The 115,343-nt window shown below is 38.7% G+C and carries 107 protein-coding genes and 2 tRNA genes (2 of these 109 running past the window's edge); 60 read left to right on the top strand and 49 right to left on the bottom strand.

The features are described 5' to 3' along the window. The 12 genes from ACIQXP_RS01505 to ACIQXP_RS01450 form a co-directional block, all read left to right on the top strand. Positions 1-188 carry the 3' end of an ABC transporter permease gene (locus ACIQXP_RS01505; RefSeq protein ID WP_293743401.1) on the top strand. The gene continues 2,206 nt to the left of window position 1, outside the view, so 188 of the gene's 2,394 nt are visible here — the last part of the coding sequence; the start codon falls outside the window, past its left edge; the stop codon is at positions 186-188. A 78-nt stretch (positions 189-266) separates the two neighbouring features. After that, complete coding sequence (locus tag ACIQXP_RS01500) at positions 267-2,693, top strand: ABC transporter permease (RefSeq protein ID WP_293743402.1); 2,427 nt, start codon at positions 267-269, stop codon at positions 2,691-2,693. Between the two features lie 76 nt (positions 2,694-2,769). Next, complete coding sequence (locus ACIQXP_RS01495) at positions 2,770-3,453, top strand: ABC transporter ATP-binding protein (RefSeq protein WP_387504277.1); 684 nt, start codon at positions 2,770-2,772, stop codon at positions 3,451-3,453. 53 nt (positions 3,454-3,506) lie between these two features. Next, positions 3,507-4,310, top strand: a complete 804-nt coding sequence (locus ACIQXP_RS01490; RefSeq protein WP_387504279.1) for a helical backbone metal receptor — start codon at positions 3,507-3,509, stop codon at positions 4,308-4,310. Between the two features lie 100 nt (positions 4,311-4,410). Next, entirely contained in the window at positions 4,411-4,713 is a 303-nt protein-coding gene (locus ACIQXP_RS01485) for a hypothetical protein (protein ID WP_387504280.1), read from the top strand. A gap of 153 nt (positions 4,714-4,866) precedes the next feature. Beyond that, a tRNA-Leu gene (locus tag ACIQXP_RS01480) sits at positions 4,867-4,948 on the top strand. A gap of 452 nt (positions 4,949-5,400) precedes the next feature. Beyond that, positions 5,401-5,482 (top strand) — tRNA-Leu (locus tag ACIQXP_RS01475). Positions 5,483-5,643: 161 nt separating this feature from the next. Continuing rightward, positions 5,644-6,999 (top strand): trigger factor, encoded by a 1,356-nt coding sequence (gene tig / locus ACIQXP_RS01470; RefSeq protein ID WP_293743408.1) that lies wholly within the window; start codon positions 5,644-5,646, stop codon positions 6,997-6,999. A gap of 52 nt (positions 7,000-7,051) precedes the next feature. Next, entirely contained in the window at positions 7,052-7,408 is a 357-nt protein-coding gene (locus tag ACIQXP_RS01465) for a four helix bundle protein (protein WP_205058986.1), read from the top strand. Between the two features lie 156 nt (positions 7,409-7,564). Next, entirely contained in the window at positions 7,565-8,272 is a 708-nt protein-coding gene (gene clpP, locus ACIQXP_RS01460) for an ATP-dependent Clp endopeptidase proteolytic subunit ClpP (protein WP_090982152.1), read from the top strand. Further along, positions 8,256-9,494: an ATP-dependent Clp protease ATP-binding subunit ClpX gene (gene clpX, locus ACIQXP_RS01455; RefSeq protein ID WP_293743411.1), complete on the top strand. Its 1,239-nt coding sequence runs from the start codon at positions 8,256-8,258 to the stop codon at positions 9,492-9,494. The genes clpP and clpX overlap by 17 nt, the downstream gene beginning before the upstream one ends. A 65-nt stretch (positions 9,495-9,559) precedes the next feature. Further along, the gene (locus tag ACIQXP_RS01450; RefSeq protein ID WP_186462428.1) at positions 9,560-10,423 is read left to right on the top strand and encodes an AMP nucleosidase; all 864 of its coding nucleotides are present in this window, start codon (positions 9,560-9,562) and stop codon (positions 10,421-10,423) included. A gap of 106 nt (positions 10,424-10,529) precedes the next feature. Here the strand turns inward: ACIQXP_RS01450 and ACIQXP_RS01445 are convergent, their stop codons facing one another. Then, positions 10,530-11,189, bottom strand: a complete 660-nt coding sequence (locus ACIQXP_RS01445; RefSeq protein WP_293743412.1) for an ATP-binding cassette domain-containing protein — start codon at positions 11,187-11,189, stop codon at positions 10,530-10,532. Between the two features lie 460 nt (positions 11,190-11,649). Beyond that, positions 11,650-12,510 (bottom strand): sigma-70 family RNA polymerase sigma factor, encoded by an 861-nt coding sequence (locus tag ACIQXP_RS01440; RefSeq protein WP_010601359.1) that lies wholly within the window; start codon positions 12,508-12,510, stop codon positions 11,650-11,652. A gap of 411 nt (positions 12,511-12,921) precedes the next feature. On the opposite strand from ACIQXP_RS01440, the gene ACIQXP_RS01435 reads away from it, so the two are divergent. After that, complete coding sequence (locus ACIQXP_RS01435; RefSeq protein ID WP_387504282.1) at positions 12,922-13,515, top strand: hypothetical protein; 594 nt, start codon at positions 12,922-12,924, stop codon at positions 13,513-13,515. 34 nt (positions 13,516-13,549) lie between these two features. Next, positions 13,550-13,756, top strand: coding sequence for a helix-turn-helix domain-containing protein (locus ACIQXP_RS01430; protein WP_090982160.1), 207 nt, complete (start codon positions 13,550-13,552; stop codon positions 13,754-13,756). Positions 13,757-14,081: 325 nt separating this feature from the next. Here ACIQXP_RS01430 and sucC read toward each other — a convergent pair whose 3' ends face one another. Further along, positions 14,082-15,281 carry an ADP-forming succinate--CoA ligase subunit beta gene (gene sucC, locus ACIQXP_RS01425; protein WP_387504283.1) on the bottom strand — a complete coding sequence of 400 codons (1,200 nt, stop codon included), beginning with the start codon at positions 15,279-15,281 and terminating at the stop codon, positions 14,082-14,084. Between the two features lie 180 nt (positions 15,282-15,461). On the opposite strand from sucC, the gene ACIQXP_RS01420 reads away from it, so the two are divergent. Beyond that, on the top strand, positions 15,462-15,698 hold the full coding sequence (locus ACIQXP_RS01420) for a hypothetical protein (RefSeq protein WP_387504284.1): 237 nt from the start codon (positions 15,462-15,464) through the stop codon (positions 15,696-15,698). Between the two features lie 9 nt (positions 15,699-15,707). Here the strand turns inward: ACIQXP_RS01420 and ACIQXP_RS01415 are convergent, their stop codons facing one another. From ACIQXP_RS01415 to ACIQXP_RS01395, 5 genes are all read right to left on the bottom strand, one after another. Beyond that, the gene (locus tag ACIQXP_RS01415; protein WP_387504285.1) at positions 15,708-16,019 is read right to left on the bottom strand and encodes a hypothetical protein; all 312 of its coding nucleotides are present in this window, start codon (positions 16,017-16,019) and stop codon (positions 15,708-15,710) included. A gap of 323 nt (positions 16,020-16,342) precedes the next feature. Beyond that, the gene (locus ACIQXP_RS01410) at positions 16,343-17,905 is read right to left on the bottom strand and encodes a DUF4153 domain-containing protein (RefSeq protein WP_387504286.1); all 1,563 of its coding nucleotides are present in this window, start codon (positions 17,903-17,905) and stop codon (positions 16,343-16,345) included. 12 nt (positions 17,906-17,917) lie between these two features. Beyond that, entirely contained in the window at positions 17,918-18,223 is a 306-nt protein-coding gene (locus tag ACIQXP_RS01405; protein WP_387504287.1) for a hypothetical protein, read from the bottom strand. Between the two features lie 51 nt (positions 18,224-18,274). Next, the gene (locus ACIQXP_RS01400; protein ID WP_090982174.1) at positions 18,275-18,571 is read right to left on the bottom strand and encodes a winged helix-turn-helix domain-containing protein; all 297 of its coding nucleotides are present in this window, start codon (positions 18,569-18,571) and stop codon (positions 18,275-18,277) included. Positions 18,572-18,573: 2 nt separating this feature from the next. Then, positions 18,574-19,233, bottom strand: coding sequence for a hypothetical protein (locus ACIQXP_RS01395; protein WP_293743418.1), 660 nt, complete (start codon positions 19,231-19,233; stop codon positions 18,574-18,576). A gap of 165 nt (positions 19,234-19,398) precedes the next feature. Between ACIQXP_RS01395 and ACIQXP_RS01390 the strand changes: the two genes are divergently transcribed. The 7 genes from ACIQXP_RS01390 (at position 19,399) to ACIQXP_RS01360 (ending at position 25,896) form a co-directional block, all read left to right on the top strand. After that, complete coding sequence (locus ACIQXP_RS01390; protein ID WP_293743419.1) at positions 19,399-20,049, top strand: ABC transporter ATP-binding protein; 651 nt, start codon at positions 19,399-19,401, stop codon at positions 20,047-20,049. Positions 20,050-20,139: 90 nt separating this feature from the next. Continuing rightward, positions 20,140-20,619 carry an ATP-grasp domain-containing protein gene (locus ACIQXP_RS01385; protein ID WP_293743420.1) on the top strand — a complete coding sequence of 160 codons (480 nt, stop codon included), beginning with the start codon at positions 20,140-20,142 and terminating at the stop codon, positions 20,617-20,619. 1 nt (position 20,620) lies between these two features. Beyond that, positions 20,621-21,229: an HAD family hydrolase gene (locus tag ACIQXP_RS01380; RefSeq protein ID WP_387504290.1), complete on the top strand. Its 609-nt coding sequence runs from the start codon at positions 20,621-20,623 to the stop codon at positions 21,227-21,229. Between the two features lies 1 nt (position 21,230). Further along, positions 21,231-22,721, top strand: a complete 1,491-nt coding sequence (locus ACIQXP_RS01375; RefSeq protein ID WP_387504291.1) for a S41 family peptidase — start codon at positions 21,231-21,233, stop codon at positions 22,719-22,721. 146 nt (positions 22,722-22,867) lie between these two features. Next, positions 22,868-23,134 (top strand): hypothetical protein, encoded by a 267-nt coding sequence (locus ACIQXP_RS01370; protein ID WP_090982182.1) that lies wholly within the window; start codon positions 22,868-22,870, stop codon positions 23,132-23,134. Between the two features lie 52 nt (positions 23,135-23,186). After that, positions 23,187-24,281, top strand: a complete 1,095-nt coding sequence (dprA, locus tag ACIQXP_RS01365; protein ID WP_293743570.1) for a DNA-processing protein DprA — start codon at positions 23,187-23,189, stop codon at positions 24,279-24,281. 253 nt (positions 24,282-24,534) lie between these two features. Next, positions 24,535-25,896: a pyridoxal-phosphate dependent enzyme gene (locus ACIQXP_RS01360; protein WP_387504293.1), complete on the top strand. Its 1,362-nt coding sequence runs from the start codon at positions 24,535-24,537 to the stop codon at positions 25,894-25,896. A 463-nt stretch (positions 25,897-26,359) separates the two neighbouring features. Here ACIQXP_RS01360 and murA read toward each other — a convergent pair whose 3' ends face one another. From murA to ACIQXP_RS01330, 6 genes are all read right to left on the bottom strand, one after another. Further along, positions 26,360-27,685, bottom strand: a complete 1,326-nt coding sequence (gene murA, locus ACIQXP_RS01355) for a UDP-N-acetylglucosamine 1-carboxyvinyltransferase (protein WP_090982190.1) — start codon at positions 27,683-27,685, stop codon at positions 26,360-26,362. A 92-nt stretch (positions 27,686-27,777) separates the two neighbouring features. Next, complete coding sequence (locus tag ACIQXP_RS01350; protein ID WP_090982192.1) at positions 27,778-28,464, bottom strand: DUF4290 domain-containing protein; 687 nt, start codon at positions 28,462-28,464, stop codon at positions 27,778-27,780. Positions 28,465-28,943: 479 nt separating this feature from the next. Beyond that, the gene (locus ACIQXP_RS01345) at positions 28,944-29,441 is read right to left on the bottom strand and encodes a SixA phosphatase family protein (RefSeq protein ID WP_387504294.1); all 498 of its coding nucleotides are present in this window, start codon (positions 29,439-29,441) and stop codon (positions 28,944-28,946) included. Next, the gene (locus tag ACIQXP_RS01340; protein WP_387504295.1) at positions 29,434-30,465 is read right to left on the bottom strand and encodes a glycosyltransferase family 9 protein; all 1,032 of its coding nucleotides are present in this window, start codon (positions 30,463-30,465) and stop codon (positions 29,434-29,436) included. Before ACIQXP_RS01340 ends, ACIQXP_RS01345 begins: the two co-directional genes overlap by 8 nt. A 34-nt stretch (positions 30,466-30,499) precedes the next feature. After that, complete coding sequence (locus ACIQXP_RS01335; protein WP_387504296.1) at positions 30,500-31,102, bottom strand: DUF4254 domain-containing protein; 603 nt, start codon at positions 31,100-31,102, stop codon at positions 30,500-30,502. A 290-nt stretch (positions 31,103-31,392) separates the two neighbouring features. After that, on the bottom strand, positions 31,393-33,069 hold the full coding sequence (locus ACIQXP_RS01330; RefSeq protein WP_387504297.1) for a helix-hairpin-helix domain-containing protein: 1,677 nt from the start codon (positions 33,067-33,069) through the stop codon (positions 31,393-31,395). 89 nt (positions 33,070-33,158) lie between these two features. On the opposite strand from ACIQXP_RS01330, the gene ACIQXP_RS01325 reads away from it, so the two are divergent. After that, complete coding sequence (locus tag ACIQXP_RS01325) at positions 33,159-33,788, top strand: hypothetical protein (protein WP_293743430.1); 630 nt, start codon at positions 33,159-33,161, stop codon at positions 33,786-33,788. Positions 33,789-33,862: 74 nt separating this feature from the next. Here ACIQXP_RS01325 and sppA read toward each other — a convergent pair whose 3' ends face one another. Then, a complete protein-coding gene (sppA, locus tag ACIQXP_RS01320) occupies positions 33,863-35,629 on the bottom strand; it encodes a signal peptide peptidase SppA (RefSeq protein WP_293743431.1) in 1,767 nt (588 codons plus the stop codon). Between the two features lie 38 nt (positions 35,630-35,667). On the opposite strand from sppA, the gene folK reads away from it, so the two are divergent. Then, the gene (gene folK, locus ACIQXP_RS01315; protein WP_293743432.1) at positions 35,668-36,174 is read left to right on the top strand and encodes a 2-amino-4-hydroxy-6-hydroxymethyldihydropteridine diphosphokinase; all 507 of its coding nucleotides are present in this window, start codon (positions 35,668-35,670) and stop codon (positions 36,172-36,174) included. Positions 36,175-36,227: 53 nt separating this feature from the next. Here the strand turns inward: folK and pssA are convergent, their stop codons facing one another. After that, positions 36,228-36,920, bottom strand: coding sequence for a CDP-diacylglycerol--serine O-phosphatidyltransferase (gene pssA / locus ACIQXP_RS01310; protein WP_293743433.1), 693 nt, complete (start codon positions 36,918-36,920; stop codon positions 36,228-36,230). Positions 36,921-37,002: 82 nt separating this feature from the next. Further along, a complete protein-coding gene (rho, locus tag ACIQXP_RS01305) occupies positions 37,003-38,748 on the bottom strand; it encodes a transcription termination factor Rho (protein WP_293743434.1) in 1,746 nt (581 codons plus the stop codon). Between the two features lie 425 nt (positions 38,749-39,173). Here rho and pyrF point away from each other — a divergent pair, with 425 nt between their 5' ends. The 5 genes from pyrF to ACIQXP_RS01280 all read left to right on the top strand — a co-directional run bounded on the left by pyrF (position 39,174) and on the right by ACIQXP_RS01280 (position 42,738). Continuing rightward, positions 39,174-40,004 carry an orotidine-5'-phosphate decarboxylase gene (pyrF, locus tag ACIQXP_RS01300; RefSeq protein WP_293743435.1) on the top strand — a complete coding sequence of 277 codons (831 nt, stop codon included), beginning with the start codon at positions 39,174-39,176 and terminating at the stop codon, positions 40,002-40,004. A gap of 276 nt (positions 40,005-40,280) precedes the next feature. Then, positions 40,281-40,412: a hypothetical protein gene (locus tag ACIQXP_RS01295; protein ID WP_387504298.1), complete on the top strand. Its 132-nt coding sequence runs from the start codon at positions 40,281-40,283 to the stop codon at positions 40,410-40,412. 427 nt (positions 40,413-40,839) lie between these two features. Next, entirely contained in the window at positions 40,840-42,123 is a 1,284-nt protein-coding gene (locus ACIQXP_RS01290) for a DUF2851 family protein (RefSeq protein WP_387504299.1), read from the top strand. 51 nt (positions 42,124-42,174) lie between these two features. Then, on the top strand, positions 42,175-42,390 hold the full coding sequence (locus ACIQXP_RS01285; RefSeq protein WP_387504300.1) for a hypothetical protein: 216 nt from the start codon (positions 42,175-42,177) through the stop codon (positions 42,388-42,390). A gap of 129 nt (positions 42,391-42,519) precedes the next feature. Further along, positions 42,520-42,738 carry a PspC domain-containing protein gene (locus tag ACIQXP_RS01280; RefSeq protein ID WP_090982223.1) on the top strand — a complete coding sequence of 73 codons (219 nt, stop codon included), beginning with the start codon at positions 42,520-42,522 and terminating at the stop codon, positions 42,736-42,738. A 116-nt stretch (positions 42,739-42,854) separates the two neighbouring features. On the opposite strand, the gene ACIQXP_RS01275 is transcribed toward ACIQXP_RS01280, so the two are convergent. The 4 genes from ACIQXP_RS01275 to ACIQXP_RS01260 form a co-directional block, all read right to left on the bottom strand. Further along, complete coding sequence (locus ACIQXP_RS01275; RefSeq protein WP_387504301.1) at positions 42,855-43,514, bottom strand: ankyrin repeat domain-containing protein; 660 nt, start codon at positions 43,512-43,514, stop codon at positions 42,855-42,857. Positions 43,515-43,905: 391 nt separating this feature from the next. After that, positions 43,906-44,304, bottom strand: a complete 399-nt coding sequence (locus tag ACIQXP_RS01270) for an SRPBCC family protein (RefSeq protein ID WP_293743441.1) — start codon at positions 44,302-44,304, stop codon at positions 43,906-43,908. Positions 44,305-44,337: 33 nt separating this feature from the next. Beyond that, a complete protein-coding gene (gene pyrE, locus ACIQXP_RS01265; protein WP_090982229.1) occupies positions 44,338-45,003 on the bottom strand; it encodes an orotate phosphoribosyltransferase in 666 nt (221 codons plus the stop codon). Between the two features lie 283 nt (positions 45,004-45,286). Continuing rightward, positions 45,287-46,039: a DeoR/GlpR family DNA-binding transcription regulator gene (locus ACIQXP_RS01260; protein ID WP_293743443.1), complete on the bottom strand. Its 753-nt coding sequence runs from the start codon at positions 46,037-46,039 to the stop codon at positions 45,287-45,289. Positions 46,040-46,093: 54 nt separating this feature from the next. Here ACIQXP_RS01260 and nudK point away from each other — a divergent pair, with 54 nt between their 5' ends. Together nudK and ACIQXP_RS01250 are read left to right on the top strand one after the other, a co-directional pair. Then, on the top strand, positions 46,094-46,672 hold the full coding sequence (nudK, locus tag ACIQXP_RS01255; RefSeq protein WP_367117535.1) for a GDP-mannose pyrophosphatase NudK: 579 nt from the start codon (positions 46,094-46,096) through the stop codon (positions 46,670-46,672). Positions 46,673-46,769: 97 nt separating this feature from the next. Further along, complete coding sequence (locus ACIQXP_RS01250; RefSeq protein ID WP_293743445.1) at positions 46,770-47,813, top strand: NAD(P)-dependent alcohol dehydrogenase; 1,044 nt, start codon at positions 46,770-46,772, stop codon at positions 47,811-47,813. Between the two features lie 79 nt (positions 47,814-47,892). Here the strand turns inward: ACIQXP_RS01250 and ACIQXP_RS01245 are convergent, their stop codons facing one another. Beyond that, on the bottom strand, positions 47,893-48,768 hold the full coding sequence (locus tag ACIQXP_RS01245) for a hypothetical protein (protein WP_293743447.1): 876 nt from the start codon (positions 48,766-48,768) through the stop codon (positions 47,893-47,895). 436 nt (positions 48,769-49,204) lie between these two features. Between ACIQXP_RS01245 and ACIQXP_RS01240 the strand changes: the two genes are divergently transcribed. After that, entirely contained in the window at positions 49,205-49,816 is a 612-nt protein-coding gene (locus ACIQXP_RS01240; RefSeq protein WP_090982238.1) for an NUDIX hydrolase, read from the top strand. Between the two features lie 98 nt (positions 49,817-49,914). Here the strand turns inward: ACIQXP_RS01240 and ACIQXP_RS01235 are convergent, their stop codons facing one another. The 5 genes from ACIQXP_RS01235 to ACIQXP_RS01215 all read right to left on the bottom strand — a co-directional run bounded on the left by ACIQXP_RS01235 (position 49,915) and on the right by ACIQXP_RS01215 (position 53,696). Beyond that, positions 49,915-50,520, bottom strand: a complete 606-nt coding sequence (locus ACIQXP_RS01235; RefSeq protein WP_293743449.1) for a hypothetical protein — start codon at positions 50,518-50,520, stop codon at positions 49,915-49,917. After that, complete coding sequence (locus ACIQXP_RS01230; RefSeq protein ID WP_387504302.1) at positions 50,510-51,013, bottom strand: RNA polymerase sigma factor; 504 nt, start codon at positions 51,011-51,013, stop codon at positions 50,510-50,512. Before ACIQXP_RS01230 ends, ACIQXP_RS01235 begins: the two co-directional genes overlap by 11 nt. A gap of 394 nt (positions 51,014-51,407) precedes the next feature. Further along, on the bottom strand, positions 51,408-51,869 hold the full coding sequence (gene coaD / locus ACIQXP_RS01225) for a pantetheine-phosphate adenylyltransferase (protein WP_387504303.1): 462 nt from the start codon (positions 51,867-51,869) through the stop codon (positions 51,408-51,410). Positions 51,870-52,362: 493 nt separating this feature from the next. Next, entirely contained in the window at positions 52,363-52,899 is a 537-nt protein-coding gene (locus tag ACIQXP_RS01220; RefSeq protein ID WP_387504304.1) for an RsmD family RNA methyltransferase, read from the bottom strand. Further along, positions 52,890-53,696, bottom strand: coding sequence for a DUF3822 family protein (locus ACIQXP_RS01215; protein WP_293743456.1), 807 nt, complete (start codon positions 53,694-53,696; stop codon positions 52,890-52,892). Before ACIQXP_RS01215 ends, ACIQXP_RS01220 begins: the two co-directional genes overlap by 10 nt. Positions 53,697-53,919: 223 nt before the next feature. On the opposite strand from ACIQXP_RS01215, the gene ACIQXP_RS01210 reads away from it, so the two are divergent. The 3 genes from ACIQXP_RS01210 (at position 53,920) to ACIQXP_RS01200 (ending at position 57,496) form a co-directional block, all read left to right on the top strand. Then, positions 53,920-55,059: a putative sensor domain DACNV-containing protein gene (locus ACIQXP_RS01210; RefSeq protein WP_293743457.1), complete on the top strand. Its 1,140-nt coding sequence runs from the start codon at positions 53,920-53,922 to the stop codon at positions 55,057-55,059. A gap of 256 nt (positions 55,060-55,315) precedes the next feature. After that, entirely contained in the window at positions 55,316-56,749 is a 1,434-nt protein-coding gene (locus ACIQXP_RS01205; protein WP_387504305.1) for an ATP-dependent DNA helicase, read from the top strand. A gap of 72 nt (positions 56,750-56,821) precedes the next feature. After that, positions 56,822-57,496: an MCP four helix bundle domain-containing protein gene (locus ACIQXP_RS01200; RefSeq protein WP_387504306.1), complete on the top strand. Its 675-nt coding sequence runs from the start codon at positions 56,822-56,824 to the stop codon at positions 57,494-57,496. An 82-nt stretch (positions 57,497-57,578) separates the two neighbouring features. Here ACIQXP_RS01200 and ACIQXP_RS01195 read toward each other — a convergent pair whose 3' ends face one another. Beyond that, positions 57,579-58,424 (bottom strand): CvfB family protein, encoded by an 846-nt coding sequence (locus ACIQXP_RS01195; RefSeq protein WP_387504307.1) that lies wholly within the window; start codon positions 58,422-58,424, stop codon positions 57,579-57,581. A 200-nt stretch (positions 58,425-58,624) separates the two neighbouring features. Here ACIQXP_RS01195 and ACIQXP_RS01190 point away from each other — a divergent pair, with 200 nt between their 5' ends. The 3 genes from ACIQXP_RS01190 to ACIQXP_RS01180 all read left to right on the top strand — a co-directional run bounded on the left by ACIQXP_RS01190 (position 58,625) and on the right by ACIQXP_RS01180 (position 63,066). Next, a complete protein-coding gene (locus ACIQXP_RS01190) occupies positions 58,625-60,361 on the top strand; it encodes an ABC transporter ATP-binding protein (protein ID WP_387504308.1) in 1,737 nt (578 codons plus the stop codon). Further along, positions 60,345-62,105 (top strand): ABC transporter ATP-binding protein, encoded by a 1,761-nt coding sequence (locus ACIQXP_RS01185; protein ID WP_387504309.1) that lies wholly within the window; start codon positions 60,345-60,347, stop codon positions 62,103-62,105. The genes ACIQXP_RS01190 and ACIQXP_RS01185 overlap by 17 nt, the downstream gene beginning before the upstream one ends. A gap of 70 nt (positions 62,106-62,175) precedes the next feature. After that, positions 62,176-63,066, top strand: coding sequence for an SMP-30/gluconolactonase/LRE family protein (locus tag ACIQXP_RS01180; RefSeq protein ID WP_387504310.1), 891 nt, complete (start codon positions 62,176-62,178; stop codon positions 63,064-63,066). Between the two features lie 202 nt (positions 63,067-63,268). On the opposite strand, the gene ACIQXP_RS01175 is transcribed toward ACIQXP_RS01180, so the two are convergent. Next, on the bottom strand, positions 63,269-67,351 hold the full coding sequence (locus ACIQXP_RS01175) for a hybrid sensor histidine kinase/response regulator transcription factor (protein ID WP_387504311.1): 4,083 nt from the start codon (positions 67,349-67,351) through the stop codon (positions 63,269-63,271). Between the two features lie 339 nt (positions 67,352-67,690). Between ACIQXP_RS01175 and ACIQXP_RS01170 the strand changes: the two genes are divergently transcribed. The 9 genes from ACIQXP_RS01170 (at position 67,691) to ACIQXP_RS01130 (ending at position 81,653) form a co-directional block, all read left to right on the top strand. Next, entirely contained in the window at positions 67,691-70,693 is a 3,003-nt protein-coding gene (locus ACIQXP_RS01170; RefSeq protein WP_387504312.1) for a SusC/RagA family TonB-linked outer membrane protein, read from the top strand. 4 nt (positions 70,694-70,697) lie between these two features. Beyond that, a complete protein-coding gene (locus ACIQXP_RS01165; protein ID WP_387504313.1) occupies positions 70,698-72,329 on the top strand; it encodes a RagB/SusD family nutrient uptake outer membrane protein in 1,632 nt (543 codons plus the stop codon). Positions 72,330-72,340: 11 nt separating this feature from the next. Further along, positions 72,341-73,450, top strand: a complete 1,110-nt coding sequence (locus ACIQXP_RS01160; RefSeq protein WP_387504314.1) for a SusE domain-containing protein — start codon at positions 72,341-72,343, stop codon at positions 73,448-73,450. 152 nt (positions 73,451-73,602) lie between these two features. Beyond that, a complete protein-coding gene (locus tag ACIQXP_RS01155) occupies positions 73,603-74,655 on the top strand; it encodes a glycoside hydrolase family 53 protein (RefSeq protein ID WP_387504315.1) in 1,053 nt (350 codons plus the stop codon). A 241-nt stretch (positions 74,656-74,896) separates the two neighbouring features. After that, positions 74,897-77,437, top strand: coding sequence for a membrane or secreted protein (locus ACIQXP_RS01150; RefSeq protein WP_387504316.1), 2,541 nt, complete (start codon positions 74,897-74,899; stop codon positions 77,435-77,437). A gap of 22 nt (positions 77,438-77,459) precedes the next feature. Next, positions 77,460-79,883 carry a glycoside hydrolase family 2 TIM barrel-domain containing protein gene (locus ACIQXP_RS01145; RefSeq protein ID WP_387504317.1) on the top strand — a complete coding sequence of 808 codons (2,424 nt, stop codon included), beginning with the start codon at positions 77,460-77,462 and terminating at the stop codon, positions 79,881-79,883. Positions 79,884-80,112: 229 nt separating this feature from the next. Next, positions 80,113-80,388 (top strand): hypothetical protein, encoded by a 276-nt coding sequence (locus tag ACIQXP_RS01140; protein ID WP_090982380.1) that lies wholly within the window; start codon positions 80,113-80,115, stop codon positions 80,386-80,388. A 158-nt stretch (positions 80,389-80,546) separates the two neighbouring features. Next, positions 80,547-80,735 carry a cold-shock protein gene (locus ACIQXP_RS01135; protein WP_090982267.1) on the top strand — a complete coding sequence of 63 codons (189 nt, stop codon included), beginning with the start codon at positions 80,547-80,549 and terminating at the stop codon, positions 80,733-80,735. Positions 80,736-80,981: 246 nt separating this feature from the next. Next, a complete protein-coding gene (locus tag ACIQXP_RS01130) occupies positions 80,982-81,653 on the top strand; it encodes a hypothetical protein (protein WP_293743480.1) in 672 nt (223 codons plus the stop codon). 1 nt (position 81,654) lies between these two features. On the opposite strand, the gene ACIQXP_RS01125 is transcribed toward ACIQXP_RS01130, so the two are convergent. From ACIQXP_RS01125 to ACIQXP_RS01075, 11 genes are all read right to left on the bottom strand, one after another. After that, a complete protein-coding gene (locus ACIQXP_RS01125; protein ID WP_090982271.1) occupies positions 81,655-81,996 on the bottom strand; it encodes a hypothetical protein in 342 nt (113 codons plus the stop codon). 289 nt (positions 81,997-82,285) lie between these two features. After that, positions 82,286-83,194 carry a bifunctional molybdenum cofactor biosynthesis protein MoaC/MoaB gene (gene moaCB / locus ACIQXP_RS01120; RefSeq protein ID WP_387504321.1) on the bottom strand — a complete coding sequence of 303 codons (909 nt, stop codon included), beginning with the start codon at positions 83,192-83,194 and terminating at the stop codon, positions 82,286-82,288. Between the two features lies 1 nt (position 83,195). Then, positions 83,196-83,639 (bottom strand): molybdenum cofactor biosynthesis protein MoaE, encoded by a 444-nt coding sequence (locus ACIQXP_RS01115; RefSeq protein ID WP_293743486.1) that lies wholly within the window; start codon positions 83,637-83,639, stop codon positions 83,196-83,198. Position 83,640: 1 nt separating this feature from the next. Beyond that, positions 83,641-84,747, bottom strand: coding sequence for a ThiF family adenylyltransferase (locus ACIQXP_RS01110; RefSeq protein WP_293743487.1), 1,107 nt, complete (start codon positions 84,745-84,747; stop codon positions 83,641-83,643). A gap of 5 nt (positions 84,748-84,752) precedes the next feature. Continuing rightward, positions 84,753-84,986 carry a MoaD/ThiS family protein gene (locus ACIQXP_RS01105; RefSeq protein WP_293743489.1) on the bottom strand — a complete coding sequence of 78 codons (234 nt, stop codon included), beginning with the start codon at positions 84,984-84,986 and terminating at the stop codon, positions 84,753-84,755. A 198-nt stretch (positions 84,987-85,184) separates the two neighbouring features. Continuing rightward, positions 85,185-85,925 (bottom strand): sulfite exporter TauE/SafE family protein, encoded by a 741-nt coding sequence (locus ACIQXP_RS01100; RefSeq protein ID WP_293743490.1) that lies wholly within the window; start codon positions 85,923-85,925, stop codon positions 85,185-85,187. Positions 85,926-85,928: 3 nt separating this feature from the next. Further along, positions 85,929-87,107, bottom strand: a complete 1,179-nt coding sequence (locus tag ACIQXP_RS01095) for a molybdopterin molybdotransferase MoeA (protein ID WP_387504322.1) — start codon at positions 87,105-87,107, stop codon at positions 85,929-85,931. A 7-nt stretch (positions 87,108-87,114) separates the two neighbouring features. Next, positions 87,115-88,095, bottom strand: coding sequence for a GTP 3',8-cyclase MoaA (gene moaA / locus ACIQXP_RS01090; protein ID WP_293743492.1), 981 nt, complete (start codon positions 88,093-88,095; stop codon positions 87,115-87,117). Continuing rightward, positions 88,092-88,682: a nucleotidyltransferase family protein gene (locus ACIQXP_RS01085; protein ID WP_387504323.1), complete on the bottom strand. Its 591-nt coding sequence runs from the start codon at positions 88,680-88,682 to the stop codon at positions 88,092-88,094. Before ACIQXP_RS01085 ends, moaA begins: the two co-directional genes overlap by 4 nt. Before the next feature lie 7 nt (positions 88,683-88,689). Beyond that, positions 88,690-89,799 (bottom strand): XdhC family protein, encoded by a 1,110-nt coding sequence (locus tag ACIQXP_RS01080; protein WP_387504324.1) that lies wholly within the window; start codon positions 89,797-89,799, stop codon positions 88,690-88,692. A 331-nt stretch (positions 89,800-90,130) separates the two neighbouring features. After that, positions 90,131-90,361: a hypothetical protein gene (locus tag ACIQXP_RS01075; RefSeq protein WP_387504325.1), complete on the bottom strand. Its 231-nt coding sequence runs from the start codon at positions 90,359-90,361 to the stop codon at positions 90,131-90,133. 200 nt (positions 90,362-90,561) lie between these two features. On the opposite strand from ACIQXP_RS01075, the gene ACIQXP_RS01070 reads away from it, so the two are divergent. From ACIQXP_RS01070 to ACIQXP_RS01060, 3 genes are read left to right on the top strand one after another with little or no spacing between them, the layout of a single operon-like run. Further along, positions 90,562-91,161: a sigma-70 family RNA polymerase sigma factor gene (locus ACIQXP_RS01070; protein ID WP_387504326.1), complete on the top strand. Its 600-nt coding sequence runs from the start codon at positions 90,562-90,564 to the stop codon at positions 91,159-91,161. 1 nt (position 91,162) lies between these two features. Continuing rightward, entirely contained in the window at positions 91,163-91,429 is a 267-nt protein-coding gene (locus tag ACIQXP_RS01065) for a zf-HC2 domain-containing protein (protein ID WP_387504327.1), read from the top strand. A gap of 57 nt (positions 91,430-91,486) precedes the next feature. Next, positions 91,487-92,068 carry a peroxiredoxin-like family protein gene (locus ACIQXP_RS01060; RefSeq protein ID WP_387504328.1) on the top strand — a complete coding sequence of 194 codons (582 nt, stop codon included), beginning with the start codon at positions 91,487-91,489 and terminating at the stop codon, positions 92,066-92,068. 175 nt (positions 92,069-92,243) lie between these two features. Here the strand turns inward: ACIQXP_RS01060 and ACIQXP_RS01055 are convergent, their stop codons facing one another. After that, positions 92,244-93,218, bottom strand: a complete 975-nt coding sequence (locus tag ACIQXP_RS01055) for a Gfo/Idh/MocA family protein (protein WP_387504329.1) — start codon at positions 93,216-93,218, stop codon at positions 92,244-92,246. Between the two features lie 270 nt (positions 93,219-93,488). Here ACIQXP_RS01055 and ACIQXP_RS01050 point away from each other — a divergent pair, with 270 nt between their 5' ends. Together ACIQXP_RS01050 and ACIQXP_RS01045 are read left to right on the top strand one after the other, a co-directional pair. Beyond that, positions 93,489-93,686, top strand: coding sequence for a hypothetical protein (locus tag ACIQXP_RS01050; protein ID WP_090982300.1), 198 nt, complete (start codon positions 93,489-93,491; stop codon positions 93,684-93,686). A gap of 62 nt (positions 93,687-93,748) precedes the next feature. After that, complete coding sequence (locus tag ACIQXP_RS01045) at positions 93,749-94,564, top strand: endonuclease/exonuclease/phosphatase family protein (protein ID WP_293743500.1); 816 nt, start codon at positions 93,749-93,751, stop codon at positions 94,562-94,564. Between the two features lie 22 nt (positions 94,565-94,586). Here ACIQXP_RS01045 and ACIQXP_RS01040 read toward each other — a convergent pair whose 3' ends face one another. The 3 genes from ACIQXP_RS01040 to ACIQXP_RS01030 all read right to left on the bottom strand — a co-directional run bounded on the left by ACIQXP_RS01040 (position 94,587) and on the right by ACIQXP_RS01030 (position 97,880). Then, on the bottom strand, positions 94,587-95,540 hold the full coding sequence (locus ACIQXP_RS01040) for an alpha/beta hydrolase (RefSeq protein ID WP_293743506.1): 954 nt from the start codon (positions 95,538-95,540) through the stop codon (positions 94,587-94,589). A 126-nt stretch (positions 95,541-95,666) separates the two neighbouring features. Then, entirely contained in the window at positions 95,667-97,196 is a 1,530-nt protein-coding gene (locus ACIQXP_RS01035; protein WP_293743508.1) for an ArnT family glycosyltransferase, read from the bottom strand. Further along, the gene (locus ACIQXP_RS01030; protein ID WP_293743509.1) at positions 97,197-97,880 is read right to left on the bottom strand and encodes a phosphatase PAP2 family protein; all 684 of its coding nucleotides are present in this window, start codon (positions 97,878-97,880) and stop codon (positions 97,197-97,199) included. Between the two features lie 240 nt (positions 97,881-98,120). On the opposite strand from ACIQXP_RS01030, the gene ACIQXP_RS01025 reads away from it, so the two are divergent. From ACIQXP_RS01025 to ACIQXP_RS01015, 3 genes are all read left to right on the top strand, one after another. Beyond that, positions 98,121-98,351: a hypothetical protein gene (locus tag ACIQXP_RS01025; protein ID WP_387504331.1), complete on the top strand. Its 231-nt coding sequence runs from the start codon at positions 98,121-98,123 to the stop codon at positions 98,349-98,351. Between the two features lie 433 nt (positions 98,352-98,784). Next, the gene (locus ACIQXP_RS01020) at positions 98,785-99,540 is read left to right on the top strand and encodes a LytR/AlgR family response regulator transcription factor (protein ID WP_387504332.1); all 756 of its coding nucleotides are present in this window, start codon (positions 98,785-98,787) and stop codon (positions 99,538-99,540) included. 234 nt (positions 99,541-99,774) lie between these two features. Further along, a complete protein-coding gene (locus tag ACIQXP_RS01015; RefSeq protein ID WP_387504333.1) occupies positions 99,775-100,833 on the top strand; it encodes a sensor histidine kinase in 1,059 nt (352 codons plus the stop codon). 158 nt (positions 100,834-100,991) lie between these two features. On the opposite strand, the gene ACIQXP_RS01010 is transcribed toward ACIQXP_RS01015, so the two are convergent. The 5 genes from ACIQXP_RS01010 to ACIQXP_RS00990 form a co-directional block, all read right to left on the bottom strand. Continuing rightward, the gene (locus ACIQXP_RS01010; RefSeq protein ID WP_387504335.1) at positions 100,992-104,135 is read right to left on the bottom strand and encodes an efflux RND transporter permease subunit; all 3,144 of its coding nucleotides are present in this window, start codon (positions 104,133-104,135) and stop codon (positions 100,992-100,994) included. Positions 104,136-104,163: 28 nt separating this feature from the next. Next, positions 104,164-105,252, bottom strand: a complete 1,089-nt coding sequence (locus ACIQXP_RS01005; protein ID WP_387504337.1) for an efflux RND transporter periplasmic adaptor subunit — start codon at positions 105,250-105,252, stop codon at positions 104,164-104,166. 9 nt (positions 105,253-105,261) lie between these two features. After that, on the bottom strand, positions 105,262-106,530 hold the full coding sequence (locus ACIQXP_RS01000) for a TolC family protein (protein WP_387504339.1): 1,269 nt from the start codon (positions 106,528-106,530) through the stop codon (positions 105,262-105,264). Between the two features lie 152 nt (positions 106,531-106,682). Beyond that, a complete protein-coding gene (locus ACIQXP_RS00995; RefSeq protein ID WP_387504340.1) occupies positions 106,683-108,059 on the bottom strand; it encodes a HAMP domain-containing sensor histidine kinase in 1,377 nt (458 codons plus the stop codon). After that, a complete protein-coding gene (locus tag ACIQXP_RS00990) occupies positions 108,060-108,737 on the bottom strand; it encodes a response regulator transcription factor (RefSeq protein WP_387504341.1) in 678 nt (225 codons plus the stop codon). 189 nt (positions 108,738-108,926) lie between these two features. On the opposite strand from ACIQXP_RS00990, the gene ACIQXP_RS00985 reads away from it, so the two are divergent. The 5 genes from ACIQXP_RS00985 to ACIQXP_RS00965 form a co-directional block, all read left to right on the top strand. After that, positions 108,927-109,553, top strand: a complete 627-nt coding sequence (locus tag ACIQXP_RS00985) for a DNA-3-methyladenine glycosylase family protein (protein ID WP_387504342.1) — start codon at positions 108,927-108,929, stop codon at positions 109,551-109,553. A gap of 248 nt (positions 109,554-109,801) precedes the next feature. Beyond that, positions 109,802-110,365, top strand: coding sequence for an RNA polymerase sigma-70 factor (locus ACIQXP_RS00980; RefSeq protein ID WP_293743529.1), 564 nt, complete (start codon positions 109,802-109,804; stop codon positions 110,363-110,365). 63 nt (positions 110,366-110,428) lie between these two features. Then, the gene (locus ACIQXP_RS00975) at positions 110,429-111,373 is read left to right on the top strand and encodes a FecR family protein (RefSeq protein WP_387504343.1); all 945 of its coding nucleotides are present in this window, start codon (positions 110,429-110,431) and stop codon (positions 111,371-111,373) included. 237 nt (positions 111,374-111,610) lie between these two features. After that, entirely contained in the window at positions 111,611-114,841 is a 3,231-nt protein-coding gene (locus ACIQXP_RS00970) for a SusC/RagA family TonB-linked outer membrane protein (RefSeq protein WP_387504344.1), read from the top strand. An 11-nt stretch (positions 114,842-114,852) separates the two neighbouring features. Then, positions 114,853-115,343 carry the start of a RagB/SusD family nutrient uptake outer membrane protein gene (locus ACIQXP_RS00965; protein WP_387504345.1) on the top strand. Its footprint extends 1,033 nt past the window's final position, so the window shows 491 of its 1,524 coding nt (coding positions 1-491); it begins with the start codon at positions 114,853-114,855; its stop codon lies beyond the right edge, outside the window.

Raw genomic sequence — 115,343 nt, 5'->3', positions numbered from 1 at the left:
TGGCATGGCCCCTTGCTTATCTTTTTGTTTCGAAATGGTTAGCCGGTTTTGCCTATCGAATTGATATCAGCATCTGGCCATTTGCATTGGCTATGGCCATATCAATGGCAATTACGCTGGTTACGGTCAGTATCCGCTCATATAAAGCGGCCTCGGCAAATACTATTGATGTACTAAAATATGAATAATGAACTGCGGTAAGCGCTTGGCATTCATCGTTACTTTCCCGCTTATTGCTAAACGTCGCACCTTTAACCTTAAAAAATATGTTTAAACTTAACCTCAAAATCGCTTTACGTAATCTTTGGAAAAACAAGGTATATGCCACCATAAATATTGTTGGCCTGGCCCTTGGACTAACTGCTTTTGTACTCATGATTTTGTATATCAATCATGAAGAAAGTTACGATAAATGGTCTCCGGAATTAAAAAACGTCTATCAGATTAGGGAAAAACATGATTTTTTTACCCCTGATAATAAGGAACACTGGAATGAGGTTTCAAACAGCCGCATCGCAAATTTGATCAGGACGAAATTGCCACAGGCAGTTGCAGTAACTAAAGTAGATAACGACTGGAGTTTTGGCAGTGGTTATTCGGTTAAAACAGACAACGCCGATCCGGTTATGGTGAATAAGATCAAAGATTCGGATAGCAGCTTTTTTAAGGTTTTCGATTATCAGTTTGTTCAGGGCAGTGCCGATAAAGCGCTTGAAAACAAGAACACGATCGTTTTAAAAGAAAGCATTGCCTTAAAGCTTTTCGGCACAACAAAAGCTTTGGGTAAAACAATAAAAATTATCCGCTGGAGGGACGATAAAGGCAATGTATTAACGGTTACCGGTATAATCAGTGAGCCTAAAACGCCACAAAGTGTTCATTTTAGTGCCATTATGAGAACCGGAAATAAAGATAAAGACCCTGATGAACCGACCAATAACAATTATTGCCTGATGTTTACTAAACTGAATAAAGCCAGCGACACGTTGGTATTGAACCAGACTTTACAGAAATTATATGTCGATTTCAGGAAAAACTTATTGAAAGGACAGGAGGAGGATTATGAAGATATGCAAAAACCTAAAAAGTTGCCGGGCTTAAAAGTCATCCCGTTAGCAACTGTGCATTCCAATCCGCCGTATACCCTGAGCTGGTTCGAAAAGTTAAAACCTGTAATGGCCATATCGGCATTTTTACTCCTGGTTTCAATCATTAATTTTATCAATCTGGCCACGGCACAATCTGTTCAGCGGGCCAAGGAAGTAGGGGTAAAAAAGGTACTGGGTTCTTATAAAAGCCAATTGACCGCTCAGTTTTTGGTTGAATCGGGGTTGCAGAGCCTGATTTCGCTTTTTCTCTGTATTGTTTTAATTGAAATGGTTTTGCCAGCTTTTAACCAGCAGTTTAATGTGGCTTTAAGTTTTTGGCACAATGCCAGGTTATTGGTCCTGATTGCCCAGCTGGTAGGCCTGTTTTTGTTTGTAACCTTGCTTGCAGGTTTATACCCGGCCTGGGTTTTATCTAATTATAATCCTGTAGCTGTTTTAAAAGGCAATTACGAAAACGGTTTGCGAGGCGTAGTTCTTCGTAACGTATTGGTTGTCTTTCAGTTTGTCATTTCGGTGACGTTTATCATATCCATTGGTGTAATGGAAATGCAGTCCCGGTTTATGAGTAGCAAGGATTTAGGCTTTGAAAGAGGAAATCTTATCAATATAAAGACTAATTATGAAGATAACTTTGTCGAAAGGCTGAAGAAAATACCAGGTGTGCAGTATGTTGCAACGACTACTCAGGTATTAGGCAATAGTTTTAATGTGCCTGAAGAAATTAAATACAAGGGCAAACCCATAAACTTAAATACCGTTACCGTTACGATGGACGCACTGCCGGCGCTTGGTGTGAAAGTATTGCAAGGCCGGATTTTTTCCAGGGAATATAAAAGCGATACGGTTAATACTGTTGTTTTAAACGAAGCAGCTGCAAATTTATTCGGAAAAAATTTAATCGGACAGACCTATCAAAAAACCGATTGGGAAGGTAAGAACAATGTTTTTCAGGTGGTTGGCATTATTAAAAACTATCATAACGAAGGCTTTGATAAAGCAGTTTTGCCAACGGTTTATAAGGTAACCAGACTTGGAGGTACTTCAAATACAAACAATTTACTGGTGCGTTTCAATACGGCTCAAAATAAAGAGATCATCAGTAAAATTGAAAAGGAGTGGAGAATGCTGTATCCGAACTTTCCGATAGAGTACAATTCTCTGGACGATGCTTTTTCGAAAATCCTCGAAGAGAATAGGCGATTTATGAATATGATTGTATTGTTCAGCCTGGTTTCTGTCTCCCTGTCATTACTTGGTTTATTTGCACTTTCTACATTCGTGGCTAAGCGGAAAACCAAGGAGATTGCAGTAAGAAAAGTGCTTGGGGCATCAAACATCCAGATTGTAAGCTTGCTCAACAAATCCTTTCTGATTCTGGTGGTTGTGGCAAATGTAGTCAGCTGGCCTATTGCTTATATTATTATAAAAAAATGGCTTGAAGGCTTTGCTTATCGGATAGACGTGCCCTTTATACCTTTTGCCGCTGCTACGTTAATTTCAGTAATTATAGCCATCCTTACGGTAAGTATACAGGCACGAAAAGCCGCTGTAACCGACCCGGTAAACGCACTTAAATATGAATAACACCCGCGTATAGCGTTTGGTGTTTAGGTTAGATTTTTCACTAGCCGCCAAACGCATTGCGCTCAACACTAAAAATATGATACAACTTACCAATATCGAAAAATACTACGCCAGCAAAGGTGTTAAAAGTTATGTGTTACGCTTAGTTACCACTACCATTAATCAAGGCGAATTTGTTTCTGTTATGGGGCCATCCGGTGCCGGAAAATCTACCTTGCTTAACATTATCGGCATGTTAGAAGAGCCCACTTATGGTAATTATTACTTTATGGGCGAAGATGTAACCAGTTTAAATGAACGTAAACGAATTGAGCTTTACCGAAACCATATCGGTTTCGTGTTTCAGGCTTACCATTTAATTGATGAGATGACGGTTTACGAAAACATTGAGGCGCCACTTTTATATAAAAAGGTGGGTAGCGCCGAACGCGCCAGCAGGATAGCCGATCTGCTCGACAGGTTTAATATCGTGGCTAAAAAAGATTTATTCCCAAATCAATTGTCGGGCGGTCAGCAGCAGTTGGTAGGTATCGCACGGGCCCTGGCAGCGCAGCCTTCCATTATTCTGGCTGATGAGCCTACGGGAAATTTACAGTCGGCCCAGGCTGAAGAAATTATGAGCCTGTTTAAAAAGCTCAATGAAGAGGAGGGTATTACCATTATACAAGTTACCCATTCAGAAAAAAATGCCCAGTATGGAAATCGTATATTACACATTGCAGATGGCCTTATAAAAGAAGATATCAAGATTCAAACTTAACATATTTCCAGTGGGAACAATCCTTTTTAACTGTGGTTAATTACCTTTGCCATATGCAAAAAACGTTTACCGATCAGATGGGGCGGGCGGTGACCATTAATTTTCCACCCAAAAGGATTGTTTCTGTGGTGCCCTCTCAAACCGAATTGTTATTCGATCTGGGCCTTGATACGGAAATTATTGGTTTAACTAAATTCTGTATCCATCCGATAGAAAAATTTGCGGAGCGTACCAAGGTGGGCGGCACCAAAAAGCTGAACATTGATCTGATTAAGGATTTAGAGCCAGATCTCATTATCGGCAACAAAGAAGAAAATACACAGTCCGATATCGAAGAATTAGCCGAATATTTTCCGGTATGGATGAGCGACATCTTCACTTTGGATGATGCCATGAAAACCATAGCGCAAATAGGCGAGCTGGTAAACCGGCAGCCAGAAGCCAGTTACCTCAACCATTTAATATCAGCGGGATTTGATGACCTGAAAACACTTGCGCTTCAAAATAAAATTGATAAAAAGGTGGCCTATCTCATCTGGCGGAAGCCTTATATGGCTGCGGGAAAAAATACATTTATTGATGATATTTTGCTAAGCAATGGTATGATGAACATCATCCATCAGGATCGCTATCCCGAAATAATGCTTGAGGAACTGAACACTTTGAACTGTGAACTGATTCTGCTTTCATCAGAACCTTATCCTTTTAGCGAAAAACATATAAAAGAAATAAATGAGGCCATTCCAAATACTAAAGTAATGCTGGTTGACGGCGAAATGTTCAGTTGGTATGGAAGTCGATTGGTTAAAGCAGTTCAATACTTTTTTGAATTCCAGAAGCAAATTATTGATCTTTAGACGCAATTTTTTATCATTTGTAGCATATCTTTAATTTCGATCGTTATCATAATTACAATAAGTGTTATTTAATAAGCAATATTGGTAAAAACATAATCATATGAAAAAGAAATTAGTATTAGCCTTATTTGTAGTGGCAATTTCTGGTTGCAGTTCAGTTAAAAATGGAGAAAAAACCAGTACGGTCACCGCAAGTGGAACAATAGAAAAGCTAGGGATCACTACTTTTCAATACGGTACGCATTTATTAAAAGCTGACAATAAAACTTATGCTTTGAAAAGTGGAACCATAAACCTGGATTCGTATTTAGATAAAAAGGTTACGATTAAAGGAAAAAAAGTTATGGGTTATCCTGTCGACGGTGGTCCGGAACTGGTTGATGTAACGCTGGTAAGATTTTAATTAAATGGAATTGTAATAAAAGTATTAAGCTGGTTTGGCTGGTACTTTTCTTGGTTTGTGTCTCACGCACCTTCCGGATCAAATTTTATAATTCATAAAAGTTTGATTATTCAATTAAGTTTCTATCTTTGCAGTCCTTAAAACATCCTATCTGCGGAAGTGGCGTAATTGGTAGCCGCACCAGACTTAGGATCTGGCGCTTCACGGCGTGGGGGTTCGAGTCCCTTCTTCCGCACTATATGTAAACCGTTCTGATATCCAGGGCGGTTTTTTTGTGATCAATGGTCATGTAGTCGACGACCTATCTATAATGGTAATCGATTAAAAGTGATACCCATCGACTCCGTTCACGGTGACACCAATTTTATATTTTTTATCAGTCAAGGATATGGTTCGGCTTCGTTCCTGGGTAAGTTTGGTGTTTTAAAGATTAAAGGAAGTTCTGTAGCCGCCCATTTTTAAATTCCTATCACCGGTATTTCCGTTTAGTGAAATAGATGTTGAAATAGGGGGCAAAGCCGTTTAACGATTACACGGACTTGTGGAAAATGCATTCGCCCGTAAAATTTTCTCCTTAAAAATTAATGAGTTAGCATTTATTTTAAAGAATACACACTAAAATATGGGTGATACCTTTTGATTATCCAATCTTGTTTCTATCTTTGCAGTCCTTACAACATCCTAACTGCGGAAGTGGCGTAATTGGTAGCCGCACCAGACTTAGGATCTGGCGCTTCACGGCGTGGGGGTTCGAGTCCCTTCTTCCGCACAACAAGATAAAGGCCGTTCCGATGTTTACATCGGAACGGTTTTGTTTTTAAAAAACATTGATTAATAAAAATTGATGTACTGTTTCGGTTGTGTCGATATATGGTTTTATCATGTCTCAATGCCCCGATCTGAAGCACATCTTAATATATCTCAGAAAAAATGAATATTACACAGGAAAAAACCGGCAACTTAAATGCTGTTGTAAAAATCAAGATCGCACCTGCTGATTACACTGGAAAAGTAGATAAAGCTATTAAAGATCAAGCTAAAAAAGCACAATTACCTGGTTTCCGCAAAGGAATGGTTCCTGCTGCCCACATTAAAAAGATGTACGGCAAAAGTATCTTAGTAGAAGAGGTAAACAACTTGTTGAATGATACCTTATCTAACTATATCGCTGAGCAAAAATTGGAAATTTTAGGTCAGCCACTCCCTAAAATGGACAATGAACGTGAATTCAAATGGGATAATACCGATGATTTCGAGTTTGATTATGAATTAGGTTTAGCTCCGGCTTTCGACGTAAATATTTCATCTAAAGATCAGTTTACCGAATACGTGATTAAAGCTGATCAGGAAACGTTAGAGAGCCGTATCAAAAATATCCGTCGTAGCTACGGTAAAATGACCAATCCTGAGGTTTCAGCTGATGGTGACGTGCTTTACGCCGAATTGACCCAGGTGGCTGAAGATGGTACCGCTGTTGAAGGTGGCATTACCAGTACAGGAAGTGTTCGTTTAGATCAAATCAAAGATAAAAACATTCTTAAATCGCTAATTGGTTTAAAGAAAGACGATGAAGTAACCATTGATATTCAAAAAGCATTCGAAGATGCTGCTGTAATTGCAAAAGCTTTAAACATTTCAGAAGACGAAGCTGCTGCGCTAAAAGGGGGCTTTAAGCTTCATGTTAAAAACGTTAACCGTTTAGAAGAGTCTGATTTAAACCAGGAGTTTTTTGATAAATTATTTGGTGAGGGTACGGTAACTGACGAAGCTGGTTTCAGGGCAAAAATCACCGAAGAAGTAGAAAGTATGTTTAAACAAGATGCTGAGCGTAAATTATCTAATGATATTTATGAAGCATTATTAGCTAAACACGCATTTGAATTGCCTGACGAATTCTTACGTCGCTGGTTAAAAGCTACAAACGAAAAACTAACGGATGAGGAATTAGCTGAGGGTTATGATGATTTCGCTAAAAATCTGAAATGGACGTTGATCGAAAACAAAATCATCAAAGATAATAGCATTGAAATCAAGTATGAGGATGTTGTTCAGGCAGCTAAAGCTAAATTGGATGCACAATTCAGAATGTACAGCCCAAGTCCGCTTCCTGAAGATCAGTTGGCTCAATATGCTGTTCAGTTTTTACAGGAAAAAGAAAATGCAAACCGTGTTTTCGAAGAAGTAAAAGCATTAAAAACTTTCGAACAAATTAAATCTGTTGTTACTCTAGAGCAAAAAGATATTGATTACGATAAGTTTGTCGCGTTGGTAGAGAAAAAAGCATAGGGCATAGAGCCAGGAGCTTTTAATATCATAATATAAAATCTTATTTTGCTATATGGCAAAATTTAGATTTCAAGACTTGCTAATTTGGCAGAGAGCCATTATAGTAGGCAATAAATTAATTGATATTTCTGAAAAATTAGAAGAAATAAAAAAGTTTAGATTCGCAGAGCAGCTTCGAGGGGCTGCTCTTAGCGTATCCAATAATATCGCAGAAGGGTCTGGTTCCAATTCTGCTGCCGATTTCAAACGTTTTTTAAACTATGCACATCGGTCCGTTTTTGAAAATGCCAATATTCTTTTGGTGTTAAATTTAAGATTACTAGTTTCTGACAAGGATTTGGCAGATTTATTGGAAGATTTGGATATTTTAGCGAGGATGATTTCCAGCTTTTCTAAAAGTTTGAAGTAGCAGGGTGCTATATTGTCATAGATTTTGATATGGTATACTCTTTGTCTAAACCAACATAATTAAAATATTATTTATATTTTGGTTTTTTTATTATTCACGAAACGATGGGGAACAGGAGCTTGAAACTCTATGCCCTCTGCTAAAAACTCATAACTCATGAACATAGACTCACAAGAATTCAGAAAATTTGCCGTTAAACATCAGGGAATTGGCGGTTTACACGTAGATAAATTTATTGCACAGGCTAATCTGAACCCTCAGAACATGACGCCGTATATTATTGAAGAACGCCAGCTGAATGTAGCCCAGATGGATGTTTTTTCAAGGTTAATGATGGATCGCATTATCTTTTTAGGCGATGCAATTTATGATCAGAATGCAAATATCATTCAGGCGCAGTTATTGTTTTTACAATCAACAGATGCCGATAGAGACATCCAGATTTACATTAACTCTCCAGGCGGCTCGGTGTATGCCGGTTTAGGTATTTACGACACCATGCAGTATATACAGCCAGATGTAGCAACAATCTGTACTGGTATGGCCGCATCAATGGGCGCTGTTTTATTGGTAGCCGGTGCCAAAGGTAAACGTGCTGCGTTGCCTCACTCAAGGGTAATGATTCACCAGCCATCAGGCGGTGCACAAGGTGTGGCATCTGATATGGAGATCAACTTAAGAGAGATGTTGAAATTGAAAAAAGAATTATACGATATTATTTCAGAGCACTCTGGCCAGACCTATGATTGGGTAGAGAAAGCTTCAGATCGCGATTACTGGATGACAGCTGATGAGGCTAAAGGATTTGGTATGGTTGATGAAGTATTATCGAGAAACGCAAAAAAAGATGGCGAAACAAAATAAAGAATCCCGTTGCTCATTCTGCCATTCTGGCAAGCATGAAACGTTGATGTTGATTGAAGGTATGGATGCATTTATCTGCGATAAATGCGTTACCCAGGCCAATCAGTTGCTTGCACAGGAATTAGGTACTAAAGGCACGAAAAATATTCAGGAGGTAATTAATTTACTAAAGCCTCTTGAAATTAAACAACATCTTGATCAGTATGTTATCGGTCAGGATGATGCAAAAAAAGTATTGTCTGTTGCTGTTTACAACCACTATAAACGCCTGAATCAAAAGGTAGATAAAGACGAGATCGAGATCGAGAAGTCGAATATCATGCTGGTGGGCGAAACAGGTACCGGAAAAACTTTACTGGCTAAAACCATTGCGAAAATTTTGCATGTGCCATTTTGTATCTGCGATGCTACGGTTTTAACTGAAGCGGGCTATGTTGGTGAAGACGTTGAGAGTATCCTTACCCGATTGCTTCAGGCAGCAGATTACGATGTAACCGCCGCCGAACGTGGTATTGTATATATAGATGAGGTAGATAAGGTAGCGCGTAAAAGCGATAATCCTTCTATTACACGCGATGTATCGGGCGAAGGTGTTCAACAGGCCTTACTGAAAATTTTAGAAGGTACGGTAGTAAACGTTCCACCTCAGGGTGGACGTAAGCACCCGGATCAGAAAATGATCCCGGTAAACACCAATAACATTTTATTTATCTGTGGTGGCGCATTTGACGGTATTGAGCGTAAAATTGCCAACCGTTTACGTACCCAGGCAGTAGGTTACAAAGTAAAGAAAGATGAGATGGTATTAGATCTTAAAAATCTTTATAAGTATATTACACCTCAGGATTTAAAATCATTTGGATTAATTCCGGAATTAATTGGCCGTATACCAGTTCTTTCTCACTTAAATCCATTGGATAAAGAATCGTTAAGAAATATTTTAACAGCGCCTAAAAATTCACTCATCAAACAGTATGTGAAGCTTTTTGCTTACGAAGATGTGAAGTTGGTTTTTGAAGATGAAGTTCTGGATTTCATTGTAGATAAAGCGATGGAATACAAATTGGGCGCACGTGGTTTAAGATCAATCTGCGAAGCGATTATGTTGGACGCGATGTTTGATACGCCGACACGGACTGACGTGAAGGAATTGCACATCAATCTCGATTACGCGATAGAAAAATTTGAAAAAGCCGACTTTAAAAAGTTGCAGGCCGCATAAAATTCAAATCCTCTCGCGAAAGCGGGAGGATTTTTTGTAATACGCATAGCGCTAAACTAATTATTATGAATGAAGAAAAAGATGTAAAAAAAGACGAGGAGATTGTCGAGAAATCAAAAAAAATAAAAGAAGTTGAAAGTCCGGTTAAATCAGGATTAAAATCAAAAGAGGAGATTGTTAAAAACTGGTTGCCACGTTACACGGGCAGGCCGTTAGATCAATTTGGTGATTATATCCTGTTAACCAATTTCAGTAAATATGTAAGCATGTTTTCCGAATGGAATGATAATGCGCCGATTATGGGTTTGGATAAGCCGATGCAAAGTGTTACCGCAAATGGTATTACGATTATCAACTTTGGTATGGGAAGCCCGCTGGCAGCAACCATGATGGATTTGCTAACGGCCATTAAGCCTAAAGCAGTGCTTTTTCTGGGTAAATGTGGTGGATTGAAAAAGAAGAACCAGTTGGGTGATTTGATTTTACCTATTGCTGCCATTAGGGGAGAAGGTACCTCGAATGATTATCTGCCTGCAGAAGTACCTGCCTTGCCAGCTTTCGCATTGCAAAAGGCAATTTCCACTACAATACGTGACCATGGCAGGGATTACTGGACAGGGACCTGTTATACCACCAACCGTAGGGTTTGGGAACATGATAAAGAATTTAAAAAGTATTTGAAAACATTGCGTGCAATGGCAGTGGATATGGAAACAGCGACGATTTTTACCACAGCCTTTGCGAATAAAATCCCGGCAGGCGCCTTGCTTTTGGTTTCTGATCAACCGATGATTCCTGAAGGCGTTAAAACTGCAGAAAGCGATAGTACGGTAACCGAAAGGTATGTGGAAACCCATTTACGTATTGGTATCGATTCATTAAAGCAGTTGATCAATAATGGATTAACGGTTAAACACCTGTTGTTTTAAGAGGAAGAAGTTGTCACCCTGAACTTGTTTCAGGGTATTTAATTTCAACAGGAAAGATATTGGAACTTCTGAACACTATCAGATCAGTGTGAACTATACTCGAAGTTTAAGCTGTGAATCCAGACAAGTAGCCATGTGTGACCAGGTCATCTGCATTATTGATGGTATAATTACATTTGTTATGCAGCAATACCACCCTGTCAGAAATATCCAAGATAGACTGGTAGTAATGATCGGTAATAATAAAGCCTTTTTTTGCTTTTGCTTTATTGATGTGCTTTTTTAATTCTTCTATCCATAATGGCGATAATTGCGAGAATGGCTCATCAAGAAGTATAAATTCCGTATCGCTGTAAATCATTAACAAACATTCCATAAATCTTCGCTCTCCGCCGGATAAATTATAGAATTTTGCACTCAAATGATTGGTCACAAAGTCAATTTGCTTTAATTCAGCTTTTTGCTTTCTGCAAAATGTATCAACAGCCTGCAAAACAGTGATCCGGTCTGGGATAAAATTATCTTGTGGTAAATACGAAAGATTCTTAGACTGGTAACCTTTTTGATATACTTTATTATTGATGTTAAGGTGTTTGAAATTTGCTTTTATGCTCCCAAAAATGATTTGTAGCAAAGTGGATTTACCTGATCCGTTTCTGCCCAGCAAACCGACTACTTCACCGATTTTACAGTTTAAGTAAACGCTGCTTAATACTTCGCGGTCTGCAAAAAATTGATTAACACTGTCGATAGAAAGTTCCTGCATATTGATGATACCACTAAGATTCCAATAAAAAAAATTAAATCATATAAAACCAGGTTAAGCATGATTTTTCTAAATCCTATGCCTTGATTTTTGAAAAAGTAGGCTGTGGATTGATAAAACATAAAGTATATACCTGCAGAAAATGACCAGCCAATAAGTTTGATGAATATGGCGAAAGAATAAATGCCCGGTTGCGAGAAACCATTTAAAATGAAGAATACCGCAGTTGAAAGACTAACCAGTATATTCCATAAAAAAATGGGTTTGTATATAGTTATGGATTTTTTGAGCAAAGCAATCGACATGATTTAAAGATATAAAATCATAACGATAAATTTAGTTGCGTATAATAGAAAAGATTTGTCGGAAGTAGCATCTTTTCTATTATGGTTTATAAACCTGTTAAATAAAAAAAGACTGGCAAATGCCGGTCTTTTAATATTTCTTTGAATCTAAACTACTATCCTAAATAAGATTTTAGGATTTTGCTTCTTGACGTATGACGTAAGCGTTGTAGCGCTTTGTCTTTAATCTGGCGAACACGCTCACGTGTTAAATTAAATTTCTCGCCAATTTCTTCTAATGAAAGTGGGTGGTTAGAACCCAAACCGAAGAATAAAACGATAATTTCTCTTTCCCTTTCGGTTAAAGTAGATAAAGAACGTTTAATTTCTTCCGATAAAGATTCGTTGATCAATGAGCTATCCGTATTTGGTTCATGGTTTTCCAATACATCCAATAATGTATTTTCTTCACCTTGAACAAACGGGGCATCCATAGATACATGACGGCCTGAATTGCTCAAAGTATCTGAGATTTTATCAACCGTAGTTTCTAAAATATCAGCTAATTCTTCCGGAGAAGGCTCACGTTCATATTCTTGCTCGAGCTTAGAAAAAGCTTTGCTGATTTTACTTAACGAACCTACCTGATTTAAAGGCAAACGTACAATACGGCTTTGCTCGGCAATAGCCTGCAAAATAGATTGACGGATCCACCAAACCGCATAAGAAATAAATTTGAAACCTTTAGTCTCATCAAAACGTTTTGCCGCTTTAATTAAACCTAAATTGCCCTCATTAATTAAATCGCCTAAAGTTAAACCCTGATTTTGATATTGTTTTGCAACCGACACAACGAAACGCAAGTTGGTTTTGGTTAACCGCTCTAATGCAGCCTGATCGCCCTCACGAATCTTCCTTGCTAAAATTACTTCCTCTTCTGCCGTTATTAAATCTACTTTACCAATTTCGTGCAGGTATTTGTCTAACGACTGACTTTCACGGTTGGTAATGGATTGCGTTATCTTGAGTTGTCTCATTTATACGTTTTGTGTGCTCTTTTAATTATTGAAGTGTGCAAAGTTACGAAATTGTATTGCAAATTGAAAGGATAAAATGCTGAAAATGTTACCGTTTGCACACGTTTTTTCTACTTTTACTTACAACAAAAATCATTCCAATAAAGTTTTTGATGTATTTTCGTGTTCTGATGTGTATATATCTGTTTTATAATAATTATTTATTGTAATTCAATAAAAATATTTTGATTATTAATAATTTTATTTTATCTTTGTACAGTAAATTTTAAATAAATATGACCTTTCTGTTTCTCCTTATTAAACAGAGAAATACAAAAAAAGGTATTCTTTACTGACTAAAGTCAACATGATTTTATGTCAGTGAGGTAAACATTATACAGAAGGCAAAAAACTGACCATTTTACACATTTTATGAACAAGCTTATAAAGATTTTTAGGTACTCCGGATTTTGTTTGATTTTTATCGCGATCACGTCTGTAGCCAATCATTTAATTGATGCTGTGGATCATTATCAAGCAGGAACGCTTTCGATTAACTTAGTTGAAAATAACGTAGTGCAGGAAGTAAAAACTATTGGGAAGGCCAGGTTTACCAATAGCCATATAGGTTCATACGCGTTTAAACCAACGTTAAAGCAGGCTATTATTTTATCAGGCGCGGGGATTGACGGCCTTGGTGCTCATGCTGCTTTTCATCTGATCCTGGGAAGTATAATACTTTTTATAGCTTACAAGCGGCCAGAATGGCTCGAGAACTTAACCGAAGTTAAATTGTGGCAATGGGTGGGTGCAGGCATTATTTTATTTTTTAGCTTAAAATTTCTTTCTTTTTGGGCAATGAAAGGGTATGTTGAGGACTTGACCGGTAAAGCATTTAAATATCAGCCTATAATTGCTGAAAATATAAATTTGGGCGTAATTTCGCTCGTTGCTATACTTAGCGTAATTTACGAGTTGCTTTCGTATTCCAGAAGCCTTAAACAGGAAACTGATTTAACCATTTAGGTTAAACGAAAACATTTTAATTTTATTTACTCAAATGCCTATTATTATAAATTTAGACGTGATGCTCGCCCGTCGCAAAATGTCGCTTACCGAGTTAAGTGAGCGGGTGGGGATAACGATGTCTAACTTATCTATTCTGAAAACAGGCAAGGCAAAGGCCATCCGCCTGGAGACTTTGGAAGCCATCTGTGCAGTTTTAGATTGTCAGCCTGGTGATATTCTTGAATTCCGTGCTGAATAAACCTCGCAGGTTTTCAAAATCTGTAGGGTTTGAATATTCCCAAGAATCAGCTACCCTGGTTACATAAACCTGGTAGGACGGAAAGCCCGGAGCGCAGCGAGGACTTGGAGGGATAGCAGTGTTTTCGGAGCCGAAATGTACAGAACCTTAATTTTCAAAAAAAAACTGTACAGATAGATCTCTCCGTTCCGCTGCGCTACAGTCGAGATGACGATTTTTCCGATGGTTTTGGAAAAGATGGTAATAAAAAAACCCTTCCAATTTTCATGGAAAGGGTTTCAGTATATACGCTTTTTGCTTTAGTCTTTCAACTTTTGGCTTTGGCTTATGCTTTTTCAGCTAAAACTTTGGTTACTAAATCGGCTGCTTCTTTTAAGGCAATCGCTGAATAAACCTGTAGGCCAGACTCATCAATTAATTTTTTAGCTTCTTCGGCATTTGTACCTTGTAAACGGCAGATAATTGGCACGGGGATATTTCCAATTTCTTTGTATGCATCGATAACACCCTGAGCAACACGGTCACAACGTACAATACCACCAAAAATGTTGATCAGGATGGCTTTAACGTTAGGATCTTTCAAAATAATATTAAAAGCCGCTTTAACTGTTTGTGCATTTGCAGTTCCGCCTACGTCAAGGAAGTTAGCTGGCTCACCACCCGCTAATTTAATAATATCCATGGTAGCCATTGCCAAACCTGCACCGTTAACCATACAGCCTACGTTACCATCAAGGTTAACGAAGTTCAGGTTGCTTGCACTGGCTTCAACTTCCATTGGATCTTCCTCGGTAACATCACGCATCGCAGTATAATCAGGGTGACGGAATAAACCGTTCTCATCCAGATTCACTTTGGCATCTACCGCGATTACTTTATCATCAGAAGTTTTTAATACCGGGTTGATTTCGAACATGGAAGAATCGGTTGCTTCGTAAGCTTTGTATAAAGCAGTAACGAATTTAACCATTTCTTTAAAAGCATTACCGCTAACACCTAAGTTAAAGGCAATTTTACGTGCCTGGAAACCTTGTAAGCCTACTTTAGGATCGATTTCTTCTTTGAAGATTAAATGTGGCGTGTGCTCGGCAACTTCTTCAATATCCATACCGCCTTCGGTACTGTACATGATGATATTACGACCTTTCGCACGATCTAACAATACAGAGATATAGAATTCTTTAGTTTCAGAAGCACCTGGATAATAAACATCCTGCGCCACTAAAACTTTGTTCACTTTTTTACCTTCTGGTCCGGTTTGAGGAGTTACCAATTGCATGCCGATGATATCGGTAGCACGTTGTTTAACCTCTTCAAGGTTTTTGGCCAATTTAACACCACCACCTTTACCGCGGCCACCAGCGTGGATTTGCGCTTTAATTACAACCCAATCAGAGTTGTAATCGGTTTTCAGTTGCTTAGCGGCCTCAACAGCTTGTTCAGGAGTATCGGCAACTATTCCTTCTTGAACGTTAACACCGAAACTTTTTAATATTTGTTTACCCTGGTATTCGTGAATATTCATCTGTTTATATTTTTGTCTTTATCTGTCAGATGGAGCCTTTTACTATAAAGATGGTTACTTTAACAGCATCGGGTTCATTTGCTACAAAATTTGCCCAAAGCTACAATTTCACAGCCTTTAAACAAATAGAATTTGCCGATTTTTTAAGAAAATGAACGTTTTATGTTAAACGGGAAATTAGTGTCTGTCACGTACGCTGGTTTATGGTATCCGGCTGATTTGGCAGATATTCTTTATTTGAAAGTGATGGGGCAGTTTCTGATGGCGGCTGGTAGTCCTGCTTTCCGCTATAAGTCCTCACTACGTTCCGGGCTTACCGCTGCAATCAGGCTTAAGAAACAATATTTGTTAATACCAAACGGAAAAAAATATTTCTTTTGCGTTAACCAGTTTAAATCTGCCGGAACGAAATGTTAATGGCATCGGTTAACTTCCTGCAAACCGCGTTCCGAAGATCCCAACGGCCAATTCTGCCCAGACGAGGAATAAGGCTGTCAATATGACAATGAGAACTATTGTTCTTAACGTGCCACTTTTCAAGTTCCTGATGACAAGTTCGAGGGCCAATCCGGTGCTGAATAATAAGGCGCCGGCTACCAGAAAATCGAATAAATCCCACTTTACTTCAGTTGTAAATTGCATGGCGATAAGCGGAATGCTTAAAATTAATATTACAACGCCAAATATAATGGCGATACGTGTTGATGGTGACATAAATGCTGACTGTAGATTTTTCATAATTTCTAAGTTTTAATATACGGCTAATCAATTTTTAATTCCCCCAATGCGTTTGCATCAGGGGAAAAATTTCCAACTAAGGTTGGAGAGGCGGAGCGGTTAATTATACATGATTTTTAAAATAATGGGCTTGTTAGTAACTGGGCTAAAAAATTGTTAATCCAGTAAGTTGAGCTATTCGTTTACATATTGATACAGTTAATTGGTATGTGTTTCATTAGTTGTTAAATCAAAAATTTTATTGATAGCCAAGGTCCAGCGCAAACCATGCTAATGCGAAGAGTGCTAATATCATTGCAACACTTTTGTCCAATCTGTTCATCCTATTTTTTATTTAGATCAAAATATTTCGCGGTATTCCAATCCTGCAAATTCCATGATAACCAGCTTTCCTGATGATAACGCTCTTTGAAATAACCGATCCGTTGATCCAGTTTTCTCATTAAAGCTTCTTGTGGCTGGTCTACTTTGGCAATTTCCGAATCGTTATTGGTTGAGGGATGTATTTTTGACCGGTTGTTATCTAGAAGAGGCAGTGTCTTTTCTGATAAAGAAGTAAGGTAGTAAGGATCAATAGAAATAGTGTCAACATGATTGAGGTTGTATTTAACAATTAGAACATCCCAATTGATAAAGGTAAAGGTCAACAGCAGGGCAAACCATACATTTCCGTTTACTTTGAAGAGATAGAATATGGTTTTCTGTTTAGCTACTTTAAAATAAACCGTTGCCAAACCAATAATGCAAAGGATGGCGAATACTAAAACACCGATCCTTTTATGGGTTAAACCATGAAATTCGATGTAGTAACCATCACGGATGAATACGGATATGATCAGGATAAAATTCTGAACCATCCAGGTATAGGCTAATGCCCTTAACATTTTACTTTTTGGGTAAAAATTTAAATTTCCCCTGAAATAGTATAAGATTACTGCCATAGCCATTACAATGCTAAAGATCAATGAATTTGTGCCCTGGTGCAGTTCACCTGAGAAATTGCCCGTAGGTTCGTAGCCAAACCAAAGTGTGGTAATGTCAATGGTATTTAGCATTAGCAAGAGCAGGTTAAGCGCGACGAATGAAATGACACCAACGATATACTCTGTTTTTAATGCCATTTTCCGTGTTAACAGGTTGCCTGTAAATGTTTTTGCGATATTATACCATATTGTTTTCTGTCCCAGGCTTCTTCTGATCCGGTGCAATGGTTCTTTACATTTCAGCTCTGCTTTTTCAAGGCTTTTATCAAAGAAAGCAAGTAGTAAACCTCCTGTTAAAACCAATCCAAAACATAAATGCATAATGCGCTCAAAACTCAGGTCTTTAAAAAAGAAGTGTAGTAATTGATCTAAAAAGTCGCCGATGTGAGTTAAGATGGTTTCTGCATAATGTGCAAAAACATTATTTGCAGCTGCATAAAGGCATGAAAATAGGATTACAATGATAACCGGTACGAAGATATATTTAATCAGAGTGAAAAAGGGCTTAAGGCTTACCTTGCCAAAACTGAGCTGGCTTAGTTGTTTTATAGCATTAAATGGCACTGTGACCATCTGTAATGTGGCCGCTAGAAAAGCAGTAAAAATGGTCCTGATTTGTTGTTGATGACCAAAGCCAATAAATAGCAATAAACTGATGTAATAAGTTACCACTGATAAATCAGAATTGTTAATAACAACTAATATCGCTGCCAGCAGGTGTGCTAAGCCGTAAATTTTTAGTTTGGTACTATTAATCACATCCGGATTAACAAAAGTGATTGCCAGCAGATATATACTGTAAATAAGCAGATTGAGCGCAAGTCGTTCTTCCCAAAAAAGGAAAGTAAACAGCAGGCCTCCCAAAAGGGTAGAGAGGAGTAATAAGTTGGATTTTGTTTTCATTTTGTTTAAGGTTTATAAGTCGAAATAGCTTAGAATGAAAATGTAGAGAATTACCAAAGGAATATTTAATAGTAGGCAGACGACTGAAAATAAGGAGTTTCTCCAATAGGACTTATTGAAAATAAACGCTACTAAAATGAGCGCTAACACCAGTACATTTAAAATCGCAGCTCCAAGTGTAAAAACGGCACCTGCTATTATTAAAAAAAAAGAGTTTGATATTAAGTAGGCGAAAAATATCATGGTGCCAACGATCACAGAATAGCAAGCGATTTTTTTGCCTAAGTAATTCATTTGAGGTTCAGGTATTTCTTCCATTTTAATATTTTAAAAGTGCTTTGAAATTCAAAGTGTTTGTTTAAAAAAAAATTATAGTTTCCTGATCATTTTTTCGAGCGCATCTAAATGCGCCTTAAAAGCTTGCCTGCCCAATTCGGTGATGGAGTAGGTAGTACTTGTTTTACGCCCAATAAAACCTTTGTGTACCTTGATAAATTCAGCCTGTTCTAATGTGTTCAGGTGTGAAGCCAAATTTCCATCCGTTAATTCCAGCATTTGTTTTAGGTCATTAAAGCCAATTTCATTGTTTACCACCAGCATAGACATAACGCCCAGCCTGATCCGGCTATCGAATATTTTGTTTAAATCTGCTATCGGGTTTTTCATCGTTACTGACCTCGCTCATATTTAAAATACATTAAAAGACCATAAACGATGTGTAGTATGCCGAAGCCCAAAGCCCAGAAAATTAATCCATAACCCAAATAAAACATACAGATCAAGCCTAATATCACCTCGCAAAAGCCTAAATAACGGATATCACTGTAGGTAAACTTACTGGCATTAATCAAGGCTAAACCATAAAAAATGAGGCAGCTCGGCGCGATAATGCTATAGGTATTTGGGTGGTTAATTAATAAAGCGATGATAAATAATCCTCCGGTAAACAACGGAATAAATAAGTTGATTAAAAGTGATTTAGAGGTTTTATCCCAGATTGGGAGATTGTTTTTCTGACTTTTTCTGTAGGTAAATAAAACACCGCCAGCCAAAGCAATTACCAAAACAAAGAGCCCTAGTTTGATCAGATTAAATTCGAGATCCATTTCCCCTTCCACGCCATAACCATAACCTCTTTTATTAACGAATTTGTTGATTTCATCATTTGCAAAATAAGCACCAATTAACGCTATCGCACCTGCGAAAACACCCGATAAACCACTCAGAGAAATAAATCTTGATGACCTGTCCATCATATTTCTGATATCTTTTAAGGTACTTAGTTGTTCTTCCGGGTTGTTCATTTTTAAAAGTGCTTTGTTTTTCAAAGTTAGATAGAAAATTGAGATTTGCAAATCTTTTTTGGTTTTTTCTGTTGTGGCCGATTGCACAGGTAAATGGATTACGCAGATTTTAAAAATGCTAATCTTGCTATGCTTTCAGTCTTTGTGCTTTGGTCTTTACTCTTTAACCTTTTTTATTAAATTTGAACCATGCTAAAAGCCACTGGAATCAGAAAATCGTACGGAAATCTGCAAATTTTAAAGGGAGTAAATTTTGAAGTACAAAAAGGGGAGATTGTGAGTATTATTGGTCCGTCTGGTGCCGGGAAAAGTACTTTGTTACATATTCTAGGTACATTGGATCGGCCTGACGAGGGATCTGTAGAATTAAAGGGTACGGTTATAAATAAACTGAATGGTGATCTGTTGAGTAATTTCCGAAATCAGAATATAGGTTTTGTATTTCAATTCCACCATTTGTTGCCAGAGTTTAGTGCCATCGAAAATATCTGTATCCCTGCATTTATAGCTAAAACCAGCAAAAAGCAGGCTGAAGACAGGGCGCTTGAACTTTTAGATCTTTTCGGACTTAAGGAGAGGGCGCACCATAAGCCCAATCAGTTGTCTGGCGGTGAACAACAAAGGGTGTCCATAGCACGGGCATTGATCAATAGTCCCTCCATTATATTGGCTGATGAGCCCTCTGGAAATTTAGACTCCGAAAATGCAGCAGGATTACACCAATTGTTTGTGAGTTTGCGTGATAATTTCCGTCAAACGTTTGTGATCGTTACACACAATGAACACCTGGCCAAAACCAGCGATCGGGTGGTGAGTATGAAGGATGGATTGATTGTATAAGATTATAATTATTCTTCCATTCAGTCATTCCATCATTGAGTCATTCAATAACTCAGTCATTCACCAATTTATTCATTCAATCATTAAATTTTGAAAATACTTATTACAGGCGGCAATGATGCAAAAGCTTTAAAGCTGATGAAAGCCTTTCCTACTCATTTTGTTCTATTGGCCGATTATGGTGATGTACCGGGTATGGTAACTGAAAACTATGCGTTTTCATCGCTGGGACCACTTAATAAAGATAGCATAGCACATATTTTATTAAATTTCTGCATTACTGAGGGGATTGATAGTATTATCCCGCTACACCAATATGAAGTAGAGCCAATCGCTAAATCGGCTGTGCTTTTTGGCGAATATGGCATTCAGGTTTTATTGCCTGATGCGAGTTTAATAGCAGGTTATATAGCTAACGACCAAACTACTTTTCAAAATTTTGCGGTCTTTGTAAAGGGAGAATGCATATTTGCCAGCGGAAAGGAAATTTTTGTCAGTACTGATGGAAAATTAAACGGGGTGTTCGGCTACAATGTTGCTGATGATGAACTGAAACTTTTTACAATTTAATATGGAAGCCGATTTATACATTAAAGACAAGCAGCTGGTATTTTTTGATCTGGATGATGTGTTATTTCCGGAGAAAGATTATTTATTACAGGTTTATTATCTGTTTGCCCAATTTATAGAGTATACCGAGCAAAAAAATGCGCAACCCATTCTGGAGTTTATGCGTAACGAATACGAAAATATTGGTGCTGAAAATCTTTTTCACAAAACAGCTAACCAGTTTGGCATTGATAACAAATATGAATATAATTTCAACCTCCTGCATCAGAATGCCCGTTTGCCCTTAAAGCTTTTGCTTTATAAAAATATGCTCGAATTTATGCAGGCGCTGGTGGTAGACCGTAAAAAAATTGTACTTGTAACGGCTGGCAATCCTGAGCAACAGCTCAATAAAATTAAGCAGACCGAATGGAATGGACTAGAGCAATATCTTACCGTATACTTTGTTGAGGAACTGGGGCAGCCAAAAGCGGAAATTTTTCAGAACATATTAAGCGACAACAATTTATTAGCCAGCCAGGCGTTAGTTGTTGGTGCAAATAAATTTGATGAGCAACAATCCAAATCAATTAATTTGCAGTATATTGTATCATTAGAAATTTACAAATAATATGCTTAGAAAGTTTATTTCACAGAACACCTTTTTCTGTGCTTTGATTATTTTGCTTGGGTTTACAGCATCCTGTAAAAAAGCGAGTAATACCCCAGACGGACAAGGTTTAACACAGGGTACATCAGGTACCCGGTCAGAATTAACCAAAGATTCGATTTACCTGTATGCACAGCAGACTTATTATTGGAATGTGGGGATGCCGAGCTATTCTGCTTTTAATCCCAGGCAGTATGGCTCTAACAATGCTGTTTTAGCTGCCCTAAAGGCTTTGCCAAGTACAGGCGGAAAAGATAAATATTCATTTATTGATGATGGAACTGTCGCTGGCGAATTAGGTGGAATAGGTGGAGATTTTGGTTTCTCGGTGTTCTTTGCCGGTACAAACGATTTAAGGGTGAAATATGTATATACCGGGTCTCCTGCTGGTGTTCAAGGCTTAAGGAGAGGTTATCAGATTACAAAAATTAACGGAAGTACTGATATTAATACTACCGATGAAAGAATTAATTTTATAGTAAATGCTATTTTCGGCGCAAATCCGACTGTTACGATGACGGTCTTAAAACCAGATGGCACCAGTCAGGATGTAACCATAAATAAGGCGAGTTATAATATCAATCCTATACTTTTTACCAAAACTTATACCATTGGTGCAAAAAAAGTTGGCTATATCGTATTCAACAGTTTTACGACCAATTCAATTGATTTGCTGGATGCAGCATTTGCAAAATTTTCAACAGATGGCGTTACCGAGCTGGTTGTTGATTTGCGTTATAATGGGGGAGGTTCCGTTGGTACATCAGAAGCCTTTACCAATTTGATTGCTCCCGCGGCTCAAAACGGTAAGGTAATGTATACCACGTACTGGACACAAACCATGCAGGACAATCAGGCCACTATTCTTCAAAACCAGAAGTTCTATGCCAAAGGTAATGATGGTGTAACGCGGATGTATTCTTATTTTGATTATTCTTATAAACCAACAGTTGCAGCCGGAAACCAGGAAGTTTTTGCAAAACGAGGATCGCTTAATGGCTTAAACAGGGTTTACTTTATTGTAACTAATAGTACTGCGTCAGCAAGCGAATTACTGATTAATAACCTAAAACCTGTAATCGATGTTAAATTGATTGGAAAGAAAACATATGGCAAACCAGTGGGTTTTTTCGCTATCCACATAGATAAAAACGACCTTTATATTCCGCAATTTGAAACCAAAAATCAATTAAATCAGGGGGGCTATTTTGATGGAATAGCAGTTGATAAAGATATTTTTGATGATGTGACCAAAGATTTTGGAGATCCAACAGAAAAACTATTGGCGCAGGCCTTATATTATTCGGCCAATGGCATTTTTTCATCTGTGTTGAAAGATAATATCATTAGCAGTACCTCAACTTTACCTAAAAACGTGGTTGAGGATCTTTCTGGTAAAATGGATCATGAGTTTAAAGGAATGGTCGAAACCAGAAAACTGAGGTTTAAATAATTGATAAGATTTTGTACCAAAATGGCTGGTTTTGTATTTCAAATCTGGCCATTTTTATGTATTTATTACAATATCTGATCAAATAAGTATTGCTTTTTTTGTAAAAAATTGATAAGCTTGTTTAACATTAATCGTTAAAGAGACCCATGCCGATAGAAATTGTAGAAAAGGAACACATCAGTTATTTAAATATCATCAATGCAAAAGAAGATCATTCTCAGGAACTGAAAACCAAGCTTGCTGAAGCGCAAAGATTGGGTAATGAATTTAAATCAAAAGCCGTTATCACTTTTAATACGACTATTGGACCAAAACGTGTTGATACTACCGTTTGGGCAGTCACAGAGAAATACATACAGCTCAAAAACAATATTCATATTCCATTAAAAAGTTTAATAGATATAGATTTTTAAGCTTGCTTTAAGGAAATAAAATCATCCCGAATTTATTTAACCTTATAAGATGATGAGCACGCTACATAAAATTGCCTTAACTTTTATTAAGTCTATTGGCCCGGTAACGGCCAAAAACCTGCTGGCCTACTGTGGAAATGCCGAAAATGTATTTTCTGCAAGTAAAAAGCAGCTTCTGCAGGTTCCGGGTATCGGAGAAAAAACAATTGAAGCCATTCGTGGTAGCAATGCGCTGACGAGGGCCAGGCAAGAGTTAGATTTTGTGGAAAAGCATGGAATAGAAGTATTGTTTTTTTCTGACGAAAAATATCCTAAAAGGCTAAAGAATTGCATCGATTCACCCTTACTGCTTTATGCCAAAGGTACAGTTGATTTTAACCAGCAACGGATCATCAGCGTTGTTGGAACCCGTAATGCAACAAATTATGGTAAAAACCTCTGCAAAGAACTATGCGAGGTTTTAGCGCCATACAATGTTTTAATCGTGAGCGGACTGGCATATGGTATTGATGTAACCACGCACAAAGAATGTCTGGCCCATCATATCCCAACCGTTGGCGTACTTGGCCATGGTTTAGATCGTATGTATCCAAAAATCCATAAAGCGGTGGCTCAAAAAATGGTTCTGAATGGAGGTCTGCTCACCGAATTTCCAATCCTGACTAATCCCGACCGTCCTAATTTTCCGCAAAGAAACCGTATTATTGCGGGTATTGCAGATGCTACGGTTGTAGTTGAAGCTTCGATTAAAGGAGGTGCATTAATTACTGCAGAAATAGCAAATTCTTACAATAAAGATGTATATGCTTTTCCAGGTAGAACGAACGATGTGTTTTCGGAAGGATGTAATTTTCTGATTAAGACCAATAGGGCCGGATTAATTAATAATGCCAATGACCTGATCTATTACCTTGGTTGGGATGAAGAATTGAAGGCGAAACAGCATGTTAAGCAAACTACCCTGCAATTAAGTCTTACCGCTAATGAGCAGGGGGTTGTGGATGTTTTACAAAATGGTCAACTTTCCATAGATGAACTATCCCTTCAGTTAAATATTCAGCAAAGTAAACTGGCTATTGTTATCCTTACACTGGAGATGCAGGGCATTATTGTTTCTTTGCCCGGGAAAATTTATAAACTGGCATGAAACGATATCCTCACGGAAAAACCTATTATTTGTTAAAAGTTGAATGTGGAGATCTAATTTTTGATTTAGAAATAGCCTCCTTTTTGAAGCTGGGACGAACAATTAAATCGCATTTTACCCAATAATCAATCTATAATGCCGATCATAATTGTAGATTATGAAATTAAATTCTTTTAAATTTGAATTTTAGAAATTATGTTTTGAATAAAATATAGTTTATAAAATACTTGATGCCTTTTCTTAATTTTGTGACATGTGGTATAATAATATTCTAGAAACCATCGGTAATACACCTCTGGTTAAATTAAATACGATAACAAAGGGAGTTCCGGGAACAATTCTGGCAAAAATCGAAACGACTAATCCGGGCAATTCGATTAAAGACCGTATGGCGGTTAAAATGATTGAAGATGCCGAGAAAAGCGGGAAGTTAAAACCAGGCGGAACTATTATAGAAGGTACATCAGGAAATACTGGAATGGGCCTTGCCATGGCGGCCATTATTAAAGGTTATAAATGTATCTTTACCACAACTGATAAACAATCGAAAGAAAAAGTAGATGCCTTACGTGCCTTTGGTGCCGAGGTAATTGTTTGTCCTACAAATGTTGATCCTGAAAATCCGCGTTCATATTATTCTGTTTCCTCACGTTTGGAGCGCGAGGTCCCAAATTCCTGGAAACCTAATCAGTATGATAATTTAGCCAATTCACAGGCTCATTATGAACAGACTGGTCCCGAAATATGGGAACAGACAGAAGGTAAAATTACGCACCTGGTGGTTGGCGTAGGTACAGGTGGAACCATTTCCGGAACAGGGAAATATCTGAAAGAAAAGAATCCGAATATTAAAATCTGGGGAATTGATACCTATGGCTCAGTTTTTAAAAAGTATAAGGAAACGGGTATTTTTGACAAGGATGAAATTTATCCCTACATCACTGAAGGCATTGGCGAAGATTTCCTTCCGGCAAATGTAAATTTTGACGTGATTGACCTGTTTGAAAAAGTTACAGATAAAGATGCTGCGTTAATGACCCGTGATATTGCACGCAAAGAAGGAATTTTTGTAGGTAACTCTGCTGGCGCTGCAATTGGGGGCTTAATCCAGTTAAAAGATCAACTAAAGCCGGAAGATGTAGTGGTGGTTATTTTCCATGACCACGGTAGCCGTTACATGGGTAAAATGTATAATGAAGACTGGTTGCGGGAACGTGGATTTTTACAGGACGAAAAACTAACGGCAAAATCAATTTTGTCTAAAAAAGAAAGTACAGAGATTGTAACTCTTGATGCACAAAAATCTGTGCTTGAAGCCATAAATACCATTAAATCAATGAATATATCTCAAATTCCGGTAACCCAACAGGGAATGATTGTAGGTAAAGTTGCTGAAAGTGATATTTTAAGTGCCTTATTGGAAAATCCGGGATTGAAATCGGCACCGATTTCAGAAATTATGACCGCTACTTTTCCTTTTGTAGACCTGAATACTTCTATTGATAAAATTTCTTCACTGATCAATAAAGAAAATTCAGCAGTTTTAGTAGAAGATGAAACGGGTAAAATTGAGATTATTACGCAGTATGATATTATAAATGCGATATCAGGGTAATAATGTAAGAGGGATGATGTGAGATGGATGATGTAAGAGGGATGATGTAAGAGGGATGATGTGAGACGGAAAGTGGATTAATTGGAGCGATCGTGTCTCCTGAACTTGTTTCAGGATCTTTATAACAGGGAAATGCTGATCCAGATGCAGTCCCTATGGTTGTTGAAGCTGTCTTATAGATTGTAATTCGCTTAGTATTTGTCACATTGAGCCTGTCGAAACGCCTTGTAAGACATTTAAAAGAGTTCCTTCGACAAGCTCAGGATGACAATTTCTATATTTAAGAGAAAGCCTCCTCAATGTTAATAACTGATAGATGCTGAAATAAATTCAGCATGACGATTCCCCTTATAAGGTAACCATAAAAAACGCCCTGGTAAATTTTTACCGGTGCGTTTTTTATTATGCTATTTTCGCTTTGGGTTTTACCTTAAGCCTTCAACCTTTTGCCTTTCGCCCCTTATTAGTGACTTGGTGCATCGGCATTTACACGCTTAATTTGCGCGCCTAAAGCACGCAAACGGGTGTCGATATCCTGGTAACCGCGCTCAATCTGTTCAATGTTATAAATGGTCGATTTACCTTCTGCAGATAAAGCAGCAATTAACAAAGAAACCCCGGCTCTGATATCAGGAGAAGTCATGCTGATTCCGCGCAGTTTATATTTTTTATCAATGCCATTAACCGTAGCACGGTGCGGATCGCAAAGAATAATCTGTGCCCCCATATCAATCAGTTTATCCACGAAGAATAAGCGGCTTTCAAACATTTTCTGGTGAATCAGTACGTTTCCTTTTGCTTGTGTAGCCACAACTAAAACAATACTCAATAAGTCAGGCGTAAAACCTGGCCATGGAGAATCGGCAATGGTTAAGATAGAGCCGTCAATAAAAGTGTCAATTTCGTAATGTTTTTGAGATGGTATGTAAATATCATCACCACGGCGCTCTAATTTAATACCCAGTTTTTTGAAAACCTCTGGTATCACGCCAAGTTCATCGTAACAAACATCTTTAATGGTAATTTCCGATTCTGTCATCGCTGCCATACCAATAAAAGAACCAATTTCGATCATATCAGGTAGCATTCTATGCTCGGTTCCACCTAAAACCTTTACACCTTCAATGGTTAGTAAATTAGAACCAATGCCCGAAATTTTTGCACCCATGCGGTTTAGCATTTTGCAAAGCTGTTGTAAATATGGTTCGCAGGCTGCGTTGTAAATGGTAGTAGTACCTTTAGCCAAAACCGCCGCCATAACAATGTTTGCCGTTCCGGTTACCGATGCTTCATCTAACAGAATGTAGGCACCTTGTAAATTGGTGGCATCTACATTAAAGAAAGCCTTTTTGCTATCGTAAACAAATTTTGCGCCCAGTTTTTCGAAACCGATAAAGTGGGTGTCCAACCTTCTGCGACCGATCTTATCGCCGCCTGGTTTAGGGATAGCAGCCTTGCCAAAACGAGCCAATAATGGTCCTACAATCATGATCGAACCACGTAAGCCACCGCCTTTGGCTTTAAAAGTATCAGATTCAAAGAAATTTAAATCGATATTTTTAGCTTCAAAGGAATAGGTATCCTTATTAATGCGTTCAACAATAACGCCCAAATCGCCAAGTAATTCAATCAGTTTGTTTACGTCTTTAATATCAGGAATATTACTGATGGTTACTTTTTGTTCGGTCAGCAATACTGCAGATAAAATCTGTAAAGCTTCGTTTTTAGCACCTTGTGGAGTGATTTCGCCTTTTAATTTAATTCCGCCGGTTATCTCAAATGCGTTCATATATTTTGTAGTAATTAGTATCAAGTAGTAAGTATTAAGGTCAGGTAGACATTTAACCTTCCGTCTTTTCACCTTCTCACTTTTACCGTTTCTTAATATTTGGGTTTATTGTTGTTGCGTTGACGGTTATTATTGTTATTGTTGTTCTGGCGGTTTTTACCGTTATTGTTATTATTGTTGTTTCTTCCCCGGTTATTGTTATTATTATTTTGACGTGGATTTTGCGCTCTAAACTCCACTTTTGCCAAATTAACGCCTTCATCCAGTGATAACAGTCCGCCAGAAAGATATTTTAGATCTTTAATGATGGTATCATCACTCACGTTATCCTTATTCCAGGTAACATAAGCCATTTTCATAAAATTTGCAATGCTTTGAACCATTGCCTTCTTAATTTCTGGATTTTCCTCGCGCATGGCTTTTTCGATTAGATTCTCAACCGTTTTGCCGTAATGTTTGTAGGTAATTCTTTGTTGAGGATATGCCAGAGGAGCTGGTTTAATATAAGCATTTTCTATTAATGGCTTTGGATATGGGCTATCTACATCTATCTGGTAACCAGAGATGATGTGCAGGTGATCCCAAAGCTTATGTTTAAAATCGGCAACATCACGCAGATGTGGTTGCAAGAACCCCATCAGGTCGATTACTGCCTGGGCATATTTATTACGTTCTTCTATGGTGGGCAATTCGCAGATATACTTCACCATGTTTTGTACGTTGCGGCCATATTCAGATAAAATTAAATGGCTACGCGTAGTATTATAGTCAAAATTCATGTACAGATAATTAATGGGTAAATTTTCCGGCGATACGAATTATGAAATAACCAGAGGAGTTTAGGTTATGAATTCACCGAAATGTCTATTGCCGGACTTTCGTTTATATCTTCAAAGTTAGTAAAATTATTTGATTCGTGTTATTCTTATCTAAATTGAGATCTTTTAGTTTATTTTTTTGGAAATGTTTGTTCAGTGGTTCCTGGCTTGTTCAGCCCCGTTATCCGCTATAGTCCTGATGAAGGATCAGGAGCTGCCGCTACTACCGGGTTTATTTAACCAGGGTTTTTGCCTATCGGGAAAAGCATGTCCGGCGCCAATGTGCTAGAGCCGTTTTATGTATTCATATCCCTGGCTAAAGCCAATCTGTAAAGTGTTAATGCAAACCCACTATAATTTTCATGTAAACCGGTATTTCCGTGGCAATTAATTAATCGGCTACCTGTCTTAGTGATCGTAATCTTTTAATGATAAAAGCCTTAAATTTCATCACTATTCTTTGGGTAATCAAAAAACACCAGTTCTCCTGTTCCTTTACTTACCATTTGCCAGGATTCAAAAGGAAAAGAAATTAATACCATACCTGCAGTTGGAATGTTATAAATGTCGGCATCGCATAACTCGTTTGCAAAATCTGTAAAACCAGGATTATGACCAAACATCACGATATGGTCCGCGCCATTATTCAAACGATTAACTACTTTAAGTAAAGCGGTGGTATTCGCCTCGTAAATAGATTCTTCGAACTGAATGTGGTCTATATTGTATGCTTCTGCAAAATATTTAGCGGTAGATTTGGCCCTTTTTGCCGTGCTGCTCACCATCAGGTCGATGTTAAAACCGCGTTTAATTAATCTTTCGGCCATTTCTGGTGCATTTTCTTTGCCACGTTTGTTCAATGGGCGATCGAAATCACGTAAATTCGTATTTCCCCAATCCGATTTTCCGTGGCGGACGAGAAGTAATTGTTTAGCCATTTAATTTCTCTTTGATTTTGTTAACGATGGTTTCAGGCTTAATTAAGTCCATACAGTTTTCAACACCGCAAAGGCAGGGTTTGTTTCCGTATATAGAATTTGGTCTTGCGGGATGATCAATCTGAATACAATCGTTTTCTTGTTGTCCGTATCCCAAAAAACCTGCGTAAGGATGTGTTGGCCCCCATATAGATACAACAGGTACACCAACAAGTGATGCCATATGCATGCCAGAGGAGTCCATGCTTAGCATTAAATCTAAGTTGGAGATAATGGCAAGTTCTTCCGTTAAATTAAAGTTTCCAATTAAATTATAAGTGTTCTGATACGTTTTGGCCCATTTTTCGGCAATTAATTTTTCCTTTTCACCACCACCAAATATAAAAAGCTCATAATCCGATCCACTTAATGAAGCTATTACCGCTTCCATTTTTTCCAATGCATATACTTTATAAATATGCTGTGCAAAAGGAGATATGCCGATTTTTTTTGTGGTTTGATTGCTAAACAATGCTTTTGCCTTATCGGGTAAAGCCTGTACAGATCTGCTGATTTGGTGACTGAGTTTAATGCTAAAACCTAATCCGCGGAAAACATCAGCATAACGCTCAACAGTTTTTCTAAGCGGTCTAAATACCTTGTTACTGGCACGGGTTAATGCCTTTTTCTCTGCTCTTCCCTTATCTATCCTTTTAATTTCAGTTCCCGTTAAACGAAAAAAAGTAGAAATTACCCTGCTTCTTAAATTATCATGTAAATCAGCTATAGCATCCGGTTGGTAGCTGCGGAGTTCCTGATAAAGTTTATATAATCCAATTATGCCCTTATGAATGGTTTTTGGCTGGATAGGATGGAAGATCAGATTGGGGATATGGTCAAAAAATGGCTTAAAAGCGGGTCGGCTGACCATAATGAGTTCAGCCGCTGGGTTTTGCTTCGAAAATTCCTGTAAAACAGATGCGACCATGGCCACGTCGCCCATTGCCGAAAAACGTAAAACGATAATTGTTTGGTTTGATGACATGAATTTCGCTTTCAGCTTTAGTCTTTCTGTTTTTCTATGCTTTATTGTACAATACCGGGTTTAAACTCGGATCGTTGTACATTTTCATTTGCTTGTATACTTTCATGTATTTTTTGCCCGCCTCAATATCTGCCAGTAACTCATCAATGCTGGTGGAAAGATCATCGCGTTGAGACAACAATACATTGAGCTTGATTTGGCATTGTGCACGGTGTTCGGCCGATGCACTTTCGCGTTCGGCCTCTTCCTGCATGTGGTAAATTTTTAATGCCAGGATAGAAAGCCTGTCAATTGCCCATGCCGGACTTTCGGTATTGATTTTTGCATCTGGCAGAGCCGTAATTCCTTGATAAAGATTTAGAAAATAGCCATCAATAAACTCTACCATATCGGTACGGACCTGGTTTTGGGCATCAATGCGTCTCTTCCAGCTTAAGCCTTCAACAGGATCAATCTGAGGATTGCGCACCACATCTTCCATGTGCCATTGAGCGGTATCAATCCAGTTTTTTATATAAAAAAGATGTTCCAAACTTTCGGCATCGTAAGGGTTTTCAACCGGATGGTCAATATCATCAAACTTGTGGTAGTCTGTAATAACCTGATTAAATATGCGGTTGGCAATTTCACTGATCATGGAGGCAAAGATATTATTTTTGGCTATCTCTTTTATATCAAATTAAGATAGGTTTTAGAGTCGCACTGATTTTTTTCCTTGTGGGTTGATTGCACAGATTCAGGGATTACACCGACTTTTCTTTGCAAAATTTAAAACAAGATCATTTAGGTACCCGTTTTTCCCTAAACCCTAAACCCTAAACCCTAAACCCTAAACCCTAAACCCTAAACCCTAAACCCTAAACCCTAAACCCTAAACCCTAAACCCTAAACCCTAAAACCTAAACCCTAAACCCTAAACCCTAAACCCTAAACCTTCTTACTATCAAAGTATGCAGTAATCTCCTCTAAGGTGAAAGCATTCAAACATTTCTCAGCGCTTAAACCACCTTTGCGGGCTACTAAAATACCATAATGCATATCGTTGAAGCCTTCAGTACGGTGTGCATCAGGATTTACCGACAATAATATGCCTTTTTCAAGTGCATAACGGTGCCAGCGCCAGTCTAAATCTAAACGTAAAGGGTTTGCATTAATTTCAATCACCACTTTATTGGCCGCACAGGCATCAATAATTTTTTTATAATCTATCGGGTATCCGGCCCTGCTTAACAGTAGGCGTCCAGTGGGATGACCTAAGATGGTAATATATGGATTTTCAATAGCTTTTAGCAATCGCGCTGTGGCTTTGGCTTCATCCATGCGAAGGTTGCTGTGTACAGAGGCTACTACAAAATCAAATGTTTCAAGGATCTCGTCCGGATAATCGAGCGATCCATCGCTTAAAATATCACTTTCAATGCCTTTAAAAATTTTGAAAGGAGCAAGTTTTTTATTTAGTTCATCAATTTCCTGGTGTTGTCCAAAAACGCGCTGTTCGTTTAATCCTTTGGCATAAACAGCCGTTTTCGAGTGGTCGCATATTCCCAGATACTGAAGATTTAAATTTTCTTTACAGTAAACCGCCATCTGCTCTAAAGTATGCACACCATCGCTCCAGGTGGAATGGTTATGCAAGCTGCCTTTTAAATCTTCGTATTGGATCAGCGTTGGGAGTTTATTTGCTTTAGCCAGTTCAATTTCATTAAAATCTTCGCGTAGTTCTGGCTCGATGAAAATTAATCCCGCCTTACTGTAAATTTCTTCTTCATCTGCGAAAGGGCCGTTGCCTGCTAAAGCCAGTACTTTTTCAACGTGTTCTTTATTTCCGGTTAAGGCAAACCATTCTAAATAAAAGGCTGATCTTTCTGTCACATAGATTTTGATCCTGAGTCCGGCCTCAGTGGTACAAATGTAAGATTGCTCCGCTTCAATAAGAGAAAGTTGTTCAAACGAGGGTAAATTTTGCTTAATGGCATCAATATTTTCTGTACCAATCACCATTTCGAGTTCATCAATGATCTCACATGCACGGCGGTACTGACCAGCAAAGCCTAAAAGTGCAGCGTTGTCAATTTTTTCAGTCCAACCGGCAAGTTGTGTAAACAATGTTTTAGCAAATCCTTCTACCTGTGCATATAAAAATCTGCCGTTGGCAGCCAGTTTAAATTCGATGGCATTTTTAATTTCTTCCTGCGTTTTTAAACCAAAACCCTTGGCTTCAATCAATCGGTTTTCATTGCAGGCGTAATATAGTTCACCGATATTTTCAATTCCCAGAGTACGCCAGATGATGAATATTTTTTTTGGTCCGATGCCTTTTATACCCAGCATTTCTACCACACCTTCGGGTGTTCTTTGGAGTATTTCATTAAGCTCTTGTAGTTCTCCGGTTTGAAGAAGTTCTATGATTTTAGAAGCCAATCCTTTACCTATACCATCAATTTTATCCAGTTCATCCAGGGGTTTGTCTTTTAAGGCAAAAGGCAGTTTATCTACCTTAAAGTAAGCATTGGTCACTGATTTTATCTTGAAGGGATTTTCTTCATGCAGTTCCATGAGCTGCGATAAGAGGCGTAAGGTGCGGGCGATGGTCTTATTTTCCATAAAGGGTAAAATTAGGAAATAATGCCTCAAATTTTGATCATGCTGATCAGTTTCTAAACACAATTTTATTAAAGCGTTGTTTTACACTCATGAAATTTACAAAAACTGTCCTCTTAGGACTAAGCATAAGTTTCCTTGCTTGTCAATCTGAAAGGAAAACTGATGAAAATAAACCAGATTCGTTAACAGGCACTACTTCTGTTTCTTCACAAGCGGTTGATGAACGGTTCCTGGTTGTCGCAGGTCATTCAATAGGAGAGATAAGTCTTGGCGAAGATATGCAGCAGGTAAGCGCAAAACTTGGAAGACCTGATTTCAGCGATGCAGCCATGGGCAAAGCCTGGGGAATTTGGTACAGCAGCGATTCAACGGCTAATGGAAAGAATGAGGTTGCTATTTATTCTTCTTACCGAGATACCAGTATGCAGGTGAAAGATGTAAAGCAGATCAGAATCACTTCAAATGAATTTAAAACAAGGGATGGTTTAGCTACCGGAGTTAGTTTGGATGACACTAAGCTAAAATTCCCGGGCATCAACAAACTTGACGCTTATCTGAATGAAAAAAAAGATACGGTAGTTATTTATGATGCGAAAAAGGAGGGGATTGGTTTTGAGTTTTTAAAAGGGAAAAGCATTGCCTTAACGGTACATCCGGCAAATATTGCGCTTAACCAAACTTATCTGACCTTGCACCCGGAATGGAAACTGATTAATTAAGGATAAAGTAAAGTGTAAAATGGAATAGGGGGTAGTTCCGTCTTCCATTTTACATCCTCCATCTTACTAATTTTCTATTTAATTACCGCTTCAAATGGCATCCTGGCCTGTATTCCGGAGCTTGCCATCACTTTTTTCATCTGTTGGTAAAGCATATAATTATCACCCAGTTCCTGTTTGGTATAATAGGTTTTAATTTTATCTGTACCTTCATCCAGTAACGATTTCCATGGGTCTATTACATCCGGATATTCTACTACCTTATAATTCTTTAGTTTTGCTTTTTTGGCAGCGGCCTTAATGGCATCTTTAAAACCTCCGATTCTATCCGCCAGTCCAATTTGAACGGCATCTGTACCAATCCAAACGTGTCCACCGCCAATACTGTCGATATAGGCTTTACTTTTCTTTCTGCCATCGGCCACACGACTTACAAAACCACTATAAACCCTGTTCAGTTCATTTTGAATAATAAATCTTTCACCCTCAGTCATCGGGCGGTTAGTGGCCATGATATCTGCATATTTACCTGTCTTCACACCATCAAATGTGATTCCCAGTTTGTTGGTCATTAAATTTTGGAAATTTGGAATAATGCCAAACACCCCTATCGAACCCGTAATGGTATTCGGCTGTACAAAAATGCTGTCGGCAGCACAACCAATATAATAACCACCTGAGGCGGCCACATCGCCGAAAGATGCAATAACCGGTTTTTCTTTTCTGGTTAATACAACCTCTCTCCATATCACGTCAGAAGCTAAAGCACTTCCTCCGGGTGAGTTGATGCGGAGTACAATTGCTTTTATATCATCATCTAAACGTGCCTTCCTGATTGCCCTGGAAATGCGCTCCGAGCCGATTTGGTTGTCAGAACCTTCGCCGCCATTAATTTCACCATTGGCGTAAATTACCGCAACTTTGTCTTTACCTTCTCCGGTATCGCTATTATTCTTCGCATAATCATTAATCGAAACCGAACGGATATTCTCTCCTCTGGTTCTGCCGGATAATCCTTTTAATTCCTCTAAAATCTGATCTTTATATTTTAAAGCATCGATCATTTTAAAGATTACTGCATCTTGCGGCTGTCGTATTTTGTAATTATCAGCGATGTTATACAGGCTATCTTTCTGGATATTTCTGCTTTCGGCAATATCACTTAAGAATGTGTTATATAATCCACCAACATAAGCCGTTACCTGCTTACGGTTGTAATCGCTCATTTTATCTAAAATAAAAGGCTCAACTGCACTTTTGTAGTTTCCAACACGAATCACCTGCATTTCTACACCAACTTTTTCTAATGTGCCTTTAAAAAAAGTAAGTTCTGAGCTGAAACCTTTAAATTCTAAAGCGCCCTCAGGATTTAAATATACTTTATCAGCAACTGAAGCCAAATAATAGGCTCCCTGAGTATATACTTCGCTATAAGCGATGATTTTTTTATGCGATTTTTTAAAATCAACCAGCGCATTTCTAACCTCCCGTAAAGTAGCAAAACCTGCATTCGGACTGCTTACATTCAGGTAGATACATTTAATATTATCGTCTGTTTTGGCTTTCTGCAACGCCTTTAGGAAGTCGTTCAAGCCTATCGCATCTTTTTCATCACCACCAACAATTGGCAGGTTACCAAATGTTTTTTTTGGCGTACGTTCTGTAATGGCTTGATCTAGATTCAGAAATAGTACTGAATTGTTAGAAACCGTAATGGTTTTGTCAGTATCAATAGAAGATACTAATCCCATTACAACGATGAAGCAGATTACAAAAACGATTATGATTGATAAGAAAAAGCCCAACATGGAGGCAAATAAATACTTAAAGAATTCTCTCATTTAAATTTTAATTTTGTGCTGTAAAGATATAAAAATACATGATGCTTAATCAAGCTTTAGAGTACCAGACGGCTTATTTGTTACTAGGTGGGAATTTAGGCGATAGAGTAGCAAATCTGAAAAAAGCCATTGAACTGTTGAATGATAGAGTGGGCGGGGTTTTATCTGTCTCTTCCCTTTATGAAACGGCTGCCTGGGGCAAAACCGACCAGCCTGCATTTTTAAACCAGGCTGTTGCTTTGCAAACCCGTTTAAGTGCTTTGGAGGTTTTGGATCTTGCATTAAATATTGAGCAGGAGCTGGGGAGGGTGAGGAAAGATAAATGGGGGGAGCGTTTAATTGATATTGATCTTATCCTTTTTGGAAATCAGGTGATCAACATTCCCGATAAACTTCAGGTGCCTCATCCGCATATGCAGCATAGAAAATTTGTGATGGAACCTTTGGCTGAGATTGCCCCTGGTGTTTTGCATCCTGTGCTTGGAGAAACCATGTTGTCGATCTGCCAAAATATAAGCGATCCGCTTGAGGTTAAAAAAATTTAATTGGTCAAGAATATAGCTAAATCATTCAGCCAACCCTTTACGTATCGGAAAGACTAAATCTTCTGATCTGGTGTTGCTCCTTTAAAGTGAAGAAAAGATAAAGCAATATACAGTACCAGTACAAAAGGTATCGCCGCAAATTGCAGAAATGCAATTAATATGGCCGAGAGGATGAGAAAAATAAATTTGATTTTATTTTTCGCCCAGCTCAAATTGCTAAATTTTAAAGAGAATATTTTTATTTCGCTTACCAGTAAAAAGCTGGTGATCGCCGTAATAGCAATCAGCAAAATGCTGGAGGAAATAATCTGTGGATAATCATGCGCAATAAAAGGCAGCGAACAGAGGAATAAGGTATTCATTGGCGTATTTAGGCCAATAAAATCTTCTGTTTGCCTGCTATCGTTGTTGAATTTTGCCAATCTGATTGCAGAGAAAACTGTGATGATAAAACCCAGGTAGGGAAGGTATTCAGAAGAATAGTCACTTGCTTTTAGTAAATGAAACATAATCACCCCAGGTAAAAAACCAAAACTCACCATATCCGCCAAAGAATCCAGATCTTTCCCTATGGCCGATTTAACATTTAATAAACGGGCAACCATACCATCAAAAAAATCGAATATTCCGGATAAAATAACGAAATAAGCTGTGGTTTCTAAATGACCTTTAAATGCAAAAACGATCCCGATGCAGCCAGAAAAAAGATTTGCACAGGTAATCGCGTTAGGAAGATGCCTTTTCATAGGGTTGGAAGGTTGGAAGGTTGGAAGGTTGGAAGGATGCAGGAAAACCCTTAGCCCTCAACCTTCCAGCCCTTAAGCTTATTTAGCTGTTCATCGAAATTAAGAACTCTTCGTTACTTTTTGTTCCTTTTATTTGAGATTGAACAAATTCCATTGCTTCCTGGCTATTCATGTCAGCAAGGTGGTTACGTAAAATCCACACGCGCTGTAACGTATCTCTGTCGTGCAATAAATCATCCCGACGGGTACTTGATGCTGTAATATCGATAGCTGGGAAAATACGTTTGTTAGATAATTTACGATCTAACTGAAGTTCCATGTTACCGGTTCCTTTAAATTCTTCGAAAATTACCTCATCCATTTTAGAACCAGTATCGGTTAATGCGGTAGCTAAAATGGTTAATGAACCCCCGTTTTCGATGTTACGTGCAGCACCAAAGAAACGTTTTGGTTTGTGCAGGGCATTAGCATCAACACCACCTGATAATATTTTACCAGATGCAGGTGCTGTAGTGTTATATGCTCTGGCTAAACGGGTAATTGAATCTAATAGAATAACTACATCATGTCCGCTTTCTACCAGACGTTTCGATTTCTCTAAAACAATGTTGGCAATTTTAACATGTCGTTCAGCTGGCTCATCAAAGGTTGAGGCAATTACCTCCGCTCTTACACTGCGAGCCATATCAGTCACCTCTTCCGGACGCTCATCTATTAATAAGATAATTAAATAAACTTCCGGATGGTTTTTGGCAATGGCGTTGGCCACCTCTTTCAATAAATTGGTTTTACCTGTTTTAGGCTGTGCCACAATTAAACCACGCTGTCCTTTACCGATTGGGGTAAATAAATCCATAATACGGGTAGAATAGTTGTTCGTATCCGTAAACAGGTTTAATCTTTCTGTTGGGAAAAGTGGTGTTAAATAATCAAAAGGAACGCGGTCACGTACTTCAGCAGGGATCCTGCCATTAATGGTTTCTACACGAACCAACGGGAAGTATTTTTCTCCTTCTTTAGGCGGACGGATGCTACCTTTTACAGTATCACCTGTTTTTAATCCAAAGAGCTTGATTTGAGACTGTGATACATAAATATCATCAGGAGAAGTTAAATAGTTGTAATCTGCAGAGCGTAAGAAACCATATCCATCAGGCATAATTTCCAGAACACCTTCGTTTGTGATGACGTTATCGAAATCCAGGTTAGAGTAACTGTTTTCGTTTTTGTGATGATTGCCGCCGCCTGGTTGCTTTTGCTGGCGGTTTTCATCACGTTGTGGCTTTTCCTGTTTTTCTTTAGGCTCTTGTTTTTGCTTTGGTGCTACCGGAAGTACTTCTGCACTTTCCTCTATCAAAGCTGAAATCGGTTTTACACTTTCTTCACTATCATTGTTTCTGTCGGGCTGCTTCTCATGCTGAGGCTCGTCAAACAAAGTAACCGCATCTCTTCTTTTTTCAACTGGTGCTGCAGATTCAGTTTTTGTTAACCTTGTTCTTTTTTTAACCGGCTTTTCATCTTTAGCGAGAGGCTTCTCATCTGTAGTAGCGGCTTTTTCAGCGATTACCGAAGAAGCTGCTGTTGCTGCTGCGGCAACTTTCGGTGCTTTTGCGGCTTTGGTTTTAGGTGCACGTGTGGCTGTAACAGGTTCAGTTTCACTATAAGGATCTGCACCTGATTTAGCAGCATTTATAATTTCTTGCTGGTGTAAAAGTACTTCAACAAGGTCTATTTTTCTGAGGGAGTCGGCACCTTCAATGCCATAGCTTTTTGCCAGCTCACGTAATTCTGTTGTGAGCTTATCATTTAATTCTGTTTTACTAAACATTCTAAATATATATGTTTCAAGAAATTTTTCATTTGTTTATAACGGATGTTTTCTGTTATAAATTTGCACAGGCTTAAAAAATATTTGTGTTAGCGCAAGCCCGGCTTTTCATTGTGCATAAGTTCTTAAGGCTATAAAACATTAATTGAGGTCACTAGAGATAGTGCTCAAATTGTTTCATAATTGTTTACAAGCTGAATAAAAAGCAATATTTGCTTTTAAAAAATGGTAACAAAAAACAAGTCTTGATAAATTTTTCTGGGATATTCAGATAAACGATTGAGAAATTATGGTGCAATTGTATGTATTTGAAACGTAATCTGCAAGCAAAAGTTTAAAATGTTTATAAAAATAATTAATGTGAACATTATTTTGTCGCTCAGAAAACTTAAAAATCTTCATATTTGCAGCAAATAAGCACATATATGACCAAGCAACAACTCTTCGAGCAGATACAAAAAAAACGTTCTTTTTTATGTGTCGGGCTAGATTCTTCGCTAGATAAGATACCACAACACTTGTTAAAGTACGAAAATCCAATTCTGGAATTTAATAAGCAGATTATCGATGCTACGAAAGATTTGTGTGTTGCTTATAAACCAAACACCGCTTTTTATGAGTGTTATGGTAAAAAAGGCTGGGAAACTTTAACTGAAACCTGGAAATATATACCAAACGATATTTTTTCTATTGCAGATGCTAAACGTGGCGATATTGGCAATACCTCTGCTATGTATGCGGAAACATTTTTCAATGAGGCTTCATCTGAGATGAGTTTTGATTCGGTTACCGTTGCGCCCTATATGGGGAGCGATTCGGTAAGTCCGTTTTTAACTTTTAAAGATAAATGGGTAATTCTACTGGCTTTAACTTCAAATGCAGGGCATGCCGATTTTCAATTGCAGGAAGTTGGAGAAGACAGGCTGTTTGAAAAAGTGATTAAAATCTCACAAACCTGGGCTACAGATGAGCAGATGATGTATGTAGTTGGGGCTACACGTGGTGCGGCATTTGGTGATGTACGCAAACTTGCCCCAGATCATTTCCTTTTGGTACCCGGAGTTGGGGCACAAGGTGGAGATTTAGGTGAAGTGTGTAAGTATGGATTAAATTCTCAATGTGGATTACTGATCAATTCATCAAGGGGAATTATCTATGCCAGCCAAGGTGAAGATTTTGCCGAGAGAGCCAGGGAAGAAGCTTTAAAACTGCAGCAGGAAATGGAGCAGATTTTAGTTAAGGCAGGCTTGGTATAGTTAATTCTATATTTTATGAACCTGGCTAGTTTTCGGGATATGATTGTTGCGCTGATAAGAAACCGGTAATAACTGTTCTTTTTACTTTTGTCGTCACCCTGAATTTATTTCAGGGTCCTATTAACAATAAAGATGCTGAAATAAATTCAGCATGACGATCATATTTATAAATTCTTTCGATGATAGCAATTGTAAATGAAGACTTGGCCATTATATCAAAAGGGTGAATCTCTCTTTACGAAAAAATCCTTACATTTAATCATTTAGACCTGGCCTATGACTAATCCTTTTGATAATATGAACTTTGAGTCGTTACTTGAGCATTTAAAAAAGCTTTCCGCTGCCGAAAAAAAAGAACTGATGCGGGTTTTAAATCAAAGTCTGCTTCCGCTGGTTAATGAAGAGTAGGTTGCTTATGTAAAAACCTCCGCAAAGCATATTTCTTTTGATGAGAAGTGGGAGGAAAGTTTATCGGCTTATGAATTTAGAGCAGCAGCCATTCAGCATATTAATTCCTTGCCCTGGAAATAGTGGTACGCTTCCATCCCTCGGTTTTACTTTATCTTAACGAATTAGTTGATGTTCTTTTTTATGAAAACTATTTCGGTATCCGTGACAGTGTTATAGATTACGTGACCAGATTACTGGAAACTGTTGAAAACAAAATTGGTAAGATGCAACATCACAAAACTCCGAAGACTATATCCCATCATGGCAATTGGCTAATCCACGTTAACATCAGTTGTTAACTACGTTTTTAATAATTATTCCCCAAGAAGCTCAAAATTTAAACTTATAAGTTAGTTATAGCCAGATAAATTCATTATCTTCAAGGATGAATTTTCCAGAAGATTTTCTTCATTATGTATGGCAGTTCAGATCGTTTGATTTTAACGGACTGCAGACCTGCGATGGTGAAAAACTGGAAATCATCAATACCGGATTGCTTAACCCAAATGCAGGGCCGGATTTTAATCACGCTAAAATTAAGATAGGTGAAACCACCTGGGCCGGAAATGTAGAAATTCATTTAAAATCTTCGGATTGGTTAAAACACAACCACCAGGTCAATCCTGCATATGAAAATGTAATTTTGCATGTTGTTTACCAGCATGATGCCGAAATAACCCGGATGGATGGGACCATTTTGCCTGTTCTGGAACTTAAAGACCGCATTTCTGCTGATCTGATCAGAAGGTACGAAAACCTTTTCCTCACCTTAACAGATTTTCCATGCATTGCCCAGATTGGGAGAGTAGACGAGTTGATTATAGATTCCTTTTTATCGAGAACATTGGTTGAACGTTTTGAACAGAAAACAAATGCGGTTACAGAAACTTTAAAAGAACTAAATGGGAATTGGGATGAGACATTTTACCGTTTTATGGCGCGTAATTTCGGATTCAAAATAAATGCCTTGCCTTTTGAACTTTTTGCCAAAGCAGTTCCGCAGCACATTTATGGCCGGCATAAAAACAATTCGCACCAAATAGAAGCATTGGTTTTTGGCGCAGCAGGGTTTTTAAACGATCATTTTGAAGAAGCGTATCCACAAAAGTTGAAGGCAGAGTTTCAGTTTCTCCAAAAGAAATACAATATTAAACCCATTGATGTTTCGATGTGGAAGTTTATGCGCATGCGCCCACAGAATTTTCCAACCATACGTTTGGCACAATTTGCTGCATTAATTACTAAAGCCAATCATCTTTTTTCTAAGGTTATGGAAATAAAGCAGGTGGCTGAGTTGCATACCTTATTTGAAAATCTGCCTGTAAACGAGTACTGGAAAACGCACTACCATTTAAAAAAGGTAGCATCTTCAGTAAATATTCAGATAGGAAAGGCATCAGTAGATAATATTCTTTTAAATACTGTGGCCTTGTTTCTATTTGCTTATGGAAAACATACCGCAACACCATATTTTATAAACAGGGCGATAAAACTGTTGGAAAGTTTGCCTGCTGAACAAAATGCTATTACTGATAAATTTACCGGGGCTGGAGTGAAGATCGCAAACGCATTTGCCTCTCAGGGAATTTTGCAGCTAAAAAAGCGGTATTGCGATGAGAAAAAATGCTTATCCTGCGGCATTGGAATCAAAATTTTGAAACAGGCCTAAGCTGTTTCCCGTTTTTGCAAAACTTTATACTTTAAATTTTGTTTCTGTATTATGGAATTTCCACACGAACTAAAAGAATTATATCCTGGTCAGATTATCGAGGTTAGGGGGAATGCTGATGCCTTAACAATTATTTTAAATAAGGATGTTGATATTCATCAGTTTAAAGCAGAGTTGATTAAAAGGTTTTCAGGACTGGAAGAGCAACAAACGCTTTTTATTAAACACCAAGATAAACAGGATTTTGAAAAACTGATTTTGGAATAATTGCTTTAATTTTGCGATTGTGCTTAATCAATTAATTTTGCTAAATTAGACTCTGTAAGCAAATAATAGCTCGTGTTTTGGAGCGTTCTTACTTAGTGCCGAATGATAAGATTTTAAAATAAGCTTAAAATGTTCCAGAGAATTGTGACTTATTTTGAACAGCAGAGTTTTGGGGTTTCTACGTATTTGGCTAATAAGCTAAATATGAGTACAGCTAAAGTTCGACTGTTTTTTATCTACTCGTCATTTTTGGCGGTAGGTTTTCCCATATTATTCTATTTTTTAGCCGCTGTGGTGCTTGATATCAGAACATACATGAAAAGAATGCGATTGCGGATCTGGGAATAGTTCAGTTTTCAGTTGGCAGTATTCAGTTCTCAGCCAGCAGTATTCAGTTAACAGCCAGCAGTATTCAGTTAACAGTAAAGCCAGCTGAAAATTGTGAAATGCAAACTGTGAACTACTTAATCATCGTCTCTTAAAATTTCTGCAATTTCATTAAAGCCTTTTTCCGCAGCCAGATCAGCAGGTCTTTTTCCGCCTTCCATCCGTAGAGAAACTTCAGCACCATGTTCCAATAATAAAATAATTAATTCAATGTTCCCCAGTTGAGCAGCTGTGTGTAAAGGAGCTACGCCCGCTTTCTGACAAACATTTGGGTATGCGCCGGCATCCAGAAGCATTTTAGTGATATTGAAATTGTTGGTTGCAACTGCAGAGTGAATGGGAAATACGTTAAAGCCATTTTTGGATGCCAGATTAACATCAGCCCCTTTTAAAACAAGAAAACGGGCCAATTCCTCATGTCCAAAGTAGCAGGCTAAACCAAGCGGGGTAAAGCCATCTTTAGAAAATTCATTGATACTGGCAGGGTTTTGAAAAATCAAGAGGGTAGCCACATCAAATTTTCCAATTGCACAAGCCTCAAATAGGGTTAATTGATCTACAAATTCGGCAATCAGATCGGCTATTTCTCTTTTTTTATAATAGCAGGCCAATAAAAGTGGTGAAATGTGATGAGAAGTATCCACATTTGCCAGTTTTGGATTTTCAAGCAAAATTTCTTTTACTGCGTGAAAATTTCCAGCTTCAATTTGTTCCTCAAGTTGCGCTATACTCATCATAATGTTTTAAAAATCGCTTTAAATTAACAAAAATTGAGAACTTTAAAGTTTAATGGCTAAATATATATCGTGCAACGCAATATGCCAAGGGCTTCCGCAAATAATAGGGACTTAAAATCGTTAGAGAGAGCCTGGTAGCGATGAAAGATTGGAACTACACCCTAACTGCCCCAGGCACGGTATTCAAGAAAATGCTGAATTTCCAGATTTTACCAATCTGTATAAAGCTGTATATAAGATGAAATTTAACAGTTAGCGATCAGATCAGTATGATAGCTGCGATTTTATTGAGTTATTTTAGCGATTGCATAAGAACTTTGGAAATAAAAAAAGACGAAGTTTAATTCGTCTCGTTATTTATGTGAAATCACGGAAATCTTGTAATCTATTACTATCCCAAAATCTCTTTCAGTTTTTCGGTTTGGTGGTCAGCCAGTTTTTGAAGTGGGCCTGATGCCAACATTTTCATCATCATATTTAAATCAGCTGAAATGATGTGTTTTGCTGTAGTAGTTCCGTTTCCGTTATCTGCTAACGTCCATTTTAATTCTACATCAAAAGGTGCTTTTTCACTCGGAATTGCTGTTATTTCCTGATTCTCAATTCGGTTCGAAATTTTAATAGCTAATTTTGCCATATTTTGAATGGTAAACCGTGCATCATCTTCGGTTGATTCCCAGTTATAGATGTTTTCTGGCATCAACTGCTGGTGGTTGTTCATATTGGATAGAAAAGCATAAACCTCAGCAACCGGTTTATTAACTTCTACTGTGCTATCGATAACAGTCATTATATAATTGTATAAAATTGTTTTTATTCCGAATTAAGAGCCTGAACTTAGAGCCTGTCCTTTTCCCCATTCTGAAGGATTCAGGCGCCATTTCCCCAATAACTCCATGTCGCTTTTGGCAATGATACTGTGTTCGGCAGCATAATCGATCAATGCGCCATAGTTTGATAAAGTTAAGTAACGGCATTTCGCAGCCGCAAAATTTTCGTCTGCTTTTTCGAAACCATAGGTGAAAATTGCCGCTAAGCCAGCTACTGATAATCCGGCTGCTCTAAGCGCTTCAACAGCCTGTAAACTGCTTTTTCCGGTTGAAATTAAATCTTCGATAACCACCACACGTTGACCTTCAACCACTTCACCTTCGATTAAACTTCCCGTACCATGTTCTTTGGCTTTCGCTCTTACATAGATAAATGGTAAACCCAGTTCCTGAGCAACTAAAACGCCTTGAGGGATTCCGGCAGTTGCAACACCTGCAATAACATCTACTGAGCCAAATTCTTCTTGTATGGCTTGCGCAAGTTTTTGCCTGATGTACGTTCTAACCTGAGGATGGGAAAGGGTAATTCTGTTGTCGCAATAAATTGGCGATTTCCAACCAGATGCCCATGTGAAAGGGTTATTTGGTTGTAATTTGATTGCCTTTATCTGTAATAAAAATTCCGCTACTTTTAATTCAATATCACTTTTATTATACATGGCTCAAAATTACAGATTTATTTGTGTTTGTCATAACGTTTATTAAACCCCATTATTTTGCGTTGGGATAAGAAAATTTCAGAATCCGGATTTGATTCAGACATTTCAACAATACAAATATTGGAAATTTTGATGGATGCTAAAAGCGCTTTATTGTCACTTGCTGTAAATCAGTAGAATAAAGAATAGTTCGTTTGAAAAAAGGATTATAAATAACTAACGATCTGCTTTAGGCTGTGCAAAGGTTGACAATTGATCGTTAGGCCATCTTCATATTGATTTATCAAACGGTTACCGAGGATACGGATATCCCTTTTGATTCGAACTTGTTTACCTCAGGGCCGTTATAATTGGTGACTATAATATCTACAATTGATAGATCATTAAATCTCAAATACGAAGTTTTTCCTATTTTACTGGCATCACAGAGCATGTATGTGCAACTGGTTTGTGATGCCATTGCCAAAGTATTAGTAGCTTCGTGCTCACTACCGGCATACAGTCCTTCGGCGGTAATGCCATCTACGCCTAAAAAGGCTTTAGAAGCATGGTATCTGGAAATATGTTCGAGTGCCATAGTGCCATGAACAGCTTGTCTGGTTACGTCAACTTCACCTCCGATCAGGTTTAGAGTTACTGCACTGTGCTGCAATTCATTTACGACCGGTAGCGAATTGGTAATTACTTTAATGTTTTTGTTTTTAATAAACTGGCATAATCTAAAGGCTGTACTGCCACAATCTATAAATATAACATCTCCATCAATAATATCTGCTGCCGCCCTTTTGCAGATTGCATCTTTTGCCTTGAGGTTAACCTCGGCTTTATTGGCAAATGAAACCGGTTTTATCACATCGCTTATTTTAATGGCCCCTCCATGTGTACGGTAGAGCAGTCCCTTCGCTGCCATGCTGTTCAGGTCACGCCTTACCGTTACTTCAGAAACACCAATATCATTAGCTAACTGGCGGATATCAACTTCGCCATATGTTTCTAAAAGTTCCAGAATTTTATGTGCCCTTTTTTGAAATGTCATATATAATGAGTTAATTCGATCAAATTTAATCATAATTAATCAAAAATGATCATAATGAAAAATATTAATATTCTGGATACTCAAATTCTATCTGATAACTGGTATACCCTCAAAAAAATTATTTTCGAAACGATAAACAGTGATGGTACCAGGTCTATTTTGGAACGCGAAGCTTATGATCGGGGAAATGGTGCGACCATTCTATTATATAATAACGAAAATCAAACGGTTGTACTCACACGTCAGTTCAGGTTACCGACTTTTATTAATGGAAATGATACCGGTTACCTGATTGAGTGCTGCGCCGGATTATTGGATCAGGATAATGCGGAAGATTGTATCAGAAGAGAAACGGAAGAAGAAACCGGGTTCAGGATTGATCAGGTAGAAAAAGTTTTCGAGGCTTATATGTCGCCCGGCTCAGTTACAGAACTATTGCATTTTTTTGTTGCGGCTTACGCAGGTAATATGAAATTGCACGATGGAGGGGGATTGCAGGAAGAAAATGAGGATATTGAAGTGCTGGAATTGCCTTTCGAAAAGGCACTTAACATGATGGAATCTGGTGAGATAAGGGATGGAAAAACAATTATGCTGCTGCAGTATGCGCAGTTAAAGGGATTGATGTTGTAGCTGATTGTTTGAATTTTGTAATGATTAATTTGATTAGCGTAATTATCCATAACAAATAGCTGTTTACATTTGTTACCTCTAATTAATTTAAATTTTTATGATAGCAACAAAAGGATATGCGGCACAAAATGCCGAAACGGATCTTGCACCCTGGAATTTTGAACGTCGGGACGTAGGACCTCATGATGTTCAGTTCGAAATACTTTTCTGCGGGGTTTGCCATTCAGATCTGCACCAGATCAGAAATGACTGGTTTGAGGGAATATTTCCTATGGTTCCCGGTCACGAGATAGTAGGTCGCGTTGTGAAGGTTGGAGATCACGTGAAGAAATTTAAAGTAGGAGATCTGGCCGGAACAGGCTGTATGGTCGATTCATGTCAGGTTTGCGAAAACTGTAAGCAGGATTTGGAACAATATTGTTTGGAGGGCAATACGCAAACTTATAATAATTTAGCGAGAGATGGTAAAACACCAACTTATGGTGGATATTCGGATACGATTGTAGTAAGAGAAGAATTTGTACTTCATGTGTCAGATAAATTAAATCTGGCTGCTGTAGCACCTTTGTTATGTGCAGGTATTACCACTTATTCTCCGCTAAAACACTGGAAAGTAGGTAAGGGGCATAAACTGGCTGTATTAGGCTTAGGTGGTTTGGGCCATATGGCAGTGAAATTTGGCGTAGCTTTTGGGGCTGAGGTTACCGTATTAAGTACTTCACCCAAAAAAGAAGAGGATGCCAAAAAACTTGGCGCCCATCACTTCGTTGTTACCACCGATGCTGAACAGGTTAAAGCAGCAAGAGGTACTTTCGACTTTATATTGGATACGGTTTCAGCAGAACATGATTTCAACATGTACCTTTCGTTATTAAGCACAAATGGCGTACATATTTGTGTTGGGGTTCCACCTAAACCAGCAGAAATTGCAGCTTTCAGCTTAATCGGAGGTAGAAAAAGCCTGGCTGGATCTAGTATTGGCGGTATTGCCGAAACTCAGGAAATGTTAGATTTCTGTGCAGAGCATAATATCGTTTCAGAGATTGAAATCATCGATATGAAAGATATTCACCATGCCTACGAGCGTATGGAAAAAGGTGATGTGCGCTATCGTTTCGTGATTGATATGGCTACACTATAGGCCCAACCCATCAGATCAAACTTGAGGATTGGGATTCAGCGATAGCGATATTTCTGAATCCCTCTCTTTTTAATAATAGCTAATAATTTAAAGCATCTCCGTTTTTCTTTACAAATTCGGCTAGCGAGATATGATGTGCTGATTCTATTTTAGCTAGCTTTCTTTTGTTTTCAGTTAACAGGTTATCTAATGTTTTCAGCGAATCTTTAAGATAGGTTATCGATAAAACATATGAAATCCTGTTCCTGATTTTATCGGCAAGAAACAGTTCGATCAATATCAGGCAGATTATAAAAATATAGTGATTGAAAATAATATTATTGGAACTTTTCGAGAAAGTAGGAGAACCAGCAAAACCGAAAAATAAATCTATAATCAGCGGAATACCGATGATAGCAAGGAGTGAAAGTGACCTTACTTTTAAAGTAATGCCTTTTTCGGCAATTTCAATTTGTTCTTTAAAGGCTGAAAATTTGCCTTTAAGTGGCGTTTCCCTGTTTCTTTCTTGTTCTTCTAGTTTTTGAAGCGCCTTACCATGCTCAATATCGATTTTCCTCACTTCCTCCACAATATAGGTTTCGGCATTATTCAGCTTTTCCTGGTCTTCTATAATAGATTCCTGTTCGGCAATAATTTTATCCATTACCAGAAGATCTTCCGGAATGCCATGTCTCAGTTTCTGTTCGGCCGCAACAATCCGGTTATCAAGTTGTTTAAATTGTTTTTTCAGTTCAGCAATTTCTTTGTTGAAATGCTCTTTTTTCAAGGTATAACTACTTTCCAGGCTGTTAAGAGCCGAAATATATTCAAAATCTGTAAGCAGCTGTTCATTGGTCGCAAAACGCTGGTACAACCCATTTAATCTGTTAAAGAGTTCGTCAGTTGATTTTTCCGGATTAGAAAGATCATTTCGGTATATTTCCAGATCTGTTTCTGATAATAAAGGTATGGACATGGCAGATTAAAAAGCTAAAATTATAAAAAAAACGTTACCGCTGGGAAATTATTAACCGTTGTTCCTACCTGAATGTTCTTCCAGATGACAATTCTCATTAGTTTTTACAAATAAAATACCTGGTAAATAAGTGTTTAAGATTATTTTTAATTAATCGCTATTTTTTTTCTGCACTTTAATAAATTGTTATATATTTGTAGCAAGCAAGGGGTGAGAGCCTTGCATCAATCTTTGATTGAGAGCGTTAATTTAGATAAGGTTACAACATTAATTGTTGTAACCTTTTTTTATATCCTATAAATAACTCAGCAATTTTTTTACTTTAGGGCAAGCAAATATATTGCTGTATTAAAAAATCCTTTGATGGGTTAAAGAAGAAATACTGATTTTGCCATAGGGGCCATTTACGCCTCCATTTTAATATGCTTTAAACTACATGCCAAGAAACTATAGAATTTACATCAACGATAATACTTTGTTTATCTCGGACTTTTTGCCTGAGCAAAAGGAAAAAATTCAACAGCTGGAATTTCAGGATTTCAATCTTGAAACGTTCTATAAAAAACTAAAAAACGGATCTAAAAAGAGCTATATATTCTTGACAAAAAATCCTCAGGAAACTTTTAAAAAATTAAAGAAAGATTGCGCCGTTATAAAAGCTGCCGGTGGTTTGGTAGAAAGTGCAAATGGCAATTATCTTTTTATTTTCAGGAACAAAAAATGGGATCTGCCAAAAGGAAAGCTGGAAGACGGTGAAAAAATGAAGGAGGCTGCTGTGCGCGAGGTAGAAGAGGAGTGTGGAATCAGGGTTTTTAAACGGGAAGAAAAGCTTTGTAAAACTTACCACGTTTATCCGATGGGGAATAAAATGGTAATCAAGAAAACCAACTGGTACAAAATGAAAGTTAAAGGCGAACCTAAATTGGTTCCTCAAAAAGAAGAAGGCATCGATGAGGCTGTCTGGTTAAATAAAAAACAGATTTCACCTGTTGTTCAAAATACTTTTCCATCTATTATGGATGTGTTAAGGGCTGGTAAAATATTATAAATTTTTATTAATTGTGGTGTCAGTTAGAAATAGCCGACATCACAATCAAGATTAAAAATAAAAATCCATATTGCTATTGCAGCTGGCAACTTACCGTTTTACTCGTAATCTAATTCATCTATTACTTTTTTAACCTGTTTAAGGTATTTTCCATAACAATACCAAGCCCATAGTTCTGTTATCAGTCCAATAATCAAAACGGTAATAAAACAGTTCAATAAAATATATACAATCGATAGCCTGGTTAAAATCTTTGCGAAAACAGTTGCTTTTTCGATCAGCAAGTAAGCTGACATAAATCCCACTATTATGAAAACTATAATATAGGTTAAGGCTTTATATAGCTCAATATTCAATTTCATTTCATAATAAAACCAAAGGATATTTTTGCGGGTATCCATGCTCATATCATACGAATTTTTATAAAACCTGTAGAATTTAAAAAAGTAATAGGCTGTAAAACCACAAATGATAGCGTATGTCATAAAATATACCTGATTTAGCGCAACTGAAAACTCAGCTATAAATGGGATAAATACCATAAATGCTAGAAAGGCAAGTTGATAAAAAAATTCATGTTTCATCTTCGCCCTGATTTTATCAATAGGAGTGTGCGACTGTTTTATCTTAAGCATATCCGAAGAAATGTTGCTTCCTTCCGTAGTTTCAGCATTCCATTCTTTTTTTAAATCGTCAAAATTCATAACCATTTTTCTTTATGATGAATTGTAATTTTTCTTTTGTCCTGTTAAGTTTTACACGCGCATTACCCTCGCTTATTCCCAGATTTTCGGCAATTTCACGATGTGATTGATTTTCGAGAAAAAGGAAGATCAATGCTTTTTCAATTTCGTTTAATTCTTGAACGGCAGCGTACAAATAAGTTAGTTTTTCTTCTTTCCCTTCATTTTCGTTTACATCTATTACATCAGTATGTATATCAAATGGGGTTTTGTCTACTTTTCTTCTGTCTTTTTTTAAATAGATTAATGATGTATTGACGCAAACGCGGTACATCCAGGTGGTAAATTTGCTATTCCCTTTAAAAGAAGGATAAGCTTTCCATAATTGTAATACCATTTCCTGAAACAGGTCACGCTGTTCTTCGGCGTCGTTCATATACATTTTAGAAATCTTATGTATAATCGCTGCGTGCTGATTGATCAGGGTAAGAAATATGTTTTCTGTTTCTTTCATTTAATATATACCCAATTGGTAACAGGTTTTTAGAAACGTTACAGGTTTATTTAAAAATAATGTTTAACCACAGATAAAAAGGGGTATATATAAGGTTTTTATAATAAAATCGCCATCTTGATAAGGCAGCTATCGCATGAGGCGAAGTCCTGAATTTTCGCGAGAGCGCGCTACAAATAGATTTCTCGGCTACGTTGCACTCCGCCCGAAATGACGATCCGTTGAGGTAGGTGTGGGTTAATGTTAGTTAATCAATCAGTAACAGTCTATGATCACTGATGTAAAATCTAGTTCCGCAAGCTCAATTATTCCTTCCAGGGGAGGAGACAATGTGACTAAGATAAACCTGGATTTAAATTTGTGTTTATCCGTGTACATCTGTGGTTAACAAAAACTATAAAAATGCCAATGCTTCTTTGGGTACAAATGGACTAACATCGCCATGATTTCTTAAAATATCGCGGACAATTGTCGAACTGATGGCAGAGTATTCCGGTTTACTTAACAGTAAGATGGTTTCTACTTCAGGCATCATGGTTTGATTAATCTGCGCAATAGCCCGTTCATATTCGAAATCAGCAGCAGAGCGGATTCCGCGCACCATATGGGTGGCATTTATTTTCCGGCAGAAATCTACGGTTAAACCCTCATAAGTTTGGATTTCGATGTTCTTATAACCTTTAAAAACGGTCTGTAAGATCTGAAGCCGCTGTTCAGCACTTAAAAAATTCTGTTTAGAACTGTTAAGTCCAATGCCTACTATAATTTTATCAAAAAGTGGAATGGCCCGTTGTAAAATATTGACGTGGGCAATCGTGATCGGATCAAATGAGCCTGGAAATAGCGCTATCTTCATGATTCAAATATAGGTATAATAGTTAAAAGCAGAATAGTTTAGCGCTAAGGATTCAGTGGTTAGCGTAGTGTATATAGCAGGGTGAAACACATTATGGAAACAGTGAAGCAGCCATAAATACATTCTCTAAGATGGTGCGAGAAAAAAAGGCAAGGCCATAGGTATGGATATGGTAGAAAGAACTATGGGAGAATAAGGGAAATTGAAGAAAAAAGGTTAAGGATATAAAGAGATTTGGAAATGAAAGGGGGAAGATAATTGGGGTGGTTCAGTCCCGCTCTCTGCTAAACTCGGCTGAAAAAGCCTTCGTACCGCTGACGATCGGGTTTATAAAGAAAGGTGAGTCCCTCCGGGGGACACTTTGTTCAGACCCGAGATTCTCCCCGGGAAGCACGCATTAATTGAATAAGTCAATTACCAGTAATCAGCAAACCTATATTTAACCTTTAGTTGTTAGCAGATTGAACCAATGACCAATAAACCAATTACCAATCTAACTAAACTCAAAAAAGCTGAAGGAAGAATTTCCGTATTTTCTCGTTTCGGTATAGCCCGGCTGGCTGTTCAGTTTCATATTACTTTGGTGTTCTACAATTAATAAACCATTGCGCTTTAGCAACTGTTGGGCTTCAACCATTACCGGAATCTGCGGAATATTAGGCATGTTGTAGGGTGGGTCGGCAAAGATCAGGTCGTAACTGCCGGTCATTTGTTTCAATAATTTAAAAACATCACCCTTACGTACATCAATCTGATCAAACTGAGATTGTTTAGCTGTATTTTTCACCCAGTTTACGCAGCCGTAATCCATATCAACCGCCAAAATACTTTCTGCGCCACGTGAAGCAAACTCAAAAGTTAAATTTCCGGTGCCGCAAAATAAATCCAATACAGCACAGGTTTCGAAATCGTATTTATTGTTTAGGATATTGAAGAGTGCTTCTTTGGCCATATCCGTTGTGGGGCGTACCGGTAAATTTGCAGGGGGCTGCAAACGGATTCCCTTTAATTTGCCACCAATTATCCGCATAGATCTAAAGCAAGAAGGCCGCTGAAATAGTGTTTAGGCATGTCTGCCAGTAATTCGCTATTTTGTTTACCAGCGGGAAGAAAGAAATAAAGTTGGTTAAAGTATTTTAATAAACAGGTGTAATGCTCATCATCTTCGTTAATGATACCTTGTAAGTAAACAGGGATCGTGTCATTGAGTCCCAATTGTTCGATCATCAGCAATAGAAAATAATTAAATTCTTCAGCATTTTCTGATTCGTAGTGGTTTTGAAAAATGACCTTCTTATCTTTTAAATAGAGTACATTAAAAGATACTGCAGTAAAATCTACTAATAAAGATTCGTCTGCAAGGTGATCAAATAAAACCATTAATGGTTCGGATTGCGGATAAAGATCGGTTTGTTCTGGCAGATTTGCTTTTAAATCCTCATCTAGACAAAAAACAGTGTTAAAACCCAGCTTTTCGTTGTGTCTAGTGTAAACTTTAGCGTCAGAGCCCAGGTATTGCGCATAAACAGCCAGATTTTCTCTGTCAAACCATTCATCAGGGATAAAAATAAAGTTTGATGTATGGATAGCAGCCTTAACAGCTCCATAATTTAAAGAAAGATAATGGTCGGTTTCTAAGGCCGTTTTGAGGTCTTTTTCAACATCTTTGCATCCCTGTTTATCAAAAATGAGCTGAATCTCTTTAGTATCCTGGTTAACCACGGCATAAGAAAAGCTATCATTTGTTATTTTCAATAATAAATGGCAGTTTACAGATGTGTCAGCTTTGAAATTTGGGTCAACCAATAAGAGACTATTGTTATGCATTGAAACAAAAATAGACTTTTTTGAGGATTAACGCTAAGATGTGGTGAAATTTTTGGTCTTGCTACCAAAGTCATTTATTTTCTGCCAGAGAATGGGAAAAGCACAGAATAGTTATTTCATCAAGCTAACCGATTTTCCGATGAACTAGTGGGCGCTATTTTTTTTACCAAAATCAAACTTTTAGGTTATTCAAAAATCGGAATATTCGGCTTAAATTCGGAACATGAGTTATAAGCCTACCTATAAAGCGGCAAACACCATTGCGGCAACAATAGAAGAACATTTTGTTAAACTGCATAAGAATGCAATTGCGCAAGGCGAAATAGATTTGGCTACTCAACCAGATCAAAAAATTATTGAAGCGATCATTGATGTGGCTTTTTGGAGCAGTTTACGTAAGGAGGAGGGGCATTCGCCCAGGATTTCGATTGCTTTTTTACCTCCTGAGCAAACCTCAAAACCATTGCGTTTTGCTAAAAAATTAGCCTTAAATGCAAATAATTTAACCAAAATAGCCCCTGGAATTGAGCGTTCGGGAATCCATCTTGGTGTGTGGGAGGAAGACGGTGAGCTTTATATCTGGGGTACAACCCTTAATATACCTAACTTTTGTTTTGTAGTAGATGTTTCTGAGCCCGGCTTAATTGTGATCAAGCACCGCAGGATTTATGGTATTGGTAAATTTACCAATGTTGCTGTGTTAAAGGGCGAACAGATCCGAATCGTTGATGATAGGAGCTGCAACAATAGAGATTGTCCGCCTATTTTGCAAGCCTTACTGGATTTAACTGTATTGGCAAGCTGGAACGACCCGATTAATATTCTAATTCAGTTTTCGGTTTCTATGCGGGCGCACGGCCGGGGTGGAGCCTTGTTAATTGTGCCTAAAGGTGATACAAAGTGGGAAGAATCCATTATTCACCCGATACAGTACCTGGTAGAACCTCCTTTCTGTGGCTTATCTAACCTGGCGAAACAGAATGGCAACCAGAGCGAAATTTTCTCGCAAGGGGCTGTGCGCCGCGAGGTGGAACATTTAGCTGGTTTAACCGCGGTTGATGGCGCAACGATTATCAACGAAGAATTCGAACTGATTGCATTTGGGGCCAAAATAGGCCGTGCAAAGGGAAAACCTACTGTAGAACAGATTGCTTTTTCGGAGCCGATTGTTGGTGGAGAAGATACAATTCTTTATCCAGGGCAACTTGGCGGCACCCGCCATTTTTCTGTTGCCCAGTTTGTAAACGATCAGCCTCAATCTATTGGGCTGGTAGCCTCGCAGGATGGCCATTTTACCATTTTCAGCTACAGCAAAAAACAAAACATGGTAATGGCTCATCGTATTGAAACCTTACTTTTGTAATAGCAATGAGCAGAAAGCATAGCGCATAGCGGTTGCAATTATTTGGAAAGGTACCTTACTGCTAATAGGATGCTGTAGTCCGTCTTTCCGCTAAGTTCCCGATTGCACTTTTGCTAAAAAATAAATGACTATTGAGATCGGGAGATATCGCTTCAATACGGTTTAGTTAAATAGGGCTGTGCTGGAAACCCCAATTACTTTTTCATTTACACTAAGCAGTTAACCGATTAACCGTTTAAACAATTAACCATTAGAGATGATCTACGACAAAAGCCAGCTTATCGCTTCAGCATACGAACATCAGCCGACCAGGGAGCAAATGCTGTTTTGCCAACGGATGTCGGCATTTTTGCAACAGGACGATGAGTACCGCTGTTTTGTACTGAAAGGTTATGCCGGTACGGGTAAAACCACCTCGGTAGCAGCTTTGGTAAAGGTGTTAAGGCAGTTTAACCTGCGAAGCGAACTGCTTGCACCAACCGGAAGGGCGGCAAAGGTAATGAGTCAATATTCATTTCGTAAAGCTTTAACCATACATAAAAGGATTTATAGAAAACGCTCAGCAGCATCGCCAGAAATGCAGTTTCAGCTGGCGCCGAACCTCTCCGAAAATACGCTGTTTATTATCGATGAAGCTTCGATGATCGCTGATGAATTTAATGAGACTGGCTCTTCAATCTTACGTGATCTGCTGGAGTTTGTGTACAATACCAAAAACTGTTTTCTGCTTTTTGTGGGTGATACCGCTCAATTGCCTCCGGTAGGAAGTTTAGACAGCCCGGCACTAAACGAACAATACTTAAAAGATAAATTCGCCTTAACGGTTTCATCTGTGGAGTTAAAGGAAGTGGTTCGTCAGGGCAAGAAGTCGGGTATTCTGGCCAATGCCACCATGCTGCGGAACCAGATTGCCAAAAATCCTGAACATCCGTTACCTAAATTCCTGACCAAAAACTACACCGATATTTACAACCTGGCTGGTGCACGATTGGTAGAAGGCCTGGAGTACGCCTACCGGAAATTTGGTATGGAGAATACCCTGGTGGTTTGCCGTTCCAATAAATCAGCCAATGTGTATAACCAGCAGATCAGGGCAAGGTTATTATACCGTGAAGAAGAATTGACTGGCGGTGACCAAATTATGGTGGTGCGGAATAATTATTTCTGGCTGCCTGAAAACGAAGATACTGCCTTTATTGCCAATGGCGACATGGCCAAAGTGATTCGTGTGAGGGGGGAAGAAGAACGTTATGGTTTCCGTTTTGCTGATGCCACTTTAGAGTTTATGGATTTTCCGGCCGCAGGTCAGATTAGTTGTAAGGTGATGCTGGATACTTTGAATTTAGAAAGTGCAAATCTGCCTTACGAACAGAATAAAAAGCTTTTTGATGGCCTTAATGAAGATTACGAACATATTGCCAATAAGCGGCAGAGAATGTTGGCAATTAAAGCTGATCCGTTCTATAATGCACTCCAGATCAAGTTTGCTTATGCGGTAACCTGCCATAAGGCACAGGGCGGCCAGTGGGATGCTGTTTTTGCCGATCAGGGTTACCTTACAGAAGAAATGATCGATGTTGATTTTTTACGTTGGTTGTATACTGCTGTAACCCGGGCAAAAAAAGAGTTATATTTAGTCAATTTTGCGCCACAGCTTTTCGCGAAAACGGCACAGGAGGATTATTTTTAACACCTGATTACAGAGATTTAAGGATTGCACGGATCTACTTCCTGTACCTGTAACATATTAACTGGTTATATTATGAAATTTGCCTTTAGCCTTAAAAATAAGCTAAAAACTGCTTTTTTGCTTTTCTGTATTATGTGCTGCACCTTGATGATTCGCTTTTTGGAAGATAAAAGTGTAGAAAAAATCAATGACTCTTTCATTTCGATGTATAACGACAGGCTTATTCCGGCTACAGACTTATATTTCATCGCTGAAAATCTATATTATAAAAATGCCATCCTGCAGGAACTGTTGCTTGGAAACGATGCTGCAGAAGGTTCAACAATGCTTGTAAATATGAATAACCATAACCGGAAAATTGATTCAGTAATTAATAAATACGGACTTACTTTTTTGGTAGAACAGGAGAAAAACTACTTAAATGAGTTCAAAAAGGCGTTGCTTGTTCAGCAGCGTATAGAAGCCACAATGTTGAATATGGCCAGTGCAGAAGAAGGACGGTCAATTTACGAATCGACAGGAAAAAAAGCAGTGAATCAAACGTTGGCCAAGCTATCGGCACTAATTAAAATACAGTCTAAGGTGGGTAATGAACTGATTAAAGGTTCGAGGATTTTTGTTTCGGGGACAAAAGTTTATTCTACATTGCAGGTTGTTTTGGCTATTGTGATCGGAATTATGATTGTCAACATCGTTTCGGCTTCTAACATGGTTAAGATTACAAACGATAAATTCAATCTGAATTAGATTCGTCTTTCGGTAGTTGTGACACCAACCGATAAAAAAAAACTTTACTGGTTGGTGTCGCACCAACCAGCAGAAAATAAGGTTATTCAGCGTCTTCGTCTGACAGCAATCTGATCGAGTCGTCGGAAAGCAGAATCAAACGTTCTTTGTACAGGGAGCCAATCGTTTTTTTGAATGCACTTTTACTGATCTGAAAACGGTGGTAAATATCTTCAGGTGAGCTTTTGTCGCCCAGTTCAATTACACCGCCACTTTTTTTAAGTTCTTTCAAAATCATCTCTTTCGAATCAAGGATATGGCCGTATCCGCTAGGTTGCAAGGTTAAATCAATTTTTCCTTCTACGCGGATTTTCTTGATCCAGCCTTTACGCATGTCGCCCGGTTGGATATTATCGAAAACTTCATTATTGTACAGTAAACCAATGTAAGTATTGTTGATGATGGCATTGTAACCAAGATCGGTTTCTTCGGTAATCAATAAACTCACTTCATCACCTTCTTCAAAATCAAAACCATCTTCTTCAACAAAGTCATACAATTTAGATGAAGCCAAAAGTCGATCGTTATTTTCATCTAAATAAAGGTAAACCACATACTTGTAGCCTTTTTGCATAGGCCTTTTTTGTTCGCGTTTAGGTACATACACGTCTTTATCGATTCCCAGATCCATAAAAACCCCGTCATCGCCATCAGAAACTACCTTTAAAAAGGCAAAATCGCCAACTTCAGCATAGGCTTTCTGGGTAGTGGCAGTTAAGCGGCCATCTTTTTGTATAAATACAAAAACATTAATGTTATCACCAATTTCTAATCCGTTCGGAACGTATTGGTATGGGAGCACGACCAGTTTATCACCGTCCGTTAAGTTTAATCCGGCTTCTGTTTTACTTAAAATCCTTAACTCGTTGTATTTTCCTATTTCGATCATTTGTTTTGGGGTTAACCATTTTCTCCAATGGCTTTTATTGCAAAGGTAGTAATGTTTAGTGGTAAATGGGTTTTAAATCATAAGTAAACAACATGGTTTGTTCGTTTATAAATATCTTTCCTCTTTAATATCTTTCTTACAAACGATGTCAATTAATTGGGCTAAATTTGGAAACTACAAATTAAGGTATCTTCATTGATATGAGAAAAACCAAAGAAGCCCAAAAACCAGGTATTTTCAGTTTACTTGGAAATTATAAAGGCTTAATTTTTATGCTGATCCTGTTTGCGTTGCTCAGTAACGGCATCAACTTACTTTTACCGAAGATTATTGCCAATGGTATTGATGCTTACACCCATAAAACTTTCAACCTTGAATCCATTCTGCTTCAGTTTTCGCTGGCCATAGCTTTTGTTTTTATTTTTACTTATTTACAGAGCATTGTGCAAACCTATGCTTCTGAACGGGTGGCAAGAGATTTGAGGACAAAGCTGTCTGATCAGATTTCGCGACAAAGCCATGCTTACATTATTCAGGCTAACCCCTCAAAATTGCTGACAAACCTTACAGCTGATACCGATTCGATCAAAATGTTTGTTTCGCAGGCTATCGTATCCATTTGTTCATCAATTTTTTTAATTGTCGGGGCAAGTATTCTACTGCTTACAATCAATTGGAAACTGGCGCTCTGTGTAATTGCCATCGTACCAATTATTGGAGGGGCATTTTTCTATGTGTTGAGCAAAGTTAAGGTGCTTTTTAAAAAGAGCAGGGAAGTAATCGATTGGCTCAATAAAGTGATTAGCGAAAGCATTATGGGCTCCGCATTAATTCGCATCATCAATTCGCAGATGCTGGAATACAATAAGTTTTTGGATGCAAATGCAAAAGCGAGGGATTTGGGTATATCCATCCTCCGGATGTTCGCTGCTTTGATTCCGGTTATCGTTTTTACTGCTAATTTGTCCAGTTTATGCATTCTGGTGTTGGGTGGTCATTTCGTCATTACTGATTCGATGACATTGGGAGAGTTTGCTGCTTTTAACAGCTACCTTACGCTCATCGTATTTCCCATTTTAGTAATTGGTTTTATGAGTAATGTTATTGCACAGGCTACAGCATCTTACCAGAGGATTGAAAATGTGCTGAATGCTGCGGAAATTATCCATCCCGGAACGTTAAGCACTTCTTTAAAAGGCGATTTGGCAGCGAAAAATATCAGCTTAAGCTTTGGTCAAAAACCAGTTTTGAAATCAATTTCTTTTGCTGCCAAGGCAGGTTCAAGAACGGCTATAATTGGTCCTACAGCCGCTGGGAAAACACAACTGCTTTATATTTTGACAGGTTTGATCGATGCTGATGCCGGATCCGTATTGTACGATGGGCAGGAGATTCAACAATACAAACAGGAAGATTTCCATAAACAGGTTGGTTTTGTATTTCAGGATAGCATTATGTTTAACATGAGCATCAGGGAGAATATTGCCTTTAGTGATACGGTTACAGATGAGTCGCTGGCTAAAGCGATTGCTACTGCAGAATTGAAAGATTTTGTAAATGCCTTGCCCGATCAGCTAAATACAATTGTGTCGGAAAGGGGAAATAGCCTTTCCGGCGGACAAAAACAACGGATTATGCTGGCCAGGGCCTTAGCGGTGAATCCGAAGATCCTGTTACTGGATGATTTCACTGCCCGGGTTGATACCCATACAGAGAAAAAGATCCTGGAGAATATCCAGCAAAATTATCCGGGTTTAACTTTAATTTCCATTACCCAAAAAATAGCTTCTGTTGAACATTATGATAAAGTGATCTTGCTGATGCAAGGCGAAATTATTGCGGAAGGAACTCATCAGGAGTTGCTAAAAAGCAGTCCTGAATATGTTCAGATTTACAATTCACAACAGAGCACCAGTAATTATGAACTACAATCTTAACCAGCTTAATAGCGGGCGGGAAAAGCAATCTACATATAAAGCGCTGAAAAGCCTGCTAAAACTCATTTCTACCGAGCATAAAAACCTTTGGCTGGCACTGATCGCCATTTTGGTGAACTCAGGATTATTGCTTTTGGGTCCGTTACTGGTAGGTCATACCATCGATACCTATATCCGTACCAAACAATTTCATGGTGTTCTGATTTTTGGCGGGATACTATTGGTGATGTATATGATTGCTATGGTTACGGGTTACACTCAAACAAGATTAATGGGCGGGGTGGGGCAGCGAATGTTATATACCTTAAGAAATGCCATTTTTAATAAATTACAGGAGTTACCGGTTTCTTTTTTTAACCAGAATAAGGTTGGAGACCTCATTTCGAGGGTAAATAATGACACTGACAAACTGAATCAGTTTTTTTCACAATCCTTAATGCAGTTTATCGGCAGTATCGTTACCATGATCGGCGCCGGCATTTTCCTCCTTTCCATTAACGTTGAATTGGGTGCCGCTACGCTTGCGCCCGCCGTAGTTATTGTGCTTTTTACAGTGGCTTTATCGCCCTGGGTAAAAGCTAAAAATGCTAAAAATCTAAAAAGTGTTGGCGGCATGAGCGCCGAGATACAGGAAAGTCTGAACAACTTTAAAGTTATTATCGCCTTTAACCGCAGGGATTATTTTAGGAAACGTTTTAACGAAGCCAATACCAAGAATTATAAAACAGCTATCAGTGCGGGTTTAGCCAACAATACTTTTGTGCCTGTTTACGGTCTGTTATCCAGTATTGCGCAATTAATTACTTTGCTATTTGGTATTCATTTAATTGCTAAGGGCCATTTTACCTTGGGTTTATTGGTGAGTTATATCTCTTATACCACCAATTTTTATAATCCGTTAAGGCAATTGGCCGCGCTTTGGACCAGTTTTCAGGTGGCTATGGCCAGCTGGGATAGAATTTCACAGATTTTATCTTTGGAAAGCAATTTAAAACAAATAACGTTAAATGAAACGGCTAATTCAAGTGCGCTGATGGAATTTAAAAATGTGCACTTTTCTTATGATGACAGTAAAGAAATTTTGCATAACATCAATTTAACGTTCGAAAGAGGCAAAACATATGCGTTAATTGGGCCAACCGGAGGCGGAAAAACAACAACAGCTTCACTCATTTCCCGTTTATACGACCCTACCAAAGGAACGGTTTTGTTAAATGGTAAAGATATCAGGTCGTTTTCTGCAGCAGAAAGAACACAAAAAATAGGTTTTATATTGCAGGAGCCATTTTTGTTTACCGGAACAGTGAAAGAGAATATTTTATATGGCAACAGTCAGTATAAATCGGTTACAGATGCTGAGCTGCAAAAAATAATTGAAGAAGCAAACCTAAATGCGCTATTAGCCATATTTGATGAAGGATTGAGTACACAGATTACTTCAGGATCAGACAGTATTAGTTTAGGCCAGAAACAGTTGATTGCCTTTATGCGTGCGGTGCTTAGAAATCCTGAATTGTTGATTCTTGATGAAGCTACAGCCAACATTGATACCATAACCGAACAACTTTTGGGCAATATTTTAAATAAACTTTCTAAAGAAACTACATTGGTGATTATTGCCCACCGTCTGAATACCATTGAAAATGCCGATGAAATCTATTTTGTAAACGAAGGTGAAGTGCAACAGGCCGGAACGCTGGATGATGCATTAAATATGTTACTCAAAGGGAAGCGGGTAAGTTGATATATTTACTGAACAGACCTCGCAGGTTTTTGAAACCTGCAAGGTCTGATCAAACAATTAAAAAACACAAATGAAAAAATATTTTCTCTTTCTGGCCTGTTCGGCCCTAAGCTTGGCTAGCTTTGCACAAAGTGCTGAACAAAACCTATTTGTTCAGGATAGTTTAAAATTGATTTCTTCACAGTTTAAGTTTACAGAAGGTGCATCGGTTGATAAACAGGGAAACGTTTTTTTTACGGACCAACCGAACGATAAAATCTGGAAATACGATATCAATGGTAAACTGAGTTTATATATGGATAAATCGGGAAGGGCAAATGGTACTTATTTTGATAAAAAAGGAAACTTAATTGTATGTGCCGACGAAAATAACGAAATCTGGTCTATTGATCAAAACAAGAACATAAAGGTACTCTTCAGTGAGTATGAAGGTAAAAAAGTAAATGGTCCGAATGATATCTGGCTGGATAAGAAAGGTGGGATATATTTTACCGATCCTTATTATCAGCGAGATTATTGGACGCGAAAATCACCCGAAATTAAAGGCCAAAAGGTCTATTATATTCCCAAAGGAAAAAAAGAGGCAATTGTAGTTGCAGATGATGTAATTAAACCTAATGGAATTGTAGGTACTCCTGATGGTAAATTTTTGTATGTGGCCGATATGGAGGCGAATAAAACTTACCGTTACCGTATTGGTACCGATGCCAGGTTAACTGATAAACAACTTATTCTTAACCAGCATTCTGACGGAATGACTTTAGATAATAAAGGAAATATTTATGTAACCGGGAAAGGGGTAGATGTTTACCAGCCAACTGGCGAAAAAATTGCTCATATCGATGTGCCGGAAGCATGGTGCGGTAATATTTGTTTTGGCGGGAAAAATAAAAATATACTTTTCATCACAGCTTCAAAATCGCTGTATGTGATTCCGACTAATGCAAAAGGCGTGGAATAACAGTTGTTTAAATGACATGTAGGCTTAAAAGGCAACGCTGAATTAAGCCGAAAAAAAAATCTGTTCAGTTTATTCAGACGCCAAAAATATAAATTACAATAATTAGCTTTGAAATTCCTACTTATAGGGATAGACGACTATGAAAAAGCCCTCTCAGGATTGAAGGGCTTTTTTACTTTCTCTCAGCCTAATATTTGCTTACTCAAGATTTTAAATTCTGCATGTAACCTGTTGGTGTTACCCCGAATTCTTTCTTAAAAGCTTTTGTAAAATATGATTGCGTTTGGATACCGATCCGGTACATCACTTCTGTCATCAGTACATCTTCAGTTTTCATGATTTCTATTGCCTTTCTAAGTCTCGCAGAGCGTACAAACTCGCCGATAGATTGTCCTGTGATCGATTTTATTTTCTGGTAAAGCTTGGTTCTGCTCATGCCTATTTCTTTACATAAATAATCGATATCCATTTCCGGGTTGATCATTTCGGCATCGATGATTGAAAGTAATTTAGTTAAAAAGGCCTTGTCCCTTTCCGAGTGTGCAAGTGCTTTGGGTTCTGTATCTTTATTTTTTAAATAATGATCTTTCAATTTCTGTCTCTGCTCAAAAATGTTTTTGATGGTGAGCTGTAGCAGGTTAATGTTGATGGGTTTGGTAAAGTAAAGATCGGCTCCCGATTCTGCGCCTTCAATTTCGGATTCAATGCTGTTTTTAGCGGTGAGCATTAAAAATGGGATATGGCTGGTTTCTATATCTTCTTTTATGTGCTTACAGAATTCTGTTCCGCTCATGCCAGGCATCATCACATCGCTTATAATTAAGTCGGGGAGGTCTTTTCGTGCCTGTTCAAGTCCCGCACTACCATCAGAAGCTTCGGTAATGGTATAAGATGGACTTAAAGTATCCTTTAAAAATGCCCTCAGCTCATCATTATCATCTACAATAAGAATGTTGTTGGTGGCATTTGCTGGTGTCTGTTCAGCAGTTGGCTGTGTTACTTCAGTTTCTGAGCGATAGCTGATGCTTTCTAAACGGGTGCCACCAGGCTCGCTGTTTTGACTGAATTGTTCATTTAAGGTATAATCTGTTTTGCTGCCTGGGATACCGATAATAATCTCCGTTCCTTCGTTCCGTTCGCTCGATACCTGGATTAAACCTTTATGCAGCAACGTTAAACTTTTTACAAAAGCCAAACCCACGCCAGATCCCAAATGCGTTTCGGTAATCCGGTAATAACGTTCAAATAAATGCCGGATAGAATCTTTTGAAATCCCGATACCACTATCAATTACGCGGAAATAGATGTAGGAACTGGCTTCATAATCACTTTTAATCAGTAATTGATTTTCAAAAGCCGGTTTGCGACTGCTAAGATCAGTAAATACCTGCAGTGTGAGTGTACCACCAGTTTTGGTATATTTGATTGAGTTGTTGATCAGGTTGAGGATGATTTTTTCGATCACCTGCCTGTCGAACCAGCTATCGGCCGGAAGATTTTCTTTTTCTACCGTAAAGCTGATCGATTTTTCGGCCGCCATTTCCGAAAATTCTTCCGCCACCTGATCAATAAAAAGGTTCAGGTTTCCATTTATAACATTAAGTTTTAAAGCACCTGATGCAGTTTTTCTAAAATCCATCAGTTCGTTAATGAGTCTTAGTAAGCGGTTGGCATTGCGATGGATGGTATGGTAATATGTTTGGAAGCTTTCCTGGGTATCTTCTTTCAGCAGGCGTTCTATTGGTCCTAATATCAATGAAAGCGGTGTACGGAACTCATGCGAAATATTGGTAAAAAACTGAAGCTGCGTCTGGTGCATTTCTTCCCTTTTTTCTTCTTCAATTTTTCTGATCTCTAATCTGCGTTTAAAACTCAGCACTAAATAGGTTAAATACAGGGCTGTGGCCATCACGATTAGCCTGAACCACCAGGTTGACCAAAAAGGGGGTGAAATAACTATTTTTAGCGTTGTTCCGGTAGTATTCCAAATATTATCATTATTTGAAGCCCTAACCTTAAAAGTATAGGTTCCCGGATCGAGATTAGTGTAAGATGCCTGCCTCGCATGGCCAGCAAAAATCCAGTCTTTATCTTCCCCCTCCAGTTTGTAAGCATAATTGTTGTTTTCATTCGCAACATAGTTTAAACTGGCAAATCGGAACGATATCGAAGCCTGATCGTAAGCCAGCCTGATTTCTTTGGTATAACTGATATCGTTTTCTAAAACAGATCCTTCGTTGTTGGGAAGAATCGTTTGATTAAAAATTTGGAACTCCGTCAGGTAAACTGGTGGAATAAACTTGTTGGTTTGTATATCATCAGGAAAAAATGAATTGAAACCATTTACTCCGCCAAAAAACATCTCACCAATGCGTGTTTTTAAATAAGCGTTGGTTTCAAATTCGAGTCCCTGCAAACCATCTCCTGTATTGTATTTTTTAAAGTTTTGGTGCTGCGGATTAAACCTGGTTAGGCCATGGGCTGTAGAGATCCAGAAATTGCCTTTATCATCCTCTGTAATTCCTTTTATAAATTCGGTTGATAGTCCTGCTTTGGTGGTGTAAAGCTCAAAATTGTTTTTGGCACGGTTAAAACGGTAAAGTCCGGCCTGCCCGACCCACAAATTGCCTTTGCTATCGATAAAAATTACCCTCAAATCGGGCCTTTTTCCATCGCCCATAAAATAATGGGTAAATACCTGCGTATTCAGGTTGTAACAGTTCAGACCACCATCATCTGTACCGATCCATAGGTTTTTATATTGATCTTCATTAATAGCAACAATGTTGTTTCCGCTTAATTTACTACCGTTTTTCCCTTCGCTAATGCGTTTAAACTGTTTAGTTTGCGCGTCAAAAAGATTTAATCCGCCATAATAAGTGCCTATCCAGATATTTCCATTACTGTCTTCGAACGATTTTTGTACATAATCAGAGGAAATGGAGGTGGTACTGGCATTGTGCCTAAAACGCGTAAATGAGCCATCGCCGTGCATTAAGTTTAAGCCGCCTGCCCAGGTACCAATCAGTAGCATCCCGCTTTTGGTTTCGGCGATATCGAGAATGGCATCGGCTCCAATACTCATCGGGTTAAAAGGATTATAACGATAGTGGAGAAAGGTTTTATTTGCTTTGTTGTAAATGTCGAGTCCGCCGCCATCGGTTCCGATATAAATGTTACCGGCTTTATCCTCGTAAAATGTCCTTACATCATTATAACTTAAACTGTTTTTATTAGGCTCCTGGCGCACCAGTTTAAATTTTTCTGCCTGCGGACTATACAGATTTACCCCGCCCCGGTGTGTACCGGTCCATAAATTTCCTTGTTGATCAACAAAAAGTGCCGAAACGGTGCGTTGCGATAAACTAAGGGTATTGCCTGGTTCGTTCTGGTAATGTGTAAATGTTTCGGTTTTGGGGTTAAAAAGGTTTAAACCTCCGTTAATGCCACCAGTCCACAGGTTTTTTTGTTTATCAAAAACAATAGCCCTCACCAGGTTACTGCCAATACTATTATTGTTTTTTTCCTGGTGCTGATAGGTTTTGATAGTGTTTTTGAGAGGATCGTAGTGGATTAGGCCGTTTTCTTCTGTCCCAAACCAAAAGGAGCCATCCGGATCTTTTTTAATGACCCTGAAAGATTCATTTTCCAATGTTTTAATGGCTGTTGAGCTACCTGACTTAGGGTTTAAAATATGGATGCCCGCGTCGGTTGCCATCCAGATGTTTTCATCAGCATCGCAGTACAGATCATTGATATAATCCTTTCGATCGGTTTTTTGCTGATCCGACTGGTATTGAAACCGGCCAAAACTACTCGATTTTTGATCCAGCAAGTTTAGTCCGCCACCATAAGTGCCAATCCAAATTCCCTGTGCGGTTTCTTTAACAGCAGTAATGATGTTATTAGTCTGGCTTTTTTTGTCTTTGGACCGATAAGTGGTAAAATTGTTTTTCTCGGCATTAAACCTGTTTAGCCCATCTGATGTACCAATCCAAAGGGTATTGTTTTGATCCTCAAAAATACACCTGATGAAATTATCGCTGATGCTGTTTTCGTTTTTGCTGTGTCTGAAAACGGTGATCTGATTGCCATCGTATTTGTTCAATCCATCGCGTGTACCAAACCATATAAAACCCCGGTGATCTTGAAAAATACATTCGATGGTGCTGTTTGATAGTCCGTCTTCTACACTAACGTGCTTAAATTTTAAATTTTGTGCGCCAACGTTTCCTATCGAAAAAATAAAGAGGAGCAGGAAAAAAGTTCTCGTTAACGTGTTCATTTGACGGTTTATGCAGACAGTTCTGAGCCGATAAAGATAATTGATTTTTGCGAAGGATTAGTATGATGAGTTAGAGGAGAAGCAAGAGATTTACCTGCGTATCATCATTCCCAACTTGATTGGGAATCTTAATGATTTCGCTGATTTGTAGCTTGCATTAGGATTCCCGCCTGTGCAGGAATGACGCAAGACGTTTAGAACAACCACAATAAAAAAAATGCTTAATACCCCATTTAAACCAATAATATGTCGATTAGCACAAAAGAAATGAACAATAGCACAAAGCGGATAAAGCCACAAAGCTTTCATTTGTATCGTTAATTCTAACCATAATATTTTATGCACATTTTTACATTTTTCATCAGGAGTAACAAGCAGATGTTAATGCTTTTACTATTGATTTTTACCCATGGATATCTTTTTGCACAGCAGGCCACCATTACCGGAGTTGTTAAAACAGCGCCCGATAATTTAGGTATGCCAGGGGTAAGCGTTCGTTTAAAAGGAACCGCGATTGCCACCTCTACTGATGGTAACGGAAACTTTAGTATCAAAATACCTGCAAAGGCTGGTATCCTTGAATTCTCCTCAATAGGTTATAAAGTAAGGGAAGTTCCGGTTACTCAAAGCACCACTTTAAACATCACTTTAATAGAAGATGCTTCTACCTTAAATGATGTAGTGGTGGTAGGTTATGGAACGACACGAAAACAGGACCTTACCGGTTCGGTAGCGGTTGTAGGTGTTAAAGATTTCCAAAAAGGGAGTATCAGCACCCCGGAACAAATGTTATCGGGTAAGGTATCAGGTGTTTCGATTACCTCAAACAGCGGTCAGCCGGGAAGCGGGAGCACCATCCGTATCCGTGGTGGTTCCTCATTAAATGCCAGTAACGATCCGTTATTTGTGATCGACGGTGTACCCTTGGAAAGCGGAGGCGTTTCGGGGGCATCTAACCCACTGAGTTTTATTAATCCAAATGATATTGAAACGTTCACGGTGTTAAAAGATGCCTCGGCCGCAGCCATTTATGGAGCAAGGGCATCCAATGGGGTAATCATCATCACCACAAAGAAAGGTTTGGGCGATGCCTTAAAAGTGACTTTTAATTCAGTAAACTCGGTTTCTAAATTAACCAGACAACTGGATGTATTAAGTGCTGATGAAATCCGTGCGATTGTAAATGCTAAAGGTACTTCGGCGCAAAAAGCTCAATTGGGATCGTTTAATACCAATTGGCAGGATCTGATTTATCAGGATGGTTTTTCTACCGATAACAACATCAGCATTAGCGGAGGAGTAAAAAAACTGCCTTACCGTTTGTCCATCGGTTATCAAAACCAAACAGGCGTGTTAAGAACCGACCAATTGCAGAAAACTTCAGCTGCTCTCGTTTTCAATCCGAGGTTTTTTGATAATCACCTCAAACTGGATATCAACCTGAAAGGTAGCATGCAGAAAACGCGTTTCGCCAATACGGCTGCCATTGGTGGAGCAGTAAGTTTCGATCCAACACAAGCTACTTATACCAATCGATCAGACTATAATGGCTATTGGGAATGGTTAGATTCTACTACTCCAACAGGATTGGTGAATCTGGTTGGCCGTAACCCGGTTGGTTTACTGGAGCAAAGAGAAGACCGTGCAAAACCCATGCGCAGTATCGGTAACGTTCAGCTGGATTATAGTTTTCCCTTTTTACCAGAATTACACGCCAATTTAAATGCAGCTTATGATGTGGCTTCAGGAAAAGGTACTGTTTTCGTTGATCCAAATGCAGCAGAGGCATTTGTTGGTAACCTGAATGGTATTGGTAACGGCGTAAATAACCAATACAAACAGAACAGGAGAAATACTGTGCTGGATTTTTACCTGAACTATATTAAAGAGTTTAAATCGATTAAAAGTAGGATAGATGCTACAGCAGGTTATTCTTATAATGATTATTTAACCACGCAATATTATTATCCAAGTTTTGATGCCAATGGCAATAAGGTGGCCAATTCTGATCCGGCTTTTGCTTTTAACAAACCTCAATACCGTTTGATCTCTTATTTCGGAAGATTAAATTATAATTACGACGAACGGTTTCTTTTAACGGCGACGGTACGTCGCGATGGTTCGTCACGTTTTGGTCCTGCCTATAAATATGGTGTATTTCCATCTGTGGCATTGGCCTGGACCGTTAAAAATGAAGCCTTTTTGAAAGATAATAAAACCATATCCGCCTTAAAACTAAGGGCAAGTTATGGTATTACAGGACAACAGGATGGAATTGGCAATTATGGATACATGTCTACCTATGGTTTAAGTGCTTTAAATGCATCTTACCAGTTCGGAAATACCTTTTACCAAATGTACCGTCCAAGCGCTTACATTGCCAATATTAAGTGGGAAGAAACAGCAACCACCAATATTGGTCTGGATTTTGGCTTATTCGATAACCGCGTTACAGGTAGCCTGGATTTTTACCAAAAGAAAACCAGCGATTTGTTAAACCTGATTCCACAACCTGCCGGAACAAACTTCGCGGCTACGGCCATTGTAAACGTAGGCGATATGGAAAACAAAGGTGTGGAGCTTACCCTGGGTTTTAATCCGGTAAAAGAAAAGGATTTCAACTGGGATTTCAGCTTCAACGCAACTTATAACAAAAATACCATTACCAACTTAACGGTAGTACCTAACGATCCGAATTATGCAGGTTTTCCTAGCGGAACCATTGCAGGTGGTGTTGGCGGACAAAATGCTTTTATTAACGCAGTTGGCGGACCAAAAAATACTTTCAATCTGTTTGAACAGACTTACGATCAGAACGGAAACCCGATTGAAGGCGTTTATGTAGATCAGAATGGCGATGGGGTAATTAACCAGAACGATTTCAAAAAAGGGAAACAGGCCGATCCTAAAGTATTTTTAGGTTTTAGCAATAACTTAAGCTACAAAAAATGGAATCTATCTTTCACTTTGAGGGCGAATTTAGGAAACTACGTTTATAATAATAACTTTAGCCAAAGTGGTAATTTAGACCAGATTTTAGGTACAGCCATTATTTTAAATGCTTCACCAAATTACCTTACCACCAATTTTAAAACACAACAGTTATTGAGCGATTATTATGTTCAAAATGCATCATTCCTGAGAATGGACAATGTTAACCTGGGTTATGCTTTTGGTCAGATTTTAAAAACCAAAGCAAACTTAGCTTTAACGGCCAGTGTGCAAAATGTGTTTGTCATTACTAAATATCAAGGTTTAGATCCCGAGGTAGCCTCTGGTGTAGATAATAACATCTATCCCCGTCCACGTATTTTCTCTTTAGGCCTGAATGTTAATTTTTAAGATCATGAACCGTATTAACAAAAAATATATGAAACCAAGTGTTTTACAACTATTTATGCTGGCTTGCACTGCGGCAATTCTCACCACATCATGCAACAAACTGGATCTGGTACCGACCAATGATCTTACTGCTGACAAAGTATATACTTCGGCAGCGGGTTACAAACAATCATTGGCCAAGGTTTATGGGGCTTTTGCGCTTACCGGGAATGCATCTGTTGGCCAGCCCGATATTCCGGTAGAAATTATCAAAGATGAGGGGAACTCTGATTTTCTTCGTCTGTATTGGAATTTGCAGGAATTAACCACCGATGAAGCGGTTTGGTCGTGGAAGAATGATGCTGGTATTCAAGGCTTGCATGAAATGACCTGGTCATCCATCAATTCGATCATCAATGGTTTGTATTACCGTTCATTTTTTCAGATTACACTTTGCAACGATTTCATTAACCAATCTTCTGATGATAATTTAAGCAAAAGAGGAATTGTTGGCGCTGACGCCGATCAGGTGCGCAGATTTAGGGCAGAGGCCCGTTTTATCAGGGCGTATCAGTATGCCGTATTGATGGATATTTATGGAAATCCGCCTTTGGTTACCGAAACTACCGAAATAGGCGGGAAGGATTTACCCAGGCAGATTAGCCGGAAAGACTTATTCGCTTATGTGGAATCAGAACTTAAGGCCATCGAAAATGATTTAGCGGCACCTAAAGGAAATGAATATGGCCGTGCCGATAGGGCTGCATCCTGGGCATTATTATCCAGGATATATTTAAATGCAGAAGTATATACCGGTACTGCCCGGTATACCGATGCGATCACCTATTGCAACAAAATTACTGCTGCAGGATATGCGCTTCATGGCAATTACCGCGAGTTAACCATTGCCGATAACCACTTAAATACGGATGAGAATATTTTGACCATTAATTATGATGGTACAAGCACCCAGAATTTTGGGGGTACCACTTACCTGATGCATGGACCTGCGGGCGTTCCTGCAGAGGTATCAGGATCAAATGGTAACTGGGGCGGATTAAGGATTACGCAGCAATTTGTAAATCTTTTTGCTGATAAAACCGGCGCAACTGATACAAGGGCACAGTTTTATATGTCGGGACAAAATATGGAGGTAAATGACCTGTATACTTCTACTGATGGTTACTCGAGCACCAAATACCGCAACAAAACCCGTGCTGGCGGCCCGGCCCCGCATCAGGATGTTGCGAAAGATTTTTCGGACATCGATTTTCCTCTTTTCCGTTTAGGCGAAATTTATTTAACCTATGCTGAAGCCGTTTTACGGGGCGGATCAGGTGGCAGTTTAACGCAGGCGTTAACCTATATTAACCAGTTGCGTACCCGCGCCTATAATGGCAGTACAGCCGGAAATATTACTTCGAGTGCGCTAACCACCGATTTTATTTTAGATGAACGTGGTCGTGAGCTTTGGTATGAGGCCACCCGCAGGACAGATCTGATCCGTTTTGGAAAATTTACCACTGCAGCCTATTTGTGGGCGTGGAAAGGTGGTGTTAAAGGAGGTACAGCAGTGAACAGCAAATACAATCTTTATCCATTGCCACCAACAGATCTTTCGGCCAATCCAAATCTTCGTCAGAATACAGGTTATTAATCTAAATTATCATGAAAAAATCTATTTATATCCTATATAATTTGCTTTTAATCAGTCTGTTATTCGGCTGCAAAAAAGAGGAAAGTACAAATGTAGTTACTCCACCCAGTGCAGGTAGTCTCGCTTTTAAAAGCGCTGCAGCTACTGTGGTGTTAACTTCAGCCACTGACGCCACCAATGTTGTTACCTTCAGTTTTAAGGCGGCAAACTTTGGCGTAAATGTTATTCCTACGTACTCTTTAGAGTTTGATGTGCCTGCCGATACCCTCGGGCCAAATGCATGGGCAAATGCAATAAGCGTTAAACTTGCAACAGGTGTTTTTGAAAAACCTTATTTGGGTGCCGATTTTAACTCACTTTTGGCTAATCAATTGTTATTGCCAACCGGGGTGGTAAGTACCTTGGTTGTAAGGTTAAAGGCAGAAGTAACCCAAAATACGGGAATCGCTTCTACCATCAAACCGATTTACTCCAGCCTGACCATGACGGTTAACCCATATAAAGCTACTATCGAATATCCGGCGTTGATGGTAAAAGGGGGCAACTCCTGGAAAACACCAACCGCAAGGACGAATGGTTTTATATTAACCTCAGCTAAATTTAATTCTAAATATGAGGGATATTTAAATTTACCAAATGCCGACGGCTATGGAGGTGATGCTTTCCAACTGGTATCAACAAAGGATGCAAAGGTTTACGGTTGGGGAGGTACTTCAACAACCATGAGCTTAACCGGTGGTAATTTATACCTTACGCCGGCACCGGCTTATATGAAAGTGAATGCCGACGTAGATGCTTTGACCATTACCTATACGCCTGTTAAATTTTTTATCTCGGGTGATGACAATGCCTGGAGCACTTCATCAACACCATTGATATATAATGCAACAACCGGTAAATGGGTTGCCGCAAATGTTCCCTTAACCGCGGGCAAAACTTTCGTATTTACCTGTAACGGCGGTTACGATATCAGCTATAAAATAGATGCCAATGGAGCTTTGATTTATGCAGGCGCGCCAACCTGGGGCGGTATTAATATCCCGGTTACCAAAACAGGCGTTTTCACCGTTACTTTAGATTTAAGTGCCGGCGATGGAAATTATACTTATTCAATTAAATAAATTCTCGTTTCGTCATTCCTAACCCGATTGTGAACCTTAAAGCGCTGGCAGGTATATGGAGTATTAAGATTCCCGCCTGCGTGGGAATGATGGGCGGTTTAGAATAAACTATAATACAAATATTAAGTTCAAACTTGCTTAAGAATATAGAAATGTTTAAAAAAATAAAAATCATCAATTGGCTGGGCCTCATCATCATGCTCAGCCTGATTAATACAGGTTGCAAAAAAACAATAAAAGGAGAAACGCAAATTTATCCTGCGCCAGATCCGGTAGGTACCTACGCCTTAGGAGCTGATGTAAGCTGGCTGACCGAAATGGAAGCTGCGGGCAAAAAGTTTTACAATGCTGCAGGTGAACAACAAGACTTGTTGAGGATTTTAAAAGATAAAGGCATCAATACCATTCGATTGAGGGTTTGGGTGAATCCTGCTGCCGGTTATTGCAATACGGCCGATGTTTTGGCAAAGGCAAAAAGGGCAAAAGCGATGAACATGCGTTTGCTGGTCGATTTTCATTACAGCGATTCGTGGGCAGATCCCGCACAGCAAAACAAACCTGCCGCATGGGCTTCGCAGGATTTTGCTACCCTTAAAACGTCAGTTTATAACCATACCGTTGAGGTTTTAACGGTTTTAAAAAACAATAAAATTGTACCTGAATGGGTACAGGTAGGCAACGAAACCAATAACGGTATGTTATGGAACGATGGAAAAGCATCTGCGAGTATGAAAAACTTTGCAGATCTGGTACTTTCTGGATATAACGGTGTAAAAGCGGTAAATCCGAGTTCGAAAGTGGTAGTGCATATCTCCAATGGTTACGATAACAGCTTATTCAGGTGGATATTTGATGGCTTAAAGAACAATGGTGCCAAATGGGATGTAATCGGCATGTCGATGTACCCAACCGCTGCTGATTGGTCGGCAAAAAATACCCAGTGTCTGGCCAATATGACGGATATGGTTTCGCGTTATGGATCTGAAGTGATGATCTGTGAATTGGGAATGCCGGTTTCAGAAGCAGTAGCCTGCAAAGCCTTTATTAAAGATTTAATTGCAAAGAATAAATCGTTGCCAAATAATAAAGGGTTAGGGGTTTTTTATTGGGAACCACAATCTTACAATAGCTGGAGCGGTTATAAATTGGGCGCATTTGATGATTCGGGTAAACCAACGGTTGCTATGGATGCATTTCTGCCATAATGTGGGTTGGTCCGGATTTGTAATCCGGACCTCATGAATTTTAAACTCCGACTAACATTTGTGGCCGTGGTTCGTGTCTGCACTGATGCCATGGTTCTTGTCTCCACGAACTATACAAGTTTTGGGACATTAAAAAAGGTTATAATTGGTTCGGATTTGTAATCCGGAAGCGAGAAACGGATTTTAAATCCATAGTTAGGAATGTCGGGATTGCAAATCCCGACAAACAAAATTTTTATTTATGATTTTACTCAAAAAACTATCTCTTTCTGTTTCTTTTACTATAATCGTAATGGTTGCCCATGCACAATATAAACAGGGTATTTATGTAGATGCATCAGGAGTAGTCCGTTGGGAGAAAGACCATAAAGAAGCTGCTTTTTTCGGTACAAATTACACTGCGCCCTTTGCGTATGGCAACAGGGCTATTGTCAGGATGGGCGTAACCGCTGAACAAGCAATCAAAGACGATGTATATCATTTTTCGCGTTTGGGTTTGGATGCCTTCCGCGTACATGTTTGGGATCAGGAAATATCAGATGCTGAGGGAAACCTGATCAATAACGAACATTTGCGCCTTTTCGATTTTCTGCTTGCAGAACTTAAGAAACGTAAAATCAAAACTTTGATTACACCAATTGCTTTTTGGGGTAATGGTTACCCGGAGAAGGATGAAAAAACAGGCAGTTTTGCCAATAAATATGGTAAAGATAAATCGGTAGTAAGCGAAGAAGCTTTTAAAGCACAGGAAAATTACCTGAAACAGTTTTTCAAACACAAAAATCCTTACACGGGTTTAACCTATCAGCAGGATGCCGGTATTTTGGCTGCAGAAATCAATAATGAACCCCATCATAGCGGGCCAAAAGAAAGAGCTACGGAATATGTAAACCGCATGACCGCCGCCATAAAAAGTGCCGGCTGGACTAAACCCATTTTTTACAACATCAGCGAATCGCCCTGGTATGCCGATGCCATTGTAAAGGCAAATGTTCAGGGACATACTTTCCAGTGGTACCCCACAGGTTTGGTTGCCGGCCATACACTGCAAGGCAATTACCTGCCTAATGTGGCGAAGTACAAAATCCCTTTTGATACCATTCCGGCATTTAAAAACCGTGCTAAAGCGGTGTACGAATTTGATGCTGGTGATGTAATGGCGCCGATCATGTATCCGGCAATGGCCAGAAGTTTTAGGGCAGCCGGTTTTCAATGGGCTACACAATTCGCTTATGATCCTATGGCAACTGCTTATGCCAACACCGAATACCAAACTCATTATTTAAACCTTGCATATACGCCTTCAAAAGCAATCAGTATGTTAATTGCTTCAAAGGTTTTTCATCAAACAGCCCGTTTAGATACGTTAATCAGTGGCCATACTTTTGGCCCGTTCAAAATCGATTATAAAAATTCGCTGAGCGAAATGAACACCGCCGATGAATTTTATTATACGAATTCAACCTCTTCGAAAGTTGTGAACGCAAAAAAACTAAAGCATATTGCAGGCCTTGGAAGCTCTAAAATTGTTCAATACAATGGTAAAGGAGCTTACTTTATCGATCAGGTTGCCGCCGGCGTATGGCGTTTGGAAGTAATGCCTGATGCTATTCTGATCAGGGATCCGTTTGAAAAAGCGTCACCTGAAAAAGAAGTTACACGGATCATTTGGTCTACCTTGCCAATGGTTATCGATCTGCCCGATTTGGGCGCTAATTTTACGGTTAAAGGTTTAAATCAAGGTAATACGGTTAATTCGGTAGCCATTAAAAATGGGTTTAATGTTTCCCCCGGAACTTATCTGCTGGTAAAGAAAAACCTGAAAACCAATCTAAATGCGCAAAGCCATTATCAGAATATTGCTTTGGACGAATTTGTTGCTCCTAAAGCTTCAAAAGGAGATATTTTTGTTAAACATCAGCCTTTTAGCACAATTTCAGCAGGTTTAGCCACTCAGCTCGATGCTGAAATTACAGGTTTAGGCGAAAAAGATTCTGCTTTTCTTCAGTTCAATGGCGCAAACCGCGGACAAAATATTCTCTTACAAAAAAAACGGGAATATGAATATGCCGCTACAATTCCCGCTGAACTGGTGAGAAATGGTTTGTTGAAATACCAGATCATTATTCATCAAGCAAATGGCGATGAGGTTACTTTTCCAGGCCATATAAAGGGTAATCCAAATGCATGGGATAGGCTTGAAACCGAAAGCTACCAGACTTATGTTGCAGCTAGAAATGCTAGGGTAGAAATCTTTAATGCGGCTTTAGATGGGAAAAACAGTAATATTTATCATCCCAATTGGACAAATGGTAAAGTAGAATACGTTTCAGATGAAAATCCATCCGTTTTGAGTATGAAGCTATCGGTCAGTATGCCTGAAAGTAATCAGCTCATGGGTTTTCAGCATTTTTTCGCTGATAAAATAACTGGAAGAGTTTCAGACATGAATAATTTGAAAAAATTAGTCATCAAAATAAAAGCAGATACTGAAAACACGAAAGTTAAAGTAGGCTTGATTGATACCGATGCCCATTTCTTCTCCACAGAAATCCTCGCGGGAAAAGATTTTCAACTGATCGAAATCCCTTTAAATCAGCTTAAAAGTGATGCCCAGTTATTGCTTCCTCGTCCTTATCCAGGCTTTTTACCACTTTATTATCAATCACCAAACCAAGCTGCATTCGACTTGAAAAATGCGGAAAAGCTCGAAGTTACTTTTGGTTATGGAGCTATTATCAAACCGATCCATATTATTATCGAATCTATTTATTTAAAATAACCATTATAATTACATGTTCCGATTGAAGAAAATACTTTTCACCATTTTTATGGTTAGCCTTGCTTATTTAAATGCCATTGCCCAAAGAACCGAAATCCTATTAGATGAAGGCTGGAAGTTTTCAAAGGGAAATTTTCCAAAGGCTGCCGAGGCTACTTTCAATGACAAACGCTGGGAAACGGTAACTGTTCCACACGATTGGGCCATTAGCGGGCCATTTGATAAAGAAATAGATAAACAGGTAACTGCAATTACCCAAAACGGGGAAACCAAAGCCAGTGAAAAAACGGGTAGAACCGGCGCTTTACCTTATATTGGCGAAGGATGGTACAGGAAAAAACTCCCTCTTCCGGCACTTAAGCCAAACCAAAAAGTTTTGTTGCAAATTGATGGTGCCATGAGCGAGCCACGCGTTTACCTCAATGGAAAACTGGTTGGCGAATGGAACTATGGTTATAATTACTTTTATATCGATATTACCAAGGCCCTAAAAGCGAATGATAATTTATTGGCCGTGCACCTGAAGAATATGGCAAAATCGTCGCGCTGGTACCCGGGGGCGGGCTTGTACCGTAATGTACATTTAATCATTAAAGAAGAAAAAAGCATCGATCAATGGGGCATCACTGTTACTACGCCAATTATTAAAAAAGAATTTGCCAAAGTAAATATCAAAACCAGATTAACCGGTAAAGGTATTCGTTTGGTTACGCAGATTTTAGATCGTTCGGGTAAGCAGGTGGCTATTGATACGGCAAAGGATATTTTTGGCAACGAGGCGGATCAAAATTTAGCCATCGGCAATCCTATTCTCTGGAGTCCGGAGCGCCCGTATCTGTATACCGCAGTATCGAGTGTATATGAAGGAAATGTATTAAAAGATGTCGTAAAAACAAGGTTAGGGGTCAGGACAATCAATTTCAGTCCGGGTATCGGCTTTAGTTTAAACGGTAAAGTAAGAAAATTCAAAGGTGTTTGTTTGCATCACGATTTGGGGCCGCTTGGAGCGGCCATTAATACTGCGGCACTAAGGAGGCAACTTACCATTTTAAAAGAAATGGGTTGTGATGCCATCCGAAGTTCGCACAATATGCCTTCGCCAGAGCAATTGGAATTATGTGATGAAATGGGTTTTATGTTCCTCGCCGAAAGTTTTGACGAATGGGCAAAGGCCAAAGTAGAAAATGGTTATCACTTATATTTTAATACCGATGCTGAAAAAGACATTGTAAACCTGGTGCAGGCAAATAAAAACCACCCCAGTATTGTAATGTGGAGTTCGGGTAACGAAGTGCCGGATCAGTTTGGTGCCGAAGGGGTTAAAAGGGCAAAATGGCTGCAGGAAATTTTCCATCGTGAGGATCCAACACGCCCGGTTACGGTAGGAATGGATCAGGTGAAAGCAACAATGCAATCAGGTTTTGGTGCTTTAATGGATATTCCGGGATTAAATTATAGGGTACACCTCTACGAAGAAGCCAATAAGATTTTTCCACAAGGGTTTATTTTGGGATCAGAAACTGCATCAACCGTGAGCTCAAGAGGGATCTATAAATTTCCTGTTGTAAAAGGTTTTGATAAACAATATCCTGATTTTCAATCCTCTTCTTACGATCTTGAATATTGCAGCTGGTCTAACGTACCCGACGATGATTTTGTCATGCAGGATGACAAACCATGGGTGATCGGTGAGTTTGTTTGGACTGGTTTTGATTACCTTGGAGAGCCTACGCCTTATGATAGCAGCTGGCCGTCAAGAAGTTCTTATTTCGGAATTTCTGATCTTGCAGGTTTGCCTAAAGACCGTTATTATTTGTATAGGAGCCGTTGGAATAAAACAGCCCCTACGCTTCATTTGCTTCCGCATTGGAACTGGGAGGGAAGAGAAGGCCAAACCACGCCTGTTTTTGTGTACACCAGTTATGATAGTGCTGAACTTTTCTTAAATGGTAAAAGTTTGGGCATAAGAAGAAAGGATAAATCAAGCCCGCAGAACCGCTACCGCCTGATGTGGATGGATGTTAAATACGAGCCAGGGATTTTAAAAGTAGTAGCACTTGATGGCAACGGAAAGCCTGTGGCAGAAGAAAAGATTACGACGGCGGGTAAACCCCATAAAATTGTATTAATGCCAGATAAGCAACAAATTAGTGCTGATGGCAAAGATTTATCTTTTGTAACCGTATCAGTTGTTGATCAAAACGGAATACCCTGTCCAACGGCTACCAATGCTTTAAATTTTGAAGTAAAAGGTGCAGGCGCATTTAAAGCGGTTTGTAATGGCGATGCTACTTCACTGGAATCTTTTGTAAAACCAGCCATGAAATTATTCAGCGGAAAACTGGTGGTGGTGGTGCAATCGGGCAAAAAAGAGGGCGCAGTTCAACTTGTTGTAAAGGGAAAAGGGCTTGAAACCGGGAATGTAGAAATTGTTGCTGTGAAGTAACATATTCGTCCAGTGCTGGTCTTAGCGTCTCGCTAAGAGCAGATAAAATGTCAAGATCCGTCATCTCGCGCATGCAAGAATCTTAAAGTGTATTACATTTAGAAATAGTGAAGTATAAGGATCAATCCCATCTTACATTTTCCATTAAACAATGTATAGGTACTGTTACAATTAATCTAATTTGGAATATTTTTTTAAATTAGCATATATTAAAAAACCTGATAAGCTTATGGAAAATCTAAAGGAAGAAACCAAAATCAAGGCTTTTCTTAACAGGATAAAAGCAGAGTGGCCGGGAGTGGTAGAGCGCTTTGAGTTTAAAACAGGCAGTGTGATTTATGTTCATTTAAAAGAAGGCATATCGAGCATGGATTTTCTGGGTAAACTTTCCAGACAGGTAGAACGTTTTGTGGATTTCAGTAAGCCGATTATCTTATATCATATTGAAAGTGATGGCATGAACTTAAGATCGCATCCCATCAACTGGTACTCGACGCTTAGGTAGGGAAGATCAATTGTCGATGTCCTACTTATATTGAGATGTTTGTTATAATTTTAGTTTTTTGAATCTTTTTACAGATAAAACGTAATTTTATTTGCCAGTAATTTTGGTTTTTGGGTTTTAATCCTATTTTTGATTTTTAATTTAAAACATCCAGTATAATGAAAAACGGAACAGTAAAATTTTTTAACTCAGAAAAAGGCTTTGGCTTTATCAAAGAAGAAGGCGGATCTGAGATTTTTGTGCATGCATCAGGCCTGATTGATGAAATCAGAGAAAATGATACAGTTGAATATGATGTTCAAGAAGGCAAAAAAGGCCTTAATGCAGTGAAAGTAAGAGTTGTTTAATTCTTCACCCAAAAGATTTTGAGCAGGATTTAGTCCTGCTTTTTTTTTGCCTCGAATTTTTTTGCGTAATGAAAATTTAATCACCGGCAGTACTAAATAAAAAGATGAAAAAATTTCCTGCTCATTTCTAGCGGATTACTGATCCGGGTGTGTTTTATACACAATCCTGATTATCGTTTTTTAATTGGGATTTTTATTTTTGCCAATGCCGGAGCAATTCGGCCAGAACCAACAAATTAAATATTTTTGCAACTTTCTATTTTTTCAATTCAGGAACCTGCTAACTGCAGCAAACCCCTTGATGGAGGCAGCTTTATGGCCGCTGCGCAGTTTGTAATGGCTCTTAATTTTGCTCACGAATTTGAGCTTTTAAGTTTATCGGCTATTAACAACCGGCCCGGTGTTGCCAAAAAGGGTGGGTTGGTATTTGTGCGTAATGGCAAACTTAAAATGCATCCCGGAATTTATGACCATTTGGCATTGATCTCAATATCATCTATCTGTGCAGGAAGTATTTATAACCATGGTCTTGATAAAATGGCTTCAGAAATTATAAATCTTCCTTACAGTGAAGGCTTTTTAAGCTTAACAGGTGCAGAAGAAGATTATATGGCGTTTAAACGATTGTGCAGCCCGATATCGCGATTTTTTTTGCTGCACACTAAAAAAGTACAATGGTCTGCAATCTTATCCGTTTTTCGGTTTTTAATGATGGATGGTATTTGGGATGTAGTTATTTTTGTTGCAGATAAACTTCGCCATTCTGACACGGATATACTCGCTTGTACACAACTTTTAGAAAGTATGAAAAAACAGGAATGGTATGTCGATTTCAATCAATCCCTTCATGATTTTCATGCTTCGCGTTATCCTTTAAGTAAAGTTGGCTTAGCTGCGGAATTGCCTGAAACGGCTTAACTTATTTCAGGTAATTCTCTAATAAAGCATTTATATCCTCGCCCACAGCTCTACTGCCCATATTATTGAGTTTCTGTTGCGAAGAATTATGCTTTTCGATATAAGTAGCCTCTGTTTTATTAAATTTAAGATAACCTTGTTCAAAATAGCGTTCTTCAATTTCAGTAGATGAATCCATTGACCTAAACCATAATTTAATTAGTGATCCTGTAATTTTATCAAAGTAAAGCCAATGGTAAGTCGCCTCTGCATCTGCATTTTCAGGCAGGCCAAGACGCTGAATTTCGAGGATAGTGGTATCAGAATTTTGGAAAAAGTATAAAATCTTATATTTAGGCGACATGGCGCAAAAATAGAACATAAATTTGATCACAAAAAAGATTTTTGCGGTTAAAATTTGATATTTATTGGTTTAAACAAATCCGTCTTTCACGCGCAGGCGTAATCTTAATACAAAATAAAGTTCTTGCTGAGGTACTAGGATTCCAAAAAAAATTACTACTCACAGATTCTAAAAATCAGTCATCCTTTCGACCGCAGTGGAGAAATCTTTGAACAATGTTTATTGAATAGTTCAAAGATTTCTCTCCCGAACGTTCGGGACTGCGCTTCAGTCGAAATGACGATTTAACTCAATGTTTCTCGCCTTTAATTACCTTGAATAAGTGCAAAACCTGTGGGAAGAGTGCATCCATACTTTCTTCAGCGCCGCTTTTAGAGCCTGGGAAAGTAAGCACCAAAGTTTTTCCGATAAAACCAGCTACACCACGAGAAAGCATGGCATAGGGCATACGCTCCTGACCATAGTGCCTGGCGGTTTCCATAATCCCTTCAATATTCCTGTCGATTAGTGGTGCAATGGCCTCCGGAGTTACGTCGCGTGGTGAAAGACCTGTTCCGCCTGTAAAAATGATTAAGTTATAGCCAACTTCACTTAATTCGCTTGCTTTATTTCCGATTACATTGATTTCATCCGGAACGATTTCATATTTCTCGGTATGGATGTCCCATTGTTCCAAGCGCGAGATAATGGCTTTTCCTGCAGTATCCTGTGCCTTATTTTCAAAAATAGAATCAGAACAGACTACAACGGCAGCCTTGATTTCGGGGAATTTGGCATTTTTAAATTCTGATTTCCCACCTGATTTTTTTAGTAAACGGATATTTTCTATCTCAACACCTTTGTCAATCGGTTTTAACATATCATATATTGTTAAAGCGGTAACTGATGCGCCGTGCATTGCCTCAACTTCTACACCTGTTTTGTAAATGGTGTGTACTTCAACTTTAATAATGATAGATAAACCTTCAATTTCATAAGTAATAGCCGTATATTCAATCGGGAGCGGGTGACAATCCGGAATAACATCACTCGTTTTTTTTACGCCGAATAAACCTGCTGCCCGGGCAAATTCAAATACATCGCCTTTTGGTATCTTGCGTTGTTCAACGGCATCAATGGTTTCCTTTTTCGATACTTTCACAGTAGCAGTTGCAACGGCAATTCTTAAGGTATTGGATTTTTTTGTGATGTTTACCATGTTAAATATTTTCTTTCCACTGGTGGGTTTCGTCTTCAAATATTTCTTTGCCCCAGATTGGTAATTCTACTTTTAACCGATCCACCACGTCACTACAGGCTAATATTGCGGGCTTGCGGTGAACCGAAGAGGTAAAAACAAAAAGGCAGATTTCGCCTGCTTTAACGGTGCCTAAGCTATGGTAAATATGCATGCAGCTGAGTGGATATTTTTCAAAAATTTCTTCCCTGATCTGATGCATTTTTTCAAGAGCCACTTCCTCATATGCAGTATATGTTATCGCCGCAACAAATTTGCCGTCAATTTCGTCTTTTCTCACCTGGCCCATAAAAATACTGTGCCCGCCAATAGCGGTTTTACTATTATGTTTGGCAATGCTATCTGCTATAAAAGCGGGTTCTATCGGGCCATTAACAAATATGTTTTTTATCTTTTTTTCGCTCATGTTAAGATTTGAGAAAATGCTCTCTCCATTTGATAATGCCACCTTTTAAACTATAAATCTTTTTGCTATCGCCATATTTCTCCTGCATGGCCTCTGCTGCAGCTACGCTTCTAACGCCATGCTGGCAAATTAACACCACATTTTTTTGATAAAATTCCTTGCCTATAAAGGCACCAAATTCCGACATTGGTACCTGTGTAAAGATTTGTTTATCTAATACTGGTACTTCATGCCTTTCGCGAACATCAATTAATATTGTCGATTCCGATTGCTGAAGTTTCACCAGTTCCGCGGCATCAATTTCTATATAGCCTTGCGGCCCTTCGCTCGTATCCTGATAATCCATATTTAAAAATTCATCAACAGTTTTGGGGATGACATAACCGTCACCATGAGTAATGTTAATGGTATACTGTTGTTGTGTAAGTAAATTATAATTTAATATTCTGTTGGTCAAAGGTAATCCGATTTTAGCGATCAGTTTAATGGTTTCTGCGGCAGCCATTGTTCCTAAAATACCTGGTAAAACACCTATAATGCCATTTTCGGAACAATTAGGCACTTCATCTTTATCTGGCGGAACAGGAAAAAGATCACGGTAATTAGTGCCGGGGGTTAACTGGTCAGGAACATTAAATATGGCCAACTGGCCTTCGAAACCTGATACTGCGGCAAATATGAGCGGTTTATTTAATAGGGCACAGGCGTCGTTAATCAGGTATCTCGATTCAAAATTGTCTGTACCATCCAATATGTAATCATATCTGGATAAAATATCGAGGGTATTATTTTTCTGTAAACGGATGGGGTGACGGATAATCCCGATCTGGGGATTCATTTCTTGTAGTCGCTTTGCTGCTACCTCGACCTTCAGCTTCCCGATATCGGCAGTAGTAAAAAGGATCTGCCGATGTAAATTGGATAATGAAATGGCATCATCATCAATAATACCAATATGGCCGATGCCGGCAGCAGCCAGGTATTGCAATGCCGGACAGCCCAGGCCACCGGCGCCAATAACGAGAACTTTTGCTCTTAAAAGCTTTTGCTGTGCTTCCTCCCCAAATCCTTTAAGGATAATCTGTCTGTTGTATCGCGCTGCACCCATATTGTTTAACCACCAGAAAAAGGTGGCATGATGGCTATTGTAGCCTGGTTTGTAATTTCAGTATTGTGTTGAACAATGTTTTTGTTCAGGGCAAGTTTGTATTTTAAGTTTTTCAAGGCTGGAAACCGATTTTCGATGTATTTACTAAAAGCATTGGTATCAGTAATGCCATCTACTTCAATTTTTTGATTATTAATGAATTCGGTAATCTGTCCAAAACTGATGATTTCAATTTCCATGCTGCTAATTTACTCTTAAGATGCTACTTTTATGTACTCCGAGGGACTGAAAATTGTTATTCTTTTCAAATAACGGATTTATAAGTATTTAAATTGCCTGCGGTGCAAGTTAATGAACTGATAAATCTCTTTTCGATCGGCAATTAATTATTTTGTATCATTTGCATCAAACATAATCATAAAGAACCATTGATTAAATTATGCCTGTGTAAAGAGCAATTTGTACGCAGCTAATGCAAGTACAAAGGCCAATACATTTTTTAAAACGGTTTGCGGAAATTTTAAGGCGCCAAAATAAGCGCCGCAAATGCCTCCGGCGAAGGCTACCGCAACATAAGCGAGCATGTGGATGTTAAATTCGAATCCCTTAATAAGCTGGCCGCCTAAACCAGCAAGCGAATTAACAAAAATAAATGCTGCACTAATGGCTGCGGTCTGTTTTTGATCGGTCCACTTTAACAGCAACAGGATTGGTGAAAGGATTATTCCACCCCCAATACCAATCATGCCCGAAAGTAAGCCGATGATGCCTCCTATAGTGAGCGATAGTGAAATATTTGATGGCCTGAAATCTTTAGGGTCGGTATTTTTAAAAAAGAAAAAACGGATAACCGGAATCAGTAGGAGCAATCCTAAAATTTTCTTATAAACAGCACTTTGGATAAGCATCATGCCACCAACAAACGAAAGTGGGATAGAGGCCAGTGCAAAAGGCCAAAAGGTTTTCCATTTAAAATGACCACCACGGTAAAACTGTATAAATGAGGTGGAAGAGACAAACAGGTTGAGCAGCAATGCCGTGGGTTTCATGATGGATGGTGAAATGGCAAAAATAGCCATAAGCGCTAAATAGCCGCTTGCTCCACCATGCCCAACCGACGCATACAAAAAAGCCACTACAAAAAGTAAACAGTAAAAGACCATGAAGCTTTCTTGCATAGTTTAGGCGGGTAAAATCAATACGTCTAGGATTTCATTTTCTGTAAAATACGCCTTTGTTTCATCAAGGCATATAAGGCAATTGGCCTGCGCAAAGGAGCTTAACCGATAAGATTCCTGTGCATGGAGCGGAGTAACCATTCCGTTTTCATATTTGCCTTTCAGGAAATGTGTTAACCCTGAAGGTTTAGCATAGGCATGTGTAAGCCGCGCCTGAACTTCAATTACACTGTTGCTTTTAAGGGATGAGGCTTTGATGGCGGGTAATACATAATTATAATAGCAACTGAGTACAGATGACGGGTTTCCGGGAAGTCCGAATATGAGTTTTTGATCCTTTGTGCCAAAAAACAAAGGTTTGCCGGGTTTCTGTTTCACTTTGTGGAAAATCTGTTTGATGCCGCAATATGAGGCGGCTTCGATGACGAAATCATAATCGCCAACACTTACGCCGCCTGTAAGCAGCACAACATCGCAGTCTGCCACTGCAGTTTGTAATACTTTCTGAAGGATCTCGAGGTCATCATCGGCTTCGAAAACTGCAATCTGTTCAATCCCTTCCTGTTTTAAGGCAGCACATAGTGAATAGGAATTCGATTCATATACCTTTCCAAGTTCGAGGACTTCCCCCGGATGTTGTAATTCTTTTCCTGTTACAATTATAGAAATCTTTGGCATGGGATAAACACTAATTTCGTTAATACCGATGCCTGCGAGAAAGCCGATAGCCGCGGGGCTAAGCAAATCTCCTTTTTCCATTGCCAGTGCACCGGTTTTAATTTCAGAGCCCTTTTCCCGGACATTTGCGCCTGGTTTTAAATTTGGGTCATTTAAAGTGATATTTCCATCCCTCCTCGTAATTTTTTCCTGCATCACTACCGTATCGGAGCCTGTAGGTAACGGAGCGCCGGTAAATATTCTACATGTTTCGCCATTTCGGATGGTGATTTTGGTTGCCGCTCCGGCAGCCATTTCGCCAGTTATGCGGAGTTCTTGTTGATGATCTTCAAACTTTAATGCATAACCATCCATTGATGATTGCTTAAAGGCCGGAATATCATATTTAGCATAAACATTGGCTGCAAGAATATGTCCGGACGCGTTCGCCAGATCAACTGAAACGGGATTTAATGTGTTGGTGTGTTGAGAGATAAGGTTTTTTGCTTCTTTAACGCTAATCATGAAAATGTTATCCTCCAATGGTAATCATACTTCTGTTTTGAATGGTCGTTGCATCAATTTTTTTGAAATCGCTTACCATTTGTCCGCCCAATGCTTCCTTTTTGCTCCAAATAGCCGATTGAATTAACGGAATTACATCTTCGTTTTTTCGCAAGGCAGTTAAAAGATCGGTTTCGTTATCCGAAAAAAGGCAGTTTTTCAGTTTTCCATCTGCTGTCAGGCGCATGCGGTTACAGCTACTGCAAAATGGATGGGTCATGGTGCTGATCACGGCAAAAGAACCCTCATGGCCGGGAATCATAAAGCTTTTGGCCGTATCGTGGGCATCTCCTTTAACAGGTAATACCGAAAAATCTTGTTCTATCACAGCCAGTATTTCATCCAAAGCATACATCTGGTTACTCGTCCATTTATTACCACTAAAAGGCATAAACTCAATAAACCTGACCTGGATCGGGTTAAATTTGGTCCAACCGATGAAATCGTTGATTTCATTATCGTTAAGCCCTTTCATCACCACCACATTTACTTTTACCTTGATTTTATGCTGTAAAAGCAGTTCGATATTGCTGCGTACCTGATGAAAGACATCCCGTCTTGTAATCATAAAAAACTTCTCAGGTTGTAAGGTATCCAGACTGATATTAACGGTTTTAATCCCTGCTGCCTTTAGTACAGGCAACATTTCTGCAATGCGGGTGCCGTTTGTAGTCATCACCAGTTCGACCGGAAGTTTACCCAGCGCCGCAATAATTTGGGCTGCATCTTTTCTCACCAAAGGTTCGCCACCGGTAAGCCTGATTTTTTTTACGCCGTTGGCCACGAAAATCTCCGCCAGTTTGATGATTTCGTTTGTCTGCATTAACCGTGAGGCAGGCGTAAAATCATATTCTTCTTCAGGCATGCAATAAAAACAGCGAAAATTGCAGTTATCGGTGAGCGATATCCGCAGATAGTTGTGTACTCTTCCAAAAGAATCTGTTATCATTGCCGGCTAATTAAATGGTTATAATCTGTTTCTGTATCAATATCAATTCCCCCTCGCTCAAAAACCACTGTTTCCAGATCTTCTGAATATTGTTTTAATATATTTTTTGCTCCTTCTGCGCCTTTGAGCAATAAAAGCGCTTCAAAGTAATCTTTTTTAAAAAGAACAGGTGTGCCTATTGTTTCGTTATATGAACTGGCAATAATCTTTTTGCCTGTTTCTTTTTGCTTTTCGATTAAGTTATTAAAGTTACGCTTTTTTATAAAAGCCTGATCGGCCACAGCAATAATAATACTTTCTATTTCGCTATTATTTTTGACGATAGTTGACAGGCCTGCAACAATACTTGCGCCCATTCCTTCTTCCCAGCTTTGATTTATAATTATGTTGATCCCGTTATGCCTGTGCTGGTCAGCTATTTTTTGTGCGTATGCGCCTAAAACAACAATAACAGGTTTGCAGTCTGTTGCTAAAGCCTCATTAATTACCGTTTGCAGGAGTGTTTTTCCATTGTAATCCAATAGCTGTTTGGGTTTCCCCAAACGTGAGGAACTGCCGGCTGCCAATATGATGATGCCCGTTCTCAATGGCTGGTTACATTTTATCGTAAACGTGGATCGGTTTCTTCTTCTCTTTTAAAAACATAGCCGAAGCACCTGAAAAAACAGATTTAATTTCTGCGAGGATAGAAATGGCAATTTCTGCTGCAGTTTCTGCGCCAATATCCAGTCCGATTGGACCATGTACCCGGGTTTCGTTTTCAGGTGTTGCTAAATCCAGTTCATCCAGCATCCTGAGCAGCTTTTTCTTTGGGCCTAAGGTACCAATGTATGTTGCTTTTGTATCCAACAGATATGTAAGTAGCCCGAGGTCATAATTGTAATTATGCGTCATTAATACGAAAGCGGTTTGCCCGTCTATCTGAATATTGGACAGTATATTTTCCGGTTTACTTACCAAAATTCTGATTGCATTTGGAAAACGTTGAGGCGTAGCATGTGTTGATCTGCCATCGATTACGGTTACTTCCCAACCCAACAGATATGCCATTTCGGCAAGAGGTTGTGCGTCATTACCCGCACCGGCTATTATTAATGAAATGGGTGGTTTTATAAATTCCAGGAAGACCTCAGTTTGCTGATCATTCTGTTTATAAACCTTAAATGCCGAAGTTTTATTTTCAAAAACGGCTTCAATATCTTCGATTACTTTATCGCTTATTGAAGTTGGAATTTTAGAAAGAACAGGTTCATTTCTAAAAAGCATTCCGGTGCCCAATTGAAATCTATCTCCCAACGAAAAAAAAGTTGCCAGTACGGCACTTTCTCTTTTGCTTTGCAAGGCAGTTAAAATAGCAATTGGATTCAATTCATCCATCGCTGTAATAGGCTCGAACAGGATATGGATAATACCATTACAGCCCAGCTGAACGCCAAATTTGGCATCATCTTCATCAGTCGTATCATAAGTAACAAGCTTGTTTTCCTGTTGTACTATTGCCGAAAGTGCTTTGCGCAGCGCGTCGCCCTCAAGACAACCGCCGCTAATGGCTCCTGTTAACTGGCCATCTTCGGTAACGAGCATCCTTGCACCCGGCCTTCGGTAAGCAGAGCCCTCTACCTTAACTACCGTTGCGAGCGCAGTGCTTTTTCCTTCCTTGGTCGCTTTTTGATACGCTTTTATAATATCGGTAATTTCTTTCATAAGGGATTGATGCCGTGGAAACGGCAAATTAATGATAATCTATTACAAATGGTTAAATGTAAAAGGAAAGATATAATATTTAAAGTGTTGGTTGGGCAACTGTACAGTCAGATGGTGCCTTCTGACTGATAACTCAACTTAATCCGGATTGCCCTGAAATGGCTATGGTAATTAGCCGATCTGCAATTGTTTATCATTGACAGATCGTAATATCTGATACCAGTGGATAGTGGACCAATAATGTATCGGAAATACTTTTCAGTCAGATGTCATTACCTGATTGGTAAAGTAAAAGATTATTATTTTAAATAACAGGTAACTTTTGCTCTGGTTAAAAAGGCGCTGAATGAAAAATTTCCAGGTTGATACAATGCAATCCAATGCTGTTAAAAAGTTCGGTGATTTCTTTAGTCCAATCTTTTGGTGAATCTACCCGAAGGATTTTATCGGCATCCCACAAATCAATATTCCACTTAATTTCTTTGAAATGGCTGTTCAGCAGTGGGCTGATGGCATTTAACTCGCTGTCAGTTGATACATTTGTTTTGAAAACGGCTATCATATAGATAAGTTTTTAGGTTTGTTATTGGCAGTAGACGTACAACTTTAGAAATTACTTTAAATCGGGTGGAATTTTTTAATTTTTTATTCGGCTCATTTAATTAAGCTTGTTTCTAAATCCATAAAATAATCTGTAAGGAAATTTGATTTCGTGCGACTAACCAATTAAGCAGTATATTTATAATGAGATAATATCAGGACATGCTAAACAACACGGACCAGGAATTTGGAGAAAAGCGCCTTCATTCAGACCCACTAAGCTGGGTAGAAAAATATGCTGATTACCTGTATGGCTTTGCCATGTCGAGAATAAGAGATGAAGAGGTGGCTAAAGATTTGGTTCAGGACACCTTTTTGGCAGCTCTGCAGAAATTAGACGGTTTTGAAGGCAATAGTCAGGAGAAAACATGGCTAACGGCTATTCTTAAAAATAAAATAGTCGATTTTTACAGAAAACGTTCAATTAGTAGTGTAAAAGATTTAAGAGAAATGGATGTTGAAGGTGAACTGAAGGATTTTTTTGATACTGAATCAGGGCATTGGACCGAAAAAGATTATCCGAGGGCATTTGGTTTGGAGATGTATAACCCTTTGATGATTAAAGAACTAGGATTTGTATTGAATAAATGTTTGGCTAAACTTCCAGGGTTATGGTTTTCAGTGTTTTCAATGAAACACATAGACGATCTTGCTTCGGAGCAGATTTGTAACGAATTGAAGCTTACAAATGCTAATTTTTGGGTAATCATGCACCGCACTAAACTTAACCTGAGGGCCTGCCTTCAAAAAAACTGGAACTGATATGAAGAGCGCGCTAAGGAATATAATTTATAACTGTAAACAGGCCACTTTTCTGATCGAAAAAAGAATTGCTGGAAAAATCACTGCTGCCGAAACACTACAATTGCATATACATTTGAAAGGTTGTTCGGTATGCAAAATTTATCAGCAGCAGAGTATATTGATTAATAAGGTGTTTTCAGACTTTGAAAACAGTGATGTTAAACTTGATGAAATCTTTAAAAAAACATTAAAGGATAAGATTGAAAAAGAAATCAATAAAAATTAATTTTCGCTGTAAGGTTAATGCTGCTCGTTCGACTAAGAGCTAAAACATAAAGACAAAATGACAAGAATTATCTTATTTACAGCTTTAGCTGTTGTTTTAACATTGCAAACAAAGGCACAGCAAGGTTTAAAAGCGGGAGATAAAGCTCCTGTGTTCACCGGAGTAGATCAAAACGGCAAAACAGTAACTTTGAAGAATGCTCTTAAAGCGCACCGCAATGTGGTATTGTTTTTCTACCGTGGTCAGTGGTGCCCCTACTGCAATAAACACATTAAAGAACTTCAGGACTCTTTAAACTTGTTAACTGAAAAAGATGTCTATGTTATCGGTGTTACACCCGAAACAAAAGAAAACATTGATAAAACCATAAAAAAAACCAGCGCAGGCTTTTGTATCCTTCAGGATAAGGATGATGAGATTATGAAAGCCTATCAGGTTAACTTTATGATGGACGAAGCAACCTTTACCAAATACAAGGGCTATGGAATAAATTTAGAAGAAAACAACGGAAATACCCGGCATACGCTCCCGGTACCTGCAACTTATATTATTGATCGTACAGGTAAAATTAAGTATGTACATTTCGATCCTAACTATCAAAAAAGAGCTTCGGTAAAACTTTTGCTTTCCAAACTTTAGGACGATTTCACGGTAAGTTCCCTCCAAAAGGGTTGCAGCTAAAAAGCGAAGTAGTTATTATTTGAGTTCCTACAGCTGTTTTAATATTTAAATATTGGTTGATAAGAATTATCTGGATCAATAAATGTTAATATAGTAAAGCGGATTACAATCGTATCTATCAGATGTGTTCGCTTTACTTCCTGGTAAAATTATCCATTAATTTCATGGTAACCCATGCATCTTCACCGCTACATGGATTTTGACCTTTTCCTAAAAAGTAATCAACTACTTTCTCAATCATGGGTTGTTGCACATGTTTTAAAGGCTCAAATACATATTCTTCGGTTTTTTGGTTAGTGGTAACCGTAAATTTGTTGCCAAACACGGGAAAACTGATCTGACCGCGTGCGCCATAGATGATGCAACTATCGGCCTGATCTTGTGGCGCTACAGAGAAACACCAGTTGCCACTGAAAACCACCCCGTTTTCAAAAAGTATATTGCCCAAAACCAGATCATCTACCTCAGAATCTTCCTGTTGCCTTGCCGCCATGCCGCTGGCATTTTTTACAGGACCGAAATAGTAAGTCATGAGGTCTAGTTGATGTGGTGCCAGATCATGAAATAAACCACCGCCAGAAATGGCTGGGTTAATCCGCCAGTTGTCAGCACTTTTTGCAATAAGCGAGGTGTTCGGCGACTGGAGCATTTTTAATCGGACTAAACGGATATCGCCAATGACCCGTCCGGCCAATAGTTCTTTGATTTTTAAGAACATGGGTTGAGCCCGCCGGTAATGGGCAATGCATAGCTTCACATTTAATTTATGGGCTGCATCCGTCATGCGTTGAGCAGATGCAGCATCTAGGGTCATTGGTTTTTCTACGTATACAGGCTTTCCGGCGTTTAAGGCTTCAATCGTGTAAGCCTCGTGTTGCAAGGGTGGGGTAGCAATATAAATCGCATTAACCTCCGGATCCCTGATCAGCTGGATGGCATCATCATACCATTTAGCCACTTGATGCCGTTTGGCATAGTCAGCAGCTTTGACACCATCCCGACGCATTACTGCAACTAATTTTGAATTTTTCACCTGATTAAAAGCAGGTCCGCTTTTAATTTCAGTCACATCTCCACAGCCGATAATACCCCATCTGATTTCCTCCATTATATTTGATTTAAAAGATTGAATTTAGAAATATTTTCCTGCCCAATCGACTGACAGAAAGTTTTGTTAAAAAAAAAGGGATTCACAACGAGCGTGATCCCTAATCAACTAACCAAACAAATCTATTCCGGAAACCACCCCGGAATCAATTTATAAACGGGATAATAACGGGATTGTTTTAAAAAAATGCCTTTTTTTTTTATTTTTCAAAAAGGGAAAAAATACGGTTGGTTAATCTGGAATTCATCTCGCTTTTTTTAGCTTTGTGTTATGCAAAATCTGTCAGAAAAGCTTCAAATCGATCTTATAGAACTTAAGGCAAAGTACGCCTTCATTATGGAGGAGCTTGAAGTGACATTTGCAGATGCTTACTTAATGAAATTGCAAGCTAAACAACGGTTGGCGGAGCAGATGATGATTGAGATGGAGCGAATCCTAACCGGAGAAACCGGAGCAAATGAAAACTAAGGTAGATCATCCGGAATTTAAAGACTAAACAAGTTAACCTTCTATTTATCAGCTCAAACAACATGAAATTATACTCTTTTTTAATATTAAGTATTTGTTTTTTAGGTGCGTGCTCACCTAAGATCAATCAGCAGGTTGAATCAGAGCGCAATAAGGTATTGCGTGTCATGTCTTATAATATTCACCATTGCAATCCGCCATCAAAAGCGAGAGAAGGTGTTATCGATGTTGATGCCATTGTCAAAGCGATTGCACAGCAAAAACCAGATTTCGTAGCCTTGCAAGAGGTAGATGTGAATACCAAAAGATCGGGAAATATTAACCAGGCTGTTTTATTGGCAACAAAATTGAAGATGAATTTTTATTTTGGTAAAGCAATTGACCATGATGGGGGCGACTACGGTGTAGCCATTTTATCACGCTTTCCTTTATCTGCGCAACAGACTTTAATGCTGCCTAAAAATAACGATGCCAAGGCAGAGCAAAGGGTTTTGGCTATTGCAACGGCAGAAATTGCCAAAGGGGTATTTATCCGATTTGCTTCTACCCATCTTGATGCACAACGTTCTGAAGAGAACCGGATTCTTCAGGCTAAGGAGCTTAACCGGTTAACGGCAAAAGAAACCTTACCGCTAATCCTTGCAGGTGATTTAAATGCCGATCCAGGTTCGGAAAGCATCAGGATATTTGATACGAATTTTACCAGAACCTGTAGCGATTGTAGTTTTACCATTCCATCGATCAATCCAAGGAAAACAATTGATCATATCGGGTTTAAAACCGGAAATCCATTTAAAGTGGTTTCCCACGAAGTTGTTTCTGAACGTTATGCCTCAGATCACCTGCCGGTCGTTGCAGTACTTCAACTGGAAAAATAACTATTACTATTTCTGATTTACGCTACCTCTTTATTAAAGCAGGTGGAATGTTAAACGTAGGTTTTTTGTCTGCATCTTTAAAGTCCACTTCCATAAAGTAACGCTTTTGTTTCAAAATGTAATGGTCTATAAACCATAAGATATCAGGTAAGTTCTCAGTCATCGGAGAACCCGCTATTTCGTGTCCCATATCCTGCACATACTGGAAATAATACGGATAGTGATTCTTTTTAAAGGTTTTAGCAAGATATTTAGAGCCAAAAAAGCCCCTGTTAAGTAATCTCACTTTGTTATAGGGCACAAGTTTATCGGCCGTGCCGTGGAAAAACATTGTTGGTGCCGGCGGTATAGCATATTTTGGTGCGCCTTGATAACTTAATATGGCTCCCGCAAAAGAGATTACGCCCTTGTATTGAAAATTTCGGGGTAATTTGGTTGATAATGCTGTAGCATTCCGTTTGTTATAATCGGCGTGCAGTGCCGTGATCGCGCCCGCGCTTGATCCCGACAGGATAATCATTGAAGTATCAATACCAAGTTCTTTCGCATTTTTGATGAGATAGGCTGTTGCGGCAAAAACATCAGTTGTGGCCGTATCGATTGCAGCTTTTAAATTAGAAGTATTAAACGGACTAGGAAATTTCTTTCCTTTCAGGCCCAATCGATAATCAACTGATACAACTTTATAGTGGTTTGCGATTAAGGTGTTAAAGTATTGATCGAATAGTTTGCTGTCTCTGCGTCCCATTACAAAACCACCGCCAAAAATAAAAAGTACTGTTGGCTTAGTGTCTGTTATTTTTCCACGGTAATAGATATCTAACTTCAGTGTGCCAGAATCGGTTTGAGAAAATGTTTTAGTTTCTACATGATCTTTTTTATCCTGAATTACAATCTGCCCCGTTGAAGACAAAGAGCTGAATAGGATTACAATGAAGAGCGAGCTGAATAGATATACTTTGTTATTGGGCATCATGTTTTTAGTGAAAAGGTTCGTTGTTAGCTATCTGATCGACTTTAGTTCATTTTGCTAATTTATTTCATTTTCGGTTCAGGTGCAATTAGATTTAAACGTTATTTGTTAGTTATAATTACGGACTAATTATTTTTTATAGCCATTTAACTTAAATAATAAAATATTTTTGCATACGGCTCCATTTCTGAAAATAGGGAGAATGATTGGTAGTGAACAACTCTGAAATTGGGATTTAATGAAGCTGATGCTGTTTTCGTCGTAAAGATTAGCGGGTATAATATAATATGCATTGTCGCCAACAGCCAATGTTGGCTTGCTTGAGTTAGACCAGTAATACTGATGAAGATCGAATATTTCTCCTAGGCCATAAGTATGCAAACCAGTTTTACTGCAGACATAAAAATCTAAATGGGCAGCAGGAAACCACTTTGTGATCACAATGGTGTGAACTTTTTTATTCTTTTCTAATGGTTTATCCAGGCGATAAATAGAATCAATTATCTTTCCTGTTTCTTTCCAGCCGTATAAATCTAATGTGGGGTCGCCGGCGCCCAAACTGAGGGCTCCTGTTTGTGTTGAAAATGTACCCTTGTAAAAATTAATAGTGAAGAGACCTGCACTTACCACGAACAGGAAAAACAGTATGCTTGCACCAATAATCGTTTTTATTTTTTTATCGTTAAAAGATTCAAGTTTCAATGCAGAAAGAAATATTAAACAACTATATGCCGGGCCAGACCAATGTGGCAGGGTATCTCTAAAAATGGAAAGAAAAATAAGCGTAAGAATAAGTGGTAGTGAGCAAAATAATAAAAGTTTGATTTCGCTCTTAATGAAAAAATTTTTGGTTTTGATGAAACTAAAAACAGCCACCCAAGCCAGAAAAAAAATAATGGGATTGTTGTAAAATAATTGTCCGCCAATTTCTCTGGCAAAAGCCAGTGGGTTGATGTCGGCATGGAGTAAACTAACCCGGTTGCTGTGGTAGGTATAGGTAATAAAATGATGCCGGATATTCCAGGTGATAAGAGGAGATACTATCATCAAACTAATTAGTGCAGAAATATATATGCCCTTTTGTACCAATAGTTTTCTATCGCTAAACAGCACAAACAGGATCATGCCCACCCATAAGTAAACACCATGAATCTTACACATCATGCAAAGTCCTGCCGCTAAGCCAAACCAGCACCAGAGGCTTAAAGTAGGTAAACCCTGCCCGGTGGATCTGATAATTTTAAGCAATAAAAAGATACTCCACAGCCAGAAAACCATTTGCGGACTATCGGGTAAAATAAATGTTCCGGCAATGATGCTGCAATAAAAAGACGAAGAATAAAGTAAAGCGGCAAACCAGCCGACACGGTTGTTTTTTAAGAGTTTTCCCGTTTTAAATACGATTACAGTGCCTATAGTAGAGGATATTATGGCACCAAGCCGAACCGCCAATTCGCTGTGGATAGATAAGTTTGCCGTTGTTGTTCTGATCAACCAGGCTACAAATGGAGGATGATCAAAATAATTCCATTGCAGATTTAAAGCGTATGTCCAATAATATACTTCATCATTTCCAAGCGCTGTTGCTGAGGCTATAATCACTTTGATTACAGTCATTGCCGCTATAAATAGCCATAATTTAATGGATATTTCTTTCACTTAGATAGGAATTGACTGATTGGCGATTTTAAACTGTTTATATCTTTTGTTTAGCTTAGCCGATCTGAAAAGCTTAAGGTCGTATACCTGGTAATAGCTCGCGATTGCGCACGTGATACCGGTTACCGCACCGAAAATTACATCAATAAGAAAATGTTGCGCCAGGTATATACGTGAATAACCGATTGAAAAGGCAAAAAACAGGCAATAAAAAGAGATTTTCTTTTTCTTGAAAATTAAAACCAACACTGTGGCTAATGCAAAAGCAGATGCGGTATGCCCTGAAGGAAAAGAATTTTGATTATGCGTGCTTACGCCCTCTACAAAATGAGTATAATGAAATAATGTCTGCTCAAAAAAATATTTAGGCCGTGGCATGTGAAATATTCTTTTGGTGATCTGAATAATCAAGCCTGAGTAAATGTAAGCAAGAGCAACGGTCATTGCTTTTTTCTTTTTTCGAAGTGCAAGCAGAATGGCTGCTGTCAGGATACTGGCTAAACCATCTCCAAGATTGGTGAAATACCTGAAAAAAGTATCGAGCCATATTGGGTGAAACCTGTTTAAAATGATGAATCCATCTGTTTTAGAAAAGCTAAAATTAAAAATAAGTACCAATAACAGTATTGATATCGCAGTAGAGAAATAATACCGGAGTTTGCTCAGTCTTTTAGTGATACGCATGAGTTGTTCTTTACACAAAAATATTAGGCATACATCATCTCAAGGTTAAGCGATTATCATGTTTACATCAGCATAAACTTTGTTTAACTATCGATTTTTTGCCTAGAATACTCCGGTTTTCAATGTAGAGGCGCCGATTTGAATGTAATCGCAGACTAACATTTTTTAATAAGTTAATATGGATGTAGTGATAACTTAAAACACATTACGTTGCTTTGCGGCCAAAGAACTAAATTAATTATGCAAAACAATCAGGTAAAAGTTAGTCCCGATTTACAACGGTTTATTGATAAGTTTGAACCCAGCAAATTCAAACTAATGCCAGGTGGTATCGAAATTAGAGGGATAAACGATATACACCGAAGCATCACTCAGGCGAAAGAAATTATAGCAATATTAAATCTTCGGCTAACTGTTTCCCACAATGCCGAAATGCTTAGTTATAGAGGATTTGAAGTAAATAACTTTTGAACCAAAAATTAATTTTAATTCCGCTAAATTTGCTTTCGGGATGTCATTTGTGCAATCTTACCAGATACATTAAAAGGGATCAACAGGCAATAATGTCACCCTTCTAGGCTTTAGTTCAGCAGAATAGTTGGGGTAGCGGTAACATTTTTACCTGCTCTTCACTGCGTTCAGATTAAAAGAAATTGAAAATACTGATTGATTGTTGACCGACAATTTTCATCTCTGCATTACCTCCAGCAAATTTTTTCTCTAATCGTTGCAATAAACCTGTGCAGCCGATTTTTAAGAATGGTATCCGTTCTATAAATCTTAATCTGAGCATAAAGTTTCATTAAGGTATTTTGGTTTATAACTGTTGCGATATCTACTCTTTTTATTATTCCTTTTAAGGATAATTTATTAAATTGCCTTTATCTATTTTAAACCGATCTTGATGAAAAAATCCGTCTCATGTATCATCGTTGACGATGATCCTACTGCCATTAATATTTTGCAAGATTATATTGTAGAAATGCCAAGATTGAAGATAAACCGAATCTTTAATAAACCAGTAGAGGCACTTAGCGAAATCAGTATTGAGAGCAATAGGCAGTTAATTTTTTTGGATATTGATATGCCTGCACTGTCGGGTCTACAGCTTGCCGATAACCTCAAGCACAAATCGCACAATATTATTTTTACCACATCCTATCCGGAATTTGCACTGGATGCATTTAAAGTTAGGGCAAAACATTACCTGTTAAAACCTTTTAACATGGGAGACTTTGCCGTAGTTGTTAACGAAGTGCTTTCGGAATGTTATGATGCACAGGATATTGCAAAAGAAAATGAAGGTGCATTTTTCTTACGTACAAACGGCGAGCGTGGCAGATTAACCAAAGTACTTAAGAAAGACATCATCTATCTGCAGGGATCAAATAATCATGTACATATTTATACTCCGACAAATGATTATTCGGTGTATATGACCATTAAGGAGATGGAAGAAAAACTTCAGGAGAATGGACACTTCTATCGTGTCCACAAATCATATATTATCAATACCGCCTATGTAAAGGAGATCAATGGGCACAAAATCGACCTTGGAAAGTACGAAGTGCTTATGACCCCACAATACAAAGAGGCATTTATGGGGTTTATTGAAGACCAAACCCTAGTCTCAAAACGTTTAAGGGACCAACATTTGTAAATCTGATTGGCTTGTTAATGTTGTAATTGCCGTAATCGTACTGGTTGTTGGATCACTCTTTGAAAAGCGCATACCTGCAGCTTTTTGTGAACGGAAAACAAATGCAGTTTTCCGGGTCGATTTTAAGTCTATTATTGTTTTCATAGACGAAAATTAGCTCCGCCAAAACTGCGAAAAGACTACATTACGCTAAGCAGTTGTTGACTGTTGTGAAACCGATTTTTAACAAAAAAAATGAAAAACTGGCTAAAAAATTATCGCTGGCACCTTATATCTTGGGCCACCTTCATTCTTTATGAATATATATTGGTTTCGTTAATTCTTAAAATAAGGTCGCCGATATTAAATTACTGCATTCATTACATTATTAATATTGTACTTTTCTACGTTCATGCAGAATTGGTATTAGCCAGAAATCTTAAACTTAAAAGGCCTGCTTATTTAAGCATCATTATATTTACGTCAATTGAAATTTTCTTGCACACCATTATTGCTTACTTTGCAGATCGTTTTCTTTCAAAAACAGCAATAATTTCTTTTGATAACCTAACCACTTTAAACTGGAAATATTTATCCGTAACAACATGGCGGGGAATCTATTTCTTATTGTTCTCTACTGCTTATTATTTTATTAAAAGTTATATCCAACAAAAACAGCGGACAGTAGAATTGGAAAAAGAAGCAATTGAAGAAATGTTGAAGCAAAAGCAAATGACACTAGAACTTGCAAATGCTAAAAATGCTTACCTGAAAGCACAAATAAATCCACATTTTTTGTTTAATACCTTAACCTACATTCACAATAGCACACATAAAAGCGAACCCCGCGCTGCAGAAGCAGTCCGATATCTTTCAAAGCTGATGCGCTACGCCTTGGAATGCGAACACGGTCCGGAAATTATGCCGCTTGAAGCGGAAATCCATCAAGTTGAAAACCTCCTACGACTTTGCAGAATAAAAGAGCCTGACTTATATATAGATTTTGTTTATGATGATAAAATCATAGCAGTAGAGGTTATTCCATTACTCTTGCTTAGCCTAACGGAAAATATGGTTAAACATGGAAACCTGAGCCAGCCTGAAGACTCCGGAAAAATTATTGTAAAATGGGAGGATGGTATCTTTAGCATCCAGACCAGTAACCTGATTAACACAGGCTTGAATGATAACGGCTTTCATACGGGGCTTGAAAATATCAGGCAAAGGTTATTTCATACCTATGCAGAAAAAGCATCGCTTTGTGCCAGGGTGAAAGGTAAGTATTTTGAAGTATTGATAACCATTAGCTTATAGGGAGCAGTCTGAAATTCTATAACAAGTTTATTCCCCAAATTTTAAATGTAAACCCGTCAAATAATCTTTGCAGTTTTCCTTGTCGACCGAAAAGTGAATACCCTTTAGCGATTTATCATAGCTCAGCATGATAAATCGCTGGTAGATGACATCATCCTTTACATTTTTCCATCATCGATTCGTATTGGTATCATTTTATCTGCTTTTTTGCGATACGACCAATAAAATACGATCGGATAAACAAAAAGATTAAATAATGTATTGGTAATCAATCCGCCAATTACCACAATGGCCAATGGTTTTGAAGCTTCTGAACCGATTCCGGTAGAAAGTGCTGCAGGCATCAACCCGATAGCCGCCATTAAAGCCGTCATCAACACCGGTCTGAACCTGCTGGCAATTCCATCACGCATGGCATCGGTAAAAGTCCATTGCGGATGGTATTTCAGCTCTGCAATATTGGTTTTGAAACGGGTAATAAGAATTACACCATTTTGCACGCAGATCCCAAATAATGCAATAAAACCAATTCCGGCCGAGATGTTAAAGTTTACACCAGCGGCCAACAATGCTAATATGCCACCAATCATGGCAAATGGAACGTTGTTCAATACCAGTAAGGCATCTTTAATATTGCCGAAAAGTACAAATAGAATAAAAAATATAAGCAATAAACTTACTGGTACAGCCTCTGATAATCTGGCAATAGCCCTTTGCTGGTTTTCAAAATCGCCGGCCCACTCCAGCTTATAACCTTGCGGCAATTTGATTTTGGCATTTACTTTCTGCTGTGCTTCGGCAATTACGCTTCCCATATCCCTGCCGCGGATCGAGAATTTGATGGCGCCGTACCGTTTATGTTTATCACGGTAAATCATACTTGGACCCGTAATCTTACTAATGCTTGATATTTCGCCTAATTGAACATTAGAACCTGATAGGGTAGGAATGCGTAATTTGCTGATCGAACTTTCATCATTTCTAAAATCTTCAGGATAGCGGATAATGAGGTCGAATTTGCGTTCACCTTCGTAAATCTGCGTAGCAGCTTTACCGCCAATGGCCATTTCGATTACTGCATTGGCATCTGCTGTGCTTACGCCATACAAGGCCATTTTTTTCTGATCAAGGTTAATCTGCAGTTCGGGCTGACCAAGATTTCTTAAAATACCCAAATCTTCAATACCCTCAACTGTTTTTAAAATATTTTCTATTTTTTCCTCTTCCTGTTCAATATATTCAAAGTTCTCGCCAAATAATTTCACCACAATGGATCCCTTTACGCCTGAAACCGCTTCTTCTACGTTATCTGAAATGGGTTGCGAAAAATTGAGGCTGATGCCCGGAAAGCTTTTTAATTTTTCCTGCATGCGTTCAATCAGCTGTTCTTTGCTCTGCTTACGTTTCCATTCTTTCCGGGGATAGATGTCAACGTGAAATTCCATATTGTAAAAACCCGTTGCATCTGTTCCGTCGTTCGGACGGCCAGTTTGCGACATTACCTGTTTTACTTCCTCAAAACTTAAAAAGATCTTCCTCATTTCGTTTGAAAGTTTTTTGGTTTCATCTAATGAAATACTCAATGGTCCCGTGGCGCGGACATAAATGGACCCCTCATCCAAACTGGGAAGAAATTCGGTGCCCAAAAATTTAAAACTGAACGCACCTGATAGCAGTACAATAATAGAGATGCTAAATACAAGTTTCTTTTTTTTGAAGCAGCTATCATAAAATTTGAGGGTTGCCTTGGTAATCCACTCTAAAAAGATATTGTGTTTCTCTTTTACATTTTTTTTCAAAAGTACGCTGGCCATGGCAGGAACCAGGGTAAAGGTCAAAATTAGCGCACCCAATAAGGCAAAACTCAAGGTCCACGCCAATGGAGAGAACATTTTACCTTCAACTTTTTCGAAAGTAAAAATGGGAAGCAAACCCGTAATAATGATCAGTTTAGCAAATAAAATACCCTTTCCGTTTTCGAGACTGGCTTTTTTTATAAAACCGAGTTTGCTCATTTTGTTGAACTTTTCCATGCCCAGTTTTTTTGCCTTGGCATCCAATACGACGAAGATTCCTTCAACCATCACCACGGCACCGTCTATAATAATCCCGAAGTCGATAGCACCCATGGATAGCAGATTGGCCGGCATACCTTTTAATTTGAGACAGATAAAAGCAAAAAGCAAGGCCAATGGAATAATAATCGAAACGATTAAGGTGGTGCGCCAATCGGCCATGAAAAGAAACACAATCAGGGTAACAAATAAAATCCCTTCCAGCATGTTGCCCATTACCGTGTGCACGGAGTAATTAACCAGGTCTTCGCGGTCGTAAAACGGTTTGATTTTTACATCATCGGGTAAAACGGTGCTGTTGATGGTATTGATCTTTTCTTTTAACCTAGAAATGACCTCGCTGGGGTTGCCGCCTTTTCTCATAACGATGATGCCTTCTACTACATCGGGATCCCTGTCGCGCCCAACCTGACCCAATCTGGGTAGAGCTGATTCAGCCACTTCGGCAATGGTTTTGACATAGATTGGGGTGCCATTAATGTTGTCAACCACTACGTTTCTGATTTCGTCGATATTGTTAAGCACGCCGATGCCCCTTACCACATAGGCTTGTCCGCTCTGCACAATCACATCACCACCTACATTGATATTACTTTTAGACACTGCTTCGAACAGTTCGGTGGCACTTACACCATATTGAATGGCCTTTTGCGGATCGACCGTGATCTGGTAGGTTTTAACCTCTCCACCAAAACTCACTACATCGGCAATGCCTGAAACAGATAAGAGTTCGCGCTGGACAACCCAATCTTGTAAGGTCTTTAATTCTCTGACCGACTTTGTATCACTTGTTAAAGTATAACGGAAAATCTCGCCGGTTGGCCCATAGGGTGGCTGTACTTCAGGTTGGATACCTTCAGGCAGATCGGCTTCATCAAGATGGTTGTTTACCTGTACCCGGGCTTCAGCGTAATCTACATCGTCTTCGAAACTTACCTTTACGATGGATAAACCAAATAATGAGGAAGACCGGATACTCGTCCGCTTTTCGGTAGGGTTCATGGCAATTTCCAGCGGTCTGCTCACAAATTTTTCTACTTCCTCGGCGCTACGGCCCGGCCATTGGGTAATAATGGTGATATTAGTATTGGTTACATCGGGAAAGGCATCTATTGTGGTATGTTTGAAGCTTAAATAACCTCCAACGATTAAGATGAATGTGGCAAAAAAGATGAAATATTTATTTTTCAGTGCAAAGCCGATAATGCTTTTTATGAATTTATTCATTTTTGAAATCTAGGGTGATAAAAAGAAATTATTGTGTTTTTAAGCTTTCGAATAAGAAAACCTGTTTGGATGCAATAATGCGGTCGCCGGCCTGTACTCCCTTGCTGATGTAGGTTTTATCGGCGGTTTTACGCCCTATTTCGATCTCCTGGATTTTTACTTTATGATCCTGCCCCAGAACGAGCACATAGTTTTTGTTTTCGTCGAAAATTACGGCCCTTGAGTTTAAAACCGGGAGATCAATAGATGAATTAGCCGAAACCTTTACCGTTCCAAGCATACCAGGTTTGAGCAAAAAGCCTGGATTTGGGATCACCACCCTTGCATTCATTACCTTGCTGTCCTGGTCAACCTGGTTGTATAATTTCTCTATTTTTCCTTTAAAAACTTTATTGGGGTAGGATAGGGTTGATAAACTTACCTCATCACCGGCCTTAACACGCGAAATATCCGACTCGTAAATATTGATCATGGCCCAAACGTTGGAGAGATCGGCAATGGTAAACAGGCTTTTATCATTGTCGCCACGCAACTGCATGTTCTGGGTAACATTTTTTTCGATCACAAAACCGCTGATTGGCGATTTAATTGCATAAAATCCTGTACTGCTGCCTCCATTGAGTTTTAATACAGAACTGGCTCTTTTTGCTTCTGCTTTTTTGATCTGATAGTCATTTTTTGCTTCTTCAAGTTCTTTTGCTGATGATAGACCACTTTGGAAAAGTTGTTCGGCTTGTTTTAATGCTCTTTCTGCATTTTTAAGTTCGGCGTTTGCCGCAATAACTTCTTTATCAAAACCTGCCATTTCAGAACTGGTGAGCGTAGCCAGTGTTTGTCCGCTCGAAACCTGATCGCCTAACCTTACCCCCACGCGGTTTACAGTTCCACTTACCATGGGAAAAAGTTCTGATCTGCGCTCCTCATTTGCGGTGATTTTGGCTGAAAACATCAGTTCGGTTTTACCGTTAGCCTGTTGTACAGTATCGATTAACAATCGGTTGATCAAAGAATCTGTTATGGTAAATTTATCATTTGGTGCAGCCGTTTTATGTTCGCCACAAGCAAATAATAAACTGGTTGCAGCAATGAGTACGGTGTGTTTATAGAGATTTTGCATGAAATTTATTTAAAAAATATTAGAACCAGTTACATAATTGAGTTCAGCTCGCGTGCTCATTCTTTCTGATTGGAGTTTATTGAGCTGAAGGGTATTTTCTTTATAGGCATCATACAGGTCCAAAAATTCGATCAGGCTGATGTTACGTGCCTTAAAATTTTTGATCAGGCCTGAAATCAGTGTATTAAAATCGGTTCCAAAGGCAGGATCAATCTCTGCATATAATTTTTCGTTGCGTAAAGCAGTTTTATAGCTGTTAAATACTTCGTTTTCCAACAGAGCTTCTTGCTTTTTAATATTTACATCTGCGGCAGTAATGCCAATCTGTGCTTTTTTAATTTCGCCCTGGTTTCTGGAGAAAAGCGGAATGGGAATTTTAATGCCTAAACCAGTGTATTTTTCAGGATAATTTCCTTTGAGGTCGTAGCTCAGCCCAATTTCTATATCGGGAATGGCCATTGCTTTTTGCAGCTTTAAATTACGTTCATTATAAAGCAGGTTGGTTTTGGCCCGTTTAAGGTCAGCGCGGTTTGCCCTGGCCGAATCAAGTAAGGCCTGATAGGGAATTTTATCTACAGTGGGTGATTTGAGCATTGCTTCATCTAAAACCAAAGTGATTGAGGTTGCAGCATTAATGGCACAGAGTAACTTCAAATCTTTGTAGTAATCTTCCAGTTCATTCATTAGCCCTGCCTGTTCTGCTTTGAGGTTGATCAATAATGATTTTATCCTGATTACATCCTTCGCTGCAACGTTCCCCGTTTTTAACTGAAGATCATAAGCTTTCGCGAGCTGCTCTGTAGAACTGATTTGTTCCTGATATACTTTAACAGATTGCGCGGCAAAATAGGATTTGTAAAAGGTGTTAGCGAGTTCAAACTTCAACGCTCTGATCAGGTCAAAATATTCGTATTCGGCCATTTTAACCCCGGTTTGGGCCAGCTTGATATTCTTATTGCGTTTGCCAGCAAGTTTAAACAGCTGAAAAATAGATCCCGAATATTGACCGTGGGCATACGAGGTTTGCAGGAATTTTTTGGTGTCCTTATTGTAAAAAAGATTTTCGTATTCCAGTGTAGGGTTTTCGAAAAGTTTAGCCGTGATGATTTCTGCTTTTGCCTGATTAATTTCATAATTGCTGGCCAATAACTCGAAATTATTCCTCAAAAAAAGGCTTTCCGCCTGGTTTAAGTTTAAGCTTAATGTATCGCGCTGTGCGAAAGCCTTACCGGCTGTTAATGCCCAAAAAAGAATGAGCCATGAAAATACCCTTATCATATCTGCAAAGCTATCTTTGCCAGATTAAAGGCGGATTAAATCGGACTTAAAAAGGGATTAAAGTTGCGGAAATGTGTGTGCTCGTTTCCAAAAGAGTGCAAGAATAGGTATACGGTTTCATCGTTTGTAAACGATATGCTATTTAACGCTCGTTAGAAACGATCGTTAGCGGGATTCGAAATGAGCGTGAGCGAAACCGTAAATGTGCAGCCAACCTGATCTGGATTTTTAATGGTGATCTCGCCTTTAAGCAAATCGATAATTTTTTTAGACATATAAAGCCCCATACCTTCGCCGTGCTGGCCATGTTCTTTTGCACGGGTATAAAAAGGGTTAAAGATATCTGCCTGATCATCAACTGAAATTCCCTTTCCATGATCTATGATATGGATAAAAACATGGTTTTTACGGGTTTCGACATGGATATTTACTTCTTGGTTATTGGAAAATTTAAAAGCATTTGAAATGATATTATCCAGGGCAATTTGTAACAAAGTGGCATTGGCCAATATTTCGGGTTTGGTATTAATGGGCGTTTGATAGGTAATGTTAAGGTCAAGACCTTTCTGCATTTTCCATTCGGTTTGAATTTTAGCGAGCAGATCATCAAGTTTGATCGGAGCAAGTTGAGAATTGATCAGATCAAGATCCATTTTTGCCAGGGCTACCAAACCTGTAATGATGTGTTCCATTTTTTCTGCATCTTCAAGCATCGAAATAATCACGTTTTGATAAGCAACCTGATCTCTTTCTTTAGATAGGGCAAGTTCAGCGTTCATCATAATCCGCGTAACGGGCGTTCGAAGTTCATGTGAAGCATTGGCTACAAAGGTTTTCTGCAGCATAAAAGCCTGTTCGAGTTCTTCCATTAAATGATTAAAGCTCTGTGCAATGAGATTAATCTCGTCCTTATTGTTATGTTCTTCAACTCTAAATTGCATGTTTTGAGCGCTGGCCTGTTTTACTTCGAGCATAAATTTTTGCAGCGGTTTCAGCATTTTCTGAGCAATCCACCTGCTCAATAATAATACAATAAGAGAAATAAGGATAAAGATAAAAATCATGATCTTCAACAACTTGTCTAGCCTGTTGTGTGAGCCCTGGTCGTCGGCCGAAGCGAGGATAACGAAGTCGCCCTGATTATCCTTATAATAAATACCAACTACCTGTCGCTGACCGTCCGTATATTTTAAACGGCCTTTCCGCCGTACCTGATCAATGGTTGCAGGGGTCCAATATTGGGCAGTATCGCCGATAAAAGTGGCCCTGTTCTTTTGATCATAAATGCGAATTACTTCACTGTTCAGTTTTTGAAGGTACTTATGACGTACTGTATTTAATGCATCTCTACTGATTTCATCTGCTTCAAGGTACAGTTTAGCTGTTACCATGGTGCGGTCGGTCAGGCGTTCGAAGAAATCAGCCTCTAAAAATTTCATAAAGGTAAAATATACCGTGCAAAGCACTGCGAAGAGCATTGAAGTGCTGATCAGCGTAAAATATAGTGCTATCCGGTCCTTTATTTTCATCTATTTTAGGATATATCCCATATTGATTTTGGTATGGATGAGTTTGCGTTCAAAACCCTTTTCGATTTTTTTCCGCAGAAAATTAATGTATACATCAATTACATTGGTGCCGGTTTCGAAACTGATGTCCCAGGCTTGCTCGGCTATAAATTGTCTTGAGAGCAAACGGTTGGGGTTGCGCATAAAAAGTTCGAGCAGGATAAATTCTTTGGCGCTTAATTCGATCGGTTTACCCGCGCGGTTTACTTCTTTACTGTAACGATCAAGTACCAAGTCTTCAAAATATAATTTATGGTCTGTTTTATTTTCAACAGGTGGCTGTCTGCGTAATAGAGCTGCAACCCTGGCCAAAAATTCTTTCAGGTGAAAGGGTTTGACGAGATAATCATCGGCACCGGCCTCTAAACCCGTAACTTTATCATCAATAGTGCCCATTGCTGTAAGCATGAGGACTGGTGTGTGTAAAGCATTTTCTCTGAGGTGTTTACAAAGCTGGATGCCGTTTAAGCCAGGCATCATGACATCGATAATCAACAGGTTAAAGCTTTCCCTTAAAAAAATGTCCAGCGCGTCAATTCCATTGGCTACGGTAAGTACCTGATAATTATTTTCTTCGAGTGCCGACTTCAAAAGTTCAGCAATTTTAGGGTCGTCTTCAGCTATTCCAATCTTTAGCATTCAACAAAAGTAACCATCTCATCTTAAAAAGGGATTAAAATAGGGTTTTTTCCGTTACCTTAGGGATTGAAGTTAATCTCATGCTCCCATAATGAATAATTGTATTGCATAAGGTTACGGTTATATTGGATGCTATCGTTCATTGTCTCACCAACCGAAACGAAATTATATTAAAATAGCTATATTTTTATGTTCGAAAAATTTGACCAGACCAGTTATCATCAACTTTGTGATTTGTTAGGTGGCCATCATCCGGATTTGCAACTGATTTTGGATCGATATGGTTATCCACCCTTTTGGTCGCGTCCAAATACTTTCGAATCGTTAGTGCATATTATTCTTGAACAACAGGTTTCTCTGGCTTCGGCATTGGCCGCAATGAATAAACTAAAAGAAAAAATTGATGAGGTTACTCCTGCAAGGGTGTTATTGCTTACTGATCAGGAATTAAGGGAGTGTTATTTTAGCAGGCAAAAAACGGCATATGTTCGCCATTTGGCCGAAAATATAGTCAGTGGGGCATTGTCTTTAACTCGAATGGAGGAAATGGATGATCTGACCATTAGAAGCCAGCTTAAAAGTATCAAGGGGATTGGCGATTGGACCGTAGATATTTACCTGATTTTTATGCTGCACCATCAGGATATTTTCCCGATAGGAGATCTGGCTGCCGTAAACTCGCTAAAGAAAGTAAAAAGCTTGTCAGCAGGGGTGGGTAAAGAGGAAGTGTTATTGGTGGCAGAGCAATTTAAACCTTATCGCACTATTGCCACCATGCTGTTGTGGCATGCGTATTTATCGGAGAGGAATCGTTAGTAGATTCATCCTCTGCTTATTTATGGAACAAAAGTTTATTCCATTAAGGTGTTTTTACTTCTACCGTTAATTTAAATGTTTGGCCCATTGATATGAATAAAGAAGATCAACTGAATCGAGAGAACTGTAATATTAAGTGATTACCTGAACATTGTGCCTCATTCATGATAAATCTTCTCTTTAAGATTTGTTAATAATAAGTGAATATTGAGCAGGTAGCTTTGCTGTAAAAAAAAAGGCAGCATCTCTTGAGCAAAACTTTACTCTCCTCTTTACAACGCGGAAGCCATCAGGCGATGGAAGAAATCTACCATTTATATTGGTCAGATATTTTTGATGTTGCACTCAGAAAAACCGGTGATGAAGCACTCTCACAGGATATTACCCAGGAGATTTTTATCTCACTTTGGGAAAATCATAAAACGATTAACCTTTCCGGAAGCCTTGGTGCCTATTTATATGGTGCTGTAAAATATAAAGTGATTAATTATTTCAAGTCTGGTAGCATTAAGGAACAGCACCAAAATGCGCTTAAAGCTTTGATGGATGAAAAACATGCCGAAGCGGCTGACGATAGACTAATCTTAAAAGAATTTTATTCAGAAGTTGATGATGCCATTGCGTTATTGCCTGAAAAAATGCAATTGGTGTTTTCGATGAGCAGAAAACAGGAGAAATCTATAAAAGAAATTGCTGAAGAACTGAACGTCTCGGTACAAACGGTGAAAAACCAAATCTCTGCAGCACTAAAGCTTCTTAAAAAAAGTCTTTCCTATATCTTACTGATTGCCGTATTGATCGGTTTAACATAAAGTTAATCTATAGATAACATTTTTGGTTAGTACCTATCCGCTTTTCAACTGACATGTATGTAAATGACAGAAGAACAGGCAAAGGAACTGCTGCGGAAATATCTCGATGAGCAGGCAAATCCACAAGAGCAAAAAAAGGTTGAAGAATGGTATGCTAAACTCCATATAGAAGAAGTGGAGGTTGCGGCTCACCGTAGAGCAACAATCAGTGCGCAAATGTTTGCACAACTTCAGGTTGCGATGTTTCAGGAGCAAAAAACTGCCAAGGTATTCAAATTTCAGACTTTTGTCAGGGTTGCCGCTGCTGCATTGCTCTTGCTTACCATTGGCATCACGATATGGAAACTGAACACTAAAGTACAGTCTGAAAATCAATTAACCGTATTTACAGGAAGTAAGGAGCAGAAGCGGGTTATTTTACCTGATGGTTCGGTGGTAGTATTAGGCCCATCGGCAAAACTCTGTTATCCTAAAATATTTGCTTCAAACAGCCGCCAAATCGAACTTGAAGAGGGTGAAGCATTTTTCGATATTACCCATCAGGAGAAAAGACCATTCACCGTACATACAAGTGCTGGTGTAAACATTAGCGTTTTGGGTACCTCTTTTAAAATAAAATCTTATCAGGCCAGTAAACAGCTTGAGGTTGCCGTGGTTACGGGTAAAGTTGCGGTCAGCAATCCAAAAGGCGAACTGGGTACGCTGGTTAAGGATGAGTCTTTAACTTATGATAAAAATAACGGTCGTGCTGCCATCCGCAAAAGTAAAACATCAGCTGTTATCAAATTTGCTTTTGATGGAGCAACGCTTGATCAGGTGGTGACTAAACTCCAATACGTATATAGCATTAAAATTCTATTAAACGATAGCGCTCTAGGCAAACTTAAAACAACTGCATCTTTTAGCAGCACACAATCACCGGAGGAGATTCTGGATATTCTTTGCAGTCTGCACCACCTCAGGTTCAACGCATCAAAAAATCATAAATCATTTAAAATATACAGATGAGATAAGGATATGATATAGAATTATGTACGGTTACTGGTCAGACCAGGTGCCGCAATCTCTCTTTCTGGCAACAAAGCCAGCATAAATAAAGCTTTACAAAAACAAAATCAAACAAATTAAGCAATGAAAACAACCTCCGCCAAGCGGACACCAGCTCTTTATAAGATCATGAAATACTCATGTTTAACATTTACAATTCTCTGCATTTTTTGTAGCTCAATCCTCGCTTCGGCAGGTATGGCACAGAAACTAGAGAAAACCAGGGTTAGCCTTACTATTGGTAAAGGCCGCAAGATGACCGAGATCATCAAAGAAATCGAATCACGTACCGGCCTCAGTTTTGTGTATAATCCAGATCAGCTGCAACAAAAAAACATGTTGGTAAGCGGCGATTTTACCAGCGAACCTGTAAGGTCGCTTTTAGACAGACTTGGTTTGCAGGTGCTGGAAAAAGGCGGATATGTAATCTTAAACAAAGCCGTAATGAATAAACCAGACCGGATAATTACAGGAATAGTAAGAGATACAACCGGTTTGGCACTTCCGGGCGTATCTGTAAAAGTATTAGGTACACAAAGTGGTACCATTACCGATGGAAACGGTGCTTATCGCATTGCAGTTGGTGCTGACGCAGTGCTTTCATTTTCGATGATCGGTTACCAGACCAGGGAAGCAAAAGTAGGCGAAGAACAGGTAATTAATATGGTTTTGAAAGAAGAACGTTCAACACTTGCTGATGTTGTAGTGGTGGGTTACGGTACGCAGAAAAAAGAAACCTTAACCGGGGCAATTAGTATTGTTGGGCTGGATAAACTTTCTTCACGTTCATTAAACAGTGTTGGTGAGGTATTGGCCGGAAAATCACCCGGTGTGATCGTAACCAATGAGGGCGGCGACCCAACATCTGCACCGCGTATCAATATCCGCGGATCGGGTGGTATTAATGGAGAAAATGTACTGTATGTAATTGATGGATCTATATTTTCGGGTACTCCACAGCTTAATCCTAATGATATAGAATCAATTTCAGTCTTAAAAGACGGATCTGCTGCCATTTACGGCGCAAGGGCCTCGGGCGGTGTGGTATTAATTACCACCAAAAAAGGCAAAAGCGGAAAAATGCAGATTAGTTTTGACGCTAAATTGGGCCAACAAAGCGCATGGAAAAAGCTGGAACCTTTAAATGCGCAACAACGTGCACAGGTGGCAGCAACGGCCGCAAAAAATGGCGGTAGCAATCTATTACCCGCTTTTGATCCGGCAAAGTATCCTGACGGGCAGATTACCCGCACCAACTGGATGGATGAGGTTTTTAGAACTGGATTATTACAGGATTACAATGCAGCGATAAACGGCGGTAGCGAAAAATCTAATTATTACCTCAGTTTTAATTACCGTAATGCTGAAGGGATTGTGTTAAATACCAAAACCAAACGTTACAACTTCAGGATCAATACCGAACACGAAGTTACTGATTGGCTAAAAGTGGGCGAAAACCTGTCGTACAGCAGCACCAATGGAAACGGAGCCAATACCAGCAGCGATTATACCGGTGCTTTACTTTCAGCCATTTATTATCCTACAAATGCTACACCTTACAATGCCGACGGTAGTTTTGCGGGTTTGCCGGGGCCTTATGCCGGCGATTATGGTGATATTGTTAATCCTGTTGCCGATTTAATGCGTATTGATATCAACAATCCTGTAAATGTGTTGGTAATTAATCCTTATGCTAATATTAAATTGGCCAAAGGTTTAACTTTCAGGTCTAATTTAAGCATTACCAAATCAGATGCTGCCTTTAAAAGCTTTACACCTAAAAGACCTGAAGTAGGAAAGCCGGTATTGAGCAATAGTTTAGTGGAACGCAGTAACCGCAACAGCGATTTACTAACAGAACAAGTGTTAAACTATAAGGGTACTTTTGGTAATCATCAAATTGATCTTACAGGCGGGTATTCATTTCAAAAAACACAGCTCCGTAGTTTATATTCTTCAGGGTCTGGTTTTGACGATGAATCAGTACAATATAGATATCTAATGAATGCCACGGTTATACAGCCTTCTTCCAGCGGTTATAATGCACAGGCGCTTTCGTCACTGTTTTTAAGGGCAAACTACAACTATCGCGAAAAATACCTGTTCTCGTTAATCGGTCGCCGTGATGGATCATCTTTGCTCTCTAAAAATAACAGAACCAGAAATTATGGTTCGGCTTCTGTTGGATGGGTAATGAGCAAAGAAGATTTTCTTAGAGATGTAAATTGGTTAAATGAACTGAAATTAAGAGGTAGCTATGGTTTTCTTGGTAATTTAGGAACACTTACCTCTGATGCGGTTAATCCATTACTAATGCCGACACAAAGTTATTTCGGACAAACACCAACTTTACAAAACGGTTATGTTCAAACGGTTTTGGCCAATCCTAACATAGCATGGGCAGAATCTAAACAAACCAATTTTGGTGTTGATGTAGCGGTATTGGGACGTTTCAATCTTACTGGAGATTATTTTATCAAAGAAATCGATAAAATGATCCTGACCAGGACATTACCTGGAACGGCAGGTTTAAGTACGCAGATCATTAATGCAGGTAAGGTAAGAGATAAAGGCATTGAACTAGGATTAACTTATAACAGTGATAAAAATGCAGCTTTTACTTACTCGGTAAATGCTACTTTAACCAAAATAAACAATAAAATAGAAGAACTTATTCCGGGTATAGAAAACCAGGTTGTATCTACCAATTTCAGGAATGAAGTTGCCCCGCTAACCAATAGGGTAGGACAGCCATTGTATAGTTTTTATGTCTTAAAAACCGATGGTATTTTCCAAAGCCAGGCAGAAGCCGATAACTATAAAAATGCGAAGGGACAAAAGATACAGCCGAACGCAAAAGCGGGTGATTTTAAATTTGTGGATATTAACGGCGACGGATCAATTGATAGTAAAGACCGTTATTTCGCTGGAAGTGCCTATCCTGATTTCTCTTATGGGTTGAGCTTTAATGCAAGTTATAAAAACTTCGATTTCAATATTTTTGCGCAAGGTGTACAGGGTAATAAATTGTTTAATGCGGTAAAACGTACTACTTATAGTGCCAGTGGGCCATCTTACAATAAACTGGTTGGTATTTTAGATGCCTGGTCGCCAGAGAATCCAGGTGGCAAAGTGCCAATTATTTCAACCAGCGATGCCAATGGAAACTTTGCAGCTTCTGATTTTTATGTAGAAAACGGCTCTTACCTGCGTATCCGCAACGTAACCTTGGGTTACAGTTTACCAAAATCAATCGCCAATAAATTAAAAACAGGCGGTGTAAGAATTTATGCTACGGCAAATAATCTTTTCACCATTACTAAATATTCAGGTTTTGACCCCGAAATCGGAATGGACAACAACGGAGTGGATGTTGGTCGGTATCCTCAAGCCAGAAGCTTTATCCTCGGTTTAAGCGTAAATTTATAATCACAACAACAATGAAAAAGAATTTAAAATATATGGCATTTGCCGCCCTTGCTGTTTTCTCTTCATGCACAAAACAGCTTGATATTACACCAGAAGGTTCTCCGTCTGCACAGAACTTCTGGAAAACTAAAGAAGATGCATTGAAAGCCGAAGGCGGAATGTATGAGCTCTACAATGCAGAGGATTTTTACGGTCGCGGGATGTTCTGGTTTATCAATGCCAGTGATGATATGGTTACCGGCCGTAACAAGCCAGAGGCGGATAACATTAAAAACTTTAACCGAACATATGTAGGCGGTGGTTATACGGAAACGCAGTGGAGCATGCGTTATGCCATTATCAAACGTGCCAATGATATCATCAACAATGTGCCCAATATCAATATGGACGAAAGTTTAAAGAAACAGATTATTGGCGATGCTTATTTTAATGCAGGTTTGGTTTATTTTCAGCTGGCTGCAAATTATGGAAATGATAAAGCAGGAGTGCCGATTGTGAAACC

It is taken from the genome of Pedobacter suwonensis (genome assembly GCF_044762335.1).
Classification (GTDB): Bacteria; Bacteroidota; Bacteroidia; order Sphingobacteriales; family Sphingobacteriaceae; genus Pedobacter.
The sequence above is the reverse complement of the archived record's forward strand: the minus strand, read 5'-3'. Positions and strand labels throughout refer to the sequence as shown.

Bases quoted from the DNA above. Each gene is read 5' to 3' on its own strand.
- ACIQXP_RS01500 (WP_293743402.1), top strand. From the start codon at position 267: ATGTTTAAACTTAACCTCAAAATCGCTTTACGTAATCTTTGGAAAAAC.
- ACIQXP_RS01495 (WP_387504277.1), top strand. From the start codon at position 2,770: ATGATACAACTTACCAATATCGAAAAATACTACGCCAGCAAAGGTGTT.
- ACIQXP_RS01490 (WP_387504279.1), top strand. From the start codon at position 3,507: ATGCAAAAAACGTTTACCGATCAGATGGGGCGGGCGGTGACCATTAAT.
- ACIQXP_RS01485 (WP_387504280.1), top strand. From the start codon at position 4,411: ATGAAAAAGAAATTAGTATTAGCCTTATTTGTAGTGGCAATTTCTGGT.
- tig (WP_293743408.1), top strand. From the start codon at position 5,644: ATGAATATTACACAGGAAAAAACCGGCAACTTAAATGCTGTTGTAAAA.
- ACIQXP_RS01465 (WP_205058986.1), top strand. From the start codon at position 7,052: ATGGCAAAATTTAGATTTCAAGACTTGCTAATTTGGCAGAGAGCCATT.
- clpP (WP_090982152.1), top strand. From the start codon at position 7,565: ATGAACATAGACTCACAAGAATTCAGAAAATTTGCCGTTAAACATCAG.
- clpX (WP_293743411.1), top strand. From the start codon at position 8,256: ATGGCGAAACAAAATAAAGAATCCCGTTGCTCATTCTGCCATTCTGGC.
- ACIQXP_RS01450 (WP_186462428.1), top strand. From the start codon at position 9,560: ATGAATGAAGAAAAAGATGTAAAAAAAGACGAGGAGATTGTCGAGAAA.
- ACIQXP_RS01445 (WP_293743412.1), bottom strand. From the start codon at position 11,189: ATGCAGGAACTTTCTATCGACAGTGTTAATCAATTTTTTGCAGACCGC.
- ACIQXP_RS01440 (WP_010601359.1), bottom strand. From the start codon at position 12,510: ATGAGACAACTCAAGATAACGCAATCCATTACCAACCGTGAAAGTCAG.
- ACIQXP_RS01435 (WP_387504282.1), top strand. From the start codon at position 12,922: ATGAACAAGCTTATAAAGATTTTTAGGTACTCCGGATTTTGTTTGATT.
- ACIQXP_RS01430 (WP_090982160.1), top strand. From the start codon at position 13,550: ATGCCTATTATTATAAATTTAGACGTGATGCTCGCCCGTCGCAAAATG.
- sucC (WP_387504283.1), bottom strand. From the start codon at position 15,281: ATGAATATTCACGAATACCAGGGTAAACAAATATTAAAAAGTTTCGGT.
- ACIQXP_RS01415 (WP_387504285.1), bottom strand. From the start codon at position 16,019: ATGAAAAATCTACAGTCAGCATTTATGTCACCATCAACACGTATCGCC.
- ACIQXP_RS01410 (WP_387504286.1), bottom strand. From the start codon at position 17,905: ATGAAAACAAAATCCAACTTATTACTCCTCTCTACCCTTTTGGGAGGC.
- ACIQXP_RS01405 (WP_387504287.1), bottom strand. From the start codon at position 18,223: ATGGAAGAAATACCTGAACCTCAAATGAATTACTTAGGCAAAAAAATC.
- ACIQXP_RS01400 (WP_090982174.1), bottom strand. From the start codon at position 18,571: ATGAAAAACCCGATAGCAGATTTAAACAAAATATTCGATAGCCGGATC.
- ACIQXP_RS01390 (WP_293743419.1), top strand. From the start codon at position 19,399: ATGCTAAAAGCCACTGGAATCAGAAAATCGTACGGAAATCTGCAAATT.
- ACIQXP_RS01380 (WP_387504290.1), top strand. From the start codon at position 20,621: ATGGAAGCCGATTTATACATTAAAGACAAGCAGCTGGTATTTTTTGAT.
- ACIQXP_RS01375 (WP_387504291.1), top strand. From the start codon at position 21,231: ATGCTTAGAAAGTTTATTTCACAGAACACCTTTTTCTGTGCTTTGATT.
- ACIQXP_RS01370 (WP_090982182.1), top strand. From the start codon at position 22,868: ATGCCGATAGAAATTGTAGAAAAGGAACACATCAGTTATTTAAATATC.
- dprA (WP_293743570.1), top strand. From the start codon at position 23,187: ATGAGCACGCTACATAAAATTGCCTTAACTTTTATTAAGTCTATTGGC.
- ACIQXP_RS01360 (WP_387504293.1), top strand. From the start codon at position 24,535: ATGTGGTATAATAATATTCTAGAAACCATCGGTAATACACCTCTGGTT.
- murA (WP_090982190.1), bottom strand. From the start codon at position 27,685: ATGAACGCATTTGAGATAACCGGCGGAATTAAATTAAAAGGCGAAATC.
- ACIQXP_RS01350 (WP_090982192.1), bottom strand. From the start codon at position 28,464: ATGAATTTTGACTATAATACTACGCGTAGCCATTTAATTTTATCTGAA.
- ACIQXP_RS01345 (WP_387504294.1), bottom strand. From the start codon at position 29,441: ATGGCTAAACAATTACTTCTCGTCCGCCACGGAAAATCGGATTGGGGA.
- ACIQXP_RS01340 (WP_387504295.1), bottom strand. From the start codon at position 30,465: ATGTCATCAAACCAAACAATTATCGTTTTACGTTTTTCGGCAATGGGC.
- ACIQXP_RS01335 (WP_387504296.1), bottom strand. From the start codon at position 31,102: ATGATCAGTGAAATTGCCAACCGCATATTTAATCAGGTTATTACAGAC.
- ACIQXP_RS01330 (WP_387504297.1), bottom strand. From the start codon at position 33,069: ATGGAAAATAAGACCATCGCCCGCACCTTACGCCTCTTATCGCAGCTC.
- ACIQXP_RS01325 (WP_293743430.1), top strand. From the start codon at position 33,159: ATGAAATTTACAAAAACTGTCCTCTTAGGACTAAGCATAAGTTTCCTT.
- sppA (WP_293743431.1), bottom strand. From the start codon at position 35,629: ATGAGAGAATTCTTTAAGTATTTATTTGCCTCCATGTTGGGCTTTTTC.
- folK (WP_293743432.1), top strand. From the start codon at position 35,668: ATGATGCTTAATCAAGCTTTAGAGTACCAGACGGCTTATTTGTTACTA.
- pssA (WP_293743433.1), bottom strand. From the start codon at position 36,920: ATGAAAAGGCATCTTCCTAACGCGATTACCTGTGCAAATCTTTTTTCT.
- rho (WP_293743434.1), bottom strand. From the start codon at position 38,748: ATGTTTAGTAAAACAGAATTAAATGATAAGCTCACAACAGAATTACGT.
- pyrF (WP_293743435.1), top strand. From the start codon at position 39,174: ATGACCAAGCAACAACTCTTCGAGCAGATACAAAAAAAACGTTCTTTT.
- ACIQXP_RS01295 (WP_387504298.1), top strand. From the start codon at position 40,281: ATGACTAATCCTTTTGATAATATGAACTTTGAGTCGTTACTTGAGCAT.
- ACIQXP_RS01290 (WP_387504299.1), top strand. From the start codon at position 40,840: ATGAATTTTCCAGAAGATTTTCTTCATTATGTATGGCAGTTCAGATCG.
- ACIQXP_RS01285 (WP_387504300.1), top strand. From the start codon at position 42,175: ATGGAATTTCCACACGAACTAAAAGAATTATATCCTGGTCAGATTATC.
- ACIQXP_RS01280 (WP_090982223.1), top strand. From the start codon at position 42,520: ATGTTCCAGAGAATTGTGACTTATTTTGAACAGCAGAGTTTTGGGGTT.
- ACIQXP_RS01275 (WP_387504301.1), bottom strand. From the start codon at position 43,514: ATGATGAGTATAGCGCAACTTGAGGAACAAATTGAAGCTGGAAATTTT.
- ACIQXP_RS01270 (WP_293743441.1), bottom strand. From the start codon at position 44,304: ATGACTGTTATCGATAGCACAGTAGAAGTTAATAAACCGGTTGCTGAG.
- pyrE (WP_090982229.1), bottom strand. From the start codon at position 45,003: ATGTATAATAAAAGTGATATTGAATTAAAAGTAGCGGAATTTTTATTA.
- ACIQXP_RS01260 (WP_293743443.1), bottom strand. From the start codon at position 46,039: ATGACATTTCAAAAAAGGGCACATAAAATTCTGGAACTTTTAGAAACA.
- nudK (WP_367117535.1), top strand. From the start codon at position 46,094: ATGAAAAATATTAATATTCTGGATACTCAAATTCTATCTGATAACTGG.
- ACIQXP_RS01250 (WP_293743445.1), top strand. From the start codon at position 46,770: ATGATAGCAACAAAAGGATATGCGGCACAAAATGCCGAAACGGATCTT.
- ACIQXP_RS01245 (WP_293743447.1), bottom strand. From the start codon at position 48,768: ATGTCCATACCTTTATTATCAGAAACAGATCTGGAAATATACCGAAAT.
- ACIQXP_RS01240 (WP_090982238.1), top strand. From the start codon at position 49,205: ATGCCAAGAAACTATAGAATTTACATCAACGATAATACTTTGTTTATC.
- ACIQXP_RS01235 (WP_293743449.1), bottom strand. From the start codon at position 50,520: ATGAATTTTGACGATTTAAAAAAAGAATGGAATGCTGAAACTACGGAA.
- ACIQXP_RS01230 (WP_387504302.1), bottom strand. From the start codon at position 51,013: ATGAAAGAAACAGAAAACATATTTCTTACCCTGATCAATCAGCACGCA.
- coaD (WP_387504303.1), bottom strand. From the start codon at position 51,869: ATGAAGATAGCGCTATTTCCAGGCTCATTTGATCCGATCACGATTGCC.
- ACIQXP_RS01220 (WP_387504304.1), bottom strand. From the start codon at position 52,899: ATGCGGATAATTGGTGGCAAATTAAAGGGAATCCGTTTGCAGCCCCCT.
- ACIQXP_RS01215 (WP_293743456.1), bottom strand. From the start codon at position 53,696: ATGCATAACAATAGTCTCTTATTGGTTGACCCAAATTTCAAAGCTGAC.
- ACIQXP_RS01210 (WP_293743457.1), top strand. From the start codon at position 53,920: ATGAGTTATAAGCCTACCTATAAAGCGGCAAACACCATTGCGGCAACA.
- ACIQXP_RS01205 (WP_387504305.1), top strand. From the start codon at position 55,316: ATGATCTACGACAAAAGCCAGCTTATCGCTTCAGCATACGAACATCAG.
- ACIQXP_RS01200 (WP_387504306.1), top strand. From the start codon at position 56,822: ATGAAATTTGCCTTTAGCCTTAAAAATAAGCTAAAAACTGCTTTTTTG.
- ACIQXP_RS01195 (WP_387504307.1), bottom strand. From the start codon at position 58,424: ATGATCGAAATAGGAAAATACAACGAGTTAAGGATTTTAAGTAAAACA.
- ACIQXP_RS01190 (WP_387504308.1), top strand. From the start codon at position 58,625: ATGAGAAAAACCAAAGAAGCCCAAAAACCAGGTATTTTCAGTTTACTT.
- ACIQXP_RS01185 (WP_387504309.1), top strand. From the start codon at position 60,345: ATGAACTACAATCTTAACCAGCTTAATAGCGGGCGGGAAAAGCAATCT.
- ACIQXP_RS01180 (WP_387504310.1), top strand. From the start codon at position 62,176: ATGAAAAAATATTTTCTCTTTCTGGCCTGTTCGGCCCTAAGCTTGGCT.
- ACIQXP_RS01175 (WP_387504311.1), bottom strand. From the start codon at position 67,351: ATGAACACGTTAACGAGAACTTTTTTCCTGCTCCTCTTTATTTTTTCG.
- ACIQXP_RS01170 (WP_387504312.1), top strand. From the start codon at position 67,691: ATGCACATTTTTACATTTTTCATCAGGAGTAACAAGCAGATGTTAATG.
- ACIQXP_RS01165 (WP_387504313.1), top strand. From the start codon at position 70,698: ATGAACCGTATTAACAAAAAATATATGAAACCAAGTGTTTTACAACTA.
- ACIQXP_RS01160 (WP_387504314.1), top strand. From the start codon at position 72,341: ATGAAAAAATCTATTTATATCCTATATAATTTGCTTTTAATCAGTCTG.
- ACIQXP_RS01155 (WP_387504315.1), top strand. From the start codon at position 73,603: ATGTTTAAAAAAATAAAAATCATCAATTGGCTGGGCCTCATCATCATG.
- ACIQXP_RS01150 (WP_387504316.1), top strand. From the start codon at position 74,897: ATGATTTTACTCAAAAAACTATCTCTTTCTGTTTCTTTTACTATAATC.
- ACIQXP_RS01140 (WP_090982380.1), top strand. From the start codon at position 80,113: ATGGAAAATCTAAAGGAAGAAACCAAAATCAAGGCTTTTCTTAACAGG.
- ACIQXP_RS01135 (WP_090982267.1), top strand. From the start codon at position 80,547: ATGAAAAACGGAACAGTAAAATTTTTTAACTCAGAAAAAGGCTTTGGC.
- ACIQXP_RS01125 (WP_090982271.1), bottom strand. From the start codon at position 81,996: ATGTCGCCTAAATATAAGATTTTATACTTTTTCCAAAATTCTGATACC.
- moaCB (WP_387504321.1), bottom strand. From the start codon at position 83,194: ATGGTAAACATCACAAAAAAATCCAATACCTTAAGAATTGCCGTTGCA.
- ACIQXP_RS01115 (WP_293743486.1), bottom strand. From the start codon at position 83,639: ATGAGCGAAAAAAAGATAAAAAACATATTTGTTAATGGCCCGATAGAA.
- ACIQXP_RS01110 (WP_293743487.1), bottom strand. From the start codon at position 84,747: ATGGGTGCAGCGCGATACAACAGACAGATTATCCTTAAAGGATTTGGG.
- ACIQXP_RS01105 (WP_293743489.1), bottom strand. From the start codon at position 84,986: ATGGAAATTGAAATCATCAGTTTTGGACAGATTACCGAATTCATTAAT.
- ACIQXP_RS01100 (WP_293743490.1), bottom strand. From the start codon at position 85,925: ATGCAAGAAAGCTTCATGGTCTTTTACTGTTTACTTTTTGTAGTGGCT.
- ACIQXP_RS01095 (WP_387504322.1), bottom strand. From the start codon at position 87,107: ATGATTAGCGTTAAAGAAGCAAAAAACCTTATCTCTCAACACACCAAC.
- moaA (WP_293743492.1), bottom strand. From the start codon at position 88,095: ATGATAACAGATTCTTTTGGAAGAGTACACAACTATCTGCGGATATCG.
- ACIQXP_RS01080 (WP_387504324.1), bottom strand. From the start codon at position 89,799: ATGAAAGAAATTACCGATATTATAAAAGCGTATCAAAAAGCGACCAAG.
- ACIQXP_RS01075 (WP_387504325.1), bottom strand. From the start codon at position 90,361: ATGATAGCCGTTTTCAAAACAAATGTATCAACTGACAGCGAGTTAAAT.
- ACIQXP_RS01070 (WP_387504326.1), top strand. From the start codon at position 90,562: ATGCTAAACAACACGGACCAGGAATTTGGAGAAAAGCGCCTTCATTCA.
- ACIQXP_RS01065 (WP_387504327.1), top strand. From the start codon at position 91,163: ATGAAGAGCGCGCTAAGGAATATAATTTATAACTGTAAACAGGCCACT.
- ACIQXP_RS01060 (WP_387504328.1), top strand. From the start codon at position 91,487: ATGACAAGAATTATCTTATTTACAGCTTTAGCTGTTGTTTTAACATTG.
- ACIQXP_RS01055 (WP_387504329.1), bottom strand. From the start codon at position 93,218: ATGGAGGAAATCAGATGGGGTATTATCGGCTGTGGAGATGTGACTGAA.
- ACIQXP_RS01050 (WP_090982300.1), top strand. From the start codon at position 93,489: ATGCAAAATCTGTCAGAAAAGCTTCAAATCGATCTTATAGAACTTAAG.
- ACIQXP_RS01045 (WP_293743500.1), top strand. From the start codon at position 93,749: ATGAAATTATACTCTTTTTTAATATTAAGTATTTGTTTTTTAGGTGCG.
- ACIQXP_RS01040 (WP_293743506.1), bottom strand. From the start codon at position 95,540: ATGATGCCCAATAACAAAGTATATCTATTCAGCTCGCTCTTCATTGTA.
- ACIQXP_RS01030 (WP_293743509.1), bottom strand. From the start codon at position 97,880: ATGCGTATCACTAAAAGACTGAGCAAACTCCGGTATTATTTCTCTACT.
- ACIQXP_RS01025 (WP_387504331.1), top strand. From the start codon at position 98,121: ATGCAAAACAATCAGGTAAAAGTTAGTCCCGATTTACAACGGTTTATT.
- ACIQXP_RS01020 (WP_387504332.1), top strand. From the start codon at position 98,785: ATGAAAAAATCCGTCTCATGTATCATCGTTGACGATGATCCTACTGCC.
- ACIQXP_RS01015 (WP_387504333.1), top strand. From the start codon at position 99,775: ATGAAAAACTGGCTAAAAAATTATCGCTGGCACCTTATATCTTGGGCC.
- ACIQXP_RS01010 (WP_387504335.1), bottom strand. From the start codon at position 104,135: ATGAATAAATTCATAAAAAGCATTATCGGCTTTGCACTGAAAAATAAA.
- ACIQXP_RS01005 (WP_387504337.1), bottom strand. From the start codon at position 105,252: ATGCAAAATCTCTATAAACACACCGTACTCATTGCTGCAACCAGTTTA.
- ACIQXP_RS01000 (WP_387504339.1), bottom strand. From the start codon at position 106,530: ATGATAAGGGTATTTTCATGGCTCATTCTTTTTTGGGCATTAACAGCC.
- ACIQXP_RS00995 (WP_387504340.1), bottom strand. From the start codon at position 108,059: ATGAAAATAAAGGACCGGATAGCACTATATTTTACGCTGATCAGCACT.
- ACIQXP_RS00990 (WP_387504341.1), bottom strand. From the start codon at position 108,737: ATGCTAAAGATTGGAATAGCTGAAGACGACCCTAAAATTGCTGAACTT.
- ACIQXP_RS00985 (WP_387504342.1), top strand. From the start codon at position 108,927: ATGTTCGAAAAATTTGACCAGACCAGTTATCATCAACTTTGTGATTTG.
- ACIQXP_RS00975 (WP_387504343.1), top strand. From the start codon at position 110,429: ATGACAGAAGAACAGGCAAAGGAACTGCTGCGGAAATATCTCGATGAG.
- ACIQXP_RS00970 (WP_387504344.1), top strand. From the start codon at position 111,611: ATGGCACAGAAACTAGAGAAAACCAGGGTTAGCCTTACTATTGGTAAA.